Source organism: Crassaminicella indica (assembly GCF_019203185.1).
Taxonomy (GTDB): domain Bacteria; phylum Bacillota; class Clostridia; order Peptostreptococcales; family Thermotaleaceae; genus Crassaminicella; species Crassaminicella indica.
Window position 1 is genome coordinate 576,715 of the sequence record NZ_CP078093.1, and the last position, 115,343, is coordinate 692,057.

A 115,343-nucleotide genomic window follows, 5' to 3' on the forward strand; every position below is an offset into this window, starting at 1 on the left:
TTTCTAAAATTTCCTTTTGCATATGACCCAAACACAATTACCTTTTGTATAGGAATTTGTTTTGATATTTTCTTTACATAATCTTCTATGATCTGCTGAATTGATTTAGGGATTGAACCCATAAAAATACCTCCTCAGATTTTTTTAATATATCTAATGCAATCTCTTTAGTAACTTCACTTCCAACCTTTTCTTTATAAGATGGATATCTTTCAGATATATAATAAGCTAATAACTTCATGAAAACAGGCTTATACTTCTTCACTTTATCATCAAACTCTTCATCTAAAACTAAATCTTTATATTCTTTCTTCAAGAAAACCGACTTAAAAACTATCCATATATTATGAGTCTTAGGAGCTTCATCTCCTGTATATAATACATGTATACCCTTAACTATTTTTTCAATTGCTTGCTGACACATAAAAACTACATACAAATATTTTCCTGCTTTTAACATGGCTTTAGCAGTATCTAAGTCATACTTCGCAATATGTTCCCAATGATCATACTTTTCTCTATTATTCATAACTAAATCACTTCCTCTATACCTACATTATATCAAAATATATAAAAAATTAATAATCTATATTCAATCATTTCATTATTCCTAATTTTAAAATCGTCATATCTATTTTACCATGAAAATAAAGTTTTCCACAAAAATAGCTTTAATCCCGTTACTAAATAGAATTAAAGCCACAATAACTAAACTTATAAGAATTTCATAATATCTTATTAATCTTCACTAGCTGCTACCTGTTCATATACATCACTTAACAAACCATTTTTCATCAAATCTGCTAAATAAGCTTTAAAATCATCCTTCAAATCTTCTCTTTTCAATGCAAACTCAATAGTAGCCTGTAAAAATCCTAATTTATTTCCTACATCATATCTCTTTCCTTTAAAAGTATATGCATACATCGCTTGTCTTTCAGCCAAAGTCTTTAATCCATCTGTTAGCTGAATCTCTCCACCTGCACCTGGAGTCGTATTTTCTAATATTTCAAATATCTCTGGCGTAATAATATACCTTCCTAATATAGCTACATTAGAAGGAGCCTCTTCTTTTTTAGGCTTCTCTACTAAATTCTTTACCTTGTATACTCCATCTTCAATATATTTTCCATCCACGATTCCATACTTATTAACATCTTCATCTGGAACAGCTTGCACTCCCAAAACAGTAGTCTTATACTCATTATAAACATCAATCATTTGCTTAAGACAAGGCATATCCGCATCTACAATATCATCTCCTAAAAGTACTGCAAAAGGCTCATTTCCAATAAAGCTCTTTGCACAATAAATAGCATGTCCAAGTCCTTTAGGTTCTTTTTGACGAATATAGTGGATATTGACCATATCACTGATTCTTCTTACTTCTTCTAACATCTCAGTCTTACCTTTTTTCTCAAGCTCAAGCTCAAGTTCAACAGATTTGTCAAAATGATCCTCTATGCTTTTTTTATTTCTTCCAGTAATAATCAATATCTCTTCAATCCCTGAAGCTACTGCCTCTTCAATAATATACTGTAGAGTTGGTTTATCTACTATTGGAAGCATCTCTTTTGGCTGTGCCTTTGTTGCTGGCAAAAATCTTGTCCCTAGTCCTGCTGCTGGTATGATGGCTTTTCTTACTTTCATATTTACTCCCCCTCATAATATTCTATTAAATAAAACATACTTATATCAAAATCTGAACATATCTATCAATTCTATCAAGCTCCGAATATTGTATTTTGCATAATATCCTTCATCCATCTCTTTTTTCTTATAGATACCATCTTCTCTACAGATCATTACTGTTTCCATTCCTAATTCATTAGCCATTACAAAATCCTTATTGATATTATCTCCTATATAAATCATTTCTGCATATTCCAAATCCAATTTTTCCTTTACCATTTCATAAGGCTTCTTATGAGGCTTCCAGTAATCTCTTCCAATTTCATCAGTTATCACAATAATATCAAAATACTTCTCTATGTCCAATACTTTTAATTTATTTCTTTGTGTATTTTGATAACCATCCGTAATCATTCCTAACTTAAACTTTTTGCTATATAAATATTTTAGCGTATATTCTGCATCATCATAAAGCCTTATATTCGGTATATGCTCTCTATAATGAACAATTAACTTTTTAATATAATCTATAGTATAATCTAATCTATATGCATCCAACAATCTATTAAACACATGCTTTGTATCTTTCTCAAAAAGCTTTTTCATATTGAAAAACAACTTATTTTCATTTAGTCCATAATCTTGTCCAATTTTCTTTGCTACCTCTTTAAACCCACTAAAAACATATGCTCTTTCTGATATTAATGTATCATCTAAATCAAAAACTATTCCCTTAATCATTTTATCACATTCCCATTCATATCCAAAAAAACTGCCTGATCATATCGAAGGGCTACCAAACCATCTTCATAATCTTCATAATAACTTAATTTTTCCCCCATTAACAATTTATATATATTCTTAGCTGAATTAGCACCTGCTTTCATACTAATAGGTGCACCCCCACCAAATCGAGGATTGATTTCAATAAATTTTATTCCAGACATACCCTTTATGCATTGAACAGTAATAGGTCCTATAGGCTTTAAAACATTTACCATCCTCTTTACTTCATCAATAATTTCCCTCTCCCTAATCACAACTGCTTTTGAAACCTCACCGCCTCTTGTCGCCACTCTTTTTCTTGGAACAATCGTAATAGGATTTCCTTCAAAGTCACAAAATACATCAATCGTATATTCATCACCCTCTGCAAATTCTTGAATAATAGGATTAGGTACATACTCTCTAAAAAAACTTAATTCCTTTTCATTATTTACTTTAAAAGCATTAATACTAGAACTACCATCTAATGGCTTAATAAATAAAGGAAATTTATATTCTCCCTTTTCTAAAGAATTCTCATCTATTACATTCGGTACCCCAAAACAATTTTTCTTCAAGAAATTATATGTAACAAACTTATCTTTTCCTATATCTATAACCTTTTTATTCGAAATCATAATCTTAGCATTAGTTAAGCTTTCAAGCTGTTCCTTATTTTCTACTAAAATAGGTAATTCAGTATCAATTGTAGGAATTACCAAATCAATATCATACTCATTACAAACCTTAATAATCTCACTAATAAATTCATTAGCATCTACTCTCGGTACCATTACGTATATATCTGCATAATATATAGCTGGTGCAAATTTACTAATATCCACTGCCACGATATTCCCTTTTATTCCCAATTCATTTCTTGCTCTTTTAAACCACTGAAGCAATTCAACTCTCCGTCCAGCACTTAAAAAAAGAATATTCATTACCACAACCGTCCTTTCATATCCTTATCCAGTCTTTTACGTATTATATTTTATTTAAATATCTTTCTTATTGAATCAACTTGGTAAAAAAAGAACCTTGAATATTAATCCAAGGCGTTTCTCCTATGTGTTGTAGCATCATTTCCAACAAATTTTTCCATTCCGACTCGACCTTCTTGATCTACACCTTCTCTTATCAAAACTTTTACAGCAGTCATAAAAAGTATCTTCAAATCTAACCACAAGCTCCAATGATCTACATACCACACATCAAGCTTAAATTTTTCTTCCCAAGAAATTGCATTTCTCCCATTTATCTGTGCCCAACCAGTAATCCCAGGTCTTACCTCATGTCTTCTTGACTGCTCTTTATTATATAAAGGTAAATACTCTACCAAAAGAGGTCTTGGCCCTACTAAACTCATATCTCCTTTTAGAACATTTACCAACTCTGGCAATTCATCTATACTAGTTTTTCTTAAGAACTTCCCAAAATTTGTTAATCTCTCCTCATCTGATAAGAGCCTTCCAGATGAATCTTTTGTATTTAACATAGTTCTAAATTTATACATCCTAAATATTTTTCCATGTATCCCTGGTCTTTCTTGAATAAATATCACAGGAGAACCTAATTTAACCTTAATCAGTAATGCAACGATTATTAAAATAGGAGCCAATAACAATAATAATACAACAGCAGCAACTATATCTATACATCTTTTTATCAACAGCATAACCTCACCTATTTTTCATTCAACTTTTATTATGATAACCGTTCCATCTTTGTAACACCAATTTCCTCATATACATTATAGTTTAAGCTTTTTAGTAATTCATCAAGACTCTTATCATCTGTTATCCCTTGAGAACTCGCCTTCATAAACATAGTCTTAATAGTCTGAAGTACAATTTTCAAATCCAAGAAAAAAGAATAATTTCTGATATATAATAAATCAAATCTTAACTTATCCTGAGGTGTTGTTGTATATTTACCAAGAACTTGTGCAAGCCCCGTAACACCAGCCTTTACTGCCACCCTATATTTAAAATCCGGAATCTCTTTTTTAAATTCATTAATAAAAAATTCTCTCTCTGGTCTTGGCCCTACAACACTCATATCTCCCTTTAATACATTAAAAAGCTGTGGCAGTTCATCTATGCGAGTTGACCTAAAAATCCTTCCCATAGGCGTAATTCTAGGATCTTTATCCGTAGCCAAAACAGGTCCTGTATGTTTTTCTGCATCTATAATCATCGTTCTAAATTTATACACCTTAAACTTCTTATTACCTCTCGTCACCCGCTCTTGTGCAAAAATTGCTGGCCCTCTATCATAAAGCTTAATACTTATATAAGCTATCAACATCAATGGTGAAGATAAAATAATCCCTACTAAAGCTACAACCACATCAAAAGCTCTTTTCATCAATCTTTGTTCAATTGTCAAATGAAAATTTTCAATGCAAAATGCAGGTACATCGTCAAATTGTGTTAACTTTGCATTAAACAACGTTATCTCAAACAATTCCGGTATAATATAAATAGTCTTATCTAATTCTACACAATAAGAAATAATCCTTTCTTTATACTTACTACCTAAATTAGCACTGATACATACTGCATCCACTTCTTTTATCCATTCATAAATTTCATCATGTACTTCACTACAAATATATCTAATTTTAAATTGCTTTTCATTTGTAGATAATATCTTCTTCGCAATATTTTCTGACTGTTCTTCGTCACCTATTATCATAACTGTCTTTTTCTTATGTAGAACAAAATACATTTTATAAGCTATATACTTCCATACTACTAAAAATAAAAGCTGTAAACCAAAAGCGATAAAAAATACACTTCTTGGAAAACTAAATCCCCTATTAAAAAATGTCAATGCCATAGATGAAATCATCACAAATATTAAGGATAATACAGAAGAATATACCGTCTCTATATATGACTTTTCTCCACATCTAAACACACCATAAATATAAAAAAATATCAGTGCCGTCAAAGAAATAAGCGGTATAATTTCAATATACGGTGTAATATGACTACTGCTTAATTCTTTTCCAAATCTAGAAATAAAAGCTGCATAAAATCCTAAATTCACTAACAATATATCTATGATAATCTGCAATCCATAAAACAATTTGCTTTCCTTTTTAAAATAACTATTTGACATAATTTTCCCCCTTTATTCATCACTCCCTGACATAACTATTTTATAATATTCAAACCATTTCGTAAACCTTTTACAATACTGTAAACGATTTGTAATATCATATTTATGCATTTTTTTCTCTCTTTAATCGATAATATTCAATCGTCTTTGTCAAACCTTCTCCAATACTATACCCTGGTTCCCAGTCTAAAAGCTTCATTGCCTTTTCATTATTCAACGTACTATGCTTGATGTCTCCTTTTCTTTCATCTCCATAAATAGCATTGCACTCACTTTTTAAAATATCTCTCATCATATTAAATAATTCTGTTACGGTAGTCTTTTTATTAGTACTAATATTACATATCTCATTATCAGCAAGCTTTAATGCCTTTACATTAGCACTAGCTATATCCTCAACATAAATATAATCCCTTGTTTGTTCTCCATCTCCAAAAATCGTAGGATTTTTTCCATTTAATAATAAATCTAAAAAAATTGATACTACCCCACCTTCACCCTTAGGATCTTGCCTTATGCCATACACATTTGCATATCTTAGTATAGTATACTTTATTCCATAAAGTTCAGCATATACCTTTATATAATGCTCAGGCGTGTGCTTTGAAATTCCATAGTATGATATAGGGCTTACTCTATGCTTTTCATCTACTGGTAGATATTTTGGAGTACCATAAACAGCTGCTGATGAAGCATATATTATTTTTCTTACTTTATACTTTTTACAATTCTCTAATAAGTTTATAGTTCCTATAATATTAACATCTCCATCAAACATAGGATCTTTTATAGATTTTTGTATATCTATTTGTGCAGCATGATGAATAACAACCTCTGGCTTTTCCACTTCAAATATTTTATCTATTTCTTTATCTCTTATATCTGCTTCATAAAATACAGCTTTCTTATTTATATTTTCCATATTTCCTGTGGACAAATTATCTATGATAATTACTTCATCTCCATTCTCCACTAACTTATCTACAATATGTGAGCCAATGAATCCTGCTCCCCCTGTTACCAATACCTTCATATTCCTCTTCCTTTCTATAGCTTATTATTTTCTTTATAAGTTGGTACAATTCTTTTTAATCTATTTTTAATATAACTAGGATCACTATCTATACACTTTTTAAGAGCATCTATATCCTTCATCAATTGATAATACTCTATGTCCATAGGTTTTTCTACATAAATCTTTTCCTTATGTGTCTTTTCTACATTTTCATCATTCACTAATAGCTCTTCATAAAGCTTCTCTCCTGGTCTTAATCCAGTATATTTTATTTCTATATCCTTATCAGGTTCAAAGCCAGATAAGGTAATTAAATCTCTTGCCAATTGATCAATCTTAACAGGCTCTCCCATATCCAATACAAATATCTCTCCACCCTTTGCCATAGCCGCTGACTCCATAACTAATTGTACTGCTTCCGATATAGTCATAAAATAACGAATAATATCAGGATGTGTTACCGTAACTGGTCCTCCTCTTGCAATCTGTTTTTTAAATAGAGGAATAACACTTCCTCGACTTCCTAAGACATTCCCAAAACGAACAGCTACAAAATCTGTTTTTGAATTTTTATTAAAGCTTTGAACAATCATCTCACAAATCCTTTTTGTAGCCCCCATTACATTTGTAGGGTTTACTGCCTTATCAGAAGAAATCAATATAAATTTTTCTACATGATACCGATCACTCATCTTTACTACATTCAAAGTCCCAAATACATTATTCTTCACAGCCTCTCCACACGAATCCTCCATAAGTGGTACATGCTTATGTGCTGCTGCGTGAAAAACAATGTGAGGAGAACAACTACTAAAAATATAATTAAGACGCTTCACATCTCTTACAGAACCTACCATAAAGCTTTTATCTACATTTGGATACTTTACATTTAACTCCTCTTGTATATCATAAAGATTATTTTCACTAATATCAAATACAATTAATTTTTCTGGCTTAAACTTTACAATCTGTCGACAAAGCTCTGAACCAATAGATCCGCCTCCACCTGTTACTAAAACTCTTTTTCCATTTATATAAGCTGCAATCTTTTCATCATCAAGCTGTACCTTATCTCTTCCTAATAAATCATTTACATCTACATTTCTAATCTTATCTGCAAGAATCTCCTTCAAATCTTCCTTTAATTCTCTTAATTCATGGATATTGGGAAGTATTTTTAAAGTACTCTTAGTCTTTTTACATTCCTCTATAATCTCCTTTATATCCTGCCTCTTCCCACCTGGAATAGCGATTACAATTTCATCTATTTTTTTATTTACTGCATAAGAAAATATATCTTGCCTTGTCCCAACTATAGGTACACCACTAATTTTTTTTCCTTTTTTAGATAAATCATCATCAATAAAGCATATGGGATTTATTCTAGCATCTTCTTTAAACTTCTTTAAAAGTATATTGCCAGCCTCTCCAGCTCCAATAATCATGACTCTTTTTCTTTTGTCTTTTAATGGAAAATATATCATATCATATATATTAATTCTTTTAAAAATCTTCGTAGTAAATCGACTGATACCAAATAAAAATAAATCGATAAAAAATGTTATAACATATATACTTCTAGGAACATTTAACCGCCCTAAATATATAGCAATAATGATAAGTCCATTACTAATGCTCACAGCCATGAATAAATTCATCAATTCATCTATCCCTGCATACTTCCATATACTTTTGTATAAACCAAAATAATTAAATACCAATATTTTACCAATAGTTATAAAAGGTGACATATATATAAATACTTTAAAATAATCAAAGGTTAAGTTCCTTCCAAATCTTAAATAATATGCCATCATGATAGCTATATTGATCAATATTACATCTAGTAAAAATATAAAAATAGGCTTTAGTTTTTTGTACATGATATACCTCTTTTCGTTTAAACACTAGATTTATTATATAATTTAAAAAAGGACATGTCTACACATGTCCTTAATTCTCTTCATTATATCCCTTTGGATTATTTTTATGAAAATTCCATGCATCTTCAATAATCTTTTCTAATGAATCAAACTTTGGTTTCCAACCTAAAACTTTTTTAGCTTTTTCAGATGAAGCTATTAAAACTGCTGGATCCCCTAATCTTCTTTCTATAATTTCAGCTGATATAGGATGATTTGTTACCTTTCTAGCTGTTTCAATCACTTCTTTAACTGAAAATCCTGTTCCATTCCCAAGATTAAAAACATTACTTTCATTACCTTTTCTAAGATATTCTAAAGCTAAATAATGTGCTGATGCTAAATCCACCACATGAATATAATCTCTAATACAAGTACCATCCTTCGTTGGATAATCATCTCCAAACATATATATTTTTTCTCTTTTCCCTAATGGAACTTGCAAAACAAGCGGGATCAAATGTGTTTCTGGATTATGACATTCTCCTATTTTTCCACTTTCATCAGCACCTGCTGCATTAAAATATCTAAGTGAAACATATTTTATCCCATAAGCTTTATCAAACCATTTCATCATCTTTTCCATAGCAAGCTTCGTTTCACCATATGTATTAGTTGGATGCGTTTCATCTGATTCTAATATAGGTATTGATTTTGGTTCACCATAAGTAGCTGCCGTTGAAGAAAATACTATTTTATCTACATTATTATTCTTCATAACATCTAATAAACACATCATTCCATACACATTATTATGATAATATTCATATGGCTTTTCCATACTTTCCCCAACTAAAGAATTGGCAGCAAAATGAATAACCGCTTCTATATCATTTTTTTTAAACACATTGTCCAAAAACTCTTTATCTCTTATATCACCTTTGTAAAATTTATCCGTCAATACAGCCTCTTCATGTCCACTCTGTAAGTTATCCACTACAATAATATCTAAGTTATTTTCTAAGAAATATTTAACAGTATGGGAACCAATATATCCAGCACCACCAATTATCAGTATAGCCATTATAAACCCTCAACTTTCATTTCTTATTTTCTTAATAAGTTTTTATATACCCAACCTCTTAGTTTATTTGGAATAATTCTTACTGATGTTCTTAAAATGATATTACTCAAAAACTTATTAAAGCTAATAAAACCCATATCTAAGAATTTTTTCTGCAACTGAATATCTACTTGAACGTATTTCATTCCACCTCTTCGCTCAAACATACTAGCACCAGTACGTGCATATACCAAACATTCAGGTATATTATACATTTTAGAGTCATTCATAATCATTCGAACCCATAAATAGTAATCTTCATTCCATAAAGAAGGCTGATAGTTTCCGGCATCTATTACTGCCTTTTTTCTATACATAACCGTCATATGATTAAATGGATTTCTTCTTTTAGCATATTTTTTTATTTCTCTATCATTAACAGGAACTTTTCGTATAGATAATATATTGTGAATATCTCCTTCAAACTCTTCTATATATGATCCTACTATATCTACATCTTCATTTTCTCTTAATACCTTTAACTGCTTTTCAAATCTATTACTTACAGCTATATCATCCGTATCCATTCTTGCAATAATATCATATTTACAAGCTTTTACTCCTTCTTTTAGTGCTATTCCTAATCCTTTATTTTCTTTAAATTCTACTATTTTAAATAAGCCACAATATTTTTGTATATACTCATTAACAATAGTATTTAACTCATCTGTTAACTTACCATCTTTCACTAATACTATCTCATTTGGTTTCTCGCTTTGGTTAATCACACTATCTATAGCCTTTTTTAAGTATAATGGATTTTCCTTATAATATACTGACATCAATACTGAAAATTTCATAATCTACCTTCCTATCATTTCATGATACTTTTCTTCATATTCGATTGACATTTTTTCAACTCTAAATTTTGATTCATATTTTTTTCTTGCATTATTAGACATTATTTCATAATTATTATGCTTATATAAAAACTGTATTGCTTTTACATAGTCATTATCCGATTTAGCTATTATTCCATTTTCATAGTTATCTACTATTTCATGCATTACTGGAATATCACTAACTATTGCAGGTTTTTTCATCATCATACTTTCAACTACAACAAGCCCAAATCCCTCACTTAATGAAGTAAAAAGCAATACATCTGATTTTTGTATATATTCAAACACTTTTTCCCGTTCTACTTTACCAACTAATTGAACAATGTCCTGAATATCATTGTTAACAATATATTTTTCAATTTTATTTTTAAGGATACCATCACCAATAATTCTATACTTAACTTTAATTTTTTTATCTTTTAAAAGCTTAATTATATCTAAAGCTTTAAATATGTTTTTACACTTATTTAATACTGAAATTGAAACTATATTAATTTCAGTATCTATATTCTGCTCAGCATTTTTTAAATTATCTTCTATTCCATTATATATTACATCTATATTTTCAAAACCCGTTTTACAATAAACATTTTTTATATATTCAGAAATTGCTATTTTCTTATCGATTTTCATTAATGCTTTATTCATAAAATAAGTCATCAAACGACCAATAATTTCTCCATATTGATATGTAAAATCTTCCATAGGATTATTGTGCAAAGTAGTAATTGATCTATAACTGCTAAAATTTTTTGAAATAATGATCGTTGGCCAAAAACTGTGTACATGAATTATGTCTGGTTTTTCTTGCTCTATTATATTTTTAATCTTTAAAATATCTCTTTTAAAAGGTATTTTCCCCATTCCTATATCATAAGTTTTTATATGATTGTTCTTAAACCTTTGTATATCCTGTTGTGAATTATTTCTTAATGATACAAAAATATATTCGAAGTTAGGATCATTAGAATATTTTGCTATATTTTCAGCAACTATGATTGGACCTTTTTCTTGTAAACTGGGCACTAAAACCATTATTTTCATTATATTTCCCTCACCCATTTTTTTTCTATTTCTTTTAACTTATATTTTTCAACATTAACCTTAGCTTTCTTACCAAATTTTATTCTTGTTTCTTGGTCTGTTGTAAGTTTTTTTATTTTTTTAGATAAATCATCAATATCTAAATATCTTGCTAGATAGCCATCTTCTCCATCTTCAACTAAATCTCTGGGACCACTGGGACAGTCAAAACTAACTATTGGCAATCCGCATTCTTTAGCTTCTAACAAAACCATAGGGAAACATTCGAATTTTGAAGACATAACGTATATAGAAGAATTCAAGTATGCCTCTTTAATATCAGATTTTACATCATTCAATTCTACATTTTCTTCTAATCGTAGCTTCCTTACCAAGTTTGATAATTTTTCTTTATCACCCTCATCTTTTCCGAAAATTTTTAATTTCCATTCAGGACAAGTATTAACAACATCTTTAAATGCTTTTATTAAAAAATCAAATCCTTTTACATCTTGATATCTTCCAACTGCAACAATTACCCTTTCAGATAAGTTACTTACTTTTGTACTTTCCCATGGAACGGGATTAGGCATAATACAAATTTTTTCTTCTCCAAATAATTTCTTATAGACTTGCCCATCAGTAGTATTTAAAACAAAAACTTTATCTAAATATTTGTACACAAAAGTTCTTAAGAAATTTAAAATTTTATAAGTTGGTTGAAAATAACTATTATGTTCCCATGCAATTTTTTTTATCTTTCTATTGAAAAATAGTAGCGCAATCATTTTGAAAATAACCCCATCTATTCCTAATGTAATGATTACATTAGGAGAGATCTTCTTAATAATTTTTCTAAATTTCCCCATATATAAAAGGGGTTGTATTTTTCTATAAACATAATTTTTAGATTTACTTAAACCTAATGAAATGATTTGAACATTATCATTTAACTTATAAAATGACTTTTCTTGATTAAATGTGATTATTTTAATATTGTACGATTTATTCGATAATGCATTTGCTATTGTAGCTAAGACCCTCTCTGCTCCCCCTGGCGTTTCCATACCAAAAGGAATAAAAAAAACTATTTTTTTCATTTGATCCCCTTTCTATTTTCTAATACATATATAGCCCCTAGAATTGCATAAAAATACGGTATAGCATATGGAGCAAATGACATACCAGATATTAAAAACGGTAATATAATATATAATCCCCTATAATTAGTTTTTATAGTAATTACATAAATTAAAAATAATATTAGACTTAAACCTATAACTCCTGATTCAAAAAAATATACTAATAAAAAATTATGAGCGGATATATTCAATATCTTAGGTGCATTATTAAATCCTACTCCTAAAAGAAGATCTTTGACTCCCCAACTATTAACATTCTTGAAAGCAAGATATAATATTTGAAATTTAGAAATAAAACTGCTATCTTGACTAAAGCTAAAATACCCTAAAACTATACCTCCTATGATGACCATAATTATAAACATACTTACAATCAAATAATTAATTCTATACTTTTTCATTTTATCTATAATTTGAAATAATAATAAACAAAAAACAAGTGAAGTAATACTAGCTCTTCCAAGTGTTAAAATACATAATATAAATAAACTTGCTAACTGAAATCTATATTTCACGTTATGATATTTATTTAAATATAATGTAAAGAAAAATACACATAATATAAAAATTGCTACAAAATTAGAATCATTATACATTATACTGTTAAACTTATATGCATAAAAAATATACTGTGAATTTCCTTGAGCTTTGACTGCAGAAATATAGCTTGAATTTGGATTACTCAGCCTATAAAAGCACTCTATAATCAATAACATTAGAGACCAATTTATAAACCTGTTAGAAATTTTTAATATGTTAAAATAATTCTCCTTGTATAATAATATAATACCAATCGGTAAATATATCAATGAGTACAGTATGCTTATAGTAACTTTTAAATCACCCTCTACTAATAATTGCTCTCCAAAAAAATAAATGCTAGTTAACATCACTTGGACAATTAAACATTCTTTTATGAGGCTCTGTTTCTTTATCATAATTAATAAAAATAAATATATACCTGTAACTAAAGAAATATGGAAAGGACTTATTGGAACAATTTGTGTTAAAAAGAAACCTGAAAATACAAATAATATTGAAATAGTAAAGTTTTTCATATAAATCCCTTTCTTTATTACGACTTGTGCTTATATCATAATACTATATTATAGACATAGTCAATTTCTGTATCTATATATAAACTTACTAGTATTCAAAATTTAAATACTATTTCTATTAAAAAATATCATTAGTTTTTCCTACCACAACCATTCTAATATAGAGCAATTATATATCTACCCTTGTAGCACATTGCATATTTGCTACAATATTATTTTCTGAAAAGTTTTTCTAATATCGAAGGTTTATTAATTCTTTCAATTATTAAATATTTAAATCTATCAACCAAATACCTAAACTGTTCTGTCCTAAAGAAAAATAAAATGAATATTACATTTGAAACAACAACACACACTATAATTTTCCCAATAAATCCTACAAATGTTATATCTACAAAAACAAATTTCATAATATATTGGATAAATATAACTGCAGTTAAAGTTGCTCCTGCATAACAAATATACTCTAAGTAATATTTATAAAGTGGCTTTTCAAAAACATATTTATACGATAAATAAGGTACTGTGAAAAAAGGTACAGAAAGTGTACTAATAGTGGTTCCTATAAACACACCGATAATTCCAACTTGTTTTACTAATATAATTGAAACTATTAGATTAACAGCTGATTCTATGAGTGGTGCATATTTATCATTTACAAATAACCCCGAGGTTTGTTTTGGAATATTGATAGAAGCTCTCATATTCATTATATAAAAATTAAAAATTATAATCCCTACTATCTTTTGTTCAAAAACATAATCTTTTCCAATCCATAGTATAATGAACGGATTTAGAAGAATAAAAAGGCATACCGATGAAAATCCACTAATCCAAAAGTTAATAAACATCATTATTCTGAAAATCTCATATTTTTTTCCTGATGACTCAGTTACTACCAAATTTCCAAAGCTTGCAGTAATACCTAAAAACACTTGACTTGTTAACCCTTTTATTGCATTTATTATCAATGTATAGTTTGAATAAATACCAACTGAAATGACACCTATTAAAGATGAAATTATGAGGTTATCAGTTGAGAAAACAAAATAACTTCCAATTTTATGCAAAAAAATTGCTCTTATATTCTTAAATAGAAGTTTTTTATCTTTTTGCCCAAGTTTTGTAGCTCTATCAATACTTTTAATATAGGGGTACTTTTTATTTGCTATATAAATTATTACTAAATTTTCAAGGACACGAATACATATTCTTGAAAGTAAGTATAGAATATAATTTTTAGTAATTAATAGTATACTTATGGTTGTTAAGTTAGAGATAAATTGCTGAGCTATCCTAACTACAGATAATATATAACTTTTTTGATCAGCTTCAATAATCGGTCTTTTGTATGAAAAAAAGTAAGAAAAAAATGTATCTAATACAAAAAGTAAATATATTATATTAATATGAGAAATATCAGGTTTTTCTTTTATAAATACATGTAAGAACGGCGTTATTACAAATCCTATTACTAGAACTAATACCCCAATCATTCTATATGCCATTTTATAGAATCTCATTAATGCTGCTATTTGATAAGTGTCTTTTTCTTCTAGTGGTCTATATAAGCTATAAATTATAACTGAGCCTATACCTAATTCGGCAAGATTAAGCATCGCTAATATGCTTGTAAATAATCCATCTATACCTAGGTAATTTGCCCCAAGTGTCTTTATAAAAATTCCTCTTGATACAAAATTTAATAGAATAATTACAAATTGCATCGATATTCCAGCTACTATATTCTTAATAGAATTTGTTGTTCTCATAAACTTTTAAACATCCTTTACATCATTTCTTTTGATTTGTAGCTAACTACTCACAAAGATTTAGAAATCACACCTAACTTTATATAGTATTTATTCCACTCACCTTAAATACAATAATATACTTGAAATGTATAATTTATTGCATTAATAAATTCATAAACAATAGAAACAAACTTTCTAAATCAGATTGTATTCAAAATATAAGCGCACTACTTTATTTATCCATTTATCGACACTATATTGAAAATGTATAGTCTTACTTATTTCTTCAAATAATGGCTTATATAAATTAATGTTGCTGTAAATTGTTTCCTAGATAGCTTATGTCAAAGCTAAAATATCTTCCAATTCAAACACTTTGGATACTGGTAACTTGGTAACCATCTTAATGCTAGGTATATTACTTATAATAAGTGACTCCAGCTTCACATAGAACATACGAAACCCCGTCTGTATAACTTGATGATATACATACATCTGATGGTATATAATATTTCCCTATATTTCCAGCAATAGGTAACAAGCTTAAGCATTGTATTGTATCGTTTATTTATATATTCCATATAACTTTCCAATCCACAGCCAATCACTACAAAGATTATTTTATTTATTCTCGTAATTCATTTTTTAAGAATAGAGAAAAATGATTTCTTATAATAATAGCTACTATATAACTAATAAGTCAATTTATTAGTAAAAGCATAACTCTAGACGTTATTTTTATCACTTTGATTTTTATTGCTTGCATTCGCATATGTTCCTCTTTTCTATCAAAGCATATTCTTATAAACCTTTACTTTAGATTATTAGAACAAATTCTCTTTATTTGTATATTTTTTAATCCTTATTATTTCTTGTTCTAAAAATTAAACGTTTTGTATTCTCTTAGGTTCTGAATATTCACTTAAATATTTAATAAGTGCTATTCCCAGCATACCACTTCCATAATTCAATATATTAGAAATATGACTAATTGGAATTTCCAATAATTTATCCTCCTATATCTAATTTTGATTTATTGAAATGTCTTCTTTTTTATCAATTGATTTGCAACTTGCAATTAAGTTTTTCCCTCATATTAAAAAGTAAATGTTAGAATTTTTATAGATAAACCATTTTTAATGATTAGTTATCCATTACAAATAATGGTAAAATTCTAAGACTATTTACGCAGCTAATAATCCTATATCGGGTAATTTATAATAGTAATTTATGCCATAAACAATAGATTTTATGAGCTCTTTATCTTCATTGAATTGGTCATAAAGAGAGGCGATTTCATCAAACAACACTTCTATATTTTCTCTAGCTCCAATATTAAAGATCTTGTTTTTGAGCAGGTTCCATATATTTTCTTGGGGATTAAGTTGTGGTGAATAAGCAGGTGTATTGATGAGAACAAGTCTTTCTTTATTTGACTCCCAAAACTCTTGTATTTTCACATTGTTGTGTGTTCTAGCATTGTCTAAAACAAGATATACCTTCTTACTAGGATTACACTCTAATAGGTATTCCATGAAGCTTTGTATTTCCTCGCTGGTTATACTTTGTTTAGCTGAGTATATATCAGCAACTGTATCAAAATTTTTGGTGATTTCTGTGGCGCCTATGATATTTACACCTTCATGAGAACCGTTACTTTCTAATATAGGGGATACCCCCACAAGGCTCCAACTTCTCCTATTATCCGATTCGGTTCTTAGACCTGTTTCATCCATTACGTATAGAACACTTTCAGAGTCGTTTTCTACAGTAGATACTAAATCTATCATTTTTTTTAAAGGCTTCCTGTTCGGATTTTACACCTTTTGTTGGTTTTTTCTGAGCTCTTTTAAAACTAAAGTTGTTTTTGTGAAGGATATTACGTATAGTTTGTGCACATACTCTGACCTCATAGTTTTGATACAGATAGTCAGCTAGAAGTTGAGCCGTCCATACGTGACCTAATAGACCAAAATTATTAGGAGTAGTATGCATAACTGTTTTTAGAAGATCATCTTCCATTTCAGCAGTAATTTTACAATTAGAAGGAACTTTTCCTCTACGATCTTCTAGTGCCTTTATTCCTAAAGCATTCCAACGCTTGATATAAACATAAATATTTACATCTGATTGTAAGAGAAAATCTGCTATTGCTTTAACTTTATAACCTTCAGCAAGCATTATAATTGCTGTAAGTATATTTCGTGCTAATGCTACGTTGTGGGTATTTCTTAATTTTTTCAATTCCTTTATGGAATGTCCGTGAAGATCTGCTGTTACGATTGTTGGTCTACTCATTTATCTCATCTCCTAAGGGCTTTTTTCTTAGGATATGGAAAAAATCACTTAAAAATGCAGCATAGCCAAGAAATTAAATTTGTTTATCTATATTAAAAGCAAATAAAAAGCAATACTCATCAAAATTTACTTTTGTTATTTAAAAACAAAAAGCTTTGTAGCTTTTACGATAAAACTTTTTATAAAAAAACGCAAATGTGCTTTATAGCAATAATATATAGGATATTTCCTCCATAACATAATTTCTTTATCAATCCCATATCCTATAGCAATATCATTAAGTGGAACTTTAAGGAATTTATCATATTCTTTTTTTTCAATAAAAGTAACTAATTCTTTATGCTTCACCCCGGAATACGCTAAACAATATATTACACTCATGATGGCATTTGGTAAAACATAATGAACTATTGTTTCTTTTAACTCATCATTGCTATAGTTATTATCTTCCAAATATCTATATATTCTAATCATAGCATCTACATAATCAAATTGTTCAAAGTTTCTCTTTCTCATAGCAGAATCATCATGTTGTCGATAATTATAAATTGTTTGAGAAATTGTTTCTACTTTTTCTGATGCTAGAAGACATTTTATTGTAAACTCTTGGTCTTCACCATATTTACATCCCACACTAAACCTAATTTTATTTGTGATAACTAATTCTTTACAAACAATAAATGTACCAATACGTATCCAAATCTTTCGTTGCAAAAATAATAGAGTTGTATCACTACCACTTCCACTAAAGTATTTATATGTATTAGTATAATTCCAAATTTCTTTGTTCTTACTAGTAACATTTCTATATCCGCCATAAACTAATTTAGATTTTTTTTTAATTGCCTTATCATATAAACTTTTAAGGGCATCTTTTATTAAAGTATCATCGGCATCAATAAACATTAAAAATTCACCATTAGCTTCATCAATACCTATATTTCTTGCTGCACTAACACCTTTATTTACCTGTCTAATAACTTTTCCCTTTAAATTAAAATAATGTAGACTTTCCTGAGCAACAATTGCACTTTTGTCTTCTGACCCATCATCAACTATTATTATTTCAATTTGTTTTGCTATGCTTTGAGTTGACAATGATTTAATACATTCTTCTATATATTTTTCGCAATTATACATAGGTATTATAACACTTATTAATGGTTTAATCATACGCTACACCTCTTTTACTTAATATCTTCTTTTTCATTCTCAAAGCGATTATTAATGATATTAAAATAAATCCAATTAATCCGTTTTACTAGTTAGAAATTATTAACAAAGCAGTTCCAATCATTATGTTAATCTTTCATTGAAAACGACCTCATGGATCTATGTCAATCAAAAAGTTAGTTTTTAACATGCAATTTTAGCCTCATTTTCTACTTGTTGAGGGGTTTTATATTTTAATGATCCATGGATACGTTTTCTATTGTACCAACCTTCAATGTATTCAAATATGGCTAATTTAGCGGTATGAAAATCTATATATTTTACATGATGAATTTCTTCTTTTTTCAATACAGAATGGAATGATTCAATAGGAGCATTGTCATAAGGACACCCTTTACGACTAAAGGAGTGCTGTATCCCCTTAGATTTAAGGTACCTCCCAAATTCCATGCTTGTATATTGCGAGCTTAAATCGGAATGCAATACAAGTGTATCTATAGGGTTTTGTGAAATATAAGCATTCTTTACAGCCTGTAAGGCTACATTTACAGTCATAGCAGTATCAAATGAATACCCTATTATTTTACGAGAATGAAGATCCATAACAGATGCAAGATAGCACCATCCATCTTTTATCGTATGTATATAAGTGATATCCGTTACCCATTTTTGATTAAGTACAGTAGTTTGAAAATCACGATTAAGTAGATTAGGATATTTTATGACTTTCTGTTTTGTTGAATAAGGTCTATACTTTGTGACTGTAATAGCATAAATACCAAGCTTTCGCATTATTCTCTGTACTCTTTTTATGCTAACTGTGTATCCTTTTTTTAAAAGCATATGATATATTTTAGGAGCACCATATCTTCTTTTAGATTGAGTATAGATGTTATAAATTGTTTCTTTTAGTTCTTTATTTTCAAGTTCTCGATTAGAAGGTGTATGACAAAGTGCATTATAATAAGAGCTACGAGAAACTTCTAGTATTTTGCACATAGCTTGTATAGAATGTTTATCAGACTGCTCTGTAATAACTTTAAATAATTGATCATCATTTATGCTTTGGCGAATATGGTGATAGCCTTTTTTAAGATAGTATTCTCCTCCTGAAGGCGTGCAATTTGTTTTTTTAATTCTGCTACATCATTTAATGTAGTAGTTTTTCCATCTGATGTAGATATAGGAGAAAATCTTTTAATCCATTTATATATAGTGACATCTGAAACACCATATTCGCTGCTTAATTCTTTTACAGAACGACCAGAATAATACAGATCTACAATTGTCTTTTTAAAATCTTGATTGAATTTTTTATTGTTCATTATGGACACATCCTCTCAGTTATTATTTTATATATTTAACCAATTTGTGTCCATAAAACTATACTAGCACCACTCATTATAAAGATAAAAGGATAACATATGTTAGATCTCAATATTGCCGTAGTATTCATTATTACGGCTAACATCTATCAAAGGTTACTCCAATACATATCAAACTTCGTAATATCAACGATGCTATTTGTTAATTTATCAATAAATTATTAGGTAAAGAGTTAAATGTAGATAACATTTAAAAATTTATATTTAAACAAAATATTTCAAAGAACATAATTTTTTGCAAGAAAACTGAAAAATTTGTCTTTATTATAAATAGATTTGATAGCATACAAAATTTACTTTATTAAATTTATATTTTCTATGGATTTATATCTCAATTGTTCATCATACACATTTTCCCATATATATATCACTTTCATATTAAAATCTTTAATTTTTTCTATATCATTATAAACCTCAAAGCTTACTCCCATATCATTCAATGTATGAACTATTATTTCTTTCATTTCATCATTTGAACCTACTACGATAATTTTTTTTCTCTTTTTTATCTGCTCTTGTGTTACTTCTTTTATATAACTATTAATTAATAGTATGGCTCTATAGGATTTGGATACATACTCTAGTGTTTTTTTTGCCTTTTCCTCTATCCCTTTTGGCGTTAAAATATATCGAACACTTCTTGCATTCAGATTTTCTATTTTTATTAATCCTTTCTTCACACATTTTTTTATCAAAGTATTTACCATTCCTAAACTCATATTTGTCTTTTTAGCTATATCTCTTTGAGATATATTAGAATCACCGCTCAAAATTTCTAATATATTCATTTCATTTTCTTTCATTCAATGCTGCAACCTTTCTCTTTTGTTCATTTTTTGAACATTTCTATTTAATTGTACTTCTTGTTTCAAATTATGTCAATAGTTTACATTTTATTATTTTATCTGTATCCACCCAAGTATTATATTTGGAAACAATCTATATTCATTACCATCTTCCGAACTTTTCGCTGGCCTCCAAAATCCAAATTTTAGATAATACTGCCCTGGATTACTTGTAATTGTTTTTTCATGTTCATATATTTTCCCTATTTCCCATTCTGTTGTCTCAATAGGCAAATTATGATCCCAATTTTTTATTTCATATCTTTCTAATGTTTTTGTATCTATTACACCTCCATGAAACCATAATACATAATCTATGTTTAGCTTATCTATACATTTAAATCTAAACTTTATTTTAACTTTGTTTTTATTTATTTGTTCTATAGTAGATCCTAAAAACAATATTTTATCTGATAAATTTATAGGGTATTGTCCATCAAAATATGTTGATTCTTTATTCGAATTTTCAAGATTCTTATAATTTTTATCAGGAAGTATACTATTAGCAAATAAGGTATACTTGCTCTTATCTATTTTAGAAATATCATTGAACACATCATATTTTTCAATAAGTTTAGACAAATATTTATAATTAACCATTATAACTCTGCTTTCTTCTCTTTCTAGATCAATCAATTCTGCCTTCATCATCTTTATTGATCCTTGTAAATTCGATGTTGGTTTAATTTCAACTCTTACAAATTTTGTATCTTTCAATGTTTTAAATACTAAATTCCCAGTCCCCTTTGGAGAATAATATCTAATTGTGTTAAGTAATGTTTCTTTTTCTCGAACATTGATAGCATAAATATTGATTTGACAAGAAGGTTTTTCTTGATTTTTTCCCTGACATTCTATATCATATCTGAAATCATATACTGTATTCCCTTGAATATCTTCAACAACTCTTTTAAAAGAATGCTTTTTTATAACTATAGGTTTTATTGTCTTTTTAACTACATTGACATAAATAGATGTACATAGTAGTATTAAACTTATTAATAATAATATTTTATTTTTTTTATTCATATTGTATCTCACCTTATTCATGTATTTTTCTTTCAAATCAATCCTACATAGTTTATAATAATATCATATTGACAAAAGGAGTATATATCATGTTTTTTAACAAACTTCACAACTTCAATTATATAATATTTAAGCAAACAACTAAATATTTTTTTATTTTTCTTTTAATAGCATGTGTGTTACTTTCTAGTGGATTAATTTATCAAAATCCCATACTTCAAACTATAGGTTTTGGATTTATCATTATATTATTAACTTTTTCAATATCTAAACACATATTAAAAAATGATAAATACTTATTAGACCTTACTATTTTATCAATATTATCTGTCATGATCCACTTTGGATTAACTTTAGTTTTTAATTTTGTTTTGACTAACTTTGGTGTAGATAGTGTAAAGTATTTAAACTGGGGGATCAAAGTTGCTGAGATGTTATGTAAAGGTGTCCCTTTTAATGATATACCAAAGTACGATAATAGTTACTCTTATATAGTCGGTGTATTATTTTATTTATTTGATGTCAATCGAATAATGTTTTCGTTTTTGAATGCTTTTATAATTATAATATCTGGTTTAATTGTATATAAGACTGTATTAATTTCAAAGTTTAATATGTTATCTGCTAGATTATCCGTAGTGCTCATATGGTTTTTTCCAAGCTTTTTAATATGGTCATCGGATTTATTAAAAGATTCTTTTGTATTGTTTTTTACATCTCTTTCTTTTTTATTTTTAGCTATGATTTTTTATAAAAAAAGTTCTTATAAATATTTCTTGATTATTCCAATCATACTGTTTATTTATTTGAGCTCAACTATCCGATTTTATATGTTTATTCCAATTTCTATTGGATTTGTAGGCGGATTATTTATATATATACTTAAATCTAAAAAGGGAAAAGTATTTAGTATCATTGTATTATCTATTGTTTTGTTATGTAATATTGTTATATTCAACACTAATGAAGCACAATCATACTTTGGTAATACTTTAGCTAAATCAGTTGAAAAATTAAATATCCTAAGGCAAAATGGATTTTCATATGATGATGCAGGATTAGAAAAAGATATCTCCACTATAGATAAGCTCATGAAAGCTTTACCCTCTTTATTAAAAGATTATCTCCTGCAACCTACACCAAAGCACTGGTTCAGTTTAGATAGTATTATTGTGAAACTTACCATACCTGAAATGATTTCATGGTATATTAGTTTGATATTTATTTTTGTCGGGCTAATTATAAAATTAAAAAATAAAGAACCTTTATCTTATGCAATAGCTGTATACCTTTTGATTTTATGGGTTTCAAATGCTATCGTTGTTGGAAATATTGGCGCAATCTACAGATATAGAATGCAATTTCAAGCTTTTGCTTTTATATTTATTGGTGAAGGTTTTATATGCTTAAAGAACAAATATATCGATAAGTATATTAAAGGTAATATATAAACAGCTAATTGAAGCTTTACTTCAAAGCTTCAATTAGCTGCTCTACTACGTATTCAATTTCTTCTTTCCTCATCCCTGTATAAAATGGAAGCGCTATAGTTTGAGCTGCCACTCTTTCAGTAACCTCAAACTTTTCTTTTACTTGATCTTGATAAAAAGGTTGTACATGTATAGGTGTAAAATAAGGTTTACATCCTATTCCTCTTTTTTGAAGCTCTTCCATCACTAAATTTCGATCTATATATTCAGCAAATCTTATGACGTACACAAACCAACTCATTTTATTCACATCTTTAGCTATATAAGGAATTGTTACACCTTCTACTTTCTTTAGTAGTTGATTATATGTATTCGCTACCGCTTCTCGTCTTTGAAGAATTTCTTCTATTCTGTCGATTTGTACAACACCTAGTGCTGCATGAAGTTCACTCAACCTATAATTATATCCTAATCTTTCATGATAGAGCCATGTTCCTGTAATAGCTCTCCCCTGACTTCTCATACTCCTACATAAATCTGCTATTTCATCATCATCTGTTACGATGATACCACCTTCACCTGTAGTAATCTGTTTATTTGGATAAAATGCAAATACTCCTACATCACAGTTTTTACCACACTTGATCCCTTTGTATTCACTTCCTAATGCTTCACAAGCATCTTCTATTACTTTAAGATTATATTTTTTTGAAATTTCATTTATTTTCTCCATATCGTTTGGATGTCCAAAAGCATCTACCACTAATATGGCTTTAGTTTTTGGGGTGATTTTTTCTTCTATTTTGTCTATATCAATATTTAGTGTTTTTTCATCTATATCAACAAATACAGGAGTAGCTCCTTCAAATAATATACAATTGGACGATGAAATAAAGGAAAATGGTGTTGTGATGACCTCATCTTCTGAACCTATTCCTAATGCTTTTATAACTAAATGAAGTCCACTTGTACCACTGTTTACTGCTACTGCATGCTTTACTCCTATATAATCTGCTATTTTCTTTTCAAATTCTTCTATTTTAGGACCTATACTTAGTATTCCAGATCTTAACACTTCTGTAACTGCATCTATTTCTCTTTGTGTAATATCTGGTTTTGCTAATGGGATATTCATCTTAATTGACCCCTTTCAATAATAGACTCTAACCTTTGTCTAAATATAATAAAAGCTAACATTATAATCATCACTCCTGTAAAAGATGCAAAGGAATCTAAAAATACATCTCTTACCATTGGTCCTCTTCCTGGGATAAAACATTGATGGATTTCGTCACTTATAGCATAAAATGTACAACTCATCCATGAAATCATATATTTTTTCTTACTCCCTATCTTTAAATCTAATAGCATGATAGACAGTGTCATAAGTATCCCTAATCCAAAATATTCAATAAAATGTGCTGATTTTCTAACTATATTTTGCAAAGTGCTGATCCTGTTATCTCCTATAATAGTTGTTTCATCCTCTGATAATATATCCATTTTTACCAAAATCTCTCCTGATTGAGTTCTAGATATATTTGCTGGTTGATTTGAAAAATAGAATATAGTCATCATCCATATTATAGTCATGATCCATACTGTTCTTTTGAATAACTCATATTTGTTCATATTCTCTCTACCTTACAATAATTTTTTAAACAACTTTATTTGTTTTTCAATGACTTGTTGTTGTTCAAATAGTTTTTGCACTCTTTTTCGTGCATTTTTGCCAAATTCTCTTCTCTTTATTTCACTGTTTAATAAATCATTTAGTATACTAGCAAGCTTCTCAACATCTCCTGCTTTGTATAGTATTCCTGTAGCTTCATCTACTTCATCTCTACATCCTCTTATATCTGTAGCTACTACACATCTTTCCATAGACATAGCTTCAAGAAGTGATACTGGCATACCTTCTCTATAAGATGGCAACACAAATATATCCATAATACTTAAAAATTCTTTGATATCTTCTCTATGTCCTGTAAATATAACTTTATCCTTTAGATTATATTTTTCTATAAGTTGATCTATTTCAAATTTTGTGCTATTGTCTCTCTCTCCTAAATTCCATGAACCTACAATAAGTAGCTTGATATTTTCTTTTTGTTTGTTTAAATATATAAAAGCATTTATTAAATCTAGTACTCCTTTTTCTTTTACAACTCTTCCTACAAAGCCTATCACTTTATCCGCAGCTTTTATTTGAAAGCTTTTTCGAATTTCTTTTATTACTTTAATATCTATTTTTTGTGGGTCGAATTTATCAGTATCTATCCCAACACTATTTATGTTCATAATTTTTTTTGAAGAAATAAAATGGTTCTCTAGTGCAAACGTTAAATCTTCGTTATTTACCGTGAATATATAATCCGTAAAATATTTTGCCATGAATTTTTCTATATGATAGAAAAATTTATTGCTCATATAGAAACCATGTACTGTATATATGACATGTTTTACACCTGCAAGCTTTGCTGCTATTCTTCCTAGCACTGCTGCAATAGGTGTATGCACATGAATGATATCAATTTTTTCTTTTTTTATTATTTTATATAATTGTATGATGGTTTTTATATTAGATATAGGAGCTATTTTCCTTTCTATATCTATATGATATACCTTAAACCCTTCAGCTTCTATTTTATCTGCTGCACCCATATACGCTGCTGCACAGCTTACATCAAAGCCATTTTTTTTAAGTTCCCTCATTAATGGTAATATGAATTTATATATAGTTAAATCAATTGCTGAAACTTCTAAAATCTTAGGCTTCATAGTTTCTCCTTTAACTTCTTCCCATCCTCTATATACTTCTTAGTTTCATCTGTCATTTTCATAGGTTTTTGACTTCTATTCGCTACTGCTTCAAATTCCTTTTCAATATTTAATAATCCATCAATATATTTTTTTGCCTTTTCTTTTTCTCCATTTTTTATAAAGTATTCACTAGCTTTATAATACACTTTACTTTTTGTTTTATAGTTTTCTACACGCATAGGCTGTATTTTGGTGATTTGCTCTATTAATTCTACACCTTTATCAATTTGATCCGTTATAAAGTAAAAGTTTGCTGCTTTTTCTAAGATTTTTGGATTATATTTTCCAAGTTTTATTGCTTTTTCATAGTTTTCTCTTGCCTTATTGATATATTCTTTGTTTTGTTTTGCTGCAATCATATACAAGTTCGCTAAATCAACCTTGTTTTCAGGTTTCAAAGGATCTAATGTAGCTGCTTTTTCAAAATATTCAATAGCCATTTTTAAATCATTTGCATTTACTGCACTAACTGCCTTTCTTGCATTTAATTGCCCTTGATGAAGAGAAGCTGTTAGAATAGCTAATAATATTGAAAAACATAATCCTACATACAATATACTTTTTTTATTGTATTGTACAAGTTTTTCTTCATCATTAGTTGCAGTTAATATACCAACTAACACCCATAATATAATAGATAAAGAAGCATAGGTAAGATCAAAATCTAGTATACTATGGATAAAAAATGCTGTTATTCCTAAAAAAACAGAAGTATTTATTGTTTTGTCCTCATTTTCTCTTTTGTTTGAAATATAAAATACTCTAATAATAGATAATATATATAACGCAATACAAAGTAATCCTATTGTTCCTATTTCTATCCAAGCCTGCATAAAATAATTATGTGCTTGTGTTGTCCAATAAATATAAGATTGATACTTTTGGTATAAAGTTTGCCAACCGCCTCCACCTGTACCGAATACCGGATAATCTTTTACGATTTTTAATGCATCTTTATAAAAGACAGCTCTACCATTTCCATCTTGAATCTTATCTACCTCTTTAAATCTCCAAATAATAGATTCTGGTACAACCTTGAGAACACCTTTTGTGATACTGCTAATTTGAGCTTCTTCTTTTCCTATATTAGGTAGATCTTGATAAACAGCTGCTGATATAAATCCTACTATAATAATCAGCACCGCAAGAAATATGTATACTGCTTTATAATTAATTTTTTTGATAAACCTTTCCCCTTTGTTAAAAACAAAAGTTAGGATTGCTGTTACAATCAACATCCCTATGAATATTGCCCACAATTTCACTGAACTTGGCTGTGCTAAAGCCTTTTTAAATAAGATAGAAAAGATAGCTCCAATACAAGTATTACTCCCAATATTAACAAATGCTATAACCTTTTCATCCCTTTTCATAAGGAATATATATATAACCACTAATAATGGTATCAACAGCCACATGCCTCTAGAATAAGTTAAAATTAACGTAAATATAAAAGTTACAGATACAATATCATATAATATTTTCAATGTATATTTATTTGCTCTCAAAGACAATCCTACGCTGACAAAAAAGATAGCTCCCATATATGCTGCTAATGCATTAGGATATTGTAATGTGGAATTGATTCTTCCTCCTACATAAGCACCATTATAGCTCCATGTACCTATGGCTGAGCCAATGCCTACCATAGCCACAACAAAAGCACTTCCTAATAAAACATTCAAAATTTTTTCTTTTCCTTTTAAATCTTTTCCAAATTCCTTTGCCATTAGGTATAAGAAAAAGTAGTTGCTATATTTTAAAAACTCTCCTACTGCAAGTCTTTTATTGACTCCATAAAAACAAGATAATAAATACAATAAAACAACCAAACCTGCAAATACATCTATAGTGCTTTTAAGTATTTTATAATCCTGATACTTTATTTTCCTTCCCAACCATATACTAAAAAGAATAAAGGAGAAAATATGAGTTGGCAAAAGCTCATAGTCAAAGAAAGACCCTCTAAAAAAAGGTGGGTAAAATAATATAATACAAAATAAAACAAATAAGAAACTGCTTTTTGTGTAGCTTTCCATATTCAATTTTCTTTTTCCTTTTACTTTGGTAGACATAAGTACCTCCAAATATTCTCTAAAATCAAAATTGCTCTTTCATTTATCTGCTTGATATCTTACTCGCTTTAAGCTGCATCCTTGCTAGTAACTGCTGAATTTTTCCAGTATTCTCTAAAGAATGCTAAAAATACTCCGATCATGATTCCTAGTACACCTGCAATAGCTATATTTAGCTTTTTATTTGGTGATACAGGCTTGATAGGTACTAATGCTGGTGTTTCTATAATAATATTTGCATCCTCTAAAATAGATGATTGAGCGATGCTTATTTCTTCTAATTTTTTATTAAAAGCATCATAGGTTGATTGTGCTAAATCTACTTTATTTGTAATAATTCTTTCCTCATGCTGCTTTTCTGCAAACTCTACTTGAAGCTTTTCTAATTCATTTTGTGCTCTTGCTATTTCTTTTTTTAGATTTTGCTGTTTTGCTATACATTCTGATAATTGTATTTTAAATTTAGACAAAGTATCTTTTAAAGTATAGTAATTATCATTTTTTTCCTCAACCTCTATGGCTATAGAAAACAAATCACTACTTGACTTGCTAGAATTTTCTTTAGCTGCTTGTAGCATATATGGATCATCTGAAAGAGATTTCTTTAAAGCTACTTTTTCTGGAGTCGCTTTTAACTCATCTTCTGCTTTATTTATTTTTGCTCTTAATTGCTGTTCATTTACTTTTTCTTCTGTCAATTTTGTTTTATAGTCCGTAACTAGCTTTATCTTAGCATCAATATCTGCTTGAAGCTCTTTTACACCTTTTGGCTGTGCTAAAAAGTTTTTATATTCTACCAAAACATCATCCAGCTTTTGTTTTTGCACATTTTTCTGTTCCTCTATAGAATTAGATGATTTGTTAGCTTGCTCCTTAGATTTTTCTGCAATAAAGTTCACAAACTTTTTTGATAAAGTATTCGCAATATCTGCTGCTAATTTTTTATCTGTATTTTTTACCTTGATCTGAATTAGATTTGTATCTTTGATAGTCTCAAGCTCAATCATATCTGCTAAATCAAGTCTTGTCATCTCTTTTTTATCTAATCCTAATTCTTTTATAGTTTCTTCTAATATTACTGGGTTTTTCAATTGTTCTTTGTATGTTTCAATAGTAAGATCAGGAAGCTCTGCTACAGAATCTAATATTCCTTCGATACCTTCACCTCTTTGCTTCGCTTTGATTCGATCTGTTATATTGGAAGCCATTAGAACAGTTTTTGCTTCATATACAGGCTTCATGACAAAAAAGCTCAACACAAAAGCTGCCAAAACGCACACAATGGTAACCCCTATAATCAATTTCTTTTGCCTTAATAATACCTCTATCAATTCCCTTAGGCTGATTTCATCATACTGTGTTTGCTGCTCCATTACTTTTCCTCCACTCTCAAATTAGTATGTATATGTCTTTACAAACAAATATATTTTACTTTATACAAAGTTATGCATCACAGTACTACTCCCTATCAATCAGTGCAAACTTAATAGTCGCCTTACAAGCAACTTCATCTCCTACATAAGCAACTGCTTCACCTTTTCCCATTCCTCTACGCATACTCACCATTTCAACTTCTAGCCTTAATGTATCTCCAGGTACTACTTGTCTTCTAAACTTTGCATTCTCAATCCCTGTAAACACAGCTAGCTTTCCTTTATATTCTTCTAAGGATAGTACTGCTACTGCTCCTACCTGTGCCAAAGCCTCAACCTGTAAAACTCCTGGCATTATAGGGTTTCCTGGAAAATGACCCTGAAAGAATGGTTCATTTATAGTTACATTTTTAATCCCTACTGCTTTTTTTCCTGCTTCTAGTTCAATAATCTTATCTACTAATAAAAATGGATATCTATGTGGGATAATTTTTTGAATCTCTATATTATTTAACATTTTTTTACACTCCTTTTTTATATTCCTTAACTCTTTTATTTTACAAGAAGTTACAGTATTAATCAACCGAATATAAATTTTTTCATTGAAATGTAAAAATTAGTCATATATACACAAAAAGAGTCAACTTAATTCTTCATCGACTCTTTTATACATTTCTTATTCACTATTTCATATTCTTAGATAACTGCTTGTACATCTGTCTTGCAAGTCCAAATCCCTGACCTTTAGCACTTTCCTCTGCTAATTTTTCATCTAACATATCCTCAAAAATTTCTCGCCCATAGCTCTTCTCTATAATACCGTCTTCATGAATAGTTTTTCTCATGCTCTTCATCATCATGTTTATAAATATTGCTTCAAATTGTTTGCAGGTTTTCATTAGCTTTTTTTTGTCTTTTGTTTCTTGTGCTTTTTCAAAAGCTTTTTGAAAGGAATGATCCTTTACTTTACTTTTTTCATATTGAGATTTATTGAGTGTAGTTGATAATACAGAATTGATCTTCAAGGATATCCACTCCTTTTTTTCTTGATTCAATATTTTGCATCTGTAAAATTAATAAAATTAGTGTAAGTATTTTGCTATTTTGGTTGGTTTTATCAGCTAAGTGCAACGGAAAAGTTCGTTAAAAATCTCCAAAGACAAATTAAACCATCCCTAAAGCTTTTGGAGATTTAGGACTTTGTAGTGGAATGTGCTGGTATAAAACCCCAAAAGAGCAACTACGCACATAATTTTATTATTTTTACCTTCTTAAATTATTTGCCTGCTCTAGCATCTGATCTGCTGTTTGAATAGACTTTGAATTTATTTCATAAGCTCTTTGAGCAGTAATCATCTTGACCATTTCTTCTACTACAGATACATTGGAAGCTTCTAAAAAGCCCTGCTTGATCACTCCTGCATCTCCTTCCTCTGCTTCTATAGCTTCACCTGATGCATTAGTTGCCTTATATAGGTTTTGTCCTATAGCTTCTAGTCCAGCAGGATTTGGAAATCTTACTAAATCCATTTGTCCTATTTCTTCCCAATCATCTTCTCCTTTTCTTTTTACATTTATCATTCCTTCTGGAGAAACTGTGATTTCTTTAATATCACTGCCTAATTCTATATCAGCACCCTCTGCCTGTACAAAATACCCCTCTGATGTAACAAGTCTTGTTTCATCATCCTGTACACTTAATTTAAAGCTTCCATCCTTTGTATAAAACAAATTATCATTTTCATCTCGTACTACAAAAAATCCATCGCCATCTATAGCAAAATCCAAGTCGTTGTTTGTTTGTTCAGGATTTCCCTTTGTAAAAGAACGAAGTGTTGCCATTGGCATAACACCATAACCGATTTCAAGGTTTACTGGTCTTCCCTGTCCTTCATCAATACTTTTTCTGGTTAATTGCTCATATAATAAATCTTTAAACTCAACCCTCTGCTTTTTATATCCTGTAGTGTTGACATTAGCTAAGTTATTAGATATTGTATCAACATTTAATTGCTGTGCCTTCATTCCCGATGCAGCCGTCCATAGTGCTCTCATGTTTGTTTCCCCTCCTATATTTTCTTTCCCTTTAGTCTAGTTTTTGATCATCCGCCGACCGCCTTTAAGGTGCTGTTTCTTCCTTGTCCTGTTATAACAGAAACAGTGCCTTAACGAAGTGGAGAAGGATCATCAAAAACTTATACTTTTCCGACCTCATTTACAGCTTTTCCCAATGTATCATCATAAGCCTTTACGATTTTTTGTCCAGATTCGTAGTTTCTAAAAAGGCTCATCATTTTCACCATTTCCTTTACAGCATTGACATTAGATTTTTCTAAAAAGCCCTGAACAATTTTTCCAGTAAATGTAGCCTCTTTCGCTTCCATTCCTTCTGACATTCTATACATGTTGCTTGCTTCTTTTCTCAAATCCTTCATATTCTCTAGTTCAACAACTTGTATAGTATCTACATATTCTCCATCTACCATTATTTCTCCTAATTCATTAATAGACACATCTTTTCCATCTATAATAATAGGTCCATCTATTCCTAATACCTTATATCCATCTAATGTAACAAGCTCCTTATCCTTGTTTAAGTTAAAGCTTCCATCTCTTGTATAACGCAAGCCTGCTGATGTTTGAACCTTAAAAAAGCCTTTCCCCTTTATTCCTAAATCAAGATCATTGTCTGTCTCATAAAGTTGTCCTTGTTCATAATTTACATATACTCTATCAAACCTAACACCACCATTTAAAGTTCCAATAGTATTAGGGGATACTGGTTTTACTAAATTATCTACAATATTACCACCTATCATTACTTGTCCACTATTATTGATTTCAAGCTCTTCATCTCCTACATAAATTGGACCTTTATTCCCTAATACCAAGTAGCCAGACCTTGTATCTATTTCTCCATTCACATCTTTATAATATGTGCTCAGGTATCCATCCTCGTTTACTGTAAATTTCAAATCCTTATGATAACTATCTCCGTTAGGTGTCCTTACTCTAAAATATCCGCCCTTCGTATTTACTTCATATAAATTATCTTCTTTTTTTACTGTAATACCACTAAAATTTTCCACGTTTGAAAAATCCATAGGGGCATTGATTTTTTTTATCAAAGTCTCTGGAAAAGACTCGGAAACAACCACGTCTTTTTTATATCCTACCGTATCAATATTAGCAATGTTATTAGTAATCACATCCAATTTTTTGTTATTCGTCTGCATAGCAGATGTTGCTGTATAAAGTCCCCTGAGCATGGTTTATCACTCCTTTATGTATACACAGTCTTATTATTTTATCGACATACTTATTTAAAATCTTTATACTTTTTTACCAAAATAAAATATTTACTACCATCTACCTAGACCTTCTAAAATCCTTACTGCTCATCATGCTCTTCTCCAAAACATTAATAGACTCAAGAGACGCTCCAGTTCCCTTTGCTACACATTCAATAGGATCTTCTGCAATATAAGTAGGTATTCCTGTTCTTTCTTCAATAAGTTTATTTAAACCATTCAACAAAGCCCCTCCACCTGTCATGACAATACCTCTATCACTAATATCCGCTGCCAATTCTGGTGGTGTTCTCTCAAGAACTGCATGAACAGAATCTGCAATAGCCATAACTGGTTCTTCAAGAGCATACAGCATTTCTTCAGAAGTAACCTTGATAGTTCTAGGAAGACCTGATACCAAATCTCTTCCCCTACATTCAGCAGTTAATAGCTTTGTTTTTGGATAAGCTGTTCCAATACTTATCTTCAAGCTTTCTGCTGTCCTTTCACCTATTAAAAGATTATGCTTTTTTCTCATATATTTTACAATAGCTTGATCAAATCTATCTCCTGCACATTTTATAGATCTGCTTGCTACAACGCCTCCTAATGAAATAACCGCTACGTCTGCCGTTCCTCCTCCAATATCTACAACCATATTGCCATCTGGCTTAGATATATCAAGTCCTGCTCCGATAGCTGCAGCAATTGGCTCTTCTATCAAATAAGTAGTTCCACCCCCTGCTTCACTAGTCGCTTCTATAGCTGCCCTTTTTTCTACTTCTGTTACACCACTAGGTACACAAACAATTATTTTAGGCTTGAAGAATCTTCTTTTCCCGCAGGTTTTATGTATAAAATATCGAAGCATTCTTTCTGTCACTTCATAATCTGAGATTACTCCATCCTTTAATGGTCTTATAGCAACAATATTTCCAGGAGTTCTTCCTAACATTTTTCTAGCTTCTTCTCCTACTGCTAAAAGCTTATTGGTATTTTTATCAATCGCTACTACTGAAGGCTCCTTTAGTACGATTCCTTTTCCCTTTATAAATACTAAAACACTAGCCGTACCTAGATCAATGCCTACTTCCATTCCTAATCCAAACATTTTAATCTCCTTCCATCCTTATCTCTGAAGATATTTTTCTATATAAAATAAATATTTTGTTCGATTAACAGTAAATTTGTCGTATCCACTTTATTCTATTCTATATCAATTTTATAATTCCTTTTAAATTTTAAAGTTTTTTCCAGTATCTTTTGAAACTATTTATTTTATGTTCTATTGATTGTTTAAGCTGCATAATATTTATCAAGGAGTTCATATAAAGGGGGTTGCACAATTGAAAGATTACATAGAAGAAAGAGCAATGGAAATAGCCGAATATATCATAAATGAAAAAGCTACCGTTCGCCAAACCGCCAAAGTGTTTGGGGTAAGCAAAAGCACAGTCCATAAGGATGTAACTGAACGCCTTCCTAAGATAAACCCTCTGGTTGCAAGTCAAGTTAAGCGCATACTTGATAAAAATAAAGCTGAAAGACATATAAGAGGCGGCAAAGCAACAAGGATGAAATATAGAAGTATTCACGAATAGAGAAAAACAGGGGAGCTCCCCTGTTTTAGTTTTTACTAGATAAGTATGTATTCGGATCCACATTTTTGCCATCTATAAGCACTTCAAAATGAAGATGTGGTTCCTCTAAAGTCTCAAATAAAGCTGTTTTTCCTACACCACTTATAATCTGTCCTTGTTCTACCCAATCTCCAACCTTAACCATCTTCTCTGTGCTAAGATTTGCATATTTCGTAATCATATGGTCTCCATGAGATATTGCAATGGTAATGCCTAGCTGTGCATCCCTAGTAACCTCCACAACCTCTCCGGATAATGCTGCCACAACAGGGGTATTTTCAGAAGCAATAATATCTATTCCGTGGTGGGTAGTATATTGATCTAATGTCTTTGAATAAATCAATTTATTTGCTGCATAACCCATTCCTCTTTTTCCCTTTAGAGGCTCTATCATTTGTACTTTTTTATTTGATACGATCTCTTTTTTTGCTTTCTTAGGCTTTGACTTAATAATTTTATCATCTTTTTTAAGTACCGCTGATGAAACTGTAAGCTCTTCTTTATCTTCCATATCCTCAACAACAATAGAAGGCGAATGATCGTAAGCATTTATATCTAAAGACTGATTTTCTTCTACTGACGGCGTTTTTATATCTTCTGCTATGAATTGATTAATATTTTTCTTCGTAACCCACATAGCTGTTGTTGCAACGATACATACACATAAAAACAAAACGATATAAAACCCTTCATTGTCTAAAAGTTTATAAAGCCCCCTATTTTTAGACCATTTTTTAAAACCCATATACCTCACCTCCATCTAGTATTCTTGCCACTATGATGGATTTCATACATAGGTTTTAATCAAAGTTTTCACTATTACTTCATTTTGTTTATTTCTACTCCTACATAATAATGTTTTAATATCTCATCAAATTTATATCCTCTCTCTGCCATTCCATTAGCTCCCCATTGGCTCATCCCTACTCCATGTCCATATCCACTGGTGATAAATTTTATATTATCTCCCTCAACATCTATCTTAAAGTTTGCAGATCTTAATCCTAATAATTCTCTTAATTCTCTTCCTGTTATGATTTTATTCCCTACCTTCAGCTTTAAAACCCTACCCCCTTCACTTCTTTCTAATACCTTTAGAGAATCAAGCTTATAAGAATTTATGTTGCAATCACTATATTTATTTTTAATTTTATCAATAAAGGTTTTAGCAGAAACTATTTGTTCATCCTGAAGATGTGGAGCTCTCTCTTCATATGGACTATCTACACTTCTAAGATATGGTACCCATGCAGCAAAAACATCCTCTGAGTTTTCTGTTTTCCCACCACTAGTAGAATGGAACAAAGGTTGCTTTACAGGTTCACCTTCATATGTCATAATCAGCCCCTTTGTTTCTTCCACAGCTTTCTCAATTTTAGGCCAGTAATCCTTCATCCAGTTATCTGACTTAAGCTTTCTTAATTTTTCTTTTGAAAGCCATACTTGACAATGAACACTATCGCATAGCTCTGCTCCTTTGTGTGCTGGATGTCCATCTTTTCCATAAGCGTTCATTCGTGATACTGCATAAGTTCTTGCTGCAACTGCTTGAGCTTTTAAAGCTTCCATCTGAAAAGCCGCTGGCATCTCTCCTGCCACAACACCTTTTATGTACTCTTCTAAGCTTAAAAGCTTAATTTCTCCTGTTTCATGCATATATACCCGTACAACCGGTTCACTTTCTACAATTGGTTCTTTTACAACCTTAGGTTTGTGCACATCACAGCCTTGAATCAACAACATAGGTATACAAATAATAATAACGAACAAAGCAAAAATGAACACAAATATATTTTTCATCACTCTTCCCCCTTTGTGTCTTTTGCTATAAGATTAATGACAGTAAAATTTTACAATCACGTATCTATATAGCTTATGCTTCACAAAAGGGGAATAGAACAAAAAATGTGCCACAAAGGACACATTTTTTATTCTACTCTTTTGATTTTTGCACCTAAAGCACTCAACTTATTTTCAATATTTACATATCCTCGATCGATATGATAAACATCTCCAATTTCTGTTGTTCCTTCTGCTGCCATACCTGCAAGAATTAAAGCAGCACCTGCTCTAAGATCTGTTGCTTTTACCTGCGTACCCTGTAAGCTTTCTACTCCTTGTACTACTGCACTTCTTCCTTCGATTTTAATATTCGCACCCATCCTCTTTAGCTCTGCTACATGCATAAATCTATTTTCGAATACTGTTTCTATGACAACACTCGTACCCTTAGCAACGCTTAAAAGAGTCATAAATTGTGCTTGCATATCTGTAGGAAATCCAGGATAAGGTAAAGTTTTAATATCTGTAGAGATAATTCCGTTTTTTGCTATTACACGTATACTATCACTATTTTCTTCTATTTCAACACCACATTCTCTCAACTTAGCAATTGTAGGCTTTAAATGGTCTGAAAGTACATTTTCAATCAGTACATCTCCACCCGTTATAGCTGCTGCAATCATATATGTTCCCGCTTCAATACGATCAGGAATAATCATATGCCTTGTTCCACCTAGTTCTTTTACCCCTTCGATCTTTATAGTATCTGTTCCTGCTCCTTTAATCTTTGCTCCTAATCCATTTAAAAAATTGGCCAAATCTACTATTTCTGGCTCTTCTGCTGCGTTTTGTATTACTGTCAATCCTTCTGCCATTGTTGCAGCCATCATAATATTTTCAGTAGCGCCAACGCTTGGAAAGTCCAAATATATTTTATTTCCTATAAGTCGGTCTGCTTTTGCTTCTACATATCCATGTCCCACATTGATTTCTGCACCTAATGCATGAAAACCTTTTAGATGCAGGTCAATAGGTCTTGTCCCTATAGCACATCCTCCTGGAAGAGAAATCCTAGCTTTTCCCTTTCGTGCCAAAAGAGGCCCCATCACCAAAAAAGATGCTCGCATTTTTCTAACCAGTTCATAAGGTGCTTCATAATGATGAATACTGCTTCCATCAACTTCAATACATCCTAATTTAACATCGCTTTTCACACGAGCTCCTATAGATGAGAGTAGTTCACCGATTACTTCCACATCCTTGAGTGTAGGTATATCTTCTAAAACACATTTTTCTTGAGATAATAAAGCTGCAGCAAGAATTGGTAATACTGAGTTTTTTGCTCCATTGACCCTCACAGTCCCTTTCAGTGGAGGGCTTTTTTCTATAACGATTTTCGCCACCTGCTAGCCTCCTTTAGATTCGTCATTGTTTTTATACAACCCAAAATAAACACTTCTACATTATTACAAAATATCCTTTAGGAAAATTCTAAAAATTTAATAACCAATTGCAATAAACGGCGCTCCAATCCAAATATTTGTTTTATCATTATATGAATTGTAGCGAAGAGCTATTTGTAAATTTACTTTTCTTCCCCCATAGGAATTAAACTTTTTTATTTTGCTACTAAAGCTTGTAATACTAATCATATTTTCATCACGAAAAACTTCTACCTTTACAGCATCCATACTTTTTATAATATTTTCCACAACTTCTTCCTTCTGCACATTATCTAATTTCCCCTTAAAGCTCCCTGTAATACAAGAGGTTATATTAACTTTTCCAAAATCATCTAAAGCTTCCTTTATGTTTTGTGATAAGCTAGTTAAATGTTCTATTTTTTCATCTACAGCATCTATCACAATATTAGTTTCTTTTAAATCGTCACTATTAGAAGACTGGACAATTATACAGATTGCTTCATCATTTTTTCCTTTTCCCGTTATATATATGTGGATATTTTCTCTGATTGACGCATCTTCTATCTGTTGATCCTTTAATGCTAGCTTTTTTGATAAATCCATAAGGATTTCCTTTGCTTTAGAAGGACTTGTAAAGCTTTTATCCATAGTTACATATGCATGGATATTTATTTCTTCTACTGCTCCATCAGTGCTTTTAAAAGCTTTAATTATTCCTTCTTCCTTTGTCATAGCTACCGTATTAAGAGATAACATAAATAATAAGTTCATCATCAGAAATAAATAAATAAAAATTTTTTTAAAATTAAAATATGCTTTCATAATCCCTCTCCCTCAGCAATAAAAAATATAAAGGGAAGAAAATAAATAAGAAAAATATGTTAAAGGGGGACGAAAACATATTCTCTATCTATTCCTTCCCTTGTTATTAAAAGTATTGACCGAAGAAAAAGGGAATATACATCGGTATAATAAAAAATATCTATTTTTTTAAACTCTCACAAACACCGCATTTAATCCCAATCATTTTATCTAAAAATGTGATTTCTTCAAACTCATCTATAAACATAGGAGCTTCTTTTTTTAATATTTCCATATGCTCTTTACACAGCTTTTTGCTTTTAGCATGATAAAATATATCTGGAAGCACAGGTAATTTTTCTATTAATACACAGCTTTCATTTACTGCTTCACTACTTGCTAATACAAGTGCAATTTCTCCATTTGTATTCTGCATATCTACTGTTTTGTAGTCTTTATTATATTTCTTAGCTATATCCATAAACTTTTCTATGACAGTATCTAAGACACTGCTTTCTACAATGATTTTATCAACTCTTTCATCCTTGCATTTTTCTTCTACAACTTTTACTGCTTCTTTTCTATTTATTTGTTCAAAGGTCAATGCAAAAACAACTCTTTCTCGAAATTCTCCAAGCCATCGTCTTTTTTCATCTGCTTTGATTTGTGGCGTTCCTGATAATCCATAATTTATATATTTTTCTAATTCGCTTTGCTTCTCCATAAACTACCCCCATTTCTAAAGTTCCTGAACATTATTGCATTTTTCATAGCTATTGTCAATCTTATTTTTTCGCTTTATATGTGTTCTATGCAATAAAAATCCCAAACACAATTGTGTCTGGGATTTTTATTTATTCACCCTTTGCTACTCTTATTCGCGTTAAAGCTCTTTTTAGAGCTGCTTTTGCTCTTAAAGCATCTGTATTTTCCTGAGGATTTTTAAGATGCTCTTCAGCTCTTTTTTTAGCTGCTTTTGCCCTTTCTATATCTATCTCTTCAGGCCATTCAGCTGAGTCTGTAATAATTGTCGTTTTATCCTCTTTGATCTGAATGAAGCCTCCTGCACATGCAGCTTCTTTATATTTTCCATTTTGCTTTATTTTCAATACACCGATTTCTAAGGGGCTTACTGTAAACATATGGTCTTTTAAAATACCCATATCCCCTTGAATAGTTCTTACTACAATTCTTTCCACTTGACCTTCAAAAAATCTCCGATCAGGTGTAACAATTTCCAATTGGAAAGTAGAAGCCATTTCTTCACCTCCATAGTCAGGTAGAAGCATACTTACACTAGCTTCCTTGCTTTGCTTTCTCTACTGCTTCATCAATTGTTCCAACATAAAGAAATGCTGACTCTGGAAGATCGTCATGCTTTCCATCAAGAATTTCTCTAAAGCCTCTTATTGTTTCTTTAAGCGGAACATATTTTCCTTGCATACCTGTAAACTGTTCTGCAACATGGAATGGTTGAGATAAAAATCTTTGCATCTTTCTTGCTCTAGAAACAACTAGCTTATCTTCATCAGATAATTCATCCATTCCTAGAATCGCAATAATATCTTGAAGCTCTTTATATCTTTGAAGAACCTCCTGCACCTCACGAGCCACTCTATAGTGTTCTTCTCCTACAATAGCAGGGTCCATAATTCTAGATGTAGAATCTAGAGGGTCTACAGCTGGATAAATTCCAAGCTCTGATATAGCACGAGAAAGAACAGTTGTCGCATCAAGATGCGCAAAGGTTGTTGCTGGTGCTGGGTCAGTCAAGTCATCTGCAGGTACATATACAGCTTGAACAGATGTAATAGACCCTTTCTTAGTAGATGTAATCCTTTCTTGTAGCGCCCCCATCTCCGTAGCAAGTGTTGGCTGATAACCAACAGCACTTGGCATACGTCCAAGCAATGCTGAAACCTCAGATCCTGCTTGTGTAAATCTAAATATATTGTCAATAAATAAAAGTACGTCTTGTCCTTCCTTATCTCTGAAGTATTCAGCCATCGTAAGACCAGTAAGTGCTACACGCATCCTCGCTCCAGGAGGCTCATTCATCTGTCCAAATACCATAGCTGTCTTATCAATAACTCCTGATTCTATCATCTCATGATAAAGGTCGTTTCCTTCTCTTGTTCTTTCACCTACACCTGCAAAAACAGAAAGTCCTCCATGCTCTTTTGCAATATTGTTTATAAGCTCCATAATAAGTACAGTTTTTCCAACCCCTGCACCTCCGAAAAGTCCTACTTTACCACCCTTCGCATAAGGAGCAATCAAGTCAATTACCTTAATACCAGTTTCAAAAATTTGTGATGAGGTTTCCTGTTCTTCAAATTTTGGTGATGGTCTGTGAATAGGATATCTTTCCTTTTCATTTGCAGGTCCTTTTAAGTCTATTGGTTCTCCTAATACATTAAAAATTCTTCCTAAGGTTTCTTTCCCAACAGGAACAGAAATAGGTGCTCCTGTATCTACTGCCTCCGTACCACGTACAAGTCCATCAGTAGATGACATGGCAATGCAACGAACAGTATCATCTCCTATATGCTGTGCTACCTCAGCTACAATTTTTCTATCCTCTACATTTATTTCTATCGCATTGAGTAGCTCTGGAAGCTTTTCAGAATTAAATTTTATATCTAAAACGGGACCTATTATCTGCACGATTTTCCCCACATTTTTCGCCATGCTCATTCACATCCTTTCCTTCAGCTAGAGCTATTTTAGTGCCTCAGCTCCACCAACAATTTCAGCAATTTCTTGTGTGATCGCTGCTTGACGAGCTCTATTGTAATTTAATGTTAATTTGCTAATCATTTCCTCTGCATTATCTGTAGCATTTTCCATAGCTACCCTTCTTGCCCCTTGTTCACTAGCAGAAGCTTCTACTAATGCACCATATATTGTACTCTCAATATATTTAGGTACAATGTAGTTTAATAAGCTTTCCGGAGAAGGATCATAAGAAACATATTCAAAGCTTTCCTTTTTCTCTGTATTATCATCCATGCTCAGCGGAAGCAGTTTAATAACCTCTGGCTTTTGGGATACAGTACTTATAAACTGTGTATATACAAGATATACTTCATCTATCATTTTTTTCTCATATAATTTAAGTACGAGATTGCTTATTTTTTTTGCATCACTATATGTTGGCTTTTCTGAAATATGGATGAACTCTCCATCTAATTCATATTTCCTGTTCCTGAAATAATCTCGTCCTTTAGATCCTACCGCTACAACAGATACCCCTTGTTTTTGTTCCATATTTTCTAATGCTTTTTTAATGACATTGATATTATAGCCTCCACATAAGCCTCTATCTGCTGTTATCACAATATAACAGCTTCTTTTGATATCTCTTTTTTCTAAAAACTTATGCTTAATTCCTTTAACATTTGAAAATATATCTTTGACTGTATCTTGAATAGTATGGAAATAAGGTCTTGATCTTTCAGCACGCTCTCTTGCACGTCTTAATTTTGCTGATGATACAAGCTCCATCGCCTTTGTAATTTGCTTTGTACTGTTTACACTTTTGATTCTGCGCTTTATATCACGCATACCCATCCCTGCCATATATTCACCTCCATCCATAACGGTTAACGTTTAGGGGCTATCGTTAGCCGTTCGTGGTTAGCCCTTAGCCAGTCGGTGGCAGGCTTTTTTATTCTTCTATTTTAAAAATCCCTTTAAATTCTTCAATAGCAGCTTTTAATTTTTCTTCTAACTCTTCACTTAAATTTCCTGTGCTTCTAATTTCTTCACCGATTTCTGAATGCTTGTTTTCCATAAATTCATAAAACTCTACTTCAAATTTTCTAATCTTATTTACTGGAATTTCTCTTAAATATTTATTGATAGCAGCATAAATAATCATAACCTGACGATCTACACGAACAGGTTCATATTGAGGCTGCTTTAATATTTCCATAAGTCTTTCACCTTGCTCTAATCTTTCTCTTGTGTCCTTATCAAGCTCTGAACCAAATTGAGCAAAGGCTGCAAGCTCTCTATATTGTGCAAGCTCAAGTCTTATCTTTCCTGCAACTTTTTTCATAGCCTTAAGCTGTGCATCTCCACCAACCCTTGATACAGATATACCAGAGTTTACAGCAGGACGTTGACCTGCAAAGAATAATTCTGACTCAAGAAAAATCTGTCCGTCTGTAATAGATATTACATTAGTAGGAATGTATGCAGAAACATCTCCTGCCTGTGTCTCAATAATCGGAAGAGCTGTTAGCGAACCTCCTCCTAAATCATCGTTTAATTTTGCAGCACGCTCAAGCAACCTACTATGTAAGTAAAATACATCACCTGGATATGCCTCACGTCCCGGTGGACGGCGAAGCAATAATGACATTGCACGATATGCTACAGCATGCTTTGATAAATCATCATAAATAATGAGTACATCTTTTCCATTATGCATAAACTCTTCACCCATAGCACAGCCTGCATATGGAGCAATATATTGAAGAGGTGCTAATTCACTAGCAGTAGCTGATACAATAATCGTATAATCCATAGCTCCATGATCCTCTAAAGTCTTTACAATTTGTGCTACAGTAGATTTTTTTTGCCCTATAGCAACATAAATACAAATAACATTTTCTTCCTTTTGGTTTAATATAGTATCGATAGCAATAGCTGTTTTTCCTGTTTGCCTATCTCCGATAATAAGCTCCCTTTGACCTCTACCAATAGGAATCATTGCATCTATTGCTTTGATTCCTGTCTGTAGTGGCTGATGAACAGATTTTCTTTCAATAACTCCTGGAGCTACATTCTCAATAGGTCTGTATTTTTCTGATTTTATAGGTCCTTTTCCATCTATAGGCTGACCTAGTGCATTAACTACACGACCAATCAAGCTGTCTCCAACAGGCACCTCAACAATTCTTCCTGTATGCTTTACAATATCTCCCTCTTTTATATTTTGATCTGAGCCTAAAAGCACACAACCAATATTATCTTCTTCCAGGTTTAAAGCCATTCCATAGACGTCTCCAGGAAACTCTAAAAGCTCTCCTGCCATACATTTTTCTAATCCGTGGATTCTGGCAATACCATCACCAACCTGAATAACAGTACCCACATCAGTAACTCGAAGCTTATTTTCATATCTTTTGATCTGTTCTTTTATAATTGAACTGATTTCCTCAGGTCTGAGATTCATCTTTATATCACCGCTCTCCTAAACTAATATTTGTGCAAGGTCTTTTTTCATTGTATCAAGACGGCTTTGAATTGTGCCATCGATTACCTTGTCTCCTACTTTTACTAAAGCTCCACCAATAATAGATGGATCTACAATATTTTTAAGCTGTACCTTCTTTCCTATTGTGATTGAAAGTTTATTTTCAAGCATCAATTTTTCTTCATCCTTCAGAGGCACAGCCGTAGTTACTGTACCTTCTATCATATTATTATGATCATTTGCAAGCTTTTTAAATAGCTTTGCAATCCCTTCAAAATACATGGTTCTTCTTTTATCTATAAGGATTTTCAAAAAATTCATCATTTCAGTACTGATCTTTTCTTTAAAAGTCTCTTCTATGATCTTTTTTTTCTCATCTTTACTGATTTGAGGAGTATTATACAACTGATAAAAATCTGGATAAGCTTTAAAAGCATCTAAAACAAAAAGTATTTCTTCTTTTAAGCTCTCTAACTGATTTCCCTCAACAGCTACTTCAAATAACGCATCTGCATAAGTTTTTTCTATTAATTTTGCCATCTAGCGTCCCCTACCTCATCAATAAATTCTTTTATCAAGCCACGATGCTCTTTTTCATCTAAAGTCTTATCAATGATTTTGCTAGCAGCTATGAGTGCAAGGGAAGCCATTTCATTTTTAAGTTCATTCACAGCTTGTTCTTGCTTTCTCTTTATTTCTAATTCAGCTCTTTCTAATATTTGAGAAGCCTCTTTTTCTGCATTCTTTATTATTTGATCTGCTCTTTTTTCTGCTCTTTTAGATGCTTCCTTTATAAGCTGTCTACCTTCTTCTTCTGCAAGCTGAAGCTTTGTTTCATATTCTTTTTTTCTTTTCTCTGCTTCTTTATTTTTTTCTTCAGCTTCTTTTATTGATGCTAAAATATTATCCTGTCTTGACTGCATAAATTCATGAACAGGCTTGAAAAGGACTATCTTTAAAGCTATAAATAATATAAGCATATTAGCAATCTGCAATATAATCGTCCAGTTCAATTCCACTAATCCTGTCATAGTATAGCTGCCTCCTTTCTAAACAGATAATCTGCTTTTTTAGATAGATCTTAAATACTATAAAAGCTTGATTAGTGGATTTGCAAATAATAAAACCAACGCAATTATCAAACCATAAATACCTGTTGTCTCTGCAACAGCTGCTCCAAGAAGCATTGTTCTAATAATATCTCCCTGTGCTTCAGGCTGTCTACCAACTCCTTCAGCACCTTTTCCTGCTGCATACCCTTGTCCAATACCAGGTCCTATCCCTGCTATCATTGCAAGTCCTGCACCAATTGCTGAACATGCTAATACTAATGCTTTTCCTGTAATAGGTTCCATTATGTATTCCTCCTTTTGTATTTGCATAATATTTTGAATTCTTGAATTTATAAAAGTTTTACTAACGGATTCGCGAACATAAGCACCAAAGAAATAACTAAAGCGTATATTCCTGTAGTTTGTGCTACTGCCTGACCAAGAATCATCGTCTTAATAATATTTGACTGATATTTTGGTCTTCTTCCTGTAGCTTCTGTTCCTTTTCCTGCTGCATACCCTTGTCCAACTCCAGGTCCTATCCCTGCTATCATTGCAATACCTGCTCCTAATGTTGATGCAGCTACAACAATAGTAGCTTGATGTCCTGTCACCAAAGGATTTGCATACATTAATATCAATGCAATAACTAATGAAAATATTCCAGATGTTTGTGCAACAGCTGATCCTAACAACATTACTAGAGTTGAAGGTCTTGAACCATCTGGATTAATACTTGCTGCTTCACAGCCCTTCCCAGCTGCATAGCCTTGTCCAATACCAGGTCCTATCCCTGCTATCATTGCAATACCTGCTGATATAGCTGATACAGCAATAATCAAACCATCTCCATCTTGTTTAATGAGTGGATTTCCAAATAGCAATATCAATGCAATAACTAATGATAATATCCCTGAAGTTTCTGCAATACCAGCACCTAAAAGCATAATCATAGTTGAATGCTTTGATCCCTTTGGATTAACACTAGTTGCTTCTGCACCTTTTCCTGCTGCGTAGCCTTGTCCAATACCAGGTCCTATCCCTGCTATCATTGCAAAGCCTGCTCCAATAGCTGATGCTCCAAGAATTAAAGCCTTCTTGTCAAAGCTTAGCAGCCAGTTTAAAAAAGTTACAATAAAATTGGTATTCTCCATCTGTTCACCTCCTGTTCAAGTTGAGATGGATTAATCCATAGCCATGGATACAAATACCATTGTCAACATTGAAAATATAAATGATTGTAATACTCCAGCAAACACATCAAAATACAAATGTAGTGGAACTGGTATACCAACTTGAAATATTGGTATCATAATTCCTAACTTTGCACCTATTCCTGCAAGCCCTCCATATAACAAGCTCATAATAATAAGGCCTCCTACAATATTTCCAAATAAACGGAAAGATAGTGAAATAGGTGTTGCTAACTCTGAAATAATATTCATCGGTAGCATAAGTGGAATTGGATCTAAAAAACCCTTCAGATATTTTCCAACTCCCTTTCTCTTCATTCCAAAGAAGTGAATCATAAAAAAAGTAATCAATGCTAACCCCATAGTTGTATTAACATCTGCTGTTGGTGGTCTTAATGCAAATAACCCTGCTAAGTTTGCACATACAAGGTATATCAAAAGTGTTCCTATGTAAGGTGCAAACCCTATCTTATCTTTCCCCATAGTTTGAGCTGTCAGCTTGTATATGCCATCCACCAAAAGCTCTACAAAATTTTGAAGCCCTTTTGGCATCTGCTCAAGCTTTCTAGTTGCTAAAAAAGAAAATAGAATCAGCAAGGCCATAATAATCCAAGTGTTTGTTACAGTTTCTGTAACTTTAATTCCTGCAATTTCAAAAACAATCTTTGGACCAAATCCTCCTTCCACTATTTTCCCTCCTTCCTTATAAATATTCTTTTATAAAATGATAAATCATTAAATAGGTTTGTAGCGAGAATAATAATTTTAATCATCACTAAACCTATTATTACCCCAATTACATTTAAATACTCAGCTTTAATGCCTATAAAAATAACAATGCCACTTATAATATATCTTATAAAATATCTACTAGATGCATAAAGCTGTGCCTGTCGCGGTATCATATGTACTGCCTTTTCCAAGGTTAATGCTAAAAGCCTAAAATTCAACATGCTTATGAATGTTCCAAATACAAGTCCAAAAATCATAGGGAGTGGATTTTGTATACAAATTGCAAAGCCTACAGCTAGAACAATCATAATGGCTATAGTATATTTAAAAAGCTTTAACTGCAAATCCCAAGTATATCCCAAAAGCTTGCACTTCCTTTCAATACGAGCATTCCTAACACCACTTTTTTTACTGGAACATTTTGCAATATGAAAACGTTTCCTTTTCTTCTTTCAAATGCGTTTTAATATTTTGACACTTCGCTGTAAATTTTTTATTTTTTCTTTTTGATGTCTTTCATAACTACTTTATATACATTTAAAAAACCAGAGCCTACTCCTAGTATAATAAATGCTATCAAAAATATATTATTCGTTCCTAATTTTTGATCAACCAAGTTCCCCAAATAAACAGCTCCAAAAATTGGTATGATCATAAGTATTCCTATATGTGTTAAGAGTGCAAGATTTTTAAAGATATTTGAATAATTCCTCATTATAAAAAAATTCTCCCCCTTATACCATTATACCACTAACTATAAAATATACAAGTATATGGATATTATTTCCTCAAACTTTTACAAAATTCGCGTTGCATTCTATATACATGTAATGTATAATGTAGGTTTAATTGAAAAATTTTGCTATAAAACAATTTTATACTATTTCATTTAATTATATAACTTTTTCTAAATAAATGCATTCGATATTTTATACTTTTGCTATAGATAAACAACATCAAAATGAAATATAAAAGATAGTTCATTCCCGATAACTTTTGAAAAAACAAAACTTCATTCCATAAAAAATACTAAACCTTCAAAACTCACTTCGTTCAAACAATGAAGGTTCTTAACGTATTTTTCATGAAATTTCAGTAAGTTTTTTTACAAAAGTTATCGAAGTCATTCACTTATCTTTATATATTTCTTTTTTTTATGTTAAAGTTGGATTCCTAGATATAACACTTTTTTATATACAAAAAGCAGCCCTAAATATAGGACTGCCCTTAATTATAAATATTATATTTCCATTTCCTTTAAATCATCTGCAATTATCAATTCTGCTTCTGTAGCTTTTTTTACGTCTTCTACAGTATATTCAGGATTGATTTCCTTTAATACAATACCTTTATCTGTTACCTCCATTACACCCATTTCAGTAACGATCATATTTACTTGCCCTTCAGCAGTAAGCGGTAAAGTACACTCCTTTAAAATTTTTGGCTTACCCTTTTGCGTATGGGTCATAGAAATAATTACTTTCTTCGCTCCAACTACTAAGTCCATTGCACCACCCATACCCGGAACCATTTTTCCAGGTACCATCCAGTTTGCAAGGTTTCCTTTTTCATCTACTTGAAGTGCTCCAAGAACAGTTGCATCAACATGTCCTCCTCTTATGATACTAAAGGAAGTAGCACTATCAAAAAAAGCTGCGCCTTTTACTGCTGTTACAGGTTGCCCTCCTGCATTGACTAAATCCTTATCTTCTTTTCCTTCTTCAGGAGCAGGTCCTAATCCTACGAATCCATTCTCAGATTGGAAAGTAATATCCAACTCCTTTGGAATATAATTTGCTACCATTGTTGGTAACCCAATTCCTAAATTTACTACATCTCCATCTTTTAATTCCTTAGCTACACGTCTTGCTATTATTTCTTTTGCGTTCATCTTCTACACCTCCACAATATAGTCAACGTAAAGTGCTGGAGTCATTACATCATTTCCATCAATTTCTCCAACCTCAACAATTTTTTCTGCCCCTACGATCACTAAATCAGCAGCAGTTGCTATTAGTGGATTGAAATTTCTAGTTGCTTTATTATAATAAAGATTTCCTTTTTTATCTGAAATACTAGCACCAACTAAAGCAACATCTGCTTTTAATGGTTTCTCTAGAAGATAAACCTTTCCATCTACTGTAATTTTTTCTTTTCCTTCTTCTACAATTGTCCCAACTCCTGTTGGTGTTAGGATTCCTCCTAACCCGTTTCCACCTGCTCTTATTCTTTCTGCAAGTGTTCCTTGAGGTACTAATTCACACTCTATTTCTCCTGCATTCATCTGTCTTCCTACCTCAGGATTTAGTCCAACATGAGAAGCTATTATTTTTTTTACCTGCTTGTTAATTATTAATTTACCAATTCCTTTATCAGGCCATCCTGCGTCGTTTGCAATGATAGTAAGATCTTTAACTCCTTTTTCCACTAGTGCATCCATGAATTTTTCTGGTGTTCCTACAGCCATAAAACCACCAATCATGATTGTCATGCCGTCTTTTATATGATTCATAGCTTCATCTAATGTAACTACTTTTTTCACAACAAACACCTCCATAAATGGCCCATGCCTCGCCCATACCATTTTATCATATATATGCGACAAATTGTTCTATTTTTTGCAGATTTCATTATATTTTTATATCCAAACCTAAAGCCCTAAAATATTTCTTGCCTCATCAGGTGTTGCTATTTCTCTTCCTAACTCCTTTGCAAGTCTTACTACTCTTTCTACAAGCATCGCGTTAGTAGCTAAAGTATTTTTGTCATATTTTATAACATCCTCTAATCCTGTTCTTACATGTCCACCCAATATAATAGCCATTGTAATCATGCTTATTTGAGATCTTCCTATTCCTGATACATTGAAGGTAGAGCCTTCTGGTAGACATTCTACCATATGCATTAAGTTTTTAGGTGTTCCTGCAATAGCACCAGGTACATTCATAACAAGATTAAAATGAAGCGGTCCTTTTAAAATTCCTTTTTTAAGAAGTCTCCTTGCATTGTCGATCATTCCAACATCAAAGGCTTCAATCTCAGGTTTAATGCCATTGTCATACATTTTCTTAGCCAAAGCTTCAATAAGTTCTGGAGAGTTGGCATTCACGCTTGTTGGAAAATTTGAAGAGCCTGTGGATAAGCTTGCCATTTCTGCTCCCGTTAAATCTAGCATTTGTCCTCTCCAGAAAATAGTATTTTCCCCACCTCTTGCACCAGTAGATAATTGTCTTATGATATCTACCTTTTCTTCCTCTAATTTTTTTAAAACCTTTTCAAATAAATCTCTTCTGCTAGTCGGCTTTCCATCTTCATCTCTTATATGAATGTGGGCAACAGCTGCCCCTAACTCTCTGCAAAGCTTAATATCGTCTACAATTTCCTCTATAGTAACAGGTGTATGTGGATTTAATTCTTTAGTCGGAACATTCCCCGTATGAGCAATAGTAATAATTAATTTTTCCATTTTATCATCTCACCTCATCTACAGTCTTTTTAATTCCTTTTTCAAAAGCATCAAACAATTTATCTACTTCTTCTTTAGTAATATTAATTGGTGGTGCAATTAAGCAGTGATCTCCTCTTATCCCGTCTGCACTTCCTCCTCCAGGGTATATTACCAATCCCTCTTTTAAACAATTATTTGTTAAAATGCCCTTTAAATTTTCTTTTACATCAAATGGTTCTTTTGTATTTTGATCCTTTACAAACTCTATACCAATCATAAGACCTTTTCCACGAATATCCCCAACGATTGGATATTTGTATAGACTTTGCATTTTGTTCATCAGATACTCGCCTTGTGTTGCTACATTTTCTAAATAGTTTTCTCTTTCAATAATTTCTATTACCTTGTTTGCTATTCCACATGACAAAGGATTGCCAGCATAAGTATGACCATGAATAAAATGTCCACTTCCCTCTACCATGATAGTATTAAATATTTTTTCTGATGCAATAGCAGTACCTATAGGGGTATAGCCACAACTCATACCTTTTGCAGTAGTAATAATATCTGGTACAATATCAAAATGGTTTATTGCAAATTTCTTACCAGTTCTTCCGAAGCCAGCCATTACCTCATCTACAATCAATATTACATCATATTTATCACAAATTTCTCTTACCATCTTAAAGTAAGTCTTTGTAGGATGCACTCCTGGTGCTGCTGAGCCTACTACTGGTTCAGTAATAAATGCAGCAATATTTTGTGGCCCTTGATGTAATATTTCAGCTTCTAGAGCCTCAGCAGCTTTTATACTTGTTTCTTCCAGCGTTTTACATCCCCACGGATTTCTATAATGGTAAAATTGAGGAATTTTAGGGAAATTTATTAGTATAGGATCATAAACCTTCCTTCTTCCAGTTATACCTGTCATAGATAATGCTCCTATTGTATTTCCATGAAATGAATTCCATTTAGAAATAACCTTCCATTTGCTAGTTCCTTCTCCATCTCTTTCAACAAAATATTGTCTTGCCATTTTTATAGCTGTCTCTGTTGATTCTGAACCACCAGATACAAAATATACATGATTCAAATCTCCCGGCGCCCACTCTGCAACCTTTTTGGCACATTTTTCAATACTATCTACTGTCCATCTTGAAAGATGGGTAAATGCAATTCTTTCCATATGCTCTTTTGTAAATTCAGCAATCTCTTTATTGCCATGCCCAATATTGGCAACAGCAGAGCCTGAGCATCCATCTATATATTTATTTCCATTTTCATCAATAAGATATATACCATCTCCCCTTTCAATTTTGGGATAATGCCAATTTTGATTTCTGTAAAACACATAATTTTTAGGTGCTTTATTTAAGCTCATTTTCAAGACCCCTTTATATGATTTATTTTTTATAAAAAAATCCAGTACAAAAAGACACACATTGTGTAGCTTAATGTACTGGATTTTACTCACTTAGTAAGTATGGGTTGCATCCTTACTGCAAGTAAAGCAGTAATTATTCATTTTCTTTTTTCCAAATCATATATTTTTCATAAGTTCCCTTGAGCGCAACACATATTGCCCTTTGAGATAAACCATGAAATCTATTTTTCACCTTCTCAATCAAAGGCTCTATACCATTTTCATGAACATTATAACCTACAATCGTTTGCTTTATAAAAGCTCTTGCTTCTTCTGTAATCAATGTACAGGATGTATCTTCAATTATTCCTGTAGCCTTATTTATAATAAGCCCGACTCCTACAACTCTATGCATATTTGCTGCTGGGATTTCCTTCGGTAGCTTGGCATAAGAAATAAAATATACTGCATTTTCATTATATTTTTTCATCCTATCACCAAATTTCTTTTTCTTATTTTATAAAAAATTCACAAAAATAACAAGAATCATTTCAAAGCAAATCATTCTGTTATTTAAAGCTTTCTTTATTTTACTGATTTTTCCTATTTCTTTCTCAAGCTTACATAAGAAACATTTTTATAGCTTCTATGATTCTCTTTGCTGCTTTTCCATCTCCATATGGGTTTACTGCATTTGCCATTTTATTATAAGCTTCTTCATTATTAATAAGTTCATTTGTAAGCTCAATTATTTTTTCTTTTTCGATACCTGCCATTTTTACAGTACCTGCCTCTACAGCTTCTGGTCTTTCTGTTTCAGTTCTAAGAACAAGTACAGGTTTTCCCAATGAAGGAGCTTCTTCTTGAATACCTCCAGAATCTGTTAAAATCAAATAAGCTTTTGCCATTAAGTTAGCAAAAGGCTCATAATCTAATGGCTCAATCAAATGCACCCTTTCCTCTCCTCCTAATATTTCATAAGCTAAATTCCTCACCTTTGGATTTAGATGAACAGGAAAGATTACTTCTACATCTTCATTTTGCTTTACCACTTCTTTTACAGCTGAGAAAATATTTACCATAGGTTGTCCTAGATTTTCACGTCTGTGAGAGGTCATCAAAATCACTTTTTTATTATCATAATCAATATTATTTAAGCTTTCATCATCATAAATATAGTCATCTCTTACCACCTGAAGAAGTGCATCAATCACTGTATTGCCTGTTATAATAATAGCTTCCTCTTTTATTCCCTCTCTCAGTAAATTTTCTTTATTTCCTTTTGTAGGTGCAAAGTGAAGATGACTCATTCTTCCTGTAAGAGTTCTATTCATCTCCTCAGGATATGGAGAATACATATTATGACTTCTTAATCCTGCCTCTACATGTCCTACCTTTACTTGATTGTAGAATGCTGCCAATGAACCTACAAAGGTAGTTGTTGTATCTCCATGAACTAAAATCATATCCGGTTTTACTTCCTTTATGACACCTTCAAGTCCTATAAGCGCCCTTGATGTAATCTGACTCAAAGTCTGTCCAGGCTTCATAATATTCAAATCATAATGAGGCTTTATATTAAATAAATCTAGAACCTGATCTAGCATCTCTCTATGCTGTGCTGTTACACAAACAACAGACTCGATTTTTTCATCCTCCTCTAGTGCTTTTACTACTGGAGCCATTTTAATAGCCTCAGGTCTTGTTCCAAATATTGACATGATCTTTAGTTTTTTCATTCTATCTCCCCCTATAAAAAAACCAGGAAATATTCCTGGCCTATTCTTTATGACTGGTTTTTTGTTTTTCATATTTTTGCATACCAATACTGATATACATAAGTGCACAGGCTGCAAGGATAATAAATAGCGAATCCCAGCCAACACTTCTAGTCATAAGAGCTGCACTTACACCAAATGTACCACTTATGACATAAAGGATTATCACAGTTCTCTTCTGCCCCATCCCTGTTGATAAAAGCTTGTGGTGAAGATGACCCTTATCTGGCTCCATAATAGGTCTTCCATTTAATATCCTTCTTGCAATAGCAAAGGTTGTATCAAATATAGGAAGTCCTAAAGCAAGTACAGGAACTACAGTAGCAATAGCTACTGCCCCTTTTGTCAAGCCAAATACAGAAACAACTGCTAGCATATATCCTAAAAATAAAGAACCTGTATCCCCCATAAATATTTTTGCAGGATTAAAGTTGTAAGGTAAAAAGCCTATACATGATCCAGCAATAGCCAATGTAATCATTGCTGCTATATAGCTTTCATTAAAATAAGCTACATAAGAAAGAGATATTGCTGCAATAGTAGCAACCCCTGCTGCTAATCCATCTAATCCATCTATCAAGTTTAATGTATTCGTAATCCCTACAATCCAAAATATTGTAACAGGTATACCTAGTCCTAAATATTCAACATTCAATTGGTAATCAATAAAAGGAACATTAAGCACTTGGATTTTTATACCATAATAAACTGCAATTGCAGCACTAATGATTTGTCCCACTAGCTTTACTTTTGCTGATAAAGGCTTCAGATCATCCATTATTCCCATAATAATAATCATACTGCCGCCTATTAGCATACCTTGAATAGGTCTGTCTAAAGGCACAAAGGCTAGTACGCTTACAATAAATCCCCAAAATATAGCTAGCCCACCCATTCTCGGTATAGGCTTTTTATGTACACGCCTTTCATCCTTCGGTACATCTATAGCGCCTACTTTATGTGCAATTTTCTTTGCTAGTGGTGTCATACAAAATGACACAACTGCTGCTACAAAAAATACATAAAAGTATTTGTTCACAGAAAAACACTCCTTAATTTTCACGTATCCATAGTCATTTTACAGCAAAAACCACAAAAACTCAATGTTAAATATTATCAAATTTTTCTAATTCTATTCCTGCTTCCTTCAAAATTTCCATAGAAAGCTTATCTGGATAGCTTCCTTTAAAAACAATTCTTCGTATACCTGCATTAATTGCCATTTTTGCACATAATACACATGGCTGAAGCGTTGCATATAAAGTAGCCCCTGCTATGCTTACACCATGATATGCTGCTTGGATTATAGCATTTTGCTCTGCATGAAGTCCTCTGCACAGTTCATGTCTTTGCCCTGATGGAATATTAAGCTCTTCTCTTCTACAACCAACATCTAGACAATGAGCAGTTCCTGTAGGCGCTCCATTATAACCTGTAGAAAGTATTCTCTTATTTTTTACAATCACAGCTCCTACCTTTCTTCTTAAACAGGTAGATCTAGTTTTTGCAACCTCTGCCATTTCCATAAAATACTGATCCCAATTCGGTCGCATATTCTACTCCTCCTAAAAACTATATTTTGTATAATATTCTACATGTTTATCTCATTTCCTTTATATTTTTATATATAAAAATCCCATTATCTTATTATATGCAGTTTTTCCTTTTTTTGTGTATGTATGAACTGCCACTAAAAAAATTTCGTAAAACATTTGTTGGGATTGCATTTTCAAGCAAAAAAAGAAGAACAAATGCGAACACACTTGTTCTTCTTTTTTGTTCAGTTAATTGAATTAATTAGAGTTGCTATTGCTATATTCTTTAGCAATCTATTTTGTACCAAATAGTCTATCTCCTGCATCTCCAAGACCTGGAATGATATATGCATGATCATTTAATCTCTCATCTACAGAAGCTACATAAATTTCTACATCAGGATGCGCTTCACGAACTGCTTTTACACCTTCAGGAGCAGCAATTAAACAGACAAGCTTGATGCTTGTTGCCCCTCTGTCTTTGATGAATTGGATGGCAGCATTTGCAGAACCACCTGTAGCAAGCATTGGATCTACTACTATTAAATCTCTTTCATTTACATCTGCTGGAAGCTTGCAGTAATATTCTACAGGCTCTAGTGTTTCTGGATCTCTATAAAGTCCTACATGACCTACTTTAGCAGCTGGAATAAGGCTTAACATTCCATCAACCATACCAAGACCTGCTCTTAATATCGGTACAATGCCTAGCTTTCTTCCTGATAATACCTTTGATTTAGTCTTACATACAGGCGTTTCGATCTCTACCTCTTCTAAAGGAAGATTTCTTGTTACCTCATAAGCCATAAGCATAGCAATTTCTTTCACAAGCTCTCTGAATTCCTTTGAACCAGTATTTTTATCTCTTATTAAAGTAAGTTTATGCTGTATCAATGGATGATCCATCACAAATACCTTTTCCATCCTACACATCTCCTCTCATGATTTAAGTTTGCAATTAGTTGTTAAACGTAAAGCTTCATCTTATTTTGAATATTTTTTCTCAATATCTGTAATTTTATCAATTCTTCTTTGATGTCTTTCTCCAGCAAATTCAGTATTTAACCACACATCTACAATTTTTAGTGCAAGTCCTATACCGATTACCCTCTCTCCTAATGCTAATACATTTGCATTATTATGCTCTTTTGACATCTGCGCTGAAAAAGTATCAGAAACGACAGCACATCTTACCCCAGGTACTTTATTGGCTGATATAGATATACCGATTCCTGTTCCACAGCAAACAATTCCTTTTTCACATTTGCCTGAAACAACAGCTTCTGCTACCTTCATACCAAACTCTGGATAATCTACAGATTCAGTAGAATTAGTTCCAAAATCTTCACACTCTATACCTTTTTCCTCTAGGTATTTCTTGATAGCTTCCTTTAAGTGATACCCACCATGGTCACTGCCTAAAGCAATCTTCATAAAAAATTCCCTCCAATTCTTTATAACCTTTCTGATTTTATGCCACAATACGTTTATTGTCAAGTATTTTAAATACATTCTATTTGATTAATTTTTTCCTACAAGCTTTTCTGCTAACTCCTTTAATATTTCTTCAATTTCTCTAGCACATGCTTCATAAACTGAGACAGGCTGTCCAAAAGGATCTAGTATATCTCCATCTTTTCCTATATATTCTTTTAGGGTATATATTTTATCTTTCATATCAGGAGCCATAAATAACAATTGTTGTTTATGACTCTTTGTCATAGTCAAAACTAAATCTGCCTCTTCTAGCAATTCCTTAGTCACTAAAGTTGCCTCATGAGTGCTTAAATCTATTCCTTTTTTATTCATTACCTCTATAGCATTTTTAGATGCACTCTGACCTATCAATGCAGCAGTTCCAGCAGAAATTACTTTTAATCCCTCTGTTTTTTTTCCTAAGCTTTCAAGCATATTTTTAAAAATTGCTTCTGCCATACTACTTCTACAGGTATTTCCAGTACATACAAACAAAACCGTCTTCATTTTTTTACCTCCCAACCTTCACTACATGATATCCAGCAGCTTTAATCATTCTATTCATCACTGCATGTCCTAAAAGCTTTTGTTCTACACCCTCTGCATAAATAATGTCCACTCCTGCAGCATCAAATTGACGAAGGACTGCAAAAAGGTGATTGGCAATAGTTGCTAAATCTTTTCTGCTTCCCATAGAAATAACAACACCATTTTTGTACAATTTTTTTGTTTCATCTGTACACATAATACCTACCCGAAGTCCTTGTGCTTCCTTTTCCTCTTGAAGCTTATGAATTGCTTTTACAACGCTTTCCATATCTCCTTCTAATATTATAACCTCTGCTTGTGGAGAATAATGAGTGTATTTCATTCCCGGAGATTTTGGAGTCAGGGCTTGATTCCCTTCTTCTATAGCCTTGTCCACTTCTACTTTTTCAAATATCTCTTCTAAATGCTCTTTAGTTACACCACCAGGTCTTAAAATCATAGGGATATTACCTGTCATATCCACTACTGTAGACTCAAGTCCTACATCACAGTTCCCCCCACTAATAATCACATCTACTTTCCCCTTTAAGTCATGGATTACATGTTCTGCCTTTGTAGGACTAGGCTTTCCTGATAAATTGGCACTAGGAGCCGCAACTGGCACACCTGCCATCTCGATCAATTTATTTGCAATAGGATGAGAAGGCATCCTAATTGCCACTGTATCTAATCCTGCTGTAATTACATCTGGTATCTTATCTGTTCTTTTTAATATAATCGTAATCGGTCCCGGCCAAAACCTTTCCATTACTTTTTTTGCATTTGGAGGTATTTCCTCTACCAAAGCATCAAGCTCATTAAGCTTTGATATATGTACAATCAGAGGATTATCAGAAGGTCTTCCCTTCGCCTCAAATATTTTTTTTACAGCTTTTTCATCAAGGGCATTTGCCCCTAAACCATAAACCGTCTCCGTTGGAAAAGCAACTGTACCACCACTTCTTAACACCTGTGCTGAAGCCTCTAATTGTGCTTCATCAATAGCTTTTGGATCTATTTCATAGACCTTTGTTTCAATCACTAACTTCACCTCTTATATAAACATAAATTTCTTTCATTATTATACACCAAAATAAAACATAAATTCTACTTTTGTATATCAAAATAAATTGCATATAAATCTTTATATATGTTATAATATAAATAAGAAATTTAGTTTTGATATAAACAGTGTGGCTCATTGTGGTATCAAAATATGTACGATTAGTAACAAAAAAAGAAACGAAGGTATGCGGCCAACATACCTTCGTTTCTTTTTAATTTAGCCAACTTAATATTTTGTCTACAATTTCGACAACTATACAGATAACAGAAAAGAACTTTAGAACTCTTTTGATATAACAATACCTAATATAAACCCTAAAATAAACCCAAAGCTTGACACTCTTTTAAAATGCAAGCTCTTTGATTGCGGTATTAGTTCTTCACAGGTTATATAAAGCATTGTTCCTCCTGCACAAGCTAGACAAAAGGCAATAAAACCTTTGGATATTTCTCCCAAAATCGCTCCTATGAAAGCTCCTCCTCCCATAGGAATCCCTACTAGTATTGTATAAAAAAATGCTTTAAATGGAGAAACTCCTCCTGCTCGCATAGGTGCTGCCATAGATATTCCTTCTGGCATATTATGAAGAGCTATAACAGTAGATATCCCTATACCTAAATTATTCGCTGCTATAAATCCTGACCCAATAGCCAACCCTTCAGGAAAATTGTGAAGAGATATACCAATGCCTAATAATAATCCTGTTTTAATAAAACTCTTGTTGTATTTGGGTAACAGCCCATCTATAAAAGCAATAATCAACACCCCTGTAATAATCCCCAATATACCAATATACAATTCTCCTATATAAAAAGCTTCTGGCAATAAATCAAAGCATACAATAGACAACATGAGTCCACTAGAGAGTCCCAAAATAAAGCTTAAAAATCTATTTCCTGGATCCTTTATGAAAAAAGTAACTATGCCCCCAAGACCTGTTCCCAATACCCCTACACCCAAACCAACTAAGGTAATCATCCATATTCTTTCCATCCTCTTACCCCCATTATATAGATGTACAACTATCCAACTAAATGTTCAGCATGATAAATTATGAAAATATTAGAGAATACTTATAAAGATTTTATTTTGCTAAGAAAACTTATCCTTTGTATATATGATTATTTGATTGGACAAATATTCTTAGAAAGAAAAGTTTTCTCTAATACCTTGTAGTAATGAACGTTCTTTTTACGAATATTTGCCCCTACTCGTATATATATTCCTAAAGCCCCTTATATATACAAAAGTCTGTGAAGCTTCCTTCACAGACTTTCTCTTTAAGTAGCATCTTTTATTTCTTCATCTCCTTTAAATGACCATTTAAGAAGAGATGGTGTAATCAATGTGGTTACTACTACAAGAACTATAGCAGATGCAAAGTCTTTATGATCTATTAAATGCATTTTCAGCCCTAAATTTGCAATGATAATTGATACTTCTGCTCTAGGTACCATTCCAATACCAATCTGTAAGGAATGTTTACCGTTAAAGCCAGTCATCTTTGCTCCCCATCCACAGCCAACAATTTTTCCGATAATACCTAATAGTAACAACAATATACTATAACCCAACCCATCTCCAATTGTACTTAATTCTACCCCTAATCCAATAGCTACAAAAAATATTGGTGTGAATATAGTATCAGAAATCAATCCAATATCATGAGAAATTTTGTGTCTATAAGGTGTCATAGAAAAAATAACCCCTGCAAAATATGCTCCTGTAACAGCTGCAACTCCAAGTTCTTCTGATATAAAGCTTAGTATCAGACAAGATATTATTGCATAAGGTACAATTTTTCTTCTTACATTAACACGATCAGAAATTCTTGCTAATATTTGAACTAAAATATATCCAAGCACAATAATGATAACGAAGAAAGAAAGTATTTTCAAAATCACCACAAATATATTACTTCCTGATTCTGGTTTTATCATCCCCACAACAATAGTTAATAAAATAATCCCTATCACATCATCAATAATAGCAGCTCCTAAAATACCTACCCCTTGCCTTGTTTTCAATTGCCCTATTTCTTTAAGTGTTTGTACAGATATACTAACACTTGTTGCAATAGAAATAAGTCCTACAATAATACTGCTCACCCACTTGCCACTAAAAATATATGCTGCTCCACTTACCAATAACAAAGGGACTAATACACCTGCTACAGCAATAGCTGCTGATGATTTCCCTGATGCTCTTAGTTCATTTACATCTGTCTCAAGTCCTGCAATAAACATAAGAAAAATCACACCGATTTCCGATAAATGATGGATAAGCTCTGTTTTCTCTAAAATGCCCATTCCTAAAACCATACCCATTAAGATTTGTCCAAGTACGGCAGGCTGTTTCAACTTTTTGCTAATTATACCTCCAATATTTGCTCCTAGTAAAAGAATGCCAATATGCAACAGAAAAGTTACTTTTGCTTCCAAAACCATCACGCTTCTTTCTTGTATAATATGACCCGTCCTATTTTACAGAAAATATAGTATTCCGTTTAAATTTTGAAAATTTATATTATAGTTTATCATGTAGCTCTTTTTTTTGCAATAAACATAAATCTTAAATATAATTTATTTTTAGTTATATAAAAAACTGAGAAGCATTACGCCGTTACCAAATACCTATAAAAACTTATAAATACGTTGATGGTTTATAAGTTTTACGATTTGTTCCTCATTCATTGAACCTGATTTCATAACTAAAAGTTATTACTCTCATTTTTATGGCTCTCCAAAGGCTTAAATTCCTGTATAACGCCACAGTACATATCAGTAGTATCTTTTAAAGTGATTAAGCTACCGATTTATCATATTTAGGATAATCTCTAAGGTTAAGGCTTGCATTATAATCTCTATCAATTTCTAATCCACAATTATCACATACATATTTTCTATCTGATAATTTTAAATCTGATTTTACATTACCACAACTTGAACACATTTTACTTGAAGGGTAATATCTATCAGCTATGATTAAATTAACTTCATACCATTTACATTTATATTCAAGTTGCCTTCTAAACTCTCTTAGTGATTGTTCCTGTATAGCTTTTGATAGTTTTCTATTTTTAAGCATACCAATTACATTCAAATCCTCAATAACAATATACTTTGGCTTGGCTTTCACCAAAGATGTTGTTATATGATGAATGTAATTATCCCTTAATCCTTTAATTTTCCTATAAAGCTTTCTTAGTTTATTTTCAGCTTTTATAATATTTTTAGTTTTGTGGTATTCGTAACGATTTTCACCTCCTTCTATTTTAGTTTTATTCATCTCATATTTTCTTGAAATTTGTCTTTGAAGTCTTTTATATTTCTTAATTAACTTCTTCATTTTTAGTGATTTGTTAATATTCTTATACTTATCACCACTACTAATTATTGCTAAATCTTTTACACCTAAGTCGATTCCTATAGGCTCTGTTTCTTTATCTTCTATTTCAATTTCTTCTTCAATGCCAACACTAATCCACCAGTTAAGACCATCAAAAGTTACCCTTGGATTAATATATTTAATGTTTTCACCTGTCGGTATCCTATCTTTTTCACCCAACTTAATCCAATTTAATTTTTGTCTATTTTTCTTTCTACTTGTAGTTAACTTTTCTAGTTTAACATGAGTATCTGTAAATTTTATCTTCTCTATATCTTGATAAAAACTAGGTTTAGATTTCTTTTTGGACTTAAATTTCGGAAATTTACTGTGCCCTTTAAAAAATCTTCTATAACTATTACAGGCATCTTTTATAGCTTGTTTAGTTATATTATTTGAATAATCATTAAGCCATTTATATTCTTCTATCTTTTTTAATTTAGTAAGCTCTTTTCTAAGAATACTATCAGTTAAAAACTTACCACCGTTTCTATAATTTTCTTTTTGTTTTGCTAAAGTCCAATTATAAGCCCATCTGCTTACTCCTGCACATTCAAATAATTTACTTCTTTGTTTGTTATTGGGTTTTAACATAACTTTATATGTCTTAATCATCTTCAACCAACTCTTTTTCTATTTATCTTTCCAAATCATCTTTTTGTTTATTCCTGGACACTCTGCAATAAGCTATTATCTTTTTGGTTTATTATTTCTTTTCCCTAACGCAAGAATAATAATAGCTTTAGTTACTGATGCAATTAAAAAACTCAATTACTCAAATCAAAAAACCTCTCTATTTATATTTACACCTTGTTTTTGAAATTCTAATAACGAAGATATTAGTGCCCTAACAATAACAGGATTATTTGAATAATTGCTAGAAAATAATATTCTGGTTTTTGTTGCAAAATCGTTCCTCAGATACTCAGTTAATTCAAATGGATTGCTTCTATTTTTATCATATGTTAGTTTTCCAATCCACCATAGTTTCGATAAAGTGTTTGTTATCAAAGACCTTTTTCTACTTTGAGAAAAAAAGAATCTATTTGCTATATCATTTTCAGTTGGTTTCTTCTTATCTACACCCCAACGATACCTTAAATATTCCCAAAACATTCCATGACACAATCCCGCCCATAAACGCTCATCTATTGCATCTGTTTCTTTTATAATGTCAAATTGCTAAAATACCTCCACGTTCAATATAAAAAGATAACCCTTCATAATCCTTATTAAAACAGCTATTTATGTAACTAGGTATTGATTCTTTTGCCACAGTGAACTACCACCGAGACATTAATCGGTGGCTTCGTGAGAGGTTTGATATTTAAGTTTCCACCTTAACAGGCAACCCTTATTCTCAACGGGGAGGACACACTCCCTTTATCCCTCATAGTTTGCACTATTTCGGGAATACATTTTTCTTCTTTTCTTAATATATTTAGACTTCCATTAACACCTGCATTTACCAATCCAAAATTTGATTTAAAAAGTCCTCTAACCACTCTGCGAGTTTTATCGTAGTATTTTTTAGTTATAGGCTCTAAATCGAAAGCACTGCAACCACTTGTGTAACTTTCTTCTTTGAATTTAACTTCAATGCCTTGAAGCTTAGCTTTATATTTAATCTGTTCTGCAAGTCTTTGAATTGGTATTTGAACAAAAGATTTATTGTAATTCATATTTTGTTTGATACCCTTAATTTTACCTATAACTATCTTCTTCACCTTATGCTCTAATGCTTTATTTATAATATTTTTGCTTGTTTTATGAAGATAATCATTAACATAATTATTTCTATATCTTCTTAATGAATTAATCATTTTAGTGTTTTTAAATTTATCAGAACCTATTTTTTTCATTTCAATGCTTTGATAATAAGCAATTTTCTTGTTTACAAAAGCATTAATGCCTTTTAGCTTTTTACCACAAAAAAGATAAGTTTCATTTCCATCTTTAAAAGTTAGTGTAGCAAGATTATCCAAACCTAAATCAATAGCCATAATATTAGTATTGTTTACTGGCTCTAATTCCTGCTTATTGTATATTACAATCAAATACCATTGTTTTAAAGAATTATCCCACTTTATTCTTACTTGTTGCAATTTATTAAAGTTTATAAGGCTTTGAAGTTTATTAGAAACTTCAAAATTTAAACTCTCTACCTCAAACATTTTTTGAATTGCTTTAGAAAGAGATAACATTAATGTATTTTCTTTAAATCTAATAGCCAGATTTGTAAATATAATTTCATTTTTTCTGTTCTGTATATTTTTAAATTTAGGTGGTTTAGGTAATCCATTATACTTATGTGGATTTGCTTTAAGATCTTTAATACTTGCAAAATATGATTTCCAATTTTGCTCTAATACTTTGAAAGTTTGTTGTCTTGTATGACTATGAAGAAAATCACAGTGCCAATTAGATTTAAACATTTTTTCTATATCTACATAAGATTTAAAACCATTTTCTCTCAATTCATAATTAACTATGTTGTAAAGTTTTGTTGTATGAAAAGATAATTCTTCTATAATATTTAACTGTTTAATTGTAAAACTTGGCTTAAATTTAAACGATAACTTCATATTTTCACCTCCTTAACATTGTTATCCATGTGTTTATTTTAACACACCATTGATGTATAGTCAACTATGTGCTAAAATTAGTTTAGGAGGTGTTTAAAAATGGCAAGAAAGAATATTAACACTACATTAGACGAAGATTTATACACTGAAATCAAAATATTGGCTATCAAATTAAAAACAAATGCTAATGACTTAATTGAAGAAGGTATGAAGTATGTCATTGAAAAATACAAAAAACAAGACAATAAGTCACAGTAAATATAACATCAATTATCATATTGTTTTCTGTCCTAAGTATCGTCATAATATTTTTAAAGACGAATTAGAATATGAATTATTAAAATGTTTTAAAGTAATATGCCATTGTTATGGTTACGAACTTACCCCACAAGAGATAATGCCTGACCATATCCATCTTTTCATATCTGCTCCACCAACTGTTGCACCAGTAGATATAGTTAGAAAACTAAAAAGTATATCTGCTAATGAGATATTTAAAGGCTTCCCCAAGTTAAAACAATCTAAATTTTGGGGCAGTGGCTTATGGAGTAGAGGATATTATATTGGTACTGCTAAAGCAGTATCTTCTGAAACCATTCAAAAATATATCCAAACCCAAAAGAATGTTTAATTTTTAGGTATTTAACCTAAAAATTAAAGGCACAATTCATCCTCCGAGATAAACAACGAAGGTTTTCTTGTGCCGAATTTATAAAAGTGCATACACTTACTCGTCCATTAAGCTTACTTTCAGGAATTCTCTTAACATTTTCAGTTTGTGATGTTTTTAATATTGTCCGATATGATGTTTGAGAACATTCAATATGAAAAACAAACTCAGGTTTATCTTTGTCCAATATTGCATCTAGAGAATTTTGACATATTTCACGTGCTAAAGAGCTATATGGTGACCCCCTAAAAGTTTCAATCCCTGCCTCACTTATTCCATTTAACTGACCAAAATTATTAGATGGAAAGTTCCAACCTATCCCCATATTTATCACCCCAATTTAAATTTATTATCTTTTTTCCTAATATATATTTTAACACATTCGCTTAATGTGCCTACAATATTATATTAACATCAATTTTTTATTAGGCTTTATTTGTGTACAATTTTTTAATTTCAAAAAATTTAAACCGTGACCATAATAATCAAAAGCTACCAAACAGATTATTATAGTCACGTTTTTTGTAAAATAAACTATCACTTAATCAATTTAATGATTTCCCAACAGCCCCATAATCTAATACCTTGAAATCATTGCATAAAGGAAATCCAATTATAACAAAGATATTTTAAAAATGCATGAAATTATACTACCTGCTTTAATTTTTCTGCTTGATCTGTTGTAATAAGTGCATCTAATATTTCATCAATATCTCCATCCAACACATAATCTAGCTTATATAGCGTTAAGTTAATTCTGTGATCTGTAACACGTCCTTGTGGGAAATTGTAAGTTCTGATTCTCTCACTTCTATCTCCAGTACCTACCTGACTTTTTCTTTCCTGAGCAATTTCTGCCTGCTGCTCTGCAAGCATCTTATCATATAATCTAGCCTTTAATATTTTAAAAGCCTTCTCCTTATTCTTAAGCTGTGATTTTTCATCCTGACAAGAAACAACTATTCCTGTAGGCATATGTGTAAGTCTTACAGCAGAATCTGTTGTATTTACACTCTGTCCTCCATTTCCTGAAGAACGGAAAACATCTACACGAACATCATTTGGATTGATTTCAATCTCTACATCATCTACCTCTGGAAGCACTGCTACAGTTGCTGTAGATGTGTGAATTCTTCCACCTGATTCAGTAGCTGGAATTCTCTGTACTCTGTGTACACCACTTTCATACTTAAGCCTTGAGTAAACACCCTTTCCTTTGATCATAAATACTACTTCTTTGATTCCACCTACACCTGTTTCACTAAGGCTCATCATTTCAACCTTCCAACGATTTCTTTCTGCATATCTTGTGTACATTCTTAAAAGATCTCCTGCAAACAGTCCTGCTTCATCTCCACCAGCACCTGCTCTAATTTCTACAATAACATTCTTTTCATCATTTGGGTCCTTTGGTACTAAAAGAAGCTTCAATTCATCTTCTATAGGCCCTATTTTTTCTTCTAGCTCATTTAATTCCATTTTTGCCATTTCTCTAAATTCTTCATCATCACTTTCATGTAAAATAGATTTAGCTTCTTCAATACCTTCCTTTGTCTTTTTATATTCCTTGTATTTATTAACAATAGGTTCTATTTCTGCAAGCTCTTTGATGTATTTTTGCCATTCTGACTGATTATTAATAATTTCTGGATCTGAAACCTTCTGACTCAAATCCTTATACTTATCTTCTATAAAATCTAATTTATCAAACATCTATTTCACCTCGCACATTTTCTCTTAACAGTTTATTATATCATTTTTATCATATTTTCACAATGTAGCTACAACTACTCTCTCTATCCCTGCTAAATCTTTTATTTTATTTATTTCCGTATATAATCCTTTATTTTCCATTAGCTCTTTTACAAGCTCTGCTTGATCATGACCTACTTCTAAAGCAATATATCCTCCTTTTTTCACAAAAAAAGGAGCTTCGTCAATAATTCTTCTATAAAAGTCAAGTCCATCAGTTCCTCCATCTAATGCAAGTCTTGGCTCATACTTTTTCACTTCTATCTGAAGCTTATCAATCTCTTCTTTTGGTATATAAGGAGGATTTGAAACAAGAATATCTACCTTTCCCTCTAATTTATTTTTCAAAGGGGTAAACAAATCACCTTCTAAAAATTCAATTTTTTCTGCCACTCCATTTGATACTGCATTCTTCTTTCCTATTGTAATAGCACGTCTTGAAATATCTATGGAATATACAAAAGCATTTTTTATATATTTTGCAAGGCTTACAGTAATAGCTCCACTTCCTGTTCCAATATCTACAATAGTTATATTATCATTTTTCCTATTATTTGCCCACTTTATAACTGCTTCTACTAAAATTTCTGTATCCGGTCTAGGAATGAGTACACCTTCCTCTACATAAAAATCCAATCCCATAAATTCCTGCTTTTTTACAATATACTGAACAGGCATTCCAGCAATTCTTTTTTCAACAAATTCCTCAAAAGCCTTAAAAGCTTCCTCCGATAAGCTTTTATTTCTATGAGTATATAAAAACAATCTCTCCTTCTTTAATACATGACACAAAAGTACCTCTGCATCTAACAGAGGTGTAACTGCATTTGTCCTTTCAATTCTTTCTACTGCTAGCTTTAAAGCATCCTGTATCTTTACTACCAAATGTCAACCTCCTTGTCATCTGTCAAAACATTTTTCATAGCTTCGATTGCTACTTCTAACTGACTATCATCTGGTTCTTTAGTTGTAAGCTTTTGAAAAAGCAGTCCCGGATAACTGATATATCTTACTATTTTAGAAGGACTTTTTCCTGCCCATCTGATAATCTCATAGGATATTCCTGCTATAACAGGCATAAGCAATAATCTTGACAAAACTCTGACCACTGGATTAGGCCAACCTATAAGTGAAAAGAGTAGTAAGCTTGTGATCATTACAAAAACTATAAAGCTCGTCCCACATCTTGGATGAAGGGTTGGAAACTGTCTTGCATTTTCTACTGTTAATGGAAGACCACTTTCATAGCAGTGAATAGTTTTATGCTCTGCTCCATGATACTCAAAAACTCTTTGAATATCCTTCATTCTAGAGATCAATACAATATAGCCTACAAATAATAAAATTCTAAATACACCCTCTACAATATTTAAAAGCAACGGATTATTTATTTTGGTTTTAAAAAAATGCATAGCTACAGTTGGCGATATGATAAAAAGCAAAATCCCAAAAGCGATTGCTGTAACTACTGAAAAGTAAATAAGGATATCTCCTGCCTTATCTCCAAATGTATTTTCTACCCACATTTCAAACTTTCCTTTTTCTTCCGTACTATCTTCTTCTTCAAAAAACTCAGCAGAGTAAGTAAGGGATTTTACCCCCAATACCATAGCATCAAATAGTGCAATAACGCCCCTTATCATAGGCACTTTTGTAAGAGCACTTTTTGATATGCCTTTTACTTCTTCTTTTTTTACTACAATCTCTTTATCTTGTTTTCTAACAGCAATAGCAATATCCTTAGGGCCTTTCATCATTACCCCTTCTATTACTGCCTGACCACCTATACTTGTTGGTTTAGCATGCTTTCTAAAAATTTTTTCTAAATCCAAGTTAATCTTCCTTTCGAGATTTTCAGTATATACAACAAAGGTTAGAGACATACCATCCCTAACCTATAATAATCAAACCTTTTTATTTTTATTTCATGCCATATTTTTGCTTGAATTTCTCAACACGTCCACCTTGGCTCACAAATTTTTGCTTACCAGTAAAGAACGGATGACATGCTGAACAAATCTCAACTTTGATTTCTTCTTTTACAGAACCTGTTTCAAATGTATTTCCACAAGCACATTTTACAACTGCTTTTTTGTAATCTGGATGGATTCCTTGTTTCATTCTATTCACCTCTTTCTTTGATCTTTCACTATATATCAAAAAAATCTTTTTTAATTTTCAACTATTACATTATAGCACAAGGATTTTTTCAGTTCAAGAACTTTTTATATTTTATTTCTCATCTTCTCTATAAATTCTAAGTTTGTCTTGCTTTCTGCAAGCTTTCCTATGATCGCCTCAGTTACTTCCTGTGTTGGATTATTAGCCATCGCACGCCTCATACTCCATATACACTCTAATTCCTTTTGTCCTAATAATAATTCTTCTCTTCTTGTTCCTGATTTATTTAGATTAATAGCAGGGAATATTCTCTTTTCTGAAAGCTTTCGATCTAGGTGAAGCTCCATATTCCCTGTCCCCTTGAATTCCTCAAATATCACATCATCCATACGACTTCCTGTATCTACTAAAGCTGTTGCAAGTACCGTAAGACTTCCCCCTTCTTCTATATTTCTAGCTGCACCAAAGAACCTTTTTGGTTTGTGAAGAGCTCCGGGGTCCAAGCCTCCTGATAGAGTTCTTCCTGTAGAAGGAATAGTCAAATTGTACGCTCTAGCAAGTCTTGTAATACTATCTAATAATATAACCACATCTTTTCCATGCTCTACAAGCCTTTTAGCTCTATTTAAAACCATCTCTGCCACTTTTATATGATGACTTGGAAGCTCATCAAAGGTAGAATAAATCACATCTCCCTTAATAGACCTCTGCATATCAGTAACTTCCTCTGGTCGCTCATCGATTAATAAAACAATAATTTCTATATCCTCATACTTTTCTGCAATACTGTTTGCAATTTTTTTAAGGAGTATGGTTTTTCCAGCCTTTGGTGGGGCAACAATAAGACCTCTTTGTCCTTTTCCTATAGGAGCAATCAGGTCGATAAGTCTTGTAGAAAGGTCTGCTGGATTATATTCAAGGGTAATTCTTTTATTGGGATAAATAGGTGTGAGATTATCAAAGTTTGGCCTCTTTGCAGCAACTTCAGGATTGTCATTGTTGACTTTTTGCACATATAGAAGAGCTCTAAATTTTTCACCACTCTTTGGTGGTCTTGTAATCCCTAGAATTTTATCTCCTGTCTTCAAATTGAATCTTCTTATTTGAGAAGGAGATACATATACATCTTCTTCACTGGTAAGGAAATTATAAAACCTTAAAAATCCAAATCCTCCAGTTCCTTCAGTTAATTCTAAAACGCCTTCTACTGTATCTACTTCCTTACTATTATCAATTTCATTGTTTATTTTTTCAGGAAGACTCTGCCGATCCATTGGGATTTTTTTATTTTCCTCTGAAATTTTTGCTATTTCATCTCTTTGAGCATTAGTAGCTTCTTTAATCAGCTCAATAAGCTCATGCTTTTTAAACCTGCTTATATTCTTTATATGAAGCTCCTTTGCCATCTGCCGCAGCTCATCTAGCTTCTTTTTTTCTATTTCGAGTAAATCCAAACAAACACCTCCGTTAATATAAAAAATGATAAGAAAACAATACACAAATGGCAATCCTCCTCTTTTTTCAAAAGAAGAGGATTGCTATCACCACCAAAATATCATACTAATGCTTAAATTTTATATTGTGAAATTTTTATTGTCAAGGTATATCTATCAATTACTTTGCATATTCAGGCTTTTTGTCTAGCTTGTGAATAGCTTCTATAAATCGAATAGTTCCTGTTTCTGCTCTCATGACAACAGAATGAGTTCTTGCCATATTGTTTTCAGAATATGTAACACCTCTTAATAAATCTCCATCTGATATACCTGTAGCAGCAAAATACACTTCATTCCCTTTTACCAAATCATCTAGTCGTAGTACCTTTTCACAGTCTACACCCATTTTTTTGCATCTTTCTCTTTCTTCTTCTTCAAAAGGAACTAATTTCCCTTGAAATTCTCCACCTAGACATTTTATTGCAGCTGCAGCAAGCACTCCTTCTGGCGCACCACCAATTCCAAGCATGATATCTATTCCTCTGTCCTCAAAGCATGTAGCAATTGCAGCCGCTACATCACCTTCTTTAAATAGCTTGATTCTTACACCAAGCTCTCTACATTCTTTAATAATCCTCTCATGTCTTTCTCGATCTAACATAGTTACTGTAAGATCTGTAATATTTTTATTAAGAGCTTTTGCAACATTTAACAAATTTTCTTTTACAGGTGCATTCATATCAATAACACCCTTTGCCTTAGGTCCTACTGCTATTTTATCCATATACATATCAGGCGCATTAAGTAAATGCCCCTTTGGTGCTACTGCAACAACAGCTACAGCATTAGGAAGTCCCTTTGCAACACAATTTGTTCCATCTACAGGATCTACTGCTATATCTACCTTTATGCATCCATTATCTGCTTTTCCGATCTGCTCTCCAATATAAAGCATAGGGGCTTCATCCATTTCTCCTTCACCTATTACTACAACACCGTCTATATTTAAAGTATCCAACATGCTTCTCATTCCGTCTACAGCAGCCTGATCAGCAATATTTTTATCTCCTCTTCCCATATATTTTGCCGCTCCCAATGCAGCAGCCTCCGTAACTCTAGCTAAATTTAGCGCTAAATTCCTATCCATTATACAATCCCCCTTATTTATGTTTAGAGAGTGTCTCCTTTAATGTATCATTTTTATCTAATTTATGAATAGCATCAACAAATCTGATAGTACCTGTTTGTGAACGCATAACAACAGATTGGGTTCTTGCTCTATTATTTTCAAGGTAAGTTACACCTTTTAACAGCTCTCCATCAGATACGCCTGTAGCTACAAATAACACATCATCAGATTTTACCAAATCATCTAATATAAGGATTTTATAAACGCTTTCTTTATCCCATCCTAATTTTTCACATCTTTCCATCTCTTCATCAGACATAGGATTGAGCTTTGCCTGCATTTCTCCACCCATACATTTTATCGCAGCAGCAGCAATAACCCCTTCTGGTGCACCACCAATTCCCATGAATATATCAATACCTGTATTTTCAAAGCAAGTAGCAATAGCAGCTGCCACATCTCCATCACTAAATAGCTTTATTCTACAGCCTACTCTTCTAATTTCTCTTATTAGATCATAATGTCTCGGTCTATCTTGAATAATAACTGTCACATCATTAATATCCTTATTTAATGCTTTTGCAACTGCTTTTAGATTTTTCTCAACAGGATCATCTATATGAATGAGTCCCTTTGCCTTTGGTCCTACTGCTATTTTTTTCATATATGTATCTGGTGCATTTAATAATGTACCTTTAGGTGCCATAGCTAAAACTGCAATAGCATTTGGAAGTCCCTTTGCTATAAGATTTGTTCCTTCAAGGGGATCTACTGCTATATCTACTTCCATATCTCCTGCTTTGCAGGTACCTACCTCTTCTCCAATATAAAGCATAGGTGCCTCATCAAGCTCACCTTCTCCAATAACTACAGTTCCTTTTATGGATACATCCGAAAAAGCTCTTCTCATGCCATCTACTGCTGCTTGATCTGCAGCATCTTTTTCTCCTCTACCCATATATCTTCCACAAGCAAGTGCTGCTGTTTCTGTTACTCTTACAAGCTCTAATGCTAGATTTCTATCCATTTTTATACCTCCAGTAAAATATGTGTATATCTCAATACCCCTTTCATCACAAACAATTATATCATATTGGTGTAATTATAACATGCTTTTTCCTTATCTATTGCTCCAATCTGCCTTAAATTTTTCTATTCCTTTATCTGTTAACGGGTGATTTAGCATTCCTTTAAATACCTTATATGGAATAGTTGCAATATTTGCACCTGCTAATGCTGAATCCATCACATGAGCTGTGTGACGAATACTTGCAGCAATAATTTCTGTATCAATACCGTGCAGCTCAAATATATTTGCAATATCACCTATCAAATCTATGCCAGGGTTTCCTATATCATCCATTCTTCCTACAAAAGGACTTACAAAGCTTGCTCCTGCACGTGAAGCAAGTAAAGCTTGATTTGCAGAAAATACCAAAGTAACATTTGTTTTAATATTTTTTTGAGATAATACACTTACAGCCTTTAAACCTTCTGCTGTCATAGGAATTTTGATGACAATGTTTTTATGAAGTCTAGCTAAAGCTTCTCCTTCTTTTATCATCTCAGGTGCTGTATCTCCCATTACTTCTGCACTAATAGGTCCATCAACTAAAGTTACGATTTCCTTTAAAACCTCTTCAAAAGCTCGTCCTTCCTTTGCAATAAGGCTTGGGTTTGTTGTTACCCCTGATAATACTCCCCACGTACTTATTTCTCTTATTTCCTCCACATTTGCAGTATCAATAAATAATTTCATATTAATCCTCCTAACATTTTTTTCTATCTATATTATATACAATTCCTTTTTATGTTAAAAGCAAAAAGAACCTCATATGAGGTTCTTTCTATGATTATTTATTTAATGGCTTTAAACCTAAAATTTCTCTTGCTTCAGCAGGAGTTGCGATTTCTCTTCCTAGCTCCTTTGCAATGCGAACAACCTTTTCAACCATTTCTCCATTGCTCTTTGCTATAACGCCTTTTTCAATGTAAACATTATCTTCAAAGCCTACTCTTACATGTCCACCCATAGCAATAGCCATAGCAGCCATAGGGAATTGGTTTTTACCTACCCCTGCTACTGTCCATGTAGAGCCTGCTGGAATACTGTCTACCATAAATGCTAAATCTCTAGCTGTAGCCGTCATTTGAACACCTAATACAAAATCAAAGTGCATAGGTGCTTTGATATATCCTTTTTTATGCATTCTAATAGCAATATCCACCATACCTTTGTCGAATACTTCTATTTCAGGCTTAACACCTCTTTCGATCATGATTCGACCAAAGTTTTTGATTGTATTGTCTGTGTTTATAAATACTTCATCTCCACCAAAGTTGCAAGTACCACAATCTAGTGTTGCCATTTCAGGAGCTTTTAGTCCTAATTCTGGCTCTTCAACTTCTGTAGACTGAAGTCTTTCTAAATCAGTCATACCTACTGCTCCACCTGTTGAAGGTTGAATGATTACATCTGGACAAAGCTTTCTGATAGCATCAATGCACTCTTTGAATCTAGCTTTGTCTTGAGTAGGAGTACCATCATCTTCACGTACATGAAGGTGAATAATACTTGCTCCTGCTTTGTAAGCTGATTCTGCTTCTCTTGCAATTTCTTCTACTGTATATGGAACATTTGGATTATGTTCTTTTGTAACTTCCGCTCCGCATATAGCAGCTGTGATAATTAATTTTTCCATCTTGTGCTTCCCCCTTAACTTTTAATATTCTATTATTTTCTTTGACAGTCTTTTGGTGTCACACAAGTTCCAATAGCTGTAGCAACAACGATTGGTTCTTCTAATACATCAGCTGCTGATGCACTGATATCTTTTCTTGAAGTAACAACTTTTCTTGCTTCGAATTTCATTTTTCTTGAAGTATTTCCTTCTTTGATGATTTCTCCAATTACTTCAATATAGTCTCCTGCATAAACTGGTGCTAAGAATTTTACTTCCTCGTAGCCTGCAAATAAACCTTCATCTCCATCACGCATAATTAGTAGCTCTGTAGCAACATCTCCAAATAAGTGTACCATATGTGCTCCATCTACTAATTCTCCACCATAATGTGCATCCTTTGCACTCATTCTTACTCTTAACATTGTTTTAATTGTTTCCATGTTTAATTCCTCCTAATATCTTTATGATTGCATAAAGATATTGAAAGCCCCAAAAGTAAACCATGCCCATATCATTATAACACTAAATTTGTTTTTTTGACAATGTGTAGATGAAAAAAATAAAAACCAACTAAGGTTTTACGCTCAGTTGGTTTTTGGAGCTTATTTTTAACAAAAGAAAAATCATTTGCCTTGATTGATATCAAAACCTTACATAGATGCAGATGTCATCCAAGGCTTATCATATTGCATAGCTAACATATTATAATTCATAATTCTTTCTCTTAATCGTTTTTTAGCAAGTTCTAACTGAAGATTTGCATTTTCAAGCTGTATTGGTGGGATATTTCCTATTTCTAACTGTAATTTTGCTGTCTCTAGATCATCCTTTGCTTTTTCATAAGCAATTAAGTCTTTTTCATATTGATCTTCTAGCTGCATTAAGGATTTATAACAACCTCTTAAATTCTTTTTATATACCTGCTTTATACTATCTACATCCATTGTTGCTATTTTTGCATCTATTTTTTTTGCTTTATAAGGTTCATATTCTGCATTAAAAACATAGAATTTCACACCTAAATCAGCCAATTCTTTATTTTTCTCCACTCCCCAAATTTCAGGACTTTCATTTATTACTTCTAAAATATGAGAATCTACATCTTCATCCTTTATTTTCTCAAAAGAAATTTTATCCTCTAATGTATATCTCTCTTTTAAATCAAATCCTACTAAATCATTTAAGGCTTCATAACTTTTTTCCAATTCTTTTACTGCTAAATCATATGCTTTTTTAGCATCTTCATAAACTCGTTTGGCTTCTTTGTTTTGTAATTTACTTGCAATCCCTAGTTCATATTTTAGCTGTGATTGCTCCTTATTTTTACTTTGTATTTCTAACTGTAGCTTTGCCACTTTTTTAGCATCTTCTTTTTTTAAAACATCATAATAAGCATTTTTTACTTGATAAGATATTTTTTCTTTTAATGTCTTTATATATTTTTTAGCTTTTTCATATTTTATTTCTGAACTTTTAAGTTCCTTATATGCTCTATCTGCTTTTGCATCACTAGCACCATTTCCAGTACCTACTGGTGTATAATCTATAGCATCATTAGCATCATCTTTTACATAATCTGCACGTGCAACCATCAATTCTGCTTTTTGTAAATCGTCACTGTTTTTTAATGCCTTATTTAACAACTCCTTATAAGTATAATCCCCTGAAGCTATTTCTTCTTTTTGTTGTTTCTCTACAAAAATTTTAATAATTCTTGTAACACTATTCCATTTAACTTTTATATCTGAAATCTTTTCAATAACATTATACGGAACCATAATAGAACCATCTTTTACTTCTGGTACTACACCTAAATCAAATTTTCTGCCATCCATTATTAGATTGGAATTTTTCGTAGTTAATTGAATAATACACTGATCCTTAAAAATCGTTACCACATCATTTTTATCATCCCATTCCATATCATTACTATTAATATCTGTAAGCTCTGCTATAAAATCCAATGGTAATAAAGGTATCTCTTCTTTTATGTACGGTGCTACTTTCAAAGTTTTTACATAATTATCTACTTTATACTCTGCTTCCCCAATGGTTAATTCAATCTCATCCGTTTGACTTTGTGCAAACTCTAGAGGCAACTTAATCATTTCCTGTGCTAATACTGTATTACACGACAAAGCTACTGTTAAAGAAAAAACACAAAGCATTTTTCTTATCTTTTTATTCATGTGCAACTTCCTCTCTATATAGTCATATATAATTTATATCTTCTGTTATTCATTATAACACTCACTCTTTATGCATTCAACGCGTATACATATTCTTAAGAATTTATTAATATTTGATCCTAAAAAAATAAAGGAAGATTTCCTTCCTTTACCTTTATAGTATAATTTATAATCTATCCTTTAATTTTCTTTATCTTTTTTTGATACAGAATTAATCCAAGGTTTGTTATACATCATAACCCATTTATTATAATCCATTATGGTTTCACGTAATTGCTTTTTACTATTTTCTAACTGAAGTATTGCTTTTTTCTCTATAATTGGCAATTCATTACCAACTGCTACATTTACCTTTGCCATCTTCAAATCATCTTTTGCTTTTTCATATGCAATCTTATATTTTTCATACTGATCCTTTAACTGCTTTAATGAAGTGTATAATTCCCTTAAACCCTGTTCATACTTCTGTTTAACCTTTCCTAATTCTATCGTTGCTATTTTTGCATCAATTTCTTTTGCTTCATATGGATCCATATCAAAACTCCATTTGTAATCTACTGGTAGATTAAATACATACAAATCAACACTTAAATCCTTCAAATCAACAATTTCATTTAATGCCCATATTTCTGGACTCTTATCTGTTACTCTTGCAATATGATAATCTACATCTTCTTCAATATCAGCATCAAAGATTATTTCATCTTTTAAAGTATATCTTGCCTTTGCATCTAAACTTACTAAATCATTTAATTTTTCATAAGCCTTATCTAACTCTTTTACTGCTAAATCATATTGTTTCTTTGCTTCTTCATAATCTCTTTTTGCCTGATTATTCTCAATATCACTAGCAAGCCCTTCCCTATGGCTTAGATCTGTAAGCTTTGCTTTTTCTTGTGTCAAATCCATTGCTAGCTTAGCTAGTTTTTTATTGTCTTCACCTTTTAATACTTCATAGTAAGCATTTTTTACATCATAAGCAATTCTATCCTTGATCATATTTACTTTCTTTTTTGCTAATTCATATTCAAAATTATTTTTTTTATATTTCAAATATGCTACATTTCCTTTAAGATATCTTATATCACTTCCATATCTTGTTGGTATATAATCTGTATCATCCTTAGAATCATCTTTTATAATATCCATACGCTCCACATTCATCTCTGCAGCTTTTAGATCTCTACTACTGTCTAACGCTTTTTTAAGCATAGTTTCATATGTATAATCCCACGTAGCAACATTTTCTTCATTTACCTGTTTTTTCACAGGAATAACAATTTTATTAGTAATACTATTAAAGCTTACTTTTTTATCAAAAACTTTTTCTATAAAATCTATTGGAATCATTGTATTACCATCTTTTATTTCTGGAGCTGTATCCATAAGCATTTTATTTCCATCAACTATCAATGTTTTTTCCCCTATAGTCATCTGAATAATCTGATTTTCTTTAAAAATAGTAACTGTCTTTGTTTCTGCTTTCCAATCTACACAAGCTTTATTTATGCCCATGATATCTATTATTAGATCAAGTGGAAGCATAGGCTTTTTATCTTTTATGTAAGGAGGTATAGATATAGCTTTTACAGTACTCCCTACTTTATAATTTACATCTCCAATAATAAATTCTATATCTTCTATTGCAGAGTAATTCATTTCAACAGGAAGTTGGATATTTTCCATTGCTACAACAGTATTACATGAAAGTATTGTAGCTATTGCAAATGTGCACGCTATTTTTTTTGATCTTTTATACATATATTGTACTTCCTTTCTTTATCAAAATACATTAGAATATATTTTTTATAATCATCTTTCAATATAATATATTCATTATAACACTGCACTGATATCATTGCAATTGCTCCTAAGCATGATATTTTTACCTTGTTTTGCGTAAATTTCCTAAATAACAAAGCTACTCAAGTACCATATCCACTAAATCAATAAAAGGCTCACTCTTATTTCCTTTTGGTCTTTTAAATTCTATTTCTAATTCTTTACCATTAGTAAGTTCTATGTCTATATGCTGAGGATACTTGCTTTTTTTAATCTCTATTTTCTGCTTTATATCACCATCTACAATAAAGCTTACAATATAAGCTTCATCTAATCCTTCATTCAATACATGATCTAAGCCTACTAAACCCGTCAACTTATTATATTTACCATCTAATTTATAAACCAACCTTGCCCCATCATCATATGCTCTTATACACATTCCTTTTTTGTACTGCTCTATTTTTTCAGTAATAGGATCTACCATTAATGACATAATAAAATCCTTTGGATAATCAAAACCTGCATCAAGATCTTTATTTAATGATTTGCTTGTACTATTATCAATTCTATAAAGATAAACATTAGAATAATAAGATATTTTTTTATCTGTTAAATAAACCTCATCTACAGAGGATACAGTTTGAATTTGAGGAACCTCACCAATATATACCGTCCCTGTCTTTCCATCCCAAGTAACTTTTTTTCCTAAATTTTCACTAATATATCTTAATGGCACATAAGTAGTTCCATTATAGACAAAAGGCTTTTTATCAGAAAATTTGTTATCCTCACCATCTATTATAATTCTTTTCACAATACCATAGTTTACAGAAATATTTTTTACTATTGCATCTGCATTTACAAAAGAAAATGAAAACAATAATCCTAATACTAAACCTATCATGACTTTTTTCATTTTAAACACATCCTTTCATAAAATTGTATACATTTTACTTCTCTTAATAATATATTATAGCTAAGTTTTTATAGTACTTCAAACCCCCTCTTATATTCTAAAACTTTTGTCTGTATACTATAACAAAGCACGATGTACTTACTCATATGGTTACATCGTGCTGTTCATTTTAGTCTATCTGAATAATTTTATTTGCAACAAAGATATCATCATCATAATATCCATTTACAAATATTGTATCTCCCTTTCGAAGATGACCAAATGCAATTTTTTCTGTTGAAGTAGATAGTACCTTAGTATGATCTGTCTTGGTAACAGTTCTTGTAATATATTCACTTTTTTCTTTATCAAAATATTTAATAACTAAATAGCTATATTCAGAGTAAATCTTTGAAATTTCTCCTGTGATTGCATTGCTATGCGAAATTCCATCTGCTTCTATATCTGTCACTACATTATTTTTAATAGTTAGCTCTACATGATCATGTATCTTCAAATCACTAATTTTTTTACGATCATCATCATTTATCTCAATATCTACATTATCAGCCACTTCATAAGTACGGGTTCGTTCATTGTCTGTTACAATAGTAATCTTTGTTGGATCTCCTATAATGATTTGTTTGATCACACCTTCATCTTTTGTCCTCTCTTCTACACTAGCTGCTAAAATATCCACTACTTTATCATATTCTACAGTTATTGTTGCAATGTCACCTTTTCTTAAATCATCTAGACCCCTCTTGTGTCGATCTCGATACACTCTTACATCATCATCTATTTCAAATTCTAGTACTTCATTGTCATTTGTCTTAATCTTTAATATTGGATATTCTCTAAAAATAACAGATGATTCTAAAATACCATCATATACTTTTTCTTTACCCATTAAATAAATCTTTATTGCCCGATTCCCAATAAATTTTACTTGTACTTCTTCTCCCTCTGTAAGTCTTTTCACAGTAACATCTTTCTTATCATATTTTATTTCTGTATTATCATAAATTTTTAATTCCTTTTTCAGAATTAAATTATCTTTGTTTCGAATAGTCATTAGATGATAATCACCACAATTAACTATACTAATAATTTTACCAACCCATGTTGTAGTACTTGTACTTAATTCTATCCATGCAAGTTCATTCTTATCATTAAAATGTAATTTTATCCCGTCTCCTTTATGAAGATCATCTATATCTCTTGATTTACCATTTTCTCTAATAGCCACCCTATTTAAATTATAAACTTGCGTATTTCCATTTTCGTCCTTTACCACAATCATTTTCGTCTTTTTTGAAATATAATCAATTATCCTTTCATCACCATTAATTGAACCTATTTCACTTGATGGTGTATTTATTTTGTTTACTTCTACTCCTTGTACTTCTCCTGTCTTAGTAAAGATTAATTTTACATTATCCCCTTTATGTAAATCTCTCATATCTATGTATTGACCATTCTTTTTAATATATGTAGCTCCTAACGTATAAGCTTTTGTATCTCCTTTTGTATCTTTTACAACAATCATTTTTGTCTCCGTAGAAACATAATCTATAGTTCCTTCTACAATAGTAGGTATTACAGGATCAGGTGGCATCACTGTAGATGACTGACTCATTAGTAAATCATATGTCTTAGAACACATAGTTGCCATAACAGCTCTATTGATAATACTATTTGGATTAAATTTATTGAGTGCATCTCCTCCTACAATCTTATTTTTTTCCAAAAGATCTACATACGGAAGTGCTGCTGTTTTGATAGTCTCTGCATCTACAAATTTTAGTACTGGAATAGCTTCTAGCTTCATATTTAATGCTTTTCCTATAAATACTGCTACATCTACCTTTTTAGCATATGTCGCCTTTCCTTTTTTGACAAATATTTTTAATTCATCTGGATGTAAAATATTATACTCTAATCCATAAGCTACTGCTTCATGAGCCCAACTTGGAATCTCATTTGCTTTCAATGTTGCATAATATTTGTTCACTAATCCATTTGCAGGTCTTAGTTTATTTGCTGCCTTTAACGTATTGTAAATCATTTGCATAGCTTCTATATAAGTTACACTTTTATCTGGTTTGAAAGTAACCTTCAAGGTATAATCATCAAAATACCCACTAATGATTTTCTTATCTGCCATTTTTGTAATAAACGGTTTCGCCCAATGATTGCTAGGTACATCTGAAAATATTACTGCTGCAAAACTGTTTATACTACTCATTACTATCAGTAATGCAATAATCAAGCAACTTATTTTTTTTCTCATTGTATTTTATTACCTCCTTTTATCTACAAATTATATGAATTTTTGCATTCTATTTAAGTATTCTATATATTGGTTTAAAATCCTTTTAAAATTAGTAAATGTAATAAAATAGTAATATATACTCAAACAAAAAACCAACCAAACTATTTTAATTATCTCGGCTGGCTTTTTCATCAATATTATTTTAATTTAATATTAAATTTTATTTCTGTTTCTTTTCCACTTCCATCATTTTGTAGCATTTTCAAAATAAGTGTTACATTTTTCGTATCTTTTTTTATTGGAGGTAATTTTATCATTCCTTCTACTTCATCATCCTCTTTAATATTGTTAAACCATATTTGACTAAATGCATGTAATACTTTACTAACTATATCTTTTTGCTCATATGTTTTATTATTCGCTACTAATTTTGTTTTTCCTTGTTCTATAACTATGTCCTTTTCACCTATATTCTTTACTTTTAAATATACCCTCGTTTCATCTGTATCTATAGATATACTATTCACAGTAATTAATACGTCATCTACTAACTTTTTCACTGGCATAGTTTCATAATCTTCAGTAGGGATCTTTATTTGCTTCTCTTCTTTTTCTTTTTGATTTTTAGCATTTATTTGTATAGTTTTTCTACCTTTATTCCATTCAAGAGTTGCTCCTAGATTCTCTGCTATAAACCATGCAGGTACATATACTTTATTTTCATACACAAGAACTTTATCGCTTTTGGGCAATTCTTTTTTTTCTCCATTAAATTCAAAGGATATGTTTTCTTTAACCCAAGCGCTAATAGGTCCAGATATGGCAGCATAGCTAAGTGTTCCAGCTCCTAATATACCTCCAATGATTATCCCTGTTATAAAGTGCTTATATTTACTTAATAAATTATTCAAATTATCCCTCCTTTAAAAATAGTTTTTATTAATCATTCACACTCATTATATCACCCTTACATATATCTTTCAATTTTTTCCTCTATAAAAATATGCAAAACAAAGAGCCCTTCATATGAAAGGCTCTTTATCTTTTGAATATTATTACTTAATAGTTACTGTTCTTGTAGCTCCGTCCCACTCAACTTGTGCACCTACAGCATTAGCCATAGCTCTTACTGGAAGCATTACTCTTCCATCTTTGTTTACAGCAACAGTGTCCATAGGAACTTCTACACCATTTACAGTATATTTTGCTTCTCCAACTTTTACTTTGATTACTCTATCACCTTTGAATACAGTTACAGAAGTATCTGCTTGATTCCACATGATATTTTGGTCTTCTACTCCTAGAGCATTTAATAAAGCTCTTAATGGAAGCATTGTTCTACCATTTGCATCAATATATGGAGCAACATCAACTGTTACAACATTATCTCCAACTTGAATTTCACTGTTACCAACTTGCATTTTAACTTCTACACCAGCTTTAGTATTTGAATCAGCTGGAGTGATTACTCTAGCAACTACTGCTGCATCTGCTTTTTTAGTTTCGAAGTAACCTAAATCATCATATTCATGTTCTTCTTCTCCATTGCCATCACCAAGATCAACTTTCGTTGCACATTTTTCATTATCACTTTCTACACCATTTTGTACTACAGCATCTCCTCTAAGTTGTACTTCGAAATCTCCTTCTGGAAGAACTCTATCAAGGTCTACAGTTCCACCAGTAATAGTGATTTCAGATGGCTCTGTACTTTCACTCTTAATCTTGAATGATAAGCATCTATCACTATCTTTCTTATCTCCATATTTACCTACTTCAATACTATCTTCATCAATTTCGATATCACCTTTAGTTACTTCTACTTTTGGTTCGTCATTCCATTCGAATCCATCAGCAAGTTTTAATACTACCCAACCTTTATCAGCTAATGCTTCTTTCTTAGTTTCTGTAATAACTATTTTTCCTAATGCTTGATCTTTCAATCCAAGTTTTACATTTGTAGGCTCTGCCTTGATTGTTGCAGGCTTAACAGCTTTACCTAAAACAACTTCACCCTTATTTGGAAGAGCATTTCCTGAAACTTTCGCTACGATATCCCCTTCATGACCTGCTTCAACAGATACATAGAATGTTAAGTGTAATTTGATTTTTCCACTTGTTCTGTCTAACGCACCACCAGTAAATTCAAGTACGTTTCTATCATCTCCATCTACATACTGCATAACATTTTTAATATCTTTTAATCCATCATGCTTATCCACATCAACATCAACAATCTTTACCCAGTCTGGGAATTCAATTGTAGTTCTTCTGTTTGTAATCCATGCACCATCTGCATTTTCTTCTAATTTTAATGTTACTAATTTGTGATCATCTTCATCATAATCTGTTTTCGTATTAATAGCTTTGTCATCTGCATCAGTACGCACAACTTTCACTTCAGATAAAGGACGTCTACCAGCAAATAGCTCTACCATATCATCATCTTTATCTGCTTCAATTTTTACACCATAATCTTGGTATTCACCAATTACGATAGTTGCACTAGTAACTTCATCTCCAGTTACTTTTACTTTTACTTCTCCAAAATCTGCATCTCTTTCTGGAACAACTCTTAAGTTCTTGATATAGATTTTACCACGAGCTTTTGTAGAGTTTAATTTATCTGTTTCAATGATTAAATAGTTATCATCATCTGAATCAACTTTGTATTCACTAGCACTTAATTTAATAGAACCAAATCCACCAGCTAATTCGATTACTGTATCATCACTAGGTTTTTTAGAACCTGTAACAATATCCCATTTAAAATCAGAAGGTAATCTTAATTTGATTTTTTGAGTTCCTTTATGACTCATTGCTCCGATGCTAGTTTCTTCAATTTTGATTGTTTCGATTACAGCACCGTCATCTGTAATATCTGTGGTATCATTGATAGTTGTTACAGTATCACCATCAGCCGCATTAGCAATCGTAAGCTTTTGTTCACTCACTTGGCTATCGTTAGCGATGATTTCTACTTCTACTGCACCATTATTATCAACATCAATTAACATTGGAACGATAATAGCAATTTTATTAGCTGTTTCAGTAGTACCATATGTTCTATCAAATGGATCAGCTAAAGTTACATCTATTTCAGAATCACTACGTCTGTCAATAGTAACTTTTCCATTTACTTTTTTTCCTGTAGAATCATCTACAGCATACGCAATATCAGAACCTTTCATATCATCAATCCAGTCTGCATTGCTTACATTTAGGGTAAATGTCATACCATCTTTAAATTCTCCTGCATTTTTCTCTTCTAATCTTAATTGCGGAGCATCATCCTTATATACTTTTGAATACACAGTCTCATCAGATACTTTTGGCACATTACTTACGGTATTATCTGACGCTGCAAATGCACTCATTGGTACTAACGTTAATACCATTGCTAATACCAATAATAATGAAAGTCTTTTCTTCATTATAAATTTCCTCCTTTTATTTTATTGTTTTTTGATTTTTAAGGATATGTACCTTAGGTTACTATCCTTTGAAAACACACTAATATTTAATGTGCTTTCAAAAGACAACAATCCAAAATACAATACCGATTATACCAACTATTTCTTTTATAGTCAACATTTTCATGTTTTCTGTAATATAAGTGTAACAAATGTACATTTTTATAAATCATATATTTGTTTCATATAAAGGTATTTATTTATCTTTTAGGTATATTTTTCTATAAATCAAAATCTATATTTATTATATAGAATATAAGCATAAATTACCATTACAGAAATGTTACAAAACATTACGTGTTTTTTACAAAAGAAAAAGAGAGCCTATGTATGACTCTCTTTTTCTTTATTAGATAATTATTTGATTGTTACTGTTCTTGTAGCTCCATCCCACTCAACTTCTGCACCTAGTGCTTGTGCGATGAATCTGATTGGTAACATTGTTCTTCCATCTTTGATTACTGCTACAGTATCCATTGGTACAACAACACCATTTACAAATAATTTGTTGCTTCCAATTTGTACTTGAGCGATTCTGTCACCTTTGAAGATTGTAACTGTTCTTGTAGCTCCATCCCAGATGATGTTTTCATCTGTTACACCCATAGCTTCTGCAACATATCTTAATGATAACATTGTTCTTCCATCAGCAATGTATGGAGCAACGTCAGCAGTTTTTAGTTCATCTCCAACTTGGTATTCAGCTTTTCCGATTACGAATTTCACTTCTTGACCAGCTTTAGTATTGTCATCAGCTGGAGTGATTACTCTTGCAACAACTTCAGTTGCTACTTTTTCTGTATCAAATTTTCCAGCTTTCTTTTGTGCTTCAGTAGGACTAGCTAAATAGTTTTGTACTAAAGCATCACCCATGATTTCTACTTCATAATCTCCTTCTGGAAGTGTTCTATAAAGATCTACAGTTCCTCCAGTGATTGTAATTTCAGATGCTTCTGTACTGTCATCTTTAATTTTGAATGTTACATATCTCTCATCATTTTTGTCAGTAGTTCCATCATATTCAACTTTGATGCTATCTTCGTCTATTTCTAAATCTCCTTTAGTTACTTCTACTTTTGGTTCATCGTTCCAGTAGAATCCTTCAGCTAATTTTAATGTTATATATTTACCATCTTCTAAAGCACCTTTTGTAGTTTCTTTGATCACTATTTTACCGATTGCTTGATCTTTTAATCCAAGCTTTACATTTTCTGCTTCAGCTTTCACTTCAACTGGAGCTACAGCTTTTCCTAATACTACTTCTTTTTCTTCTGTTAAAGCTCTTCCAGAAACCTTAGCTACAATATCTCCTGTTTTACCTGCTTCAACAGAAACAAAGAAAGTTACATGTAATTTAGCTTTTGAAGTAGTTGATGTATTTTTCCATCCACTAAACTCTACATAATTAGCATCTTCATCTCTTGTAGCTAATAATTTATTTGCAATAGTAGTATTGCTATCAGCAACACCATCATTATCAACATCTATATACTCAGCTTTATCAACTTGTACGTTTATAATTCTCACCCATTCTGGGAATTCAATTCTAGTTTTTCTTGCAAGTAACCATGAACCATTTCCATTTTCTTCAATTTCTAATGTTGCTAATTCATGATCATCATCATCGCTTGATAATTTACCTGCAAAGATTTCTGCCATATCATCATCTGTATCTGCTTGAACTGTTACATCATAATCTACATACTTACCAATATTTAATGTAGTTGTTTTAATTTTATCTCCTGAAATTCTTACAGTAATATCTCCATAATCTGCATCAGATTTTGGAATTACTCTTAAACCTGTAATATATAATTTACCACGACTTCCTGTAGAATCAAATATTCCATTAATTGTTAATTTGTTTGTGCCATCTCCAGAAGTTACTGTTGGATTTGCTCCTGTAAAACCACCAGCTTTTTCAAATGTTGCACCTGATGCATCCCATTTGAAATCAGAAGGTAATTTTAATTCAATATCTTGAGCTGCTCCATTGTTGTTGATAGCTCCAATATTTGTTTCTTCGATTTTGATTGTTTCGATTGTAGCACCATCTTCTGTAATGTCTGTAGTGTCATTGATTGTTGTAACTGTTGAACCATCTGCTGCAACAGCAATCACATATTTACCTGCTGTTACTGGTGTATCGTTAGAAATAATTTCTACACTTACTTCACCTTCATTGTCAATATCAACATATAACGGAAGGATTATTGCTACTTTTCCTGCATCTGCACCTTTAGTGAAAATTACATCTACTTCACTTGAAGAACGCTTTCTAACTGTAGCAGTTGAAGCTGCAACAGTGCCATCTGCATCGTATACTACTTTTGCTACAGTAGCTCCATCCATGTTAGATGTCCAATCACCATTATTTACTTTTAAAGTAAAAGTCATGCCGTCAGTAAATTCACCAGCATTTTTCTCTTCGATTCTTAATTCTGGAGCATTCGTGTTATCAAACACTGTGCTATCAGATACTTTAGGTACTTTATTCACGGTGTTATCACTTGCCGCGAACGCACTCATTGGTACTAATGATAGCATTAATGCTAGTACCAATAATAATGAAATTTTTCTTTTCATTAAGTATTCCTCCTTTAAATTTTTTGTTGAATTGTGTCGAAGCTTGTCGCTTCTTGTTACATGAAGATTATATAAATTTTAAATCTATAAATCAATGCATTTAATTGTTCTGTAATATTAGTAAGTTTTTCCTGTGGTAAATTAGAGGGTTCTAGGGGATTGGGACATATATGTTACAGCCATATTACATGCTTTTATTTGAATGAATATGTTAAAATGTAGTATTGTAGGGAAAGCTTTTACAGAAAGGAGCTATTTTATGGAAAGTTTTGTTGGACTATTAAAGACAATGCGTCCTAAGCAGTGGACAAAAAATCTTATATTGTTTGCAGGAATACTTTTTTCTAACAATTTATTTGATTTTGATTTGTTGAGGTTGAGTATAGCAGGGTTTTTATTGTTTTGTATTTTTTCTGGAAATGTTTATATTGTCAATGATATTGTAGACAAGGAAAAGGACCAACTTCATCCTAAGAAGCGCAATCGTCCGATTGCTTCTGGAAAGGTGAGTGTATTAAAAGCTATAATATTTTTATTCATCAGTATGATTTTTTCTTTTGTTGTAGCTTATAAAATCAATTATCTATTTTTTATAATTGGTCTTATTTATTTTATTTTGGTTACTCTTTATTCTTTTGTTTTAAAGCATATAGTCATATTAGACGTCATGACTATATCCATAGGCTTTGTCTTAAGGGCTGTGGCAGGTGTTGTCATTATTGATGTAAGGATATCGCCCTGGCTTTTGTTATGCACATTTTTATTGTCTTTATTTTTGGCACTTCATAAAAGGAAGAGTGAAATGGAGTTGATAGCTAAAGGTAATAAAAAATCTAGAAAAATCCTTGAAGAGTATACTCCAGAGCTTTTGAACGATATGCTCCATATAGTTACTTCTTCTACGGTTATGGCATACTCTCTTTATACCTTTAGTGCAAGTGGTTCTATGTATATGATGGGTACTATTCCCTTTGTCATATTTGGTATCTTTAGGTATCAGTATATTGTTCATAAGAAAGGAATGGGAGAGAATCCTGAGCTTGTACTCCTTAGTGATGTACCTTTGATTGTAGATATAGTGCTTTGGGCAGTTAGTTGTATATTTATATTGTACTTTGTGTGAAAAAGGATGTGAAAACTTGGATTTTCAAAAATTAAAAAAAGGACTTATATTTTCTATTTTTGTAGGCTTTTTTGTATTTGCTGGCTTATCTATTTATGGAGATGTCGGTCAGTTAGTTGAAGCATTTGTTATATTTGATTATGATTATCTACCTTTTATATTGATGCTGGCTCCTCTAAATTATTTTTTTCGATATATTAAATGGTCTTATTATTTAAAGCTTATTGATGTAGATATTCCTAGAAAAGAAAATATACTAATATTCTTAAGTGGTCTAGCTATGACTATTACGCCAGGAAAGATAGGAGAGCTTTTGAAGGCTTATTTACTGAAGGAAAAGAAAGGAATTCCTATCAGCAGCACTGCTCCTTTGATTATAGGAGAGAGATTTACAGACGGCATAAGTGTAATGATTTTAGCAGGGATTGGTTCTGTTGCATATAAGCATGGTATAACTATCCTGCTTTTAATTCTTTTAATAGTTGTCGCATTTATATGGGTAGTACAGCGTCCTAAATTGGTATATAAGTTGTTGGAGCTTTTGAGTAATATAAAATTTTTAAGAAGCTTTGACTCTAGCATGAAAAACTTTTATGATAAAACTTATATGATTTTGCAGATAAAACCTTTGGCTTTTGCAGTCAGCATTGGTGTTGTATCATGGTTTTTTGAAGGAGTAGTCATTTATCTTACTACTTTGGCTTTAGGCTTTGAGCTTCATCTTCTCGCTTGTATATTTGTTGTTTCTTTTTCATTTATTATTGGAGCATTGTCTATGATGCCTGGAGGATTGTTTGCTGTGGAGGGAAGTGTAGTAGCACTTCTTATGATGATGGGTCTAACAAGAGATTTATCCGTAGCTACTACTATTATTACAAGGTTTTCAACTTTATGGTTAGGGGTAGCCCTCGGGCTTGTCGGATTGGTAGCTATATGCAAAAATAGAGTGGATATTTAGTCCACTCTACTATTTTGCTACTTTTAAAACTCTTACTTCTAATTCTTGCTTATCTACTTTTTCACTTAATTGATCTATTTTATTTTCTATTCTATGTATGCCTTCCATACTTTGTTTGTATCCATCGTATAGTGCTTTTATATGGTTGTCCATTTTGTTTTCTAGTTTAATAATGGCTTGGGTATTTTTATTTACTTTGTTTTCTAGTTTAATAATAGCTTGAGTATTATTATCTACTTTATTTTCTAGGTTAATAATGACTTGAGTATTATTATCTACTTTTTCTTCAATAGTAAGCATTTTATTATACATCTTTTCAATAAGTTCAAACATCTTTTGTTCCATACTAATCAACTCCTTTTGTTCATTATATCACAGGAATTTCTTCATTTATAGCTTTATATTTTTACAATATATTACATGCTTTTAGTTTGTATGCTCCGTCTTCATCACCTTATCTACAATGATTACCATGCTCATTGCAAATAAGAAAAGAAGTGGGAAATTGTATCTTGTTTGCCCTTCATAGACGAAATGTACAGCTGTAAAAAAGGCTGTATTAACTGCTGGAATTGATTGTTCATACTTTATTTTATAATCCTTTTTAAATAGTGCTGTAATGATAAATTTGGAGTTTATGATCATATATATGAGTCCAAAGCTGTTTAAAATATAAAGCAATATATCCTTTATTGCCCTTGAAAAGTTTTTATTTCTTGCATAAAAGGTCTGCTCATCTTTATCCCACTTTTTGTATTCCTCATCTATTCTTCGTGTATCATTACTTGCCCAAGCATCTAAATCCCAAGCACCACTAAAAAATGTCTGCTTCATTCTTAAACAGCCGAGCTTGAAAAATTCTACAGGATTATTGACTATCCAAGCTTTTGCTTGCTTTTTAATAATCGGTTCAATTTCATGAGCTATTTTTACATTTTTTTTCTCTAAAATACTTCTTACTTCTTTTTTAACTTTTGCTGGAGCCTTTACCTCTTCAAGAGGCATCCATGCTCCTGTTGTATTGTAAGAATTGTTGTTGATATATAAAACATACCCTGAATTGTAAGATATAGGAATTATCCTTCCAAATTTTTTATAATTTCTATAAGTCCAGGGGCTGATTACTAATGCCATGAATATAAATGTAGTGATAAATAAAAGTCCTGCTTTTTTTATTTTTTTGTTTTTTAGCCAAGCTATAAAAGCTACCACTACTGGATAAGCCATAAAAAACGGTTTTGTAAGAGCTGCTGCTCCTATAAAAATGCCTAATATAGGATATTTGATTCGATTGTCAAAATCATACACCTGCAAAAGAATCATTGCTGCAAATAAAAAAGTAAAAAAAACCTCTGTTCCTACTACGTTGTTATAAGCAATATAATTTGGAAGAAAAGCTGTAATAGTGTAAGTTGTATAAATTACAAATTTTCGTTTGGTAATTCTTATTAATATCAAATAAATAAAAATCAATGTCATCATAGATAAAAATACATTGAATTTTTTTGCAATCATTATATCAGAGCTTCCTACAAGCTTATATACCATTCCTAATGCTGTTGGATACCCCATTCCTTGAAAAGCAATAGGAACTCCTTTTAATGTATGCCCTAGATGTAGAAAAATATTGGTTGCTATTTCTTGATAAGTTTTAAAGTCAAATACAGGGTTAGTAGGTACATTTTGTATATACCAAATGCGAATATACAAAGCAATCATAAATATAGATAAAGTATATAAAATTTCTATACACTTTTTTAAGCTTATATTTTTTTTCATTATGTTCTCCCCTTTTAAGTAATCAAATACCTCGCATCAGCTCAGCATTATAAGTATATCTATATTATTTTCCATTTTCAAGAGAAGCTTTTCTTTTATTAATTTTCACATGACTAAAAAGCTTTCTAATGATAGAATGTAAATATAAACAAACCGTATCGAGAGAAAGGATGATTTTATGGAAAAAAACATCCAATAAAGATAAACTTATCTTATACAAACCAATGCCGAGCTGATGCTCGGCATTGTAAGTATATATGAATATTATAAAAAATATGCTATTTTAATACTTCTTCTAGATTAATACTCAACCCTTCAAATACAATGGATTTAATTATATCTGTGTAGATATTTACGCTTTTTAGTTCTCGTTCATTGAATGTATACTGAAGAATTTTCTTTTGTATTGGATCGATAATCCAATACTCTCTTACACCTGATCTCATATATAGATCAAGCTTCTGAACATAATCACGACTTCTGCTAGATGGCGAAACTACTTCTACTACAAGAATAGGGGTAGTCAATTCCCCTTCGTTTAAGTTATCACACACAACAAACACATCGGGCTGTACATTTCCAATAATTTTTCTCTGTTGATTATAAAGTTTTACATCTAATGGTGCTACAAAAGGTTCACATGAACCACCTTTTAAATAATTATACAAACTTCCAAAAATCTCACCTATTATTCTTTGATGCTTTACTGATGGAGATGCTAGCATGTATATATGACCATCGATATACTCATATCTTTTATTTGCATCTTCTTCATTTTCGATAATCTTAAGATACTCATCATATGAATACATCTTATCTTCAACTGCTATACCCATATAATCACCTCTTTGTTGTGATGTAGATAACACCACCTTTTCTCTTATACCAAACAAATATTATAATCCCACTATTTTCTATTTTCGATAGAAGCTTTTACAAAATCTCTAAATAATGGATGTGGTCTTGTTGGTCTTGATTTGAACTCTGGATGGAATTGTCCTGCTACAAACCAAGGATGATCCTTGATTTCAACAATTTCTACTAATCTTTCGTCTGGTGAAATTCCACTGATTACAAGTCCTGCCTTTGTTAACTGATCTCTAAACTGGTTATTAAATTCATATCTATGTCTATGTCTTTCATAGATTAAATCTTCACCATAAGCTTTTTCTGCTAATGTACCATCATAAACTTTGCATGGGTAAACCCCTAATCTCATAGTTCCTCCCATATCCTCTATATCCTTTTGCTCTGGCATAAGGTCTATTACTGGATAAGGTGTTTTAGGATTTAATTCAGAGCTGTGAGCACCCTTTAGCCCTACAACATTTCTTGCAAATTCTACTACTACTAACTGCATACCTAGACAGATTCCTAAGAAAGGTATTTTGTTTTGTCTTGCATACGAAATCGCTTCTATTTTTCCTTCAACACCTCTATCTCCAAAGCCTCCTGGTACTAAAATACCATCTGCGTCCTTTAACCTCTCTGCAACATTTTCTCTTGTAATGTCTTCAGATTGCACCCAATCAATCTCAACCTTTGTATTATTATCGATCCCTGCATGCTTTAAGCTTTCGGCTACAGAAAGATAGGCATCATGAAGCTCTACATATTTTCCTACAAGAGCGATTTTTACTTTGTTCTTTAAGTTCTTTTCTTTTTCAACCATTGTTTTCCATTCTTTTAGGTCTGGTTCACTACAGTTTAATGATAATCTTTCGCAAACAATCTCTGCTAGTCCTTCCTTTTCTAACATTAATGGTACTTCATAGATCGTTTCAACATCCATATTTTGAATAACATTTCCTTTGTCTACATTGCAGAAAAGACTGATTTTATCCTTTACCTCTTCTGACATAGGAATTTCTGCACGACATACAATAGCATCTGGCTGAATACCAATTTCTCTTAGTTCTCTTACGCTGTGCTGTGTTGGCTTTGTTTTCACTTCTCCAGCTTTTCCTAAGTATGGAAGAAGAGTTAGATGAATATACATAACATTTTCTTTTCCAACATCATATTTTATCTGTCTAATAGCCTCTAAAAATGGTTGACTTTCAATATCCCCAACAGTTCCTCCGATTTCTGTAATAACTACATCAGCATTTGTCTGTTTTCCTGCTCTTAACACTCTATCCTTTATTTCATTTGTTATATGAGGGATTACTTGTACAGTTCCTCCTAAGTATTCTCCTTTTCTTTCCTTTGTAATAACTGACCAGTAGATTTTTCCTGTTGTTACATTGCTGTATTTTCCAAGATTGATATCTATAAATCTTTCATAGTGTCCTAAATCTAAATCTGTTTCAGCTCCATCCTCTGTAACAAATACTTCTCCATGCTGATATGGACTCATAGTACCCGGATCAATGTTAATATAAGGATCGAATTTTTGAATCGTTACCTTTAGTCCTCTTGCCTTTAATAATTGTCCTAATGATGCAGCTGTTATTCCTTTTCCTAATGATGATACAACACCACCAGTGACGAAAATATACTTTGTCATGTGTAAATACTCCTTTCACAATTTCATTTTTATTATATTGTTTATTTGATTTTCAGTTCATCGTACATATGTAGATTTATGCCTGTGCAATTTAATATTTATCAAAAATAAATTTTTATTCACAAGTACATATCTACATTAACCTTATAATGATGATTTTACTTTTTAGTTATTCAGAAACTTGTTTTAGTAGCAAAAAATAACTAGCTTCTAAAAAAAGAGAGAGGTCACCCCTACGGGTGACCTACCTGTGTCCGCATTATCTTTTATGGCAGGGCACCCAAGTCAAGGGTGCTCGTTTTTTTCTTTTATAATAACTTGAATATTATATCTTATTCCTTTGTTGACGTCAATAATATTTTATGATTTTGTATGATTTAGAGAATTATTTGATTTTTTATAAAAATAATACATCCTTAATTTTATTGTGTTAAGGATGTAGCGAATAGCCTTATGCTCCTGACTTGCATGCTATAATGATTTTAAGATTAGTGGTATCTTAACTAAATTTATTATACTATAGCTTATTTCTATTTTTCAATGGATTTGGCAGATATCTTATTCCCTCACCCCATTTTTATATAAAACCAAATTATTATAGACCAGAAAAATATAAAATGCTCTGGTCTATTACATATAGTTGTTTTTCTTTATTTAGCTTGTCTAAATTTTCTACTTATTTCTAACATCCTATTATCATTATGAATTGTTTTTAAAGAAAGATGATTCACATCCATTTGAAGGTCATCAACTTTTTCTTCTATTCGCTCCATTTGCTCATTGAGCTGTTTATATCCGTCAAATAAAGAAGTAAGTTTTATATCTACTTTATTTTCCAAACTTATAATTGCCTGTTTATTTTCTTCTACTTTATTTTCTAAAGAGTTAAGTCTTTTATCCATAGCATCTAATCTTTGATCCATAGCGTCTAATCTTTGATCCATAGCATCTAGCCTTTTATCTATATCTTCAAATCTTCTGTCTATATCTTCAAATCTTTTGTCTATAGCTTCAAATCTATTACTAAATTCCACATACATCTTTTCCATTAAATTTAAAATTTTATCTTCATTATTCATGTTTTCTCTCCTTCCTTTTGTATATAGAATCTTATTGTTATTATATCATTTATATCTTTATTTTTTTATAGTCATTAACGGAAATTAATAATATTTTCTCTATAATCTCTTTGTAAATCCTTTTGTAAAAATTCTAAAAATCTTACAAGCATTTCTGAACCTTCAGCCCTAGTGATATTCTTGTTTGGATTGATTCGATTGTAATCATCTCCGTAGATTAAACCTATTTCCTTTGCCATATATATACTGTCTTTTGCCCAACTTGGAATCTTATTATCATCTGTAAAGGAAGTATAAAAGCCTGGATTTGGAGCTTTGCTTTCAAAGCCTAAAGCCTTTATCAAAATAGTAACAGCTTGAGCTTTTGTTAGAGGCTTGTCTGGCTTAAATAAATCCTCTGTAACCCCTGATATGATATTTTTCTCTACTCCATCCTTTATATATTTATAATCAGGATCATTCACTGCTACATCTTTAAACGGAGATACCTCCTTTGGCTGTTTTCCTCTTGTTCGGCGAGTTTTCTTCACCTCTTCTAAGGAAGGTCTAATATTACATGCTCTAATAACTCCCTTTATAAACTCCACTCTTGTGAAAGGAATATCTGGCTTGAAAAATAATGAATTTTCATCAAAAACATCTAATGAATACAGCTTTTTGATATATTCCTCTGCCCAATGTCCACCGATATCTTTAAATTTTGGTATAATCAGCCTTTCCACCTTTGGTACCATCTTTTCTCTCAAAAGCTTGCTTCCTATTTTTCGCCTTCTATCATTGATTTCATCATCTTCTATTTTGGGAAGATTATAATCGTAGCTAGATACCATTTCTTGATTTGTCACCCTTACATGACCACCATAAAAGCTTGAAAAGTTAGCTTCATTATCTGAGTATTTTAGTGTTTTTGTAAGGCTGTCAGATACTTGTACTCGTACTGTCCCATGCCAAGTAGCTTCATCTATATCTCCATCTTTATCTTCTTTTTGCCTTCTGGAAGTAATAGTATAGTCTAATATTTGTGTTTCTGTACCTCCCCAAAAATTATTATAGCCTACATTACCACCACTAATATCAACAATAACTTCTCCTTCATCTTTATTGATTTTATAGTATTTTCTCGCCTTTAAATTTCCTGAATAAAAGTCAGAAGCAGGACGATTGTCTATAATATCTGATTTTGAAAGCTCATAGCCCCCATCTTTTGCTAACTCGTATTTATCCTTTCCTATTTTTATGGTTTCCTTATATTTATCTACTGTTGTCTGTCCAATAGTCTGCCCTTTATCGTTTCTTCTGTCATAGGTAGTCAAAAGAGTTATTTTTCGGTCTAATTGTCCTTTTATAGATTGATCCTCAGGCTTTAGCTTAAAAGTATAAGAAACCGTCTTTTCATTGCTTTTATTTTTTTCTTTCACATCAACCGTTCCTACAAATTTAATAGGTTCTCCTGTTATAAAAACCCATTCTTCATACTTATACTCATTGTTCACTCCACCAGAAAATCCAGGGGGTGTAGCCCATACTGTTATAGGAGTAAGCAACATCATCAATACCATGCATACAGTTATAAATTTTTTCATAAATCATCCCCCTCTATTTTTTGATGAAAAGTATCCATCAAGATAATATCGTCTTAATTGCTGACAAACACTATTTTACAACAACAACTTTTCCGTAAAAATCATCTCTTACAATATATAGTCTATTTCCTGGCTGTAGTTCATATGAGTTTATGATTTTTCCGTTTTTTACAATCATAGCTTTTTCTAAATTTACTCGAATAGTCGTATTTTTTGCCATCCATTTATCATGTCTGTAGCTGTAGTCCTTCGCATCTCTTAAATAAACTGTCCATCCAACTAAACTGTCCTCTTCAGCTTTTTCTATAACACCTGTTGTAACTCTCTGTCTTCTTAATGAGTCTAAATCTTTTTGAACCATGATACTAGTGATCCTATCTCCATCTGTATAGATGTATCCATACCAATCCTTGAGATGCTTATTTTTGATACGTTCATCATCATCTGTATCCTCATCTACTGAATAATCCCCTGCGAAAAATTCCTTTGGTAAGATGTATTTTTTATTTTCTATATCATAAATAATCGTATCATTGTCATAGAATAATTCTTTTTCATCATCCTCATCTCTTGTTCTAAAAGACTCCCATTCATGACGGTCTAAAAGATAAAAATCCTTCAAATAAACCTTGTCTTCAAATATTCTGCTAAGTCTTCCTGCATATATATAATTTTGACCGATGTTAGAGTTATTCAAATCCTCATTATAAATATTTATCACATCTGCATAAAGATTGCTGCCTCTTCCATCTGCTACGATAAATGCATCTGATTCAGGATTAATAGACTCTTTATCTACAAGTCTACCATTTTTTATGACCATAGTCCCTTCAGAAAAGGTCATATTTTTGTGATTTGCTAATTCAAAGGTATCTGAATACCAATTTATCCTTTTGATCTTATCAGAATATGTTTTTTCATACTGGCTTTTTACCACCATTTTTTCTATTTTATCAGTTCCGAAGAAATCTTTTATAGCCATATAAACAGTTTTTCCTCTATAATATTTTAAATTTTTATAATGAAGCCTTTGACCTCCTACATATAAAGGTAAATCTGATGAATAAGGGATCGCTATACTATTATTAAATCCTTGCCACTTTCCATTTCTAAAAACTTCAACCTTGTCAAGAACAATTTCATCTTCTAATTGATCTGCTCTTGCAAGCTTTCCACGATACAAGTTTTTTATAAGAATAGAATCCCCTTCAATACTCATTCTGCTGATCATCTTCGTATCCACTTCATCAAAATAAAGTCTTACACGATCTCCCTCATAAAGAACAGAAAGGGGTACATTTTCCCCTTTCTTTAGACAAACGGTAGCAGGAGAAGTAAAATAAGTTTCTTCTTTTCCTATAAGGTTTTTAATGATAATTTGATCTCTATCTATTTTCTTTACAATACCTGTTCGAACCTTTCCTCCTGGAGGAATATAACCTAGATTTTCTGTAGAATAGCCCTCAAGATACTTCAGCCTTCTTCCTCTAAGCTCTCCATATACCTCCATCCCGGGTTTAAAATCCTTCAACCTAACATTTTTTCCATCAATCTGAAAGTTTACCTTTCTATCTAAATTCAAAAGATGTACTGTACCATCATATTCTTCTATCTGTATTTGATTTTCTAGTACCTTTTTTACATAGCCTTCAATGAGTCCATCTCGATAAGGACCATTTATATCTGCATAGGAGATCACTGAAGTTAGCAATAACATTGCAACGATTATCCAGATTTTTTTCATTATTATTACCTCCTGCTTCCAAGAACTGCAAATTTACCAATCTTATCAGTAACTCCCATAATAGAGAAGCTGTCTTTACTACCATTAGCAATTGGTATCCATTTTCTTTCATCTTCATCATAAACATTTAAACTAATATATTTTACTCTTCTTATATCAGCCTTCTCCCTATCAACATCTAATGCTATCTGAATATAAGCTGGAAGATAAGACATCTCCGTATTGTTTTGTCCAGCATATACATAAGCTTTTAATTCATATTGCTTTGAAAGAGCTGTTTTCCCTATAATTCCCTTTTCTACTCTTCCTTCTGGTTTTATTGAGAAACGAATGCCTGAATCTCTTTTATATTTATTTTCTCTTATAGCTCCTGAATAGAAGTTTTTTGGGTTTAATTTAACTCTAAAAGCTTGTCCTGTTATTGTTATATCCTTTGCATCATAATTTGCTGCTACTGATGATGGAATACTAATGATGATTTCTTTAGCTCCTACTAAATCTCCTCTTGTTAAATCAATATTTAGTGCCTTTTCAAAATCATCTTCTCCAATAATAATATTTGCCTTGTTTCCAACCTTTTCAATTGTTGTATTTTCACCTAATTCTCCATCTTCATCTTTTGGTCCAACACGGTCTCCTGTCCTTACTCCGTTACTTGTTTTAGAATACTTTGAGTTCCCATATTTTCCGAGTGCTGTTACAACAAATTTATATCTTGTATTTGGCTCTAAATCTTGATATATAAAGGAAGTAAGCTCTGTATTGCCAACTACATATTTTTCATGATCATCTATTACTACATAGATTTCATATTCCTCTGCATCATTTACTTGATTCCAATTCACCTTAATATATCGATCATATAAAAGTTCTGCTGTAACTTCTGTCGGTACTGGTAAATCTGGAAGACCATATTTTATTCCTTCATAAATCTTCGTTGCTCCACCATCAGAATTAATAACCATAATTCCTATGCTATCTAGCTTTCCTGCTGGTGTTTTTACTATAAGAGTTCCCTCATCGATAAATTTTACCTCTGTCCCATCAGTTCCTTCCATCAAATTCCATTCTTCCCCATTGATATATATTTTTTCTTTTCCTTCTTCATTTGACTTTTCTATAACAGGACCAAACACCACTCGTGCGCCTTCTACAAATCCAGAACCTTTAATTTTTATTTCTTGTCCACCTTCAACAGAAATACTACTAATTATACTTGATTCTGCTGGATCATTTGGATCTACTACTGTAACGATAGTAGGTGCACTTAAGTACGTATATTCCCCACTTGGCTCAGAAAGCTCTCCATCTGGATTTTCTACTTTTACTTCAAACTTTCCAGATTGATGCGGAGGCATCTTTACTTTTATGGTTTTATAGTCTATTAATGTAACATCTTCATTAGGAACAATCGTATCTCCAATAAGTACAGAAAGTCCCTCTCTAAAGTCTTTACCTCTTATGATTACAGTATTTCCACCACTTGCTGGTCCTTTATCTGGTATGATTTCTTCAATAGAAGGTGCTGTTTCTCCTTTTGTAAATTGAATATAAATAGGTGGTGTCAATTCATCTGATGCAGCATTTCCATAATCTTCATTGCTTACAATCACTCTGAAAAATTTTCCTATATTTTCTTCTCCTACCGCAGGCATTTCAAAAGTCAATTTATTAGGCAACTGATAAGTAATCTGACTCGGATTAATTGTAAGAATCTCGCCTATTTGAATAAACGCATTTTCCCTAAAATCAGAACCTAAGATAGAAACCATATTCCCACCTTTATAAGTCATACGTAAAATTTTCATCTCTTTTCCATCTATTGTTTCTGTAATAGGATTTTTTCCATCTTTAGTTATATTTGTGATTTTAGGTTTACTATCTGGATTTTTATATTCAAATTTGCTAGATACTTCTCCACCATCTGGATTAATTACAGTCAAGGATACTATCCCTACTGTATAGTATGACGGTGTATGCACAACAATATGTCCTGAATTTACATATTCTACTTTTGGCGAATATCCTCTTTCTATAAATAGCCTTCTATCAGAAACCTCAAAACGAATCCACTCGTCTCCTCTCGTAGCATTGACATAAGAATAGGTTTGTCCTGCATGGTCTGTATAAGTCAGAAGACTTACAGGAACATAAATCGTTTCATCATCATAAGGTAGGGTTACTGTGTAGTTTTGTTGATTCTCCACAATATTAAGATTTAATGTATCATTTATCCCATCATAGTTTACTGTCAGTCCACCATCTAATCTAACGGTTGTCCTACTATTGTCAATTCGACCTGAATTTTCTGCTTCTCTAGGAATATCCTTATTTGTAATATTTGCAAATCTTACAAGAGCTTGAGTAACTGATTTTGTTTTATAGCTTCCTCCCTCTTTATAATAAACCTTTATATCACTTGTATAAAAGTCTTGCCCATGAATTTCAACACGATCTCCCCCTTGTTTTTTACCTCCTTCAGGCGAGATACTAGTAATTTTAGGGCTTGAACCTTCATAAGTATATGTTACTTTATTAGAAATTCCTAGATCATTGTTTTTTACATAAATATCAACAGTTCCTGCTTGAGTTCTAGGTGCAATTACTTTCAAATAACCATTCCCAAATTCTATAACCTCTGCCTGTTTGTTTCCAAAATACACTTTTGGTAAAACTGGCAATACAATCCCCTCATAATTGCCATATTTATTATATTGTTCTTTATTATATTCTTTTTTTAATTCTTCTACATTTTTATTTGTAAAATCATCTGGTCCACCAGTCCCATCATCTTCTTTCCCTAATTTTACACTATAATTATTTAAATTCTGATAATCTTCATCAGATTGCCAGCTTCCATCTCTATTATCATCATCATAAGGCTCATAAAATCTAAAATCTTCCCCTGTAATTTCTACATAATTTCCTCCAGCAGCTGTTCCTTTTACTGGTGTAATTTTGTTAATTTTGGGATGAGAAATCGGAACAATATAAGTAAAGCCATCCTCCTTACTTGCACTACCTCCATCAGGGTTTACAACAACTACAGCTACTGTCAATCTATCCGTATTGTATACTTCTTTTATATCAATATTCAATTTTGGAACAATTACTTCCATAGATAATCCATCAATCGCTACTTTTACATCCTCTTTTGGTATCATCATGCCATCAATATATACTTTTGTTTTTTCAGTCCCATTATCAATAAAACAATCTCTTCCTTCTGTCTTCTCTTTATTGGCTTTAATAGTAATAGTATATCCACCATCTACTGAACCTTCAGATGGTTCAATTGTTTCAATATTAGGTCTACTAGAAGGTTGTGTGTAGTAATAAAAGCCTTGGTTATCTACTTTACTGTCTTTTTTTGTATCTGGATTCACTACTGTCACATCGTAGTATCCATCTCCCGGAAGCTTTGGTACAGTAAAGTAAAGCTTATTAATATCTACAACCTTTACGTTGTCTCCAATGATTATATTATTTTCATCTACTTTAAATGGAGTCTTCATGATTAGTTCAAGCTTATCATTTCCATCGCTATCATTTACTAGGGTAATTCCATTTGTATCCACTGTTACTGTATAGGTATCTCCACCTTCTTTATCTGCTTTGATATCATTTCCTAAAACCTTTATGATATATTTTTCATCTACTCCATTAGATAAAACAACTTCTTTATTCATATTTTTATCAAGCGTATAAAATCTTTCATTTACATCTTCAAAGATAACACTATGATAATACTCTGCTACATTTAATTTACCATCTATTGCTTTTAATATTTTTAATGTATTAGGAGCGATATATTCTTTTAGTATAATTTCTTTTTTATCATTTTTGTTATATTCGTTGATATCTTCTCCCTCTAATAAAATCCTCGTACCAATTAATTTATATATATCATCCTTTGTTGCAGTAGGTGCAGGCTTTAAGAAATTATCTCCCTCTACTACTACTAAAGTTCCTGTTTTCCCTGTTTTAGGAGAAAAATCAATAAGCTTTGGATCTGTATATGTCTTTACATATTCAAATGGATAAACATCTATTCCACCCTCTGAATTCATAACCTGTATCTGTGTTTTTCCTTCTCTTCCCGGTGGTGCAGTGAAAGTAATTTTCTTTCCATCTCCCTGTACTTTTATTCCTTTTACTTCATTTCCATCTATAAATACCTTTGCTTCTGTTTCAAAATTAGAACCAATAATCGTAACTACTTCTCCTCCATCTACAGTTACAACATTTGGTTTTACCTCTTCTATAACAGGTTTTTTAGTAGCTGAAGGTAGCACAAATTCTACCGCATTTGGCTTTTGTCCTGAAAGCCCTGCTTCATTAGAATTTCGAACAGGATTTATTACCTTTACATAAGATGGTCCTATCTCACTGACAATTGTATCTTTAGGGATTTTAACTAAAATCTTTGTTCCCATTTCATTTCCTTCACTACCATCTACTTCTATTCCTTGTGCATTAAATACTTTAAAATATAAGTCTGGATTTCCATTTTCATAAACAGACCCAGAAACAGTTATATCATTTTTATTCAGCTTTATGCCATTCTCAAATTCAACGATAGGATACCTTGTTATCTTTTCATTTGCATCATTAGTATATTGATGAACAAAGAAATTTTCACCATAAATTGCAATCATTCTATCTTCTTCATTAGATATAATATAAGCAGATGAATTGTTATCTTTTTCTACTTGAATTTTTTCAGGTAGAACCCCTTCTATTTCAGGCTTAGGAGTACTTGATATAAATTTAAACTTCCCATCCTGCCACACAGCTCTGTCTTTAATAACAATATCATTTGGAAAACCCGTTAATTTTAATACAGTTTCTGTTTCTATAACAACATCTTTTAAAGGATTGGTTGCTACATCTGTTATAGGCTGAGTATATACAGATATCCTGTCTATACCTCCAAAAGAATAGTCATATTCACTGCTATTTGGTTTTTTCGCAAACTTCGTAACAGCTCCTATGATTACTTTTACTGTTCTCTTTGCCGATTCAACATTATATTTTTTTTCTCCATATTCACCTACAGAAGTTTTCTCTTCAGTAACTTTATTTCCTTCTTCATTCTCATAAGTAACATTTTTTGTAGTTTGAGTTCCATAACTAATTTCCATAGTAGTTTCATTTGTTCCATCAACTGTAATGACTTTTTTCTCTTCACTATTGGGTCTAAAATCATCAATATTTAAACTTCCAAAATATCTTCCTGTAAGTTCTACTTTAGTATTTCCTGAATCTGGTCCTTCCGTAGGACTGACCGATTTAATTGTAATCTTATTTTCTGAATCAATAACAGTAAATTTATCATATTCAGGAGCTTGTCCTATAACCAACTGCTTCACAATTGCTTCATTTGGGTCTTGATTGTCTTCTATACGATTTGTAAATATTACATAATAATCTCCTTGTTCAAGTCCATTTGGAACATGCGTTTTTAATACTTGTTTTCCATTCAGATTAGGAATAAAAGATGTATCTGTCCCTTTATTATCATTTGTAAAAGCATCCGTAAGATCTCTTAAGAAAAATACATCATATCTATCTAATCCATGAGATGCAATAAACTGCACTTCATCTCCCGTCATACCACGATTTGGATTCATTATCAAATCTGATATTGGTTCAATTTCATGTACCAAAGTAAATTGCTTTGGATAATATTTTTGAATCATAATATTTATCTGATTGCCTGCAACTTTCGGATCCTCAACCTGAAAGTTCTTTTCAATTATGATATTTTGTATTCCTGCATCACCTTTAATATCTTCTGCTTTAAATACTACCGTCTGTGTAGAAGAGTCCCCTGTAAAACTTTCAGTATTTTGAAAATCTAATTGCTGTGTTCCTCCAGTACTTTTATAATACACTGAATACATACGATTATCAGAATCAGCTGTATTATCATCATGATCTTTTTTTATTAAATCTAGATTAGTACCTTTTAAAGTAAGTTGATCTTTTCCTATTTTAATCCTTCTTGTAACCTCTGAAAGAGTGGGCAATTCATCTTGTTTGATTTGAATTATTTTATTTCCTATTAAGATTGAATTCGGAATTACTCCTCCATTTCCTACTTCAAACTGCTGTACTACCTCTGAATCTACTGATTTATTTTTAACTTCTTCAAATCCAGCACCTTCTTTTGACGTTCCAATATAAACACCTTTTAAGTTGTCTCCTAAAATAGTAATAATAGTCTTTGTTACATTATACTCTCCATCTGCATAGGTTTGTCTTACTTCAATGCTATTCACTACAGGATCTCCCTCCGCCCAAACATAAAGGCTAGGATTTGGTATAGAGAGAAATACCATAATCATACTAATGAATAAAGCCAGTATTTTCTTAAATATTTTTTGCATATTTTTTGCACCACCTTCTATCCGTCATAGAATCCTAATGATTTGCAACAATAAATATTCCTTTTTCTTCACACACAAGCTCCACACTATGATCTATTAAATTAACTGTGTATGGTATTTCGTAAAAGTTCCTTGTGATTTCATCATATCTTAAAGCCTTAATATTTTTACCATTACTATATTTTAGGGGTATATGAAGCATTACATCTTTAATTTTATAATTTTCTCCTGAAACCTGTATAAAATCTGATGCTACCCCATTCCCTCTAAGCTTCCTCTTTAACATTTGTGCTACAGACGGTTCTACCCTTCCAAGTCGAATGGTAATTTCATCATCTTTTGCATAAGGATCAAGCATTACACCGTAAAGTATAATATCTGCCCATTTTGACTTTATTTTTAGCATACCTATTTTACATCTTTTATCTCCATCATACTGGATTTTACGAACAAGTACATCATCTCCCATCAATTCATCTAAATCAAATTCTAACTCCCTTTCATTAATATCACTTGGTGAGATAAGCAAAGTATCTTCACTAACTTTTAGATTGCTTCGAACTTCTCCTTCTCTCCCATCTCCTTTGATTCTGTATTCCTCATTTGGAATATCTTCTTTATCTCCTGCTTTAACAACTCCTAAAGATCCATATACGGTTCTTTTGTGATTGATATCATTCTCTACAATGATATCATAGGTTCCTGGTTCTAATCGATCGCTTCCATAAGGAAGATATACCTTTAATTCGGATTGACTAACCACTGTTACATTTGCTGCTTTAATATCATCAAAGTATACCTTGATCTTATCGCTATCCGTACTGAAAAAGTCTCCATGAATGTATAAAGGCTCATCTTCATCATAATCTTCAGGAATAGTTCCTACTGATATTCCCTTTATCAAAGGCATTGCAGTTGTTGTAAAGGTCCATTCAAAGGATTCATTTTCTTCTAATGTATCTTTATAATGTACAATACCTGATGGAATAATCACCTGATAATTAGTCTGTGCTCTTAGAGGCTTTATAGGAATATACAAGGTTGCCTGCTGATTACTTTTTACAAATATGTATTTCCCTATATAAGCTTTTTGCTGCTCATCAGACATATTTAAAATATCTTCGATAAAGCCATTATCTACTAAATTTCCTACCCCTCCTGCAGGTCGAATAATACAGTTTTTTATATCACTAATATCTGTAGTTAAATCTAATTCTCCATCCAAATCATCAAAAATAACTTTCACAAAATATTTATCTTTTGTAACATCATCTACAACATCATGCTTTAAGCTTTTTTCATCATACCACGGCTTTCCGTCTTCTGACTTAGGATGCTCTGTTTCGGCTATAGGTTTTCCTTTTGATTTTATATATAGAAAAATTTTATCATTTTTATCCGTTCCATTATAAGTTGCATATACACTGCTAACAACTGTCTCATATACCTTATCTGTTACTGTTAGAGAGGTCTCATCAAAAGCAATTTCTACTGCATAAGCTCCTGTATTACTTTCTTTCGCAAGCTCCGTACGAAGCTCTTCTCTGATATGCACATCAATTTGGGTAGCATCCTTTAATTCAAAGTTGTTTGATGATACAGCAAATTCCTTTGATGCTTTCCCACTAAACGGCTTTAATTTTACTTGCTGAATATTATCGTGAAAATTTTCTCCCTTGATCGAAAATACCCCTTCATTACTATATAAATCCGTCACTTTAAAGTGATTATTTTCCAGATAATCTATCCTCGGACTTTGAGGATCTGTATCTACATAAAAATATTGTGTAAAAGCTTCAAGAGGTTCTCCACTTCTTGTTTCAAATACTCCTTCAGGAATACGTAATATGTAGCCTTTTCCACTATCTAACTGATTCTTTAATATATCTCCTGAGCTTGTATTTCTATAAACAGGATATAATAAAACCTTGGTTTTTTTTATGTTATCTTCTTGATAATAATCTAGTCTTATTTTTTCAATATCTACTTTTGGAGTTGCATCATGTATTTCTGAAAAGCTAATATTTTTTATAGATCCTTCATAAAATTTATCCTTATTTGAATCATATTGCTCCTCTATAGCCTTTGGAATTACTTCTCCATTTACATGGAGGATCATTGGATTATCCATGCCGTACTTTGGTGCTTTCACATTTTTTATATCACTTTTTTCAATTATTATCCCTTGACTTCCTGATAATGACTTTGTCCAAAATGTAGTTATTATATCATTAGCCAATACTTTTCCTTGTTCATCTGCTACAGCACCTTTATCTATTTTTAATTTATATTGATTTCTTAAAGAAAGCTCTTCACTAAGCTTTATTTGAAGTGTATCTTTGTAGCCACTGTCGATTTTTGCCTCTCCAATAGTTACTTCAATCCATTGGCTATTTGTAAATTGGTTACTACTCACGTCATATGTAAATTCTTTTGGTGCTTTAAAAATATGTATTTTGCTTGTAAGAGTACCTATTCCACTAGTATCATTGAAACAAATATTCGATGAAAACTTTATATAAATACTCCCATTCTTATCTAACTTGGTCTTATTCAAATCCCTTATATCATCCGTTCCATTTAAACTTGAAGTATAACTAATGGGCTGTGGTCCTGTCGATTCTGCATGAACATATTCAATAGGTATCCCCACAAAGATCAACATTATCGTTAAAGCTAAACAACATATCCTGTATTTCTTCATAATTTTTGCATCTATAGATGCACTTCCCCCTCTCATCTATTCTACTAATAAAATTATCGGTCAAATTTCTACTTATCTTTATTTTTTTCCCTATTTATCATTCTACCAAATATTTCCCATGTCTTATATGTCAATTTTGTTAAAAATATAAATATAGTCCATACTAACCATATTTAAGAAATTATTGAGAAATATCCTATAGATATGTTAGAATAAAGGGAGTATATGGAAAGGTTTGGAGGTATTGTTATGAAGAAAAAAAATGTATTATCCTTAGCATTAGTATTGGTGTTTGTTGTTGGTACTGTTTTAGGGACTGCTGCTGGATACAGTGAAAAAATCACTGCTTGGTTTTATGATATTCACATTAACCTTGACGGAAAACCACTTGGTTTTTACAGCAGACCTTTCATCTATAATGGTCAGGTTTATGTTTCAATCAATGATATTGCAAATAATATGGGGTTTGGCATTCAATGGGATGATAAAAATAAGACAATGAATTTATCTTCTAATGACAATAATCGCTTTAGCATCAACACTCTACAGCATGAATTGGATCAAAAGAATATAGAAATCGCCAACTTAAAATTTCAATTGAGTCAGAAAAAAGTTGAACTAGATATATTAAGAGACAATAGAACTACTAGCAGTAGCACACGTAAGAGTCTTAACGATTTAGAAAAGAAGCTCGAAGACGATTATGATTATCATCGCAATAATGGTAGAACATTAAACTTTGATAATTATGATGTAAGTCAGCTGTCTAACGATAAGATCAGAGTATGCATGTATGGTGACTTTGATCGTACTTCTAGACATTGGAAGGATCGAGACAAATCAGATTTTGAAGATTTTATAGAAAAAATATGTGAAAGAATTGATAGAGAATATAATGATGATATTGAAGTTATTGTCTATGACGAGGATAATGACAAAACAGCAGAATATACTTATGATGTAAGTCGTGATAGACTCTCTGAAGAATATGTTTATGGATCTAGCAGTTCTGATGATCTTGACGATTTAGAAGATGATCTTGAACGTCATTTTGATGATCATACAAACAATGGAAAAACTATGCGTTTTGATAGATATGATTTAACAGAATATAGTGATGAAATCAGAGTAAAAATATATAGTGATTTTGATCGCAAAGATTCTATATGGAAAAATCGAGATAAAAGTGATTTTAGAGACTTTATAGAAGACATATGTGGAAGAATCGATAAAGACTATAATAAAGATATTAAAGTATATGTATATGACAAGGATGATGATGATTTAGCAAAATATACTTACGATGATGGTGATAATGAAATTAAAAATACTTATGATTGGGAATATTAATGATGACTAAAGCGGGAGTGTAAATAAATCTGTGCTTAAGTGAAAATAATTTCTCCTTTCTGGCAAGAATTAATAATATTCTTCAAACCAGAAAGGAGATTTTTATTCTACCTCTACAAATACAACTTTTCCTTTATCATTGATAAAATATTTTATATAATCACCAGCTTGTATGTCTTTGGGTAATCCTAAAGCACCATATTTATATACTAAAAAGCCTTTATTCAAAGTCTTATTTGTTGATTTTTGGGAAGTTATTTCAATATAACTACCATCATCATTATGTATAGTAAATATAATATTTTCAACTCCATAAAGCTCTGCTGTAATACTATCTTTTTCAGATGCAACATACTTTTCTATATCTTCAACAGTTCCTGATAATATTTTATAGCCTCTCACCTTTAATATTTCTTCTGAGGCTTTATCAAGTATTATTGCCATCTGCCCTCTTGTTACAGTATCCTTTGGTCTAAAATATCCTTTGCTGTTTTTTGTCATAATCCCTTTTTGAAGAATTGCTTCAATGATGGGAATAGATGTCGTTTTTATGCTTTTCCAATCCTTCATTGTATAAATCCTTTGTTGGATATCTCCATTGATTGGTGTTATTTTCAGCATCCTTCCAACCCATAGCGCTATTTCTTCTCGATTTGCAGCTTGTCCCCATGTATAGCTTCTTTCTAGATTTTTTCTTATACTCTTTTCTATATTTTCAATCTGCTCGTTTGTAAGATTTTGATTTTGATCATAGACAAGCATTTTCTGTGCAAGCTTTTCTTCGATTTTATCTTTTTGTTCATCTGTTAGCTCTAATATTTTTTTTGCTTCTGCTCTTGTAATGATATTCTTACTCTGAGCTACTTTTATGTAACCCTCTAGCCAATCATCTTGAGGAACTTTTAATCTATATGCCCCTGTATCCATTTCCTTCATCAATTTTTCACCAATTATCTGTGCTTGCTTCTCAAGTCCCATAAGTCTTACAATTAAAATAAGTGCTTCTTCCTTTGTAACTGCATGATTTGGATAAAACCTGTGATTTCCCATTCCTCTTATGACAGATAAAGCACCCATTTTTATGATAGACTTTCTTGCCCAGTGAGTCTTTATATCTGTAAAGGAACTATTTTCATATAAAGCTTGATAATTGTCTATCCCGTCAAAGGGCTGTCCTAAACCATAACTAATATCATATGTACTAAGTAGTGGCGTTAATAATAGTGTCATAATAATAGAAATTAAAAAAAATTTTTGTTTCATTACATCACCCCTTTGTATGTATCGTCAAAATCAATATAAACCTTCAATCATTTTTATATCTAACTTTTTTATATGCCTTTTAAATTCTTGTTTTGTGGATATCTAATTTTATAGAATTGACACTCCACACGCATGAATGCGTAGGATTTCTGAGTAACACATGATATAACAAATGCAATGTCTTCTAAAAAACATACAAATTGAATACATAAAAATAATCCAAGGACATATAATAGTAAATCATCCTCGGATTTTTATTTTTTGTATAATACTTATTTAAAGTATATCTTTACAACTTATTCTATTTTTTCATTCTAAACAAAAATTTTTATCATCAATCTTAGTTCATCTCTGATTTGATTTTTTTATATCATCATTAGTTAATCCTGTTGCTTTAATAATAGTAGGTATATCTATTCCCATTAATAATAAATTTTTTGCAATCCCTCTACGTTCTTGTATTTGCCCTTTTTGTATCCCTTTTTCTTCTCTAAGCTTGAATTCTTCTTCAATCTTTCTTCCTAGATTGCTAATCATTTTCTCCACCTCCATATGATTAGTTTCTTCTAATGCCTTATATATATGTTCTCCTATTTTCTCATCAAATCTATTTTTGAATATATTTATTATCCATCTATTAAACACTTGTATTTGCTCTTTTGTTCCTTTTTTCCCAAGAATTCTGCCTATTAGCTTTAATCTCTTTAGTATTTCTTCTATTGCTACATCTTGATCTAGTAAAAATATTGAACTTACTAGGTTCGCAATCTCTAACAGTTCCTCTTCCTTCATTCTATTTACATCAAAAAGCATATATCGAAAATCTATAATATTTTCTTCAAATAACTCATATCCATTTAAAACTTCTTTAAAATTTCTTACTGCTGTCCATTTGTTTTTTCCATTATATAAAACAATTGGTACAATCGCTGGTAATCTATAATCTTTTCTTTTTTTCACTTTGTCTTCTGTATTATTTAGTTCTTCTCTCCATATTTCCGTCATATACATGAGTAGTCTTATAGGCATTCTATAATCTACTTTTGATTGTAATTCTAATAATACATAAAAGATGATATCTTTTCCATCTATATTTACCTTATAAACAACATCTGCTTCTTCCTGTTTAAAATCTTTCAATATAAATTCTTTATCTATTAAAATCAAATTGTCTTCTTCTATTAATTTTACCCATTCCTTCTTCACAAAGCTTCTTAAAAATTCAAGAAAAGTTTTCTTATGCGAAAGAATTTCCTTATATCCTATATCATGTTCATGCTTGATTTTATCCTTCATTTTTACACCATCTTTTTATTTTCATTATATCATATTATTACAATACCTATCGCAGTTTTCTTCTTAATATTTAATACACTTTTTTATAAATCTATACCATAAAATAAACACCTATACTACAATAGAAGCTACTGACAATATGATATTAGTATAAAAGCCAGTTTTTTTTTGCTAATTATTGAAGCGACTTCCTCTGTTGCTAACAATATGATGTTAGTATAAATGCATGAACACAAAAAGTGAGATATAATAAATATATCTGAAAGGACGTGTCCTGTAGATAAAAGATATGATCTAGATTTAAAAAATGATAGTATAACTATACAATACAACTGATAGCACCTTGAAAAATCTCGAAAGCAAATATAGCATAACCTCAGCTACTATTTAAAATAGTATACTCCAATTACCCCAGATGAATGAATTTGAAAAAATTTCTACTTAATACCCACTTTTTGTGTCTAGGATATTGACATAGATCTAGAACATTGGCTATTCAACCTGAATTCCTACTCCTTGATGAACCTTTTTCTGCATTAAACTATAAAACTCAACTTGCCGTAGCTGACATCATCAGAATTATGCTCAAAAAAAGAAAAAAACAGCTGTTTAGGTAACCCACAACATAGCAGAAGCAATATCTCCTAAAAGACATACAAATTGAATACATAAAAATAATCCAAGGACATATAATAGTAAATCATCCTCGGATTTTTATTTTTTGTATAATACTTATTTAAAGTATATCTTTACAACTTATTCTATTTTTTCATTCTAAACAAAAATTTTTATCATCAATCTTAATTCATTTCTGATTTTATTTTTTTTATATCATCATTAGTTAATCCTGTTGCTTTAATAATAGTAGGTATATCTATTCCCATTAATAATAAATTTTTTGCAATCCCTCTACGTTCTTGTATTTGCCCTTTTTTCATACCTTCTTGCATTCCTTTTTGTATACCTTCTTGCATTCCTTTTTGTATCCCTTTTTCTTCTCTAAGCTTGAATTCTTCTTCAATCTTTCTTCCTAGATTGCTAATCATTTTCTCCACCTCCATATGATTAGTTTCTTCTAATGCCTTATATATATGTTCTCCTATTTTTTCATCAAATCTATTTTTGAATATATTTATTATCCATCTATTAAACACTTGTATTTGCTCTTTTGTTCCTTTTTTCCCAAGAATTCTACCTATTAGCTTTAGTCTTTTTAGTATTTCTTCTATTGCTACATCTTGATCTAGTAAAAATATTGAACTTACTAGGTTCGCAATCTCTAACAGTTCCTCTTCCTTCATTCTGTTTACATCAAAAAGCATATATCGAAAATCTATAATATTTTCTTCAAATAACTCATATCCGTTCAAAACTTCTTTAAAATTTCTTACTGCTGTCCATTTGTTTTTTCCATTATATAAAACAATTGGTACAATCGCTGGTAATCTATAATCTTTTCTTTTTTTTACTTTGTCTTCTGTATTATTTAGTTCTTCTCTCCATATTTCCGTCATATACATGAGTAGTCTTATAGGCATTCTATAATCTACTTTTGATTGTAATTCTAATAATACATAAAAGATGATATCTTTTCCATCTATATTTACCTTATAAACAACATCTGCTTCTTCCTGTTTAAAATCTTTCAATATAAATTCTTTATCTATTAAAATCAAATTGTCTTCTTCTATTAATTTTACCCATTCCTTCTTCACAAAGCTTCTTAAAAATTCAAGAAAAGTTTTCTTATGCGAAAGAATTTCCTTATATCCTATATCATGTTCATGCTTGATTTTATCCTTCATTTTTACACCATCTTTTTATTTTCATTATATCATATTATTACAATCCCTATCGCAGTTTTCTTCTTAATATTTAATACACTTTTTTATAAATCTATACCATAACTACAATAGAAGCTGCTGACAATATGATGTTAGTATAAAAGCATTAACACAAAAAGTGAGATATAATAAATATATCTGAAAGGACGTGTCCTGTAGATAAAAGATATGATCTAGATTAAAAAATGATAGTATAACTATACAATACAACTGATAGCACCTTGAAAGATCTCGAAAGCAAATATAGCACAACCTCAGCTACTATTTAAAATAGTATACTCCAATTACCCCAGATGAATGAATTTGAAAAAATTTCTACTTAATACCCACTTTTTGTGTCTAGGATATTGACATAGATCTAGAACATTGGCTATTCAACCTGAATTACTACTCCTTGATGAACCTTTTTCTGCATTAAACTATAAAACTCAACTTGCCGTAGCTGACAACATTAGAAGTATGCTCAAAAAAAAGAAAAAAACAGCTATTTTGGTAACCCACAACATAGCATAAGCAATGTCTCCTAAAAGACAGATAAATTGAATACATAAAAATAATCCAAGGACATATAATAGTAAATCATCCTCAGATTTTTATTTTTTTGTATAATACTTATTTAAAGTATATCTTTACAACTTATTCTATTTTTTCATTCTAAACAAAAATTTTTATCATCAATCTTAGTTCATTTCTGATTTTATTTTTTTTATATCATCATTAGTTAATCCTGTTGCTTTAATAATAGTAGGTATATCTATTCCCATTAATAATAAATTTTTTGCAATCCCTCTACGCTCTTGTATTTGCCCTTTTTTCATACCTTTTTGTATCCCTTTTTCTTCTCTAAGCTTGAATTCTTCTTCAATCTTTCTTCCTAGATTGCTAATCATTTTCTCCACCTCCATATGATTAGTTTCTTCTAATGCCTTATATATATGTTCTCCTATTTTCTCATCAAATCTATTTTTGAATATATTTATTATCCATCTATTAAACACTTGTATTTGCTCTTTTGTTCCTTTTTTTCCAAGAATTCTGCCTATTAGCTTTAGTCTTTTTAGTATTTCTTCTATTGCTACATCTTGATCTAGTAAAAATATTGAACTTACTAGGTTCGCAATCTCTAACAGTTCCTCTTCCTTCATTCTATTTACATCAAAAAGCATATATCGAAAATCTATAATATTTTCTTCAAATAACTCATATCCATTCAAAACTTCTTTAAAATTTCTTACTGCTGTCCATTTGTTTTTTCCATTATATAAAACAATGGGTACAATCGCTGGCAATCTATAATCTTTTCTTTTTTTAACTTTATCTTCTGTATTATTTAGTTCTTCTCTCCATATTTCCGTCATATACATGAGTAGTCTTATAGGCATTCTATAATCTACTTTTGATTGTAATTCTAATAATACATAAAAGATGATATCTTTTCCATCTATATTTACCTTATAAACAACATCTGCTTCTTCCTGTTTAAAATCTTTCAATATAAATTCTTTATCTATTAAAATCAAATTATCTTCTTCTATTAATTTTACCCATTCCTTCTTCACAAAGCTCCTTAAAAATTCAAGAAAAGTTTTCTTATGCGAAAGAATTTCCTTATATCCTATATCATGTTCATGCTTGATTTTATCCTTCATTTTTACACCATCTTTTTATTTTCATTATATCATATTATTACAATCCCTATTGCAGTTTTCTTCTTAATATTTAATACACTTTTTTATAAATCTATACCATAAAATAAACACCTCTACTACAATAGAAGCTGCTGACAATATGATGTTAGTATAAAAGCATTGACATAGATCTAGAACATTGGCTATTCAACCTGAATTCCTACTCCTTGATGAACCTTTTTCTGCATTAAACTATAAAACTCAACTTGCCGTAACTGACATCATTAGAATTATGCTCAAAAAAAGAAAAAACAGCTATTTTGGTAACCCACAACATAGCAAAAGCAATGTCTCCTAAAAGACATACAAATTGAATACATAAAAATAATCCAAGGACATATAATGGTAAATCATCCTCGGATTTTTATTTTTTGTATAATACTTATTTAAAGTATATCTTTACAACTTATTCTATATTTTCATTCTAAACAAAATTTTTATCATCAATCTTAGTTCATTTCTGATTTTATTTTTTTTATATCATCATTAGTTAATCCTGTTGCTTTAATAATAGTAGGTATATCTATTCCCATTAATAATAAATTTTTTGCAATCCCTCTACGCTCTTGTATTTGCCCTTTTTGTATCCCTTTTTCTTCTCTAAGCTTGAATTCTTCTTCAATCTTTCTTCCTAGATTGCTAATCATTTTCTCCACCTCCATATGATTAGTTTCTTCTTAAGCACTAAGCAAAATTTTTATCATCAATCTTAATTCATTTCTGATTTGATTTTTTTTATATCATCATTAGTTAATCCTGTTGCTTTAATAATAGTAGGTATATCTATTCCCATTAATAATAAATTTTTTGCAATCCCTCTACGTTCTTGTATTTGCCCTTTTTTCATACCTTCTTGCATTCCTTTTTGTATCCCTTTTTCTTCTCTAAGCTTGAATTCTTCCTCAATCTTTCTTCCTAGATTGCTAATCATTTTCTCCACCTCCATATGATTAGTTTCTTCTAATGCCTTATAT

104 protein-coding genes and 1 pseudogene (2 of these 105 only partly in view) are annotated in these 115,343 nt (G+C 31.3%); 8 read left to right on the top strand and 97 right to left on the bottom strand.

Features of this window, described 5'->3' with window-relative positions; translation table 11 throughout:
- The 21 genes from KVH43_RS02810 to KVH43_RS02905 form a co-directional block, all read right to left on the bottom strand.
- Nucleotides 1-122, bottom strand: the start of a protein-coding gene (locus KVH43_RS02810; protein ID WP_218283364.1) for a nucleotidyltransferase domain-containing protein. It extends 205 nt beyond the left edge of the window; 122 of the gene's 327 nt are visible here — the first part of the coding sequence; the start codon lies at nucleotides 120-122; its stop codon lies beyond the left edge, outside the window.
- The gene (locus tag KVH43_RS02815; RefSeq protein WP_218283365.1) at nucleotides 86-529 is read right to left on the bottom strand and encodes a HEPN domain-containing protein; all 444 of its coding nucleotides are present in this window, start codon (nucleotides 527-529) and stop codon (nucleotides 86-88) included. Before KVH43_RS02815 ends, KVH43_RS02810 begins: the two co-directional genes overlap by 37 nt.
- A 209-nt stretch (nucleotides 530-738) precedes the next feature.
- Entirely contained in the window at nucleotides 739-1,650 is a 912-nt protein-coding gene (gene galU / locus KVH43_RS02820) for a UTP--glucose-1-phosphate uridylyltransferase GalU (protein WP_218283366.1), read from the bottom strand.
- A gap of 45 nt (nucleotides 1,651-1,695) precedes the next feature.
- Nucleotides 1,696-2,373 (bottom strand): HAD family hydrolase, encoded by a 678-nt coding sequence (locus KVH43_RS02825; RefSeq protein ID WP_218283367.1) that lies wholly within the window; start codon nucleotides 2,371-2,373, stop codon nucleotides 1,696-1,698.
- Nucleotides 2,370-3,341, bottom strand: coding sequence for an ATP-grasp domain-containing protein (locus KVH43_RS02830; protein WP_218283368.1), 972 nt, complete (start codon nucleotides 3,339-3,341; stop codon nucleotides 2,370-2,372). Before KVH43_RS02830 ends, KVH43_RS02825 begins: the two co-directional genes overlap by 4 nt.
- A 104-nt stretch (nucleotides 3,342-3,445) precedes the next feature.
- Nucleotides 3,446-4,075 (bottom strand): sugar transferase, encoded by a 630-nt coding sequence (locus KVH43_RS02835; protein ID WP_218283369.1) that lies wholly within the window; start codon nucleotides 4,073-4,075, stop codon nucleotides 3,446-3,448.
- Nucleotides 4,076-4,104: 29 nt separating this feature from the next.
- On the bottom strand, nucleotides 4,105-5,526 hold the full coding sequence (locus tag KVH43_RS02840; RefSeq protein ID WP_218283370.1) for a sugar transferase: 1,422 nt from the start codon (nucleotides 5,524-5,526) through the stop codon (nucleotides 4,105-4,107).
- A 103-nt stretch (nucleotides 5,527-5,629) separates the two neighbouring features.
- Nucleotides 5,630-6,559, bottom strand: coding sequence for an SDR family oxidoreductase (locus tag KVH43_RS02845; RefSeq protein ID WP_218283371.1), 930 nt, complete (start codon nucleotides 6,557-6,559; stop codon nucleotides 5,630-5,632).
- Nucleotides 6,560-6,573: 14 nt separating this feature from the next.
- Nucleotides 6,574-8,424 (bottom strand): polysaccharide biosynthesis protein, encoded by a 1,851-nt coding sequence (locus KVH43_RS02850; RefSeq protein ID WP_218283372.1) that lies wholly within the window; start codon nucleotides 8,422-8,424, stop codon nucleotides 6,574-6,576.
- 70 nt (nucleotides 8,425-8,494) lie between these two features.
- Entirely contained in the window at nucleotides 8,495-9,487 is a 993-nt protein-coding gene (gene galE / locus KVH43_RS02855; RefSeq protein WP_218283373.1) for a UDP-glucose 4-epimerase GalE, read from the bottom strand.
- 23 nt (nucleotides 9,488-9,510) lie between these two features.
- On the bottom strand, nucleotides 9,511-10,326 hold the full coding sequence (locus tag KVH43_RS02860) for a glycosyltransferase (RefSeq protein WP_218283374.1): 816 nt from the start codon (nucleotides 10,324-10,326) through the stop codon (nucleotides 9,511-9,513).
- A 3-nt stretch (nucleotides 10,327-10,329) separates the two neighbouring features.
- Nucleotides 10,330-11,412 carry a glycosyltransferase gene (locus KVH43_RS02865; RefSeq protein ID WP_218283375.1) on the bottom strand — a complete coding sequence of 361 codons (1,083 nt, stop codon included), beginning with the start codon at nucleotides 11,410-11,412 and terminating at the stop codon, nucleotides 10,330-10,332.
- Nucleotides 11,412-12,491, bottom strand: a complete 1,080-nt coding sequence (locus KVH43_RS02870; RefSeq protein ID WP_218283376.1) for a glycosyltransferase family 4 protein — start codon at nucleotides 12,489-12,491, stop codon at nucleotides 11,412-11,414. Before KVH43_RS02870 ends, KVH43_RS02865 begins: the two co-directional genes overlap by 1 nt.
- Nucleotides 12,488-13,591: a hypothetical protein gene (locus KVH43_RS02875; protein ID WP_218283377.1), complete on the bottom strand. Its 1,104-nt coding sequence runs from the start codon at nucleotides 13,589-13,591 to the stop codon at nucleotides 12,488-12,490. Before KVH43_RS02875 ends, KVH43_RS02870 begins: the two co-directional genes overlap by 4 nt.
- A 212-nt stretch (nucleotides 13,592-13,803) precedes the next feature.
- Nucleotides 13,804-15,363: a lipopolysaccharide biosynthesis protein gene (locus KVH43_RS02880; RefSeq protein ID WP_218283378.1), complete on the bottom strand. Its 1,560-nt coding sequence runs from the start codon at nucleotides 15,361-15,363 to the stop codon at nucleotides 13,804-13,806.
- Nucleotides 15,364-16,529: 1,166 nt separating this feature from the next.
- Nucleotides 16,530-17,135, bottom strand: coding sequence for an IS630 family transposase (locus KVH43_RS13175; RefSeq protein WP_255547757.1), 606 nt, complete (start codon nucleotides 17,133-17,135; stop codon nucleotides 16,530-16,532).
- Nucleotides 17,098-17,643, bottom strand: coding sequence for a helix-turn-helix domain-containing protein (locus KVH43_RS13180; RefSeq protein ID WP_255547756.1), 546 nt, complete (start codon nucleotides 17,641-17,643; stop codon nucleotides 17,098-17,100). The genes KVH43_RS13175 and KVH43_RS13180 overlap by 38 nt, the downstream gene beginning before the upstream one ends.
- 135 nt (nucleotides 17,644-17,778) lie before the next feature.
- On the bottom strand, nucleotides 17,779-18,816 hold the full coding sequence (locus KVH43_RS02890; RefSeq protein ID WP_218283379.1) for a glycosyltransferase family 2 protein: 1,038 nt from the start codon (nucleotides 18,814-18,816) through the stop codon (nucleotides 17,779-17,781).
- 183 nt (nucleotides 18,817-18,999) lie between these two features.
- Nucleotides 19,000-20,141 (bottom strand): IS3 family transposase gene (locus KVH43_RS02895; RefSeq protein WP_218283380.1). Its coding sequence is split into 2 segments (ribosomal slippage): nucleotides 19,000-19,916 and nucleotides 19,916-20,141, totalling 1,143 coding nucleotides; the frame shifts between segments, so codons are not numbered across the junction.
- Between the two features lie 353 nt (nucleotides 20,142-20,494).
- The gene (locus tag KVH43_RS02900; RefSeq protein ID WP_218283381.1) at nucleotides 20,495-21,004 is read right to left on the bottom strand and encodes a winged helix-turn-helix transcriptional regulator; all 510 of its coding nucleotides are present in this window, start codon (nucleotides 21,002-21,004) and stop codon (nucleotides 20,495-20,497) included.
- A gap of 93 nt (nucleotides 21,005-21,097) precedes the next feature.
- The gene (locus tag KVH43_RS02905; protein WP_218283382.1) at nucleotides 21,098-22,075 is read right to left on the bottom strand and encodes a hypothetical protein; all 978 of its coding nucleotides are present in this window, start codon (nucleotides 22,073-22,075) and stop codon (nucleotides 21,098-21,100) included.
- A gap of 89 nt (nucleotides 22,076-22,164) precedes the next feature.
- On the opposite strand from KVH43_RS02905, the gene KVH43_RS02910 reads away from it, so the two are divergent.
- Entirely contained in the window at nucleotides 22,165-23,526 is a 1,362-nt protein-coding gene (locus tag KVH43_RS02910; RefSeq protein WP_218283383.1) for a phospholipid carrier-dependent glycosyltransferase, read from the top strand.
- Between the two features lie 16 nt (nucleotides 23,527-23,542).
- Here KVH43_RS02910 and KVH43_RS02915 read toward each other — a convergent pair whose 3' ends face one another.
- From KVH43_RS02915 to mreB, 10 genes are all read right to left on the bottom strand, one after another.
- Nucleotides 23,543-24,640: a DegT/DnrJ/EryC1/StrS family aminotransferase gene (locus tag KVH43_RS02915; protein WP_218283384.1), complete on the bottom strand. Its 1,098-nt coding sequence runs from the start codon at nucleotides 24,638-24,640 to the stop codon at nucleotides 23,543-23,545.
- Nucleotides 24,637-25,137, bottom strand: coding sequence for a VanZ family protein (locus KVH43_RS02920; RefSeq protein WP_218283385.1), 501 nt, complete (start codon nucleotides 25,135-25,137; stop codon nucleotides 24,637-24,639). The genes KVH43_RS02915 and KVH43_RS02920 overlap by 4 nt, the downstream gene beginning before the upstream one ends.
- A gap of 12 nt (nucleotides 25,138-25,149) precedes the next feature.
- Nucleotides 25,150-26,286, bottom strand: a complete 1,137-nt coding sequence (locus KVH43_RS02925) for a glycosyltransferase family 4 protein (RefSeq protein ID WP_218283386.1) — start codon at nucleotides 26,284-26,286, stop codon at nucleotides 25,150-25,152.
- A complete protein-coding gene (locus KVH43_RS02930) occupies nucleotides 26,283-28,403 on the bottom strand; it encodes an O-antigen ligase family protein (RefSeq protein WP_218283387.1) in 2,121 nt (706 codons plus the stop codon). The genes KVH43_RS02925 and KVH43_RS02930 overlap by 4 nt, the downstream gene beginning before the upstream one ends.
- Before the next feature lie 68 nt (nucleotides 28,404-28,471).
- Entirely contained in the window at nucleotides 28,472-29,776 is a 1,305-nt protein-coding gene (locus KVH43_RS02935; protein ID WP_218283388.1) for a GumC family protein, read from the bottom strand.
- A gap of 85 nt (nucleotides 29,777-29,861) precedes the next feature.
- The gene (gene fabZ, locus KVH43_RS02940) at nucleotides 29,862-30,293 is read right to left on the bottom strand and encodes a 3-hydroxyacyl-ACP dehydratase FabZ (protein ID WP_218283389.1); all 432 of its coding nucleotides are present in this window, start codon (nucleotides 30,291-30,293) and stop codon (nucleotides 29,862-29,864) included.
- A gap of 166 nt (nucleotides 30,294-30,459) precedes the next feature.
- Entirely contained in the window at nucleotides 30,460-30,801 is a 342-nt protein-coding gene (locus KVH43_RS02945; protein WP_218283390.1) for a rod-binding protein, read from the bottom strand.
- Nucleotides 30,802-31,039: 238 nt separating this feature from the next.
- Nucleotides 31,040-31,831: a flagellar basal-body rod protein FlgG gene (gene flgG, locus KVH43_RS02950; RefSeq protein ID WP_218283391.1), complete on the bottom strand. Its 792-nt coding sequence runs from the start codon at nucleotides 31,829-31,831 to the stop codon at nucleotides 31,040-31,042.
- A 140-nt stretch (nucleotides 31,832-31,971) separates the two neighbouring features.
- Complete coding sequence (locus tag KVH43_RS02955) at nucleotides 31,972-33,045, bottom strand: flagellar hook-basal body protein (protein ID WP_218283392.1); 1,074 nt, start codon at nucleotides 33,043-33,045, stop codon at nucleotides 31,972-31,974.
- A gap of 100 nt (nucleotides 33,046-33,145) precedes the next feature.
- On the bottom strand, nucleotides 33,146-34,177 hold the full coding sequence (gene mreB / locus KVH43_RS02960) for a rod shape-determining protein (protein ID WP_218283393.1): 1,032 nt from the start codon (nucleotides 34,175-34,177) through the stop codon (nucleotides 33,146-33,148).
- Between the two features lie 235 nt (nucleotides 34,178-34,412).
- Here mreB and spoIIID point away from each other — a divergent pair, with 235 nt between their 5' ends.
- A complete protein-coding gene (spoIIID, locus tag KVH43_RS02965; RefSeq protein WP_218283394.1) occupies nucleotides 34,413-34,667 on the top strand; it encodes a sporulation transcriptional regulator SpoIIID in 255 nt (84 codons plus the stop codon).
- A gap of 25 nt (nucleotides 34,668-34,692) precedes the next feature.
- Here the strand turns inward: spoIIID and KVH43_RS02970 are convergent, their stop codons facing one another.
- The 33 genes from KVH43_RS02970 to KVH43_RS03125 all read right to left on the bottom strand — a co-directional run bounded on the left by KVH43_RS02970 (nucleotide 34,693) and on the right by KVH43_RS03125 (nucleotide 64,062).
- Nucleotides 34,693-35,451, bottom strand: a complete 759-nt coding sequence (locus KVH43_RS02970; protein ID WP_218283395.1) for a M23 family metallopeptidase — start codon at nucleotides 35,449-35,451, stop codon at nucleotides 34,693-34,695.
- A gap of 74 nt (nucleotides 35,452-35,525) precedes the next feature.
- Nucleotides 35,526-36,506, bottom strand: coding sequence for a stage II sporulation protein D (spoIID, locus tag KVH43_RS02975; RefSeq protein WP_218283396.1), 981 nt, complete (start codon nucleotides 36,504-36,506; stop codon nucleotides 35,526-35,528).
- Between the two features lie 128 nt (nucleotides 36,507-36,634).
- Nucleotides 36,635-37,891 carry a UDP-N-acetylglucosamine 1-carboxyvinyltransferase gene (murA, locus tag KVH43_RS02980; RefSeq protein WP_218283397.1) on the bottom strand — a complete coding sequence of 419 codons (1,257 nt, stop codon included), beginning with the start codon at nucleotides 37,889-37,891 and terminating at the stop codon, nucleotides 36,635-36,637.
- A gap of 96 nt (nucleotides 37,892-37,987) precedes the next feature.
- Nucleotides 37,988-38,734, bottom strand: a complete 747-nt coding sequence (locus KVH43_RS02985) for a YwmB family TATA-box binding protein (protein ID WP_218283398.1) — start codon at nucleotides 38,732-38,734, stop codon at nucleotides 37,988-37,990.
- A 160-nt stretch (nucleotides 38,735-38,894) separates the two neighbouring features.
- On the bottom strand, nucleotides 38,895-39,437 hold the full coding sequence (locus tag KVH43_RS02990; RefSeq protein WP_218283399.1) for a YueI family protein: 543 nt from the start codon (nucleotides 39,435-39,437) through the stop codon (nucleotides 38,895-38,897).
- 130 nt (nucleotides 39,438-39,567) lie between these two features.
- Nucleotides 39,568-39,972, bottom strand: coding sequence for a F0F1 ATP synthase subunit epsilon (locus KVH43_RS02995; protein WP_218283400.1), 405 nt, complete (start codon nucleotides 39,970-39,972; stop codon nucleotides 39,568-39,570).
- Nucleotides 39,973-40,009: 37 nt separating this feature from the next.
- Entirely contained in the window at nucleotides 40,010-41,404 is a 1,395-nt protein-coding gene (gene atpD / locus KVH43_RS03000; protein ID WP_218283401.1) for a F0F1 ATP synthase subunit beta, read from the bottom strand.
- Nucleotides 41,405-41,434: 30 nt separating this feature from the next.
- Nucleotides 41,435-42,295 (bottom strand): ATP synthase F1 subunit gamma, encoded by an 861-nt coding sequence (gene atpG, locus KVH43_RS03005; protein WP_218283402.1) that lies wholly within the window; start codon nucleotides 42,293-42,295, stop codon nucleotides 41,435-41,437.
- Nucleotides 42,296-42,383: 88 nt separating this feature from the next.
- Nucleotides 42,384-43,898 (bottom strand): F0F1 ATP synthase subunit alpha, encoded by a 1,515-nt coding sequence (gene atpA / locus KVH43_RS03010; protein ID WP_218283403.1) that lies wholly within the window; start codon nucleotides 43,896-43,898, stop codon nucleotides 42,384-42,386.
- 18 nt (nucleotides 43,899-43,916) lie between these two features.
- Nucleotides 43,917-44,459 carry a F0F1 ATP synthase subunit delta gene (locus KVH43_RS03015; protein ID WP_218283404.1) on the bottom strand — a complete coding sequence of 181 codons (543 nt, stop codon included), beginning with the start codon at nucleotides 44,457-44,459 and terminating at the stop codon, nucleotides 43,917-43,919.
- Entirely contained in the window at nucleotides 44,447-44,950 is a 504-nt protein-coding gene (gene atpF / locus KVH43_RS03020; RefSeq protein ID WP_218283405.1) for a F0F1 ATP synthase subunit B, read from the bottom strand. Before atpF ends, KVH43_RS03015 begins: the two co-directional genes overlap by 13 nt.
- A gap of 57 nt (nucleotides 44,951-45,007) precedes the next feature.
- Nucleotides 45,008-45,274, bottom strand: a complete 267-nt coding sequence (gene atpE, locus KVH43_RS03025) for an ATP synthase F0 subunit C (protein ID WP_218283406.1) — start codon at nucleotides 45,272-45,274, stop codon at nucleotides 45,008-45,010.
- Nucleotides 45,275-45,321: 47 nt separating this feature from the next.
- On the bottom strand, nucleotides 45,322-46,125 hold the full coding sequence (gene atpE, locus KVH43_RS03030; RefSeq protein ID WP_218283407.1) for an ATP synthase F0 subunit C: 804 nt from the start codon (nucleotides 46,123-46,125) through the stop codon (nucleotides 45,322-45,324).
- A 30-nt stretch (nucleotides 46,126-46,155) separates the two neighbouring features.
- Nucleotides 46,156-46,851, bottom strand: coding sequence for a F0F1 ATP synthase subunit A (gene atpB / locus KVH43_RS03035; RefSeq protein ID WP_218283408.1), 696 nt, complete (start codon nucleotides 46,849-46,851; stop codon nucleotides 46,156-46,158).
- Nucleotides 46,851-47,258 carry an ATP synthase subunit I gene (locus KVH43_RS03040; RefSeq protein ID WP_218283409.1) on the bottom strand — a complete coding sequence of 136 codons (408 nt, stop codon included), beginning with the start codon at nucleotides 47,256-47,258 and terminating at the stop codon, nucleotides 46,851-46,853. Before KVH43_RS03040 ends, atpB begins: the two co-directional genes overlap by 1 nt.
- Nucleotides 47,259-47,389: 131 nt before the next feature.
- Complete coding sequence (locus KVH43_RS03045) at nucleotides 47,390-47,611, bottom strand: AtpZ/AtpI family protein (protein ID WP_218283410.1); 222 nt, start codon at nucleotides 47,609-47,611, stop codon at nucleotides 47,390-47,392.
- A gap of 525 nt (nucleotides 47,612-48,136) precedes the next feature.
- A complete protein-coding gene (locus KVH43_RS03050) occupies nucleotides 48,137-48,787 on the bottom strand; it encodes a 3-oxoacid CoA-transferase subunit B (RefSeq protein WP_218283411.1) in 651 nt (216 codons plus the stop codon).
- Between the two features lie 3 nt (nucleotides 48,788-48,790).
- Nucleotides 48,791-49,438: an acetate CoA-transferase subunit alpha gene (atoD, locus tag KVH43_RS03055; RefSeq protein ID WP_255547796.1), complete on the bottom strand. Its 648-nt coding sequence runs from the start codon at nucleotides 49,436-49,438 to the stop codon at nucleotides 48,791-48,793.
- A 108-nt stretch (nucleotides 49,439-49,546) separates the two neighbouring features.
- Nucleotides 49,547-50,362, bottom strand: a complete 816-nt coding sequence (locus KVH43_RS03060) for a beta-keto acid cleavage family enzyme (RefSeq protein WP_218283413.1) — start codon at nucleotides 50,360-50,362, stop codon at nucleotides 49,547-49,549.
- A 4-nt stretch (nucleotides 50,363-50,366) separates the two neighbouring features.
- Complete coding sequence (locus KVH43_RS03065) at nucleotides 50,367-51,725, bottom strand: aspartate aminotransferase family protein (RefSeq protein ID WP_218283414.1); 1,359 nt, start codon at nucleotides 51,723-51,725, stop codon at nucleotides 50,367-50,369.
- 136 nt (nucleotides 51,726-51,861) lie between these two features.
- Complete coding sequence (locus KVH43_RS03070; protein WP_218283415.1) at nucleotides 51,862-52,197, bottom strand: DUF3870 domain-containing protein; 336 nt, start codon at nucleotides 52,195-52,197, stop codon at nucleotides 51,862-51,864.
- A 130-nt stretch (nucleotides 52,198-52,327) separates the two neighbouring features.
- On the bottom strand, nucleotides 52,328-53,446 hold the full coding sequence (wecB, locus tag KVH43_RS03075) for a non-hydrolyzing UDP-N-acetylglucosamine 2-epimerase (protein WP_218283416.1): 1,119 nt from the start codon (nucleotides 53,444-53,446) through the stop codon (nucleotides 52,328-52,330).
- Nucleotides 53,447-53,486: 40 nt separating this feature from the next.
- The gene (locus KVH43_RS03080; RefSeq protein ID WP_218283417.1) at nucleotides 53,487-54,524 is read right to left on the bottom strand and encodes a glycosyltransferase family 4 protein; all 1,038 of its coding nucleotides are present in this window, start codon (nucleotides 54,522-54,524) and stop codon (nucleotides 53,487-53,489) included.
- A 67-nt stretch (nucleotides 54,525-54,591) separates the two neighbouring features.
- A complete protein-coding gene (locus KVH43_RS03085; RefSeq protein ID WP_218283418.1) occupies nucleotides 54,592-55,038 on the bottom strand; it encodes a deoxycytidylate deaminase in 447 nt (148 codons plus the stop codon).
- Between the two features lie 276 nt (nucleotides 55,039-55,314).
- Nucleotides 55,315-55,944, bottom strand: coding sequence for a uracil phosphoribosyltransferase (gene upp / locus KVH43_RS03090; protein ID WP_218283419.1), 630 nt, complete (start codon nucleotides 55,942-55,944; stop codon nucleotides 55,315-55,317).
- 60 nt (nucleotides 55,945-56,004) lie between these two features.
- Complete coding sequence (gene rpiB / locus KVH43_RS13185; protein ID WP_255547797.1) at nucleotides 56,005-56,454, bottom strand: ribose 5-phosphate isomerase B; 450 nt, start codon at nucleotides 56,452-56,454, stop codon at nucleotides 56,005-56,007.
- Nucleotides 56,455-56,541: 87 nt separating this feature from the next.
- On the bottom strand, nucleotides 56,542-57,003 hold the full coding sequence (locus tag KVH43_RS13190; RefSeq protein WP_255547798.1) for a low molecular weight protein arginine phosphatase: 462 nt from the start codon (nucleotides 57,001-57,003) through the stop codon (nucleotides 56,542-56,544).
- A gap of 4 nt (nucleotides 57,004-57,007) precedes the next feature.
- Complete coding sequence (locus KVH43_RS03100; protein ID WP_218284061.1) at nucleotides 57,008-58,063, bottom strand: L-threonylcarbamoyladenylate synthase; 1,056 nt, start codon at nucleotides 58,061-58,063, stop codon at nucleotides 57,008-57,010.
- A gap of 303 nt (nucleotides 58,064-58,366) precedes the next feature.
- Complete coding sequence (locus KVH43_RS03105) at nucleotides 58,367-59,083, bottom strand: ZIP family metal transporter (RefSeq protein WP_218283420.1); 717 nt, start codon at nucleotides 59,081-59,083, stop codon at nucleotides 58,367-58,369.
- 287 nt (nucleotides 59,084-59,370) lie between these two features.
- Complete coding sequence (locus tag KVH43_RS03110) at nucleotides 59,371-60,531, bottom strand: cation:proton antiporter (RefSeq protein ID WP_218283421.1); 1,161 nt, start codon at nucleotides 60,529-60,531, stop codon at nucleotides 59,371-59,373.
- Nucleotides 60,532-60,892: 361 nt separating this feature from the next.
- Nucleotides 60,893-62,092, bottom strand: coding sequence for an RNA-guided endonuclease InsQ/TnpB family protein (locus KVH43_RS03115; RefSeq protein WP_218283422.1), 1,200 nt, complete (start codon nucleotides 62,090-62,092; stop codon nucleotides 60,893-60,895).
- Nucleotides 62,093-62,257: 165 nt separating this feature from the next.
- On the bottom strand, nucleotides 62,258-62,650 hold the full coding sequence (locus KVH43_RS03120) for a DUF6339 family protein (RefSeq protein WP_338028369.1): 393 nt from the start codon (nucleotides 62,648-62,650) through the stop codon (nucleotides 62,258-62,260).
- Between the two features lie 167 nt (nucleotides 62,651-62,817).
- Entirely contained in the window at nucleotides 62,818-64,062 is a 1,245-nt protein-coding gene (locus KVH43_RS03125) for an RNA-guided endonuclease InsQ/TnpB family protein (RefSeq protein ID WP_218283424.1), read from the bottom strand.
- Nucleotides 64,063-64,161: 99 nt separating this feature from the next.
- Here KVH43_RS03125 and KVH43_RS03130 point away from each other — a divergent pair, with 99 nt between their 5' ends.
- On the top strand, nucleotides 64,162-64,320 hold the full coding sequence (locus KVH43_RS03130) for a ribbon-helix-helix domain-containing protein (protein WP_218281828.1): 159 nt from the start codon (nucleotides 64,162-64,164) through the stop codon (nucleotides 64,318-64,320).
- Complete coding sequence (gene tnpA / locus KVH43_RS03135; RefSeq protein ID WP_218283425.1) at nucleotides 64,277-64,693, top strand: IS200/IS605 family transposase; 417 nt, start codon at nucleotides 64,277-64,279, stop codon at nucleotides 64,691-64,693. Before KVH43_RS03130 ends, tnpA begins: the two co-directional genes overlap by 44 nt.
- Before the next feature lie 16 nt (nucleotides 64,694-64,709).
- Here tnpA and KVH43_RS03140 read toward each other — a convergent pair whose 3' ends face one another.
- The 18 genes from KVH43_RS03140 to KVH43_RS03225 form a co-directional block, all read right to left on the bottom strand.
- The gene (locus tag KVH43_RS03140; protein ID WP_218283426.1) at nucleotides 64,710-65,057 is read right to left on the bottom strand and encodes a hypothetical protein; all 348 of its coding nucleotides are present in this window, start codon (nucleotides 65,055-65,057) and stop codon (nucleotides 64,710-64,712) included.
- A 320-nt stretch (nucleotides 65,058-65,377) separates the two neighbouring features.
- Complete coding sequence (gene prfA, locus KVH43_RS03145) at nucleotides 65,378-66,445, bottom strand: peptide chain release factor 1 (RefSeq protein WP_218283427.1); 1,068 nt, start codon at nucleotides 66,443-66,445, stop codon at nucleotides 65,378-65,380.
- Between the two features lie 57 nt (nucleotides 66,446-66,502).
- Nucleotides 66,503-67,369: a peptide chain release factor N(5)-glutamine methyltransferase gene (gene prmC / locus KVH43_RS03150; RefSeq protein WP_255547799.1), complete on the bottom strand. Its 867-nt coding sequence runs from the start codon at nucleotides 67,367-67,369 to the stop codon at nucleotides 66,503-66,505.
- Nucleotides 67,363-68,241: a DUF1385 domain-containing protein gene (locus KVH43_RS03155; RefSeq protein ID WP_338028370.1), complete on the bottom strand. Its 879-nt coding sequence runs from the start codon at nucleotides 68,239-68,241 to the stop codon at nucleotides 67,363-67,365. Before KVH43_RS03155 ends, prmC begins: the two co-directional genes overlap by 7 nt.
- A 163-nt stretch (nucleotides 68,242-68,404) precedes the next feature.
- Nucleotides 68,405-68,605: a 50S ribosomal protein L31 gene (gene rpmE / locus KVH43_RS03160; protein ID WP_218283429.1), complete on the bottom strand. Its 201-nt coding sequence runs from the start codon at nucleotides 68,603-68,605 to the stop codon at nucleotides 68,405-68,407.
- Between the two features lie 104 nt (nucleotides 68,606-68,709).
- Nucleotides 68,710-70,059 (bottom strand): transcription termination factor Rho, encoded by a 1,350-nt coding sequence (gene rho, locus KVH43_RS03165; RefSeq protein ID WP_218283430.1) that lies wholly within the window; start codon nucleotides 70,057-70,059, stop codon nucleotides 68,710-68,712.
- A 160-nt stretch (nucleotides 70,060-70,219) separates the two neighbouring features.
- A complete protein-coding gene (glpX, locus tag KVH43_RS03170; protein ID WP_338028371.1) occupies nucleotides 70,220-71,191 on the bottom strand; it encodes a class II fructose-bisphosphatase in 972 nt (323 codons plus the stop codon).
- Between the two features lie 10 nt (nucleotides 71,192-71,201).
- Nucleotides 71,202-72,197, bottom strand: a complete 996-nt coding sequence (gene glpX / locus KVH43_RS03175; RefSeq protein WP_218283432.1) for a class II fructose-bisphosphatase — start codon at nucleotides 72,195-72,197, stop codon at nucleotides 71,202-71,204.
- A gap of 93 nt (nucleotides 72,198-72,290) precedes the next feature.
- Entirely contained in the window at nucleotides 72,291-72,929 is a 639-nt protein-coding gene (fsa, locus tag KVH43_RS03180) for a fructose-6-phosphate aldolase (protein ID WP_218283433.1), read from the bottom strand.
- A gap of 94 nt (nucleotides 72,930-73,023) precedes the next feature.
- Nucleotides 73,024-73,872, bottom strand: coding sequence for a 3-keto-5-aminohexanoate cleavage enzyme (kce, locus tag KVH43_RS03185; protein WP_218283434.1), 849 nt, complete (start codon nucleotides 73,870-73,872; stop codon nucleotides 73,024-73,026).
- 32 nt (nucleotides 73,873-73,904) lie between these two features.
- Nucleotides 73,905-74,294 carry a 3-aminobutyryl-CoA ammonia lyase gene (kal, locus tag KVH43_RS03190; protein WP_218283435.1) on the bottom strand — a complete coding sequence of 130 codons (390 nt, stop codon included), beginning with the start codon at nucleotides 74,292-74,294 and terminating at the stop codon, nucleotides 73,905-73,907.
- A gap of 210 nt (nucleotides 74,295-74,504) precedes the next feature.
- A complete protein-coding gene (locus KVH43_RS03195; protein WP_218283436.1) occupies nucleotides 74,505-76,043 on the bottom strand; it encodes a stalk domain-containing protein in 1,539 nt (512 codons plus the stop codon).
- 180 nt (nucleotides 76,044-76,223) lie between these two features.
- Nucleotides 76,224-77,804: a stalk domain-containing protein gene (locus tag KVH43_RS03200; protein WP_218283437.1), complete on the bottom strand. Its 1,581-nt coding sequence runs from the start codon at nucleotides 77,802-77,804 to the stop codon at nucleotides 76,224-76,226.
- Nucleotides 77,805-77,964: 160 nt separating this feature from the next.
- Entirely contained in the window at nucleotides 77,965-78,744 is a 780-nt protein-coding gene (locus tag KVH43_RS03205) for a stalk domain-containing protein (RefSeq protein WP_218283438.1), read from the bottom strand.
- Nucleotides 78,745-78,913: 169 nt separating this feature from the next.
- Nucleotides 78,914-81,016: an S-layer homology domain-containing protein gene (locus KVH43_RS03210; RefSeq protein ID WP_218283439.1), complete on the bottom strand. Its 2,103-nt coding sequence runs from the start codon at nucleotides 81,014-81,016 to the stop codon at nucleotides 78,914-78,916.
- 179 nt (nucleotides 81,017-81,195) lie between these two features.
- Nucleotides 81,196-81,909 (bottom strand): stalk domain-containing protein, encoded by a 714-nt coding sequence (locus KVH43_RS03215; RefSeq protein WP_218283440.1) that lies wholly within the window; start codon nucleotides 81,907-81,909, stop codon nucleotides 81,196-81,198.
- Between the two features lie 144 nt (nucleotides 81,910-82,053).
- Nucleotides 82,054-84,432 carry a copper amine oxidase N-terminal domain-containing protein gene (locus KVH43_RS03220; RefSeq protein WP_218283441.1) on the bottom strand — a complete coding sequence of 793 codons (2,379 nt, stop codon included), beginning with the start codon at nucleotides 84,430-84,432 and terminating at the stop codon, nucleotides 82,054-82,056.
- 396 nt (nucleotides 84,433-84,828) lie between these two features.
- On the bottom strand, nucleotides 84,829-87,057 hold the full coding sequence (locus KVH43_RS03225; protein ID WP_218283442.1) for a copper amine oxidase N-terminal domain-containing protein: 2,229 nt from the start codon (nucleotides 87,055-87,057) through the stop codon (nucleotides 84,829-84,831).
- Between the two features lie 259 nt (nucleotides 87,058-87,316).
- On the opposite strand from KVH43_RS03225, the gene KVH43_RS03230 reads away from it, so the two are divergent.
- Together KVH43_RS03230 and KVH43_RS03235 are read left to right on the top strand one after the other, a co-directional pair.
- Entirely contained in the window at nucleotides 87,317-88,180 is an 864-nt protein-coding gene (locus tag KVH43_RS03230) for a decaprenyl-phosphate phosphoribosyltransferase (RefSeq protein WP_218283443.1), read from the top strand.
- Nucleotides 88,181-88,196: 16 nt separating this feature from the next.
- Nucleotides 88,197-89,138 (top strand): lysylphosphatidylglycerol synthase transmembrane domain-containing protein, encoded by a 942-nt coding sequence (locus tag KVH43_RS03235; protein WP_218283444.1) that lies wholly within the window; start codon nucleotides 88,197-88,199, stop codon nucleotides 89,136-89,138.
- Nucleotides 89,139-89,147: 9 nt separating this feature from the next.
- On the opposite strand, the gene KVH43_RS03240 is transcribed toward KVH43_RS03235, so the two are convergent.
- From KVH43_RS03240 to KVH43_RS03280, 9 genes are all read right to left on the bottom strand, one after another.
- Nucleotides 89,148-89,483: a hypothetical protein gene (locus KVH43_RS03240; protein ID WP_218283445.1), complete on the bottom strand. Its 336-nt coding sequence runs from the start codon at nucleotides 89,481-89,483 to the stop codon at nucleotides 89,148-89,150.
- A gap of 81 nt (nucleotides 89,484-89,564) precedes the next feature.
- A complete protein-coding gene (locus KVH43_RS03245) occupies nucleotides 89,565-90,917 on the bottom strand; it encodes an ArnT family glycosyltransferase (RefSeq protein WP_218283446.1) in 1,353 nt (450 codons plus the stop codon).
- Between the two features lie 278 nt (nucleotides 90,918-91,195).
- The gene (locus tag KVH43_RS03250) at nucleotides 91,196-91,753 is read right to left on the bottom strand and encodes a Uma2 family endonuclease (RefSeq protein WP_218283447.1); all 558 of its coding nucleotides are present in this window, start codon (nucleotides 91,751-91,753) and stop codon (nucleotides 91,196-91,198) included.
- Between the two features lie 71 nt (nucleotides 91,754-91,824).
- Nucleotides 91,825-93,426, bottom strand: coding sequence for a CTP synthase (locus KVH43_RS03255; protein ID WP_218283448.1), 1,602 nt, complete (start codon nucleotides 93,424-93,426; stop codon nucleotides 91,825-91,827).
- Between the two features lie 650 nt (nucleotides 93,427-94,076).
- Nucleotides 94,077-94,505 (bottom strand): hypothetical protein, encoded by a 429-nt coding sequence (locus tag KVH43_RS03260; RefSeq protein WP_218283449.1) that lies wholly within the window; start codon nucleotides 94,503-94,505, stop codon nucleotides 94,077-94,079.
- Nucleotides 94,506-94,579: 74 nt separating this feature from the next.
- Nucleotides 94,580-96,088, bottom strand: coding sequence for an S-layer homology domain-containing protein (locus KVH43_RS03265; RefSeq protein WP_218283450.1), 1,509 nt, complete (start codon nucleotides 96,086-96,088; stop codon nucleotides 94,580-94,582).
- 70 nt (nucleotides 96,089-96,158) lie between these two features.
- Nucleotides 96,159-97,832 (bottom strand): S1 domain-containing protein, encoded by a 1,674-nt coding sequence (locus KVH43_RS03270; protein WP_255547801.1) that lies wholly within the window; start codon nucleotides 97,830-97,832, stop codon nucleotides 96,159-96,161.
- A gap of 5 nt (nucleotides 97,833-97,837) precedes the next feature.
- Nucleotides 97,838-104,224 (bottom strand): IPT/TIG domain-containing protein, encoded by a 6,387-nt coding sequence (locus KVH43_RS03275; RefSeq protein WP_218283451.1) that lies wholly within the window; start codon nucleotides 104,222-104,224, stop codon nucleotides 97,838-97,840.
- Between the two features lie 34 nt (nucleotides 104,225-104,258).
- Nucleotides 104,259-106,964: an IPT/TIG domain-containing protein gene (locus KVH43_RS03280; RefSeq protein ID WP_218283452.1), complete on the bottom strand. Its 2,706-nt coding sequence runs from the start codon at nucleotides 106,962-106,964 to the stop codon at nucleotides 104,259-104,261.
- 213 nt (nucleotides 106,965-107,177) lie between these two features.
- On the opposite strand from KVH43_RS03280, the gene KVH43_RS03285 reads away from it, so the two are divergent.
- Entirely contained in the window at nucleotides 107,178-108,278 is a 1,101-nt protein-coding gene (locus KVH43_RS03285) for a stalk domain-containing protein (RefSeq protein ID WP_218283453.1), read from the top strand.
- A gap of 102 nt (nucleotides 108,279-108,380) precedes the next feature.
- On the opposite strand, the gene KVH43_RS03290 is transcribed toward KVH43_RS03285, so the two are convergent.
- From KVH43_RS03290 to KVH43_RS03300, 3 genes are all read right to left on the bottom strand, one after another.
- Nucleotides 108,381-109,541 carry an S-layer homology domain-containing protein gene (locus tag KVH43_RS03290; RefSeq protein ID WP_218283454.1) on the bottom strand — a complete coding sequence of 387 codons (1,161 nt, stop codon included), beginning with the start codon at nucleotides 109,539-109,541 and terminating at the stop codon, nucleotides 108,381-108,383.
- A 345-nt stretch (nucleotides 109,542-109,886) separates the two neighbouring features.
- Nucleotides 109,887-110,837: an Rpn family recombination-promoting nuclease/putative transposase gene (locus tag KVH43_RS03295; protein WP_218283455.1), complete on the bottom strand. Its 951-nt coding sequence runs from the start codon at nucleotides 110,835-110,837 to the stop codon at nucleotides 109,887-109,889.
- An 800-nt stretch (nucleotides 110,838-111,637) separates the two neighbouring features.
- Nucleotides 111,638-112,642 carry an Rpn family recombination-promoting nuclease/putative transposase gene (locus tag KVH43_RS03300; protein ID WP_218283456.1) on the bottom strand — a complete coding sequence of 335 codons (1,005 nt, stop codon included), beginning with the start codon at nucleotides 112,640-112,642 and terminating at the stop codon, nucleotides 111,638-111,640.
- A gap of 399 nt (nucleotides 112,643-113,041) precedes the next feature.
- On the opposite strand from KVH43_RS03300, the pseudogene KVH43_RS13200 reads away from it, so the two are divergent.
- A pseudogene (locus KVH43_RS13200) lies at nucleotides 113,042-113,191 on the top strand (spermidine/putrescine ABC transporter ATP-binding protein); the annotation flags it as partial.
- Nucleotides 113,192-113,361: 170 nt separating this feature from the next.
- On the opposite strand, the gene KVH43_RS03305 reads toward KVH43_RS13200, so the two are convergent.
- The 3 genes from KVH43_RS03305 to KVH43_RS03315 form a co-directional block, all read right to left on the bottom strand.
- On the bottom strand, nucleotides 113,362-114,330 hold the full coding sequence (locus KVH43_RS03305; protein WP_218283457.1) for an Rpn family recombination-promoting nuclease/putative transposase: 969 nt from the start codon (nucleotides 114,328-114,330) through the stop codon (nucleotides 113,362-113,364).
- 488 nt (nucleotides 114,331-114,818) lie between these two features.
- Complete coding sequence (locus KVH43_RS03310) at nucleotides 114,819-115,016, bottom strand: hypothetical protein (RefSeq protein ID WP_218283458.1); 198 nt, start codon at nucleotides 115,014-115,016, stop codon at nucleotides 114,819-114,821.
- Nucleotides 115,017-115,078: 62 nt separating this feature from the next.
- A protein-coding gene (locus KVH43_RS03315; RefSeq protein WP_218283459.1) for an Rpn family recombination-promoting nuclease/putative transposase crosses the window boundary here: on the bottom strand, nucleotides 115,079-115,343 show its 3' portion. It continues 716 nt past the right edge of the window; 265 of the gene's 981 nt are visible here — the last part of the coding sequence; its start codon lies beyond the right edge, outside the window — the gene reads right to left on this strand; it ends in the stop codon at nucleotides 115,079-115,081.

Coding starts and splice junctions, on each gene's coding strand:
- KVH43_RS02815 (WP_218283365.1), bottom strand. CDS start 529: ATGAATAATAGAGAAAAGTATGATCATTGGGAACATATTGCGAAGTAT.
- galU (WP_218283366.1), bottom strand. CDS start 1,650: ATGAAAGTAAGAAAAGCCATCATACCAGCAGCAGGACTAGGGACAAGA.
- KVH43_RS02825 (WP_218283367.1), bottom strand. CDS start 2,373: ATGATTAAGGGAATAGTTTTTGATTTAGATGATACATTAATATCAGAA.
- KVH43_RS02830 (WP_218283368.1), bottom strand. CDS start 3,341: ATGAATATTCTTTTTTTAAGTGCTGGACGGAGAGTTGAATTGCTTCAG.
- KVH43_RS02835 (WP_218283369.1), bottom strand. CDS start 4,075: ATGCTGTTGATAAAAAGATGTATAGATATAGTTGCTGCTGTTGTATTA.
- KVH43_RS02840 (WP_218283370.1), bottom strand. CDS start 5,526: ATGTCAAATAGTTATTTTAAAAAGGAAAGCAAATTGTTTTATGGATTG.
- KVH43_RS02845 (WP_218283371.1), bottom strand. CDS start 6,559: ATGAAGGTATTGGTAACAGGGGGAGCAGGATTCATTGGCTCACATATT.
- KVH43_RS02850 (WP_218283372.1), bottom strand. CDS start 8,424: ATGTACAAAAAACTAAAGCCTATTTTTATATTTTTACTAGATGTAATA.
- galE (WP_218283373.1), bottom strand. CDS start 9,487: ATGGCTATACTGATAATTGGTGGTGCTGGATATATTGGTTCCCATACT.
- KVH43_RS02860 (WP_218283374.1), bottom strand. CDS start 10,326: ATGAAATTTTCAGTATTGATGTCAGTATATTATAAGGAAAATCCATTA.
- KVH43_RS02865 (WP_218283375.1), bottom strand. CDS start 11,412: ATGAAAATAATGGTTTTAGTGCCCAGTTTACAAGAAAAAGGTCCAATC.
- KVH43_RS02870 (WP_218283376.1), bottom strand. CDS start 12,491: ATGAAAAAAATAGTTTTTTTTATTCCTTTTGGTATGGAAACGCCAGGG.
- KVH43_RS02875 (WP_218283377.1), bottom strand. CDS start 13,591: ATGAAAAACTTTACTATTTCAATATTATTTGTATTTTCAGGTTTCTTT.
- KVH43_RS02880 (WP_218283378.1), bottom strand. CDS start 15,363: ATGAGAACAACAAATTCTATTAAGAATATAGTAGCTGGAATATCGATG.
- KVH43_RS13175 (WP_255547757.1), bottom strand. CDS start 17,135: ATGATAGATTTAGTATCTACTGTAGAAAACGACTCTGAAAGTGTTCTA.
- KVH43_RS13180 (WP_255547756.1), bottom strand. CDS start 17,643: ATGAGTAGACCAACAATCGTAACAGCAGATCTTCACGGACATTCCATA.
- KVH43_RS02890 (WP_218283379.1), bottom strand. CDS start 18,816: ATGATTAAACCATTAATAAGTGTTATAATACCTATGTATAATTGCGAA.
- KVH43_RS02900 (WP_218283381.1), bottom strand. CDS start 21,004: ATGAAAGAAAATGAAATGAATATATTAGAAATTTTGAGCGGTGATTCT.
- KVH43_RS02905 (WP_218283382.1), bottom strand. CDS start 22,075: ATGAATAAAAAAAATAAAATATTATTATTAATAAGTTTAATACTACTA.
- KVH43_RS02910 (WP_218283383.1), top strand. CDS start 22,165: ATGTTTTTTAACAAACTTCACAACTTCAATTATATAATATTTAAGCAA.
- KVH43_RS02915 (WP_218283384.1), bottom strand. CDS start 24,640: ATGAATATCCCATTAGCAAAACCAGATATTACACAAAGAGAAATAGAT.
- KVH43_RS02920 (WP_218283385.1), bottom strand. CDS start 25,137: ATGAACAAATATGAGTTATTCAAAAGAACAGTATGGATCATGACTATA.
- KVH43_RS02925 (WP_218283386.1), bottom strand. CDS start 26,286: ATGAAGCCTAAGATTTTAGAAGTTTCAGCAATTGATTTAACTATATAT.
- KVH43_RS02930 (WP_218283387.1), bottom strand. CDS start 28,403: ATGTCTACCAAAGTAAAAGGAAAAAGAAAATTGAATATGGAAAGCTAC.
- KVH43_RS02935 (WP_218283388.1), bottom strand. CDS start 29,776: ATGGAGCAGCAAACACAGTATGATGAAATCAGCCTAAGGGAATTGATA.
- fabZ (WP_218283389.1), bottom strand. CDS start 30,293: ATGTTAAATAATATAGAGATTCAAAAAATTATCCCACATAGATATCCA.
- flgG (WP_218283391.1), bottom strand. CDS start 31,831: ATGAGAGCACTATGGACGGCTGCATCGGGAATGAAGGCACAGCAATTA.
- KVH43_RS02955 (WP_218283392.1), bottom strand. CDS start 33,045: ATGCTCAGGGGACTTTATACAGCAACATCTGCTATGCAGACGAATAAC.
- mreB (WP_218283393.1), bottom strand. CDS start 34,177: ATGTTTGGATTAGGAATGGAAGTAGGCATTGATCTAGGTACGGCTAGT.
- KVH43_RS02970 (WP_218283395.1), bottom strand. CDS start 35,451: ATGGGTTTTAAAAAATGGTCTAAAAATAGGGGGCTTTATAAACTTTTA.
- spoIID (WP_218283396.1), bottom strand. CDS start 36,506: ATGAAAAATATATTTGTGTTCATTTTTGCTTTGTTCGTTATTATTATT.
- KVH43_RS02985 (WP_218283398.1), bottom strand. CDS start 38,734: ATGAAAGCATATTTTAATTTTAAAAAAATTTTTATTTATTTATTTCTG.
- KVH43_RS02990 (WP_218283399.1), bottom strand. CDS start 39,437: ATGGAGAAGCAAAGCGAATTAGAAAAATATATAAATTATGGATTATCA.
- KVH43_RS02995 (WP_218283400.1), bottom strand. CDS start 39,972: ATGGCTTCTACTTTCCAATTGGAAATTGTTACACCTGATCGGAGATTT.
- atpD (WP_218283401.1), bottom strand. CDS start 41,404: ATGGCGAAAAATGTGGGGAAAATCGTGCAGATAATAGGTCCCGTTTTA.
- atpG (WP_218283402.1), bottom strand. CDS start 42,295: ATGGCAGGGATGGGTATGCGTGATATAAAGCGCAGAATCAAAAGTGTA.
- atpA (WP_218283403.1), bottom strand. CDS start 43,898: ATGAATCTCAGACCTGAGGAAATCAGTTCAATTATAAAAGAACAGATC.
- KVH43_RS03015 (WP_218283404.1), bottom strand. CDS start 44,459: ATGGCAAAATTAATAGAAAAAACTTATGCAGATGCGTTATTTGAAGTA.
- atpF (WP_218283405.1), bottom strand. CDS start 44,950: ATGACAGGATTAGTGGAATTGAACTGGACGATTATATTGCAGATTGCT.
- atpE (WP_218283406.1), bottom strand. CDS start 45,274: ATGGAACCTATTACAGGAAAAGCATTAGTATTAGCATGTTCAGCAATT.
- atpE (WP_218283407.1), bottom strand. CDS start 46,125: ATGGAGAATACCAATTTTATTGTAACTTTTTTAAACTGGCTGCTAAGC.
- KVH43_RS03045 (WP_218283410.1), bottom strand. CDS start 47,611: ATGAGGAATTATTCAAATATCTTTAAAAATCTTGCACTCTTAACACAT.
- KVH43_RS03050 (WP_218283411.1), bottom strand. CDS start 48,787: ATGAACGCAAAAGAAATAATAGCAAGACGTGTAGCTAAGGAATTAAAA.
- KVH43_RS03060 (WP_218283413.1), bottom strand. CDS start 50,362: ATGGAAAAATTAATTATTACTATTGCTCATACGGGGAATGTTCCGACT.
- KVH43_RS03065 (WP_218283414.1), bottom strand. CDS start 51,725: ATGAGCTTAAATAAAGCACCTAAAAATTATGTGTTTTACAGAAATCAA.
- KVH43_RS03070 (WP_218283415.1), bottom strand. CDS start 52,197: ATGAAAAAATATAATGAAAATGCAGTATATTTTATTTCTTATGCCAAG.
- wecB (WP_218283416.1), bottom strand. CDS start 53,446: ATGAAAAAACTAAAGATCATGTCAATATTTGGAACAAGACCTGAGGCT.
- KVH43_RS03085 (WP_218283418.1), bottom strand. CDS start 55,038: ATGCGACCGAATTGGGATCAGTATTTTATGGAAATGGCAGAGGTTGCA.
- upp (WP_218283419.1), bottom strand. CDS start 55,944: ATGGAAAAGGTATTTGTGATGGATCATCCATTGATACAGCATAAACTT.
- rpiB (WP_255547797.1), bottom strand. CDS start 56,454: ATGAAGATTGCTTTAGGCAGTGACCATGGTGGGTATCACTTAAAGGAA.
- KVH43_RS13190 (WP_255547798.1), bottom strand. CDS start 57,003: ATGAAGACGGTTTTGTTTGTATGTACTGGAAATACCTGTAGAAGTAGT.
- KVH43_RS03105 (WP_218283420.1), bottom strand. CDS start 59,083: ATGGAAAGAATATGGATGATTACCTTAGTTGGTTTGGGTGTAGGGGTA.
- KVH43_RS03115 (WP_218283422.1), bottom strand. CDS start 62,092: ATGATTAAGACATATAAAGTTATGTTAAAACCCAATAACAAACAAAGA.
- KVH43_RS03125 (WP_218283424.1), bottom strand. CDS start 64,062: ATGAAGTTATCGTTTAAATTTAAGCCAAGTTTTACAATTAAACAGTTA.
- KVH43_RS03130 (WP_218281828.1), top strand. CDS start 64,162: ATGGCAAGAAAGAATATTAACACTACATTAGACGAAGATTTATACACT.
- tnpA (WP_218283425.1), top strand. CDS start 64,277: ATGTCATTGAAAAATACAAAAAACAAGACAATAAGTCACAGTAAATAT.
- KVH43_RS03140 (WP_218283426.1), bottom strand. CDS start 65,057: ATGGGGATAGGTTGGAACTTTCCATCTAATAATTTTGGTCAGTTAAAT.
- prfA (WP_218283427.1), bottom strand. CDS start 66,445: ATGTTTGATAAATTAGATTTTATAGAAGATAAGTATAAGGATTTGAGT.
- KVH43_RS03155 (WP_338028370.1), bottom strand. CDS start 68,241: ATGATGAAAGGCCCTAAGGATATTGCTATTGCTGTTAGAAAACAAGAT.
- rpmE (WP_218283429.1), bottom strand. CDS start 68,605: ATGAAACAAGGAATCCATCCAGATTACAAAAAAGCAGTTGTAAAATGT.
- glpX (WP_218283432.1), bottom strand. CDS start 72,197: ATGGATAGAAATCTAGCATTAGAGCTTGTAAGAGTAACAGAAACAGCA.
- fsa (WP_218283433.1), bottom strand. CDS start 72,929: ATGAAATTATTTATTGATACTGCAAATGTGGAGGAAATAAGAGAAATA.
- kce (WP_218283434.1), bottom strand. CDS start 73,872: ATGGAAAAATTAATTATCACAGCTGCTATATGCGGAGCGGAAGTTACA.
- kal (WP_218283435.1), bottom strand. CDS start 74,294: ATGGAAACAATTAAAACAATGTTAAGAGTAAGAATGAGTGCAAAGGAT.
- KVH43_RS03195 (WP_218283436.1), bottom strand. CDS start 76,043: ATGAATAAAAAGATAAGAAAAATGCTTTGTGTTTTTTCTTTAACAGTA.
- KVH43_RS03200 (WP_218283437.1), bottom strand. CDS start 77,804: ATGTATAAAAGATCAAAAAAAATAGCGTGCACATTTGCAATAGCTACA.
- KVH43_RS03205 (WP_218283438.1), bottom strand. CDS start 78,744: ATGAAAAAAGTCATGATAGGTTTAGTATTAGGATTATTGTTTTCATTT.
- KVH43_RS03210 (WP_218283439.1), bottom strand. CDS start 81,016: ATGAGAAAAAAAATAAGTTGCTTGATTATTGCATTACTGATAGTAATG.
- KVH43_RS03220 (WP_218283441.1), bottom strand. CDS start 84,432: ATGAAGAAAAGACTTTCATTATTATTGGTATTAGCAATGGTATTAACG.
- KVH43_RS03225 (WP_218283442.1), bottom strand. CDS start 87,057: ATGAAAAGAAAAATTTCATTATTATTGGTACTAGCATTAATGCTATCA.
- KVH43_RS03230 (WP_218283443.1), top strand. CDS start 87,317: ATGGAAAGTTTTGTTGGACTATTAAAGACAATGCGTCCTAAGCAGTGG.
- KVH43_RS03240 (WP_218283445.1), bottom strand. CDS start 89,483: ATGGAACAAAAGATGTTTGAACTTATTGAAAAGATGTATAATAAAATG.
- KVH43_RS03245 (WP_218283446.1), bottom strand. CDS start 90,917: ATGAAAAAAAATATAAGCTTAAAAAAGTGTATAGAAATTTTATATACT.
- KVH43_RS03250 (WP_218283447.1), bottom strand. CDS start 91,753: ATGGGTATAGCAGTTGAAGATAAGATGTATTCATATGATGAGTATCTT.
- KVH43_RS03255 (WP_218283448.1), bottom strand. CDS start 93,426: ATGACAAAGTATATTTTCGTCACTGGTGGTGTTGTATCATCATTAGGA.
- KVH43_RS03260 (WP_218283449.1), bottom strand. CDS start 94,505: ATGAATAATGAAGATAAAATTTTAAATTTAATGGAAAAGATGTATGTG.
- KVH43_RS03265 (WP_218283450.1), bottom strand. CDS start 96,088: ATGAAAAAATTTATAACTGTATGCATGGTATTGATGATGTTGCTTACT.
- KVH43_RS03270 (WP_255547801.1), bottom strand. CDS start 97,832: ATGAAAAAAATCTGGATAATCGTTGCAATGTTATTGCTAACTTCAGTG.
- KVH43_RS03275 (WP_218283451.1), bottom strand. CDS start 104,224: ATGCAAAAAATATTTAAGAAAATACTGGCTTTATTCATTAGTATGATT.
- KVH43_RS03280 (WP_218283452.1), bottom strand. CDS start 106,964: ATGAGAGGGGGAAGTGCATCTATAGATGCAAAAATTATGAAGAAATAC.
- KVH43_RS03285 (WP_218283453.1), top strand. CDS start 107,178: ATGAAGAAAAAAAATGTATTATCCTTAGCATTAGTATTGGTGTTTGTT.
- KVH43_RS03290 (WP_218283454.1), bottom strand. CDS start 109,541: ATGAAACAAAAATTTTTTTTAATTTCTATTATTATGACACTATTATTA.
- KVH43_RS03295 (WP_218283455.1), bottom strand. CDS start 110,837: ATGAAGGATAAAATCAAGCATGAACATGATATAGGATATAAGGAAATT.
- KVH43_RS03300 (WP_218283456.1), bottom strand. CDS start 112,642: ATGAAGGATAAAATCAAGCATGAACATGATATAGGATATAAGGAAATT.
- KVH43_RS03305 (WP_218283457.1), bottom strand. CDS start 114,330: ATGAAGGATAAAATCAAGCATGAACATGATATAGGATATAAGGAAATT.
- KVH43_RS03310 (WP_218283458.1), bottom strand. CDS start 115,016: ATGATTAGCAATCTAGGAAGAAAGATTGAAGAAGAATTCAAGCTTAGA.